95 protein-coding genes and 16 pseudogenes (2 of these 111 cut by a window edge) are annotated in these 115343 nt (G+C 56.9%); 52 read left to right on the forward strand and 59 right to left on the reverse strand.

Translation table 11 applies throughout. The features are described from left to right. Window positions 1-328, forward strand: the 3' portion of a protein-coding gene (locus tag AB8B29_RS32940; RefSeq protein ID WP_113119039.1) for a 3'-5' exonuclease. It extends 287 nt beyond the left edge of the window; the window shows 328 of its 615 coding nt (coding positions 288-615); its start codon lies off the left edge, out of view; its stop codon occupies window positions 326-328. A 44-nt stretch (window positions 329-372) separates the two neighbouring features. Here the strand turns inward: AB8B29_RS32940 and AB8B29_RS32945 are convergent, their stop codons facing one another. Then, entirely contained in the window at window positions 373-843 is a 471-nt protein-coding gene (locus AB8B29_RS32945) for an ASCH domain-containing protein (RefSeq protein WP_113119040.1), read from the reverse strand. 49 nt (window positions 844-892) lie between these two features. Then, window positions 893-1222: a hypothetical protein gene (locus AB8B29_RS32950; RefSeq protein ID WP_439007012.1), complete on the reverse strand. Its 330-nt coding sequence runs from the start codon at window positions 1220-1222 to the stop codon at window positions 893-895. A gap of 313 nt (window positions 1223-1535) precedes the next feature. Between AB8B29_RS32950 and istA the strand changes: the two genes are divergently transcribed. From istA to AB8B29_RS32970, 4 genes and pseudogenes are all read left to right on the forward strand, one after another. Then, window positions 1536-3056: an IS21 family transposase gene (istA, locus tag AB8B29_RS32955; RefSeq protein ID WP_439006679.1), complete on the forward strand. Its 1521-nt coding sequence runs from the start codon at window positions 1536-1538 to the stop codon at window positions 3054-3056. Beyond that, window positions 3046-3840 carry an IS21-like element helper ATPase IstB gene (gene istB / locus AB8B29_RS32960; protein WP_421446353.1) on the forward strand — a complete coding sequence of 265 codons (795 nt, stop codon included), beginning with the start codon at window positions 3046-3048 and terminating at the stop codon, window positions 3838-3840. Before istA ends, istB begins: the two co-directional genes overlap by 11 nt. A 172-nt stretch (window positions 3841-4012) precedes the next feature. Then, window positions 4013-4240: pseudogene (locus AB8B29_RS32965) on the forward strand (IS66 family transposase); the annotation flags it as partial. Between the two features lie 91 nt (window positions 4241-4331). Then, window positions 4332-4457, forward strand: a pseudogene (locus tag AB8B29_RS32970) (hypothetical protein); the annotation flags it as partial. Here the strand turns inward: AB8B29_RS32970 and thpR are convergent. From thpR to AB8B29_RS32985, 3 genes and pseudogenes are all read right to left on the reverse strand, one after another. Further along, window positions 4423-4998, reverse strand: coding sequence for an RNA 2',3'-cyclic phosphodiesterase (thpR, locus tag AB8B29_RS32975; protein ID WP_113119047.1), 576 nt, complete (start codon window positions 4996-4998; stop codon window positions 4423-4425). The pseudogene AB8B29_RS32970 and the gene thpR sit on opposite strands and share 35 nt — an antisense overlap. Before the next feature lie 56 nt (window positions 4999-5054). Then, window positions 5055-5384, reverse strand: a pseudogene (locus AB8B29_RS32980) (NADH-ubiquinone oxidoreductase-F iron-sulfur binding region domain-containing protein); the annotation flags it as partial. A 317-nt stretch (window positions 5385-5701) separates the two neighbouring features. After that, window positions 5702-7102, reverse strand: a complete 1401-nt coding sequence (locus tag AB8B29_RS32985; protein ID WP_173412867.1) for a TIGR03808 family TAT-translocated repetitive protein — start codon at window positions 7100-7102, stop codon at window positions 5702-5704. 198 nt (window positions 7103-7300) lie between these two features. On the opposite strand from AB8B29_RS32985, the gene AB8B29_RS32990 reads away from it, so the two are divergent. Further along, window positions 7301-8491, forward strand: coding sequence for an acyltransferase family protein (locus AB8B29_RS32990; protein ID WP_173412868.1), 1191 nt, complete (start codon window positions 7301-7303; stop codon window positions 8489-8491). Between the two features lie 4 nt (window positions 8492-8495). On the opposite strand, the gene AB8B29_RS32995 is transcribed toward AB8B29_RS32990, so the two are convergent. The 3 genes and pseudogenes from AB8B29_RS32995 to AB8B29_RS33005 form a co-directional block, all read right to left on the reverse strand. After that, window positions 8496-8741 (reverse strand): Tn3 family transposase, encoded by a 246-nt coding sequence (locus AB8B29_RS32995; RefSeq protein WP_173412869.1) that lies wholly within the window; start codon window positions 8739-8741, stop codon window positions 8496-8498. Continuing rightward, window positions 8630-9181, reverse strand: a pseudogene (locus AB8B29_RS33000) (transposase); the annotation flags it as partial. The gene AB8B29_RS32995 and the pseudogene AB8B29_RS33000, both read right to left, overlap by 112 nt. 135 nt (window positions 9182-9316) lie before the next feature. Further along, a complete protein-coding gene (locus AB8B29_RS33005) occupies window positions 9317-9937 on the reverse strand; it encodes a hypothetical protein (protein ID WP_173412870.1) in 621 nt (206 codons plus the stop codon). A 184-nt stretch (window positions 9938-10121) separates the two neighbouring features. Between AB8B29_RS33005 and AB8B29_RS33010 the strand changes: the two are divergent. Further along, window positions 10122-10226: pseudogene (locus AB8B29_RS33010) on the forward strand (ATP-binding protein); the annotation flags it as partial. Here the strand turns inward: AB8B29_RS33010 and AB8B29_RS33015 are convergent. The 10 genes from AB8B29_RS33015 to AB8B29_RS33060 form a co-directional block, all read right to left on the reverse strand. Beyond that, window positions 10216-10737 carry an AAA family ATPase gene (locus AB8B29_RS33015; RefSeq protein ID WP_439007013.1) on the reverse strand — a complete coding sequence of 174 codons (522 nt, stop codon included), beginning with the start codon at window positions 10735-10737 and terminating at the stop codon, window positions 10216-10218. The pseudogene AB8B29_RS33010 and the gene AB8B29_RS33015 overlap by 11 nt on opposite strands. Window positions 10738-10774: 37 nt before the next feature. After that, the gene (locus AB8B29_RS33020; protein WP_234904061.1) at window positions 10775-11737 is read right to left on the reverse strand and encodes an LD-carboxypeptidase; all 963 of its coding nucleotides are present in this window, start codon (window positions 11735-11737) and stop codon (window positions 10775-10777) included. Between the two features lie 190 nt (window positions 11738-11927). After that, window positions 11928-12395, reverse strand: a complete 468-nt coding sequence (locus AB8B29_RS33025) for an NUDIX domain-containing protein (protein ID WP_318284071.1) — start codon at window positions 12393-12395, stop codon at window positions 11928-11930. A 46-nt stretch (window positions 12396-12441) separates the two neighbouring features. After that, entirely contained in the window at window positions 12442-13143 is a 702-nt protein-coding gene (locus tag AB8B29_RS33030) for an alpha/beta fold hydrolase (RefSeq protein ID WP_113119057.1), read from the reverse strand. A 12-nt stretch (window positions 13144-13155) separates the two neighbouring features. Then, window positions 13156-13920 (reverse strand): isochorismatase family protein, encoded by a 765-nt coding sequence (locus AB8B29_RS33035; RefSeq protein WP_439007014.1) that lies wholly within the window; start codon window positions 13918-13920, stop codon window positions 13156-13158. 79 nt (window positions 13921-13999) lie between these two features. Then, window positions 14000-14989: an IS5 family transposase gene (locus AB8B29_RS33040; RefSeq protein ID WP_439007015.1), complete on the reverse strand. Its 990-nt coding sequence runs from the start codon at window positions 14987-14989 to the stop codon at window positions 14000-14002. A gap of 83 nt (window positions 14990-15072) precedes the next feature. Then, entirely contained in the window at window positions 15073-16446 is a 1374-nt protein-coding gene (locus AB8B29_RS33045; RefSeq protein WP_439007016.1) for an SPRY domain-containing protein, read from the reverse strand. Between the two features lie 144 nt (window positions 16447-16590). After that, window positions 16591-17589 (reverse strand): hypothetical protein, encoded by a 999-nt coding sequence (locus AB8B29_RS33050; RefSeq protein WP_113119391.1) that lies wholly within the window; start codon window positions 17587-17589, stop codon window positions 16591-16593. Window positions 17590-17614: 25 nt separating this feature from the next. Further along, window positions 17615-18619: a hypothetical protein gene (locus AB8B29_RS33055; RefSeq protein ID WP_439007017.1), complete on the reverse strand. Its 1005-nt coding sequence runs from the start codon at window positions 18617-18619 to the stop codon at window positions 17615-17617. 34 nt (window positions 18620-18653) lie between these two features. Beyond that, window positions 18654-19526: a hypothetical protein gene (locus AB8B29_RS33060; RefSeq protein WP_439007018.1), complete on the reverse strand. Its 873-nt coding sequence runs from the start codon at window positions 19524-19526 to the stop codon at window positions 18654-18656. Window positions 19527-20067: 541 nt separating this feature from the next. On the opposite strand from AB8B29_RS33060, the gene AB8B29_RS33065 reads away from it, so the two are divergent. From AB8B29_RS33065 to AB8B29_RS33085, 5 genes and pseudogenes are all read left to right on the forward strand, one after another. Further along, complete coding sequence (locus tag AB8B29_RS33065; RefSeq protein WP_113119389.1) at window positions 20068-20391, forward strand: RHS repeat domain-containing protein; 324 nt, start codon at window positions 20068-20070, stop codon at window positions 20389-20391. A gap of 59 nt (window positions 20392-20450) precedes the next feature. Then, window positions 20451-25175: an RHS repeat-associated core domain-containing protein gene (locus AB8B29_RS33070; RefSeq protein ID WP_439007019.1), complete on the forward strand. Its 4725-nt coding sequence runs from the start codon at window positions 20451-20453 to the stop codon at window positions 25173-25175. A gap of 243 nt (window positions 25176-25418) precedes the next feature. After that, entirely contained in the window at window positions 25419-25802 is a 384-nt protein-coding gene (locus AB8B29_RS33075) for a hypothetical protein (protein WP_162740656.1), read from the forward strand. Window positions 25803-25925: 123 nt separating this feature from the next. Further along, a pseudogene (locus tag AB8B29_RS33080) lies at window positions 25926-25997 on the forward strand (IS6 family transposase); the annotation flags it as partial. Then, window positions 25970-26179 (forward strand): hypothetical protein, encoded by a 210-nt coding sequence (locus AB8B29_RS33085; protein ID WP_234904059.1) that lies wholly within the window; start codon window positions 25970-25972, stop codon window positions 26177-26179. The pseudogene AB8B29_RS33080 and the gene AB8B29_RS33085, both read left to right, overlap by 28 nt. Before the next feature lie 323 nt (window positions 26180-26502). On the opposite strand, the gene arsA is transcribed toward AB8B29_RS33085, so the two are convergent. After that, window positions 26503-28269 carry an arsenical pump-driving ATPase gene (arsA, locus tag AB8B29_RS33090; protein WP_113119387.1) on the reverse strand — a complete coding sequence of 589 codons (1767 nt, stop codon included), beginning with the start codon at window positions 28267-28269 and terminating at the stop codon, window positions 26503-26505. Window positions 28270-28484: 215 nt separating this feature from the next. On the opposite strand from arsA, the pseudogene AB8B29_RS33095 reads away from it, so the two are divergent. Further along, window positions 28485-28634: pseudogene (locus AB8B29_RS33095) on the forward strand (response regulator); the annotation flags it as partial. A 77-nt stretch (window positions 28635-28711) separates the two neighbouring features. On the opposite strand, the gene AB8B29_RS33100 reads toward AB8B29_RS33095, so the two are convergent. Next, window positions 28712-29761, reverse strand: coding sequence for a class I SAM-dependent methyltransferase (locus AB8B29_RS33100; protein WP_234904056.1), 1050 nt, complete (start codon window positions 29759-29761; stop codon window positions 28712-28714). A gap of 437 nt (window positions 29762-30198) precedes the next feature. Between AB8B29_RS33100 and AB8B29_RS33105 the strand changes: the two genes are divergently transcribed. Both AB8B29_RS33105 and AB8B29_RS33110 read left to right on the forward strand, forming a co-directional pair. Then, on the forward strand, window positions 30199-30921 hold the full coding sequence (locus AB8B29_RS33105) for an IS6 family transposase (protein ID WP_113119386.1): 723 nt from the start codon (window positions 30199-30201) through the stop codon (window positions 30919-30921). A 126-nt stretch (window positions 30922-31047) separates the two neighbouring features. Continuing rightward, window positions 31048-32077, forward strand: a pseudogene (locus AB8B29_RS33110) (IS110 family transposase). Window positions 32078-32315: 238 nt separating this feature from the next. On the opposite strand, the gene AB8B29_RS33115 reads toward AB8B29_RS33110, so the two are convergent. Further along, complete coding sequence (locus tag AB8B29_RS33115) at window positions 32316-32543, reverse strand: hypothetical protein (protein ID WP_162740654.1); 228 nt, start codon at window positions 32541-32543, stop codon at window positions 32316-32318. Window positions 32544-32555: 12 nt separating this feature from the next. On the opposite strand from AB8B29_RS33115, the gene AB8B29_RS33120 reads away from it, so the two are divergent. The 4 genes from AB8B29_RS33120 (at window position 32556) to AB8B29_RS33135 (ending at window position 35261) form a co-directional block, all read left to right on the forward strand. After that, entirely contained in the window at window positions 32556-32870 is a 315-nt protein-coding gene (locus AB8B29_RS33120; protein WP_439007020.1) for an ArsR/SmtB family transcription factor, read from the forward strand. Then, entirely contained in the window at window positions 32867-33307 is a 441-nt protein-coding gene (locus tag AB8B29_RS33125; RefSeq protein WP_173412838.1) for an SRPBCC family protein, read from the forward strand. The genes AB8B29_RS33120 and AB8B29_RS33125 overlap by 4 nt, the downstream gene beginning before the upstream one ends. Further along, window positions 33304-33951 (forward strand): glutathione S-transferase family protein, encoded by a 648-nt coding sequence (locus AB8B29_RS33130; protein ID WP_113119382.1) that lies wholly within the window; start codon window positions 33304-33306, stop codon window positions 33949-33951. The genes AB8B29_RS33125 and AB8B29_RS33130 overlap by 4 nt, the downstream gene beginning before the upstream one ends. 503 nt (window positions 33952-34454) lie before the next feature. After that, window positions 34455-35261: a hypothetical protein gene (locus AB8B29_RS33135; protein WP_173412172.1), complete on the forward strand. Its 807-nt coding sequence runs from the start codon at window positions 34455-34457 to the stop codon at window positions 35259-35261. A 37-nt stretch (window positions 35262-35298) separates the two neighbouring features. On the opposite strand, the gene AB8B29_RS33140 is transcribed toward AB8B29_RS33135, so the two are convergent. Beyond that, on the reverse strand, window positions 35299-36012 hold the full coding sequence (locus AB8B29_RS33140; RefSeq protein ID WP_439007021.1) for an IS6 family transposase: 714 nt from the start codon (window positions 36010-36012) through the stop codon (window positions 35299-35301). A gap of 562 nt (window positions 36013-36574) precedes the next feature. After that, a pseudogene (locus tag AB8B29_RS33145) lies at window positions 36575-36676 on the reverse strand (IS6 family transposase); the annotation flags it as partial. Window positions 36677-37176: 500 nt separating this feature from the next. Here AB8B29_RS33145 and AB8B29_RS33150 point away from each other — a divergent pair. The 3 genes from AB8B29_RS33150 to gspM are packed head-to-tail and all read left to right on the forward strand — an operon-like array spanning window position 37177 to window position 39910. Then, window positions 37177-38175: a type II secretion system protein GspK gene (locus AB8B29_RS33150; protein ID WP_162740601.1), complete on the forward strand. Its 999-nt coding sequence runs from the start codon at window positions 37177-37179 to the stop codon at window positions 38173-38175. Next, window positions 38172-39326: a PilN domain-containing protein gene (locus tag AB8B29_RS33155; RefSeq protein ID WP_162740600.1), complete on the forward strand. Its 1155-nt coding sequence runs from the start codon at window positions 38172-38174 to the stop codon at window positions 39324-39326. The genes AB8B29_RS33150 and AB8B29_RS33155 overlap by 4 nt, the downstream gene beginning before the upstream one ends. Continuing rightward, complete coding sequence (gene gspM / locus AB8B29_RS33160) at window positions 39323-39910, forward strand: type II secretion system protein GspM (protein ID WP_113118841.1); 588 nt, start codon at window positions 39323-39325, stop codon at window positions 39908-39910. The genes AB8B29_RS33155 and gspM overlap by 4 nt, the downstream gene beginning before the upstream one ends. 531 nt (window positions 39911-40441) lie before the next feature. On the opposite strand, the gene gspD is transcribed toward gspM, so the two are convergent. The 5 genes from gspD to AB8B29_RS33185 form a co-directional block, all read right to left on the reverse strand. Next, complete coding sequence (gene gspD / locus AB8B29_RS33165; protein WP_113118839.1) at window positions 40442-42691, reverse strand: type II secretion system secretin GspD; 2250 nt, start codon at window positions 42689-42691, stop codon at window positions 40442-40444. 216 nt (window positions 42692-42907) lie between these two features. After that, a complete protein-coding gene (locus AB8B29_RS33170; protein ID WP_162740599.1) occupies window positions 42908-43189 on the reverse strand; it encodes a hypothetical protein in 282 nt (93 codons plus the stop codon). 124 nt (window positions 43190-43313) lie between these two features. Beyond that, window positions 43314-43868 carry a hypothetical protein gene (locus tag AB8B29_RS33175; protein ID WP_113118838.1) on the reverse strand — a complete coding sequence of 185 codons (555 nt, stop codon included), beginning with the start codon at window positions 43866-43868 and terminating at the stop codon, window positions 43314-43316. A 1-nt stretch (window position 43869) separates the two neighbouring features. Next, on the reverse strand, window positions 43870-49731 hold the full coding sequence (locus AB8B29_RS33180; RefSeq protein WP_113118837.1) for an RHS repeat-associated core domain-containing protein: 5862 nt from the start codon (window positions 49729-49731) through the stop codon (window positions 43870-43872). A gap of 107 nt (window positions 49732-49838) precedes the next feature. After that, window positions 49839-50297 carry a hypothetical protein gene (locus AB8B29_RS33185; RefSeq protein WP_113118836.1) on the reverse strand — a complete coding sequence of 153 codons (459 nt, stop codon included), beginning with the start codon at window positions 50295-50297 and terminating at the stop codon, window positions 49839-49841. A gap of 338 nt (window positions 50298-50635) precedes the next feature. Between AB8B29_RS33185 and AB8B29_RS33190 the strand changes: the two genes are divergently transcribed. The 9 genes from AB8B29_RS33190 to AB8B29_RS33230 all read left to right on the forward strand — a co-directional run bounded on the left by AB8B29_RS33190 (window position 50636) and on the right by AB8B29_RS33230 (window position 57062). Next, window positions 50636-50884: an RHS repeat domain-containing protein gene (locus AB8B29_RS33190; protein WP_113118835.1), complete on the forward strand. Its 249-nt coding sequence runs from the start codon at window positions 50636-50638 to the stop codon at window positions 50882-50884. Window positions 50885-50966: 82 nt separating this feature from the next. Next, window positions 50967-51419 carry a type II secretion system major pseudopilin GspG gene (gene gspG, locus AB8B29_RS33195; RefSeq protein ID WP_113118848.1) on the forward strand — a complete coding sequence of 151 codons (453 nt, stop codon included), beginning with the start codon at window positions 50967-50969 and terminating at the stop codon, window positions 51417-51419. A gap of 79 nt (window positions 51420-51498) precedes the next feature. Beyond that, window positions 51499-53190 carry a GspE/PulE family protein gene (locus AB8B29_RS33200; RefSeq protein WP_439007022.1) on the forward strand — a complete coding sequence of 564 codons (1692 nt, stop codon included), beginning with the start codon at window positions 51499-51501 and terminating at the stop codon, window positions 53188-53190. Then, on the forward strand, window positions 53187-54422 hold the full coding sequence (locus AB8B29_RS33205) for a type II secretion system F family protein (RefSeq protein ID WP_113118833.1): 1236 nt from the start codon (window positions 53187-53189) through the stop codon (window positions 54420-54422). Before AB8B29_RS33200 ends, AB8B29_RS33205 begins: the two co-directional genes overlap by 4 nt. Then, window positions 54419-54937: a GspH/FimT family pseudopilin gene (locus AB8B29_RS33210; RefSeq protein WP_113118832.1), complete on the forward strand. Its 519-nt coding sequence runs from the start codon at window positions 54419-54421 to the stop codon at window positions 54935-54937. The genes AB8B29_RS33205 and AB8B29_RS33210 overlap by 4 nt, the downstream gene beginning before the upstream one ends. Continuing rightward, window positions 54938-55348 carry a prepilin-type N-terminal cleavage/methylation domain-containing protein gene (locus AB8B29_RS33215; RefSeq protein WP_113118831.1) on the forward strand — a complete coding sequence of 137 codons (411 nt, stop codon included), beginning with the start codon at window positions 54938-54940 and terminating at the stop codon, window positions 55346-55348. Next, window positions 55341-55967 (forward strand): prepilin-type N-terminal cleavage/methylation domain-containing protein, encoded by a 627-nt coding sequence (locus AB8B29_RS33220; RefSeq protein ID WP_162740595.1) that lies wholly within the window; start codon window positions 55341-55343, stop codon window positions 55965-55967. Before AB8B29_RS33215 ends, AB8B29_RS33220 begins: the two co-directional genes overlap by 8 nt. A 21-nt stretch (window positions 55968-55988) precedes the next feature. Next, on the forward strand, window positions 55989-56486 hold the full coding sequence (locus AB8B29_RS33225) for a prepilin peptidase (RefSeq protein ID WP_162740594.1): 498 nt from the start codon (window positions 55989-55991) through the stop codon (window positions 56484-56486). A 225-nt stretch (window positions 56487-56711) separates the two neighbouring features. After that, the gene (locus tag AB8B29_RS33230) at window positions 56712-57062 is read left to right on the forward strand and encodes an ADP-ribosylation/crystallin J1 (protein ID WP_113118828.1); all 351 of its coding nucleotides are present in this window, start codon (window positions 56712-56714) and stop codon (window positions 57060-57062) included. Between the two features lie 634 nt (window positions 57063-57696). On the opposite strand, the gene AB8B29_RS33235 is transcribed toward AB8B29_RS33230, so the two are convergent. The 4 genes from AB8B29_RS33235 to AB8B29_RS33250 are packed head-to-tail and all read right to left on the reverse strand — an operon-like array spanning window position 57697 to window position 62295. Then, window positions 57697-58686: a substrate-binding domain-containing protein gene (locus AB8B29_RS33235; RefSeq protein WP_439007023.1), complete on the reverse strand. Its 990-nt coding sequence runs from the start codon at window positions 58684-58686 to the stop codon at window positions 57697-57699. A 53-nt stretch (window positions 58687-58739) separates the two neighbouring features. After that, window positions 58740-59783, reverse strand: a complete 1044-nt coding sequence (locus tag AB8B29_RS33240) for an ABC transporter permease (RefSeq protein WP_113109151.1) — start codon at window positions 59781-59783, stop codon at window positions 58740-58742. Further along, window positions 59783-61300 (reverse strand): sugar ABC transporter ATP-binding protein, encoded by a 1518-nt coding sequence (locus AB8B29_RS33245; protein WP_439007024.1) that lies wholly within the window; start codon window positions 61298-61300, stop codon window positions 59783-59785. Before AB8B29_RS33245 ends, AB8B29_RS33240 begins: the two co-directional genes overlap by 1 nt. Continuing rightward, complete coding sequence (locus AB8B29_RS33250; RefSeq protein ID WP_113109152.1) at window positions 61297-62295, reverse strand: LacI family DNA-binding transcriptional regulator; 999 nt, start codon at window positions 62293-62295, stop codon at window positions 61297-61299. The genes AB8B29_RS33245 and AB8B29_RS33250 overlap by 4 nt, the downstream gene beginning before the upstream one ends. Window positions 62296-62489: 194 nt before the next feature. Between AB8B29_RS33250 and AB8B29_RS33255 the strand changes: the two genes are divergently transcribed. Then, window positions 62490-62930 (forward strand): RbsD/FucU domain-containing protein, encoded by a 441-nt coding sequence (locus AB8B29_RS33255; RefSeq protein ID WP_113109156.1) that lies wholly within the window; start codon window positions 62490-62492, stop codon window positions 62928-62930. Window positions 62931-63214: 284 nt separating this feature from the next. Here the strand turns inward: AB8B29_RS33255 and AB8B29_RS33260 are convergent. Next, window positions 63215-63643: pseudogene (locus tag AB8B29_RS33260) on the reverse strand (transposase); the annotation flags it as partial. 71 nt (window positions 63644-63714) lie between these two features. Between AB8B29_RS33260 and AB8B29_RS33265 the strand changes: the two are divergent. Continuing rightward, window positions 63715-64166 (forward strand): annotated as a pseudogene (locus AB8B29_RS33265) (transposase); the annotation flags it as partial. A gap of 51 nt (window positions 64167-64217) precedes the next feature. On the opposite strand, the pseudogene AB8B29_RS33270 reads toward AB8B29_RS33265, so the two are convergent. Beyond that, window positions 64218-64985 (reverse strand): annotated as a pseudogene (locus AB8B29_RS33270) (IS6 family transposase). 67 nt (window positions 64986-65052) lie between these two features. On the opposite strand from AB8B29_RS33270, the pseudogene AB8B29_RS33275 reads away from it, so the two are divergent. After that, window positions 65053-65679 (forward strand): annotated as a pseudogene (locus tag AB8B29_RS33275) (Tn3 family transposase); the annotation flags it as partial. 103 nt (window positions 65680-65782) lie between these two features. Here the strand turns inward: AB8B29_RS33275 and AB8B29_RS33280 are convergent. From AB8B29_RS33280 to AB8B29_RS33290, 3 genes are read right to left on the reverse strand one after another with little or no spacing between them, the layout of a single operon-like run. After that, complete coding sequence (locus AB8B29_RS33280; RefSeq protein WP_439007025.1) at window positions 65783-67537, reverse strand: ShlB/FhaC/HecB family hemolysin secretion/activation protein; 1755 nt, start codon at window positions 67535-67537, stop codon at window positions 65783-65785. 35 nt (window positions 67538-67572) lie between these two features. Next, window positions 67573-73119 carry an MBG domain-containing protein gene (locus tag AB8B29_RS33285; RefSeq protein ID WP_439007026.1) on the reverse strand — a complete coding sequence of 1849 codons (5547 nt, stop codon included), beginning with the start codon at window positions 73117-73119 and terminating at the stop codon, window positions 67573-67575. A gap of 35 nt (window positions 73120-73154) precedes the next feature. Continuing rightward, window positions 73155-74090 (reverse strand): MarR family transcriptional regulator, encoded by a 936-nt coding sequence (locus AB8B29_RS33290; protein ID WP_113109163.1) that lies wholly within the window; start codon window positions 74088-74090, stop codon window positions 73155-73157. A 140-nt stretch (window positions 74091-74230) separates the two neighbouring features. On the opposite strand from AB8B29_RS33290, the gene AB8B29_RS33295 reads away from it, so the two are divergent. Beyond that, window positions 74231-75220 carry an IS5 family transposase gene (locus AB8B29_RS33295; RefSeq protein WP_439007027.1) on the forward strand — a complete coding sequence of 330 codons (990 nt, stop codon included), beginning with the start codon at window positions 74231-74233 and terminating at the stop codon, window positions 75218-75220. Window positions 75221-75401: 181 nt separating this feature from the next. After that, the gene (locus AB8B29_RS33300; RefSeq protein ID WP_113108287.1) at window positions 75402-75668 is read left to right on the forward strand and encodes a potassium channel family protein; all 267 of its coding nucleotides are present in this window, start codon (window positions 75402-75404) and stop codon (window positions 75666-75668) included. Window positions 75669-76200: 532 nt separating this feature from the next. Here AB8B29_RS33300 and AB8B29_RS33305 read toward each other — a convergent pair. The 7 genes from AB8B29_RS33305 to AB8B29_RS33335 form a co-directional block, all read right to left on the reverse strand. Continuing rightward, a complete protein-coding gene (locus AB8B29_RS33305; protein ID WP_439007028.1) occupies window positions 76201-77007 on the reverse strand; it encodes an ABC transporter ATP-binding protein in 807 nt (268 codons plus the stop codon). Window positions 77008-77024: 17 nt separating this feature from the next. Beyond that, window positions 77025-77717, reverse strand: coding sequence for an ABC transporter permease (locus AB8B29_RS33310; RefSeq protein ID WP_439007029.1), 693 nt, complete (start codon window positions 77715-77717; stop codon window positions 77025-77027). Between the two features lie 2 nt (window positions 77718-77719). Further along, window positions 77720-78433 carry an ABC transporter permease gene (locus AB8B29_RS33315; protein ID WP_439007030.1) on the reverse strand — a complete coding sequence of 238 codons (714 nt, stop codon included), beginning with the start codon at window positions 78431-78433 and terminating at the stop codon, window positions 77720-77722. Beyond that, the gene (locus AB8B29_RS33320) at window positions 78423-79592 is read right to left on the reverse strand and encodes an NAD(P)/FAD-dependent oxidoreductase (protein ID WP_439007031.1); all 1170 of its coding nucleotides are present in this window, start codon (window positions 79590-79592) and stop codon (window positions 78423-78425) included. The genes AB8B29_RS33315 and AB8B29_RS33320 overlap by 11 nt, the downstream gene beginning before the upstream one ends. Continuing rightward, window positions 79585-81117 carry an FAD-dependent oxidoreductase gene (locus tag AB8B29_RS33325; protein WP_439007032.1) on the reverse strand — a complete coding sequence of 511 codons (1533 nt, stop codon included), beginning with the start codon at window positions 81115-81117 and terminating at the stop codon, window positions 79585-79587. The genes AB8B29_RS33320 and AB8B29_RS33325 overlap by 8 nt, the downstream gene beginning before the upstream one ends. Continuing rightward, window positions 81107-81418: a (2Fe-2S)-binding protein gene (locus AB8B29_RS33330; RefSeq protein WP_439007033.1), complete on the reverse strand. Its 312-nt coding sequence runs from the start codon at window positions 81416-81418 to the stop codon at window positions 81107-81109. Before AB8B29_RS33330 ends, AB8B29_RS33325 begins: the two co-directional genes overlap by 11 nt. 74 nt (window positions 81419-81492) lie before the next feature. Next, on the reverse strand, window positions 81493-82338 hold the full coding sequence (locus AB8B29_RS33335) for a transporter substrate-binding domain-containing protein (RefSeq protein WP_439007034.1): 846 nt from the start codon (window positions 82336-82338) through the stop codon (window positions 81493-81495). 120 nt (window positions 82339-82458) lie between these two features. Between AB8B29_RS33335 and AB8B29_RS33340 the strand changes: the two genes are divergently transcribed. Further along, window positions 82459-83391: a LysR family transcriptional regulator gene (locus AB8B29_RS33340; protein ID WP_439007035.1), complete on the forward strand. Its 933-nt coding sequence runs from the start codon at window positions 82459-82461 to the stop codon at window positions 83389-83391. A 353-nt stretch (window positions 83392-83744) separates the two neighbouring features. Here AB8B29_RS33340 and AB8B29_RS33345 read toward each other — a convergent pair whose 3' ends face one another. Then, window positions 83745-84053, reverse strand: a complete 309-nt coding sequence (locus tag AB8B29_RS33345; protein WP_439007036.1) for an RES domain-containing protein — start codon at window positions 84051-84053, stop codon at window positions 83745-83747. On the opposite strand from AB8B29_RS33345, the gene AB8B29_RS33350 reads away from it, so the two are divergent. From AB8B29_RS33350 to AB8B29_RS33370, 5 genes and pseudogenes are all read left to right on the forward strand, one after another. Further along, the gene (locus AB8B29_RS33350; protein ID WP_439007037.1) at window positions 84021-84725 is read left to right on the forward strand and encodes an IS6 family transposase; all 705 of its coding nucleotides are present in this window, start codon (window positions 84021-84023) and stop codon (window positions 84723-84725) included. The genes AB8B29_RS33345 and AB8B29_RS33350 overlap by 33 nt on opposite strands. A 53-nt stretch (window positions 84726-84778) precedes the next feature. Further along, a pseudogene (locus AB8B29_RS33355) lies at window positions 84779-84991 on the forward strand (cyanase); the annotation flags it as partial. A 573-nt stretch (window positions 84992-85564) separates the two neighbouring features. Then, window positions 85565-86998 carry a GH39 family glycosyl hydrolase gene (locus AB8B29_RS33360; RefSeq protein WP_439007038.1) on the forward strand — a complete coding sequence of 478 codons (1434 nt, stop codon included), beginning with the start codon at window positions 85565-85567 and terminating at the stop codon, window positions 86996-86998. Window positions 86999-87322: 324 nt separating this feature from the next. After that, window positions 87323-88030 (forward strand): glutathione S-transferase family protein, encoded by a 708-nt coding sequence (locus AB8B29_RS33365; RefSeq protein WP_439007039.1) that lies wholly within the window; start codon window positions 87323-87325, stop codon window positions 88028-88030. Between the two features lie 75 nt (window positions 88031-88105). Beyond that, window positions 88106-88408: a putative quinol monooxygenase gene (locus AB8B29_RS33370; RefSeq protein WP_439007040.1), complete on the forward strand. Its 303-nt coding sequence runs from the start codon at window positions 88106-88108 to the stop codon at window positions 88406-88408. Between the two features lie 911 nt (window positions 88409-89319). Here the strand turns inward: AB8B29_RS33370 and AB8B29_RS33375 are convergent. Further along, window positions 89320-90276, reverse strand: coding sequence for an NmrA/HSCARG family protein (locus AB8B29_RS33375; RefSeq protein WP_439007041.1), 957 nt, complete (start codon window positions 90274-90276; stop codon window positions 89320-89322). 128 nt (window positions 90277-90404) lie between these two features. On the opposite strand from AB8B29_RS33375, the gene AB8B29_RS33380 reads away from it, so the two are divergent. After that, the gene (locus AB8B29_RS33380) at window positions 90405-91289 is read left to right on the forward strand and encodes a LysR family transcriptional regulator (protein ID WP_439007042.1); all 885 of its coding nucleotides are present in this window, start codon (window positions 90405-90407) and stop codon (window positions 91287-91289) included. A 163-nt stretch (window positions 91290-91452) separates the two neighbouring features. Here AB8B29_RS33380 and AB8B29_RS33385 read toward each other — a convergent pair whose 3' ends face one another. Further along, a complete protein-coding gene (locus tag AB8B29_RS33385; RefSeq protein WP_439007043.1) occupies window positions 91453-92292 on the reverse strand; it encodes an SDR family NAD(P)-dependent oxidoreductase in 840 nt (279 codons plus the stop codon). A gap of 106 nt (window positions 92293-92398) precedes the next feature. Between AB8B29_RS33385 and AB8B29_RS33390 the strand changes: the two genes are divergently transcribed. From AB8B29_RS33390 to AB8B29_RS33400, 3 genes are all read left to right on the forward strand, one after another. Further along, a complete protein-coding gene (locus AB8B29_RS33390) occupies window positions 92399-92521 on the forward strand; it encodes a hypothetical protein (RefSeq protein WP_439007044.1) in 123 nt (40 codons plus the stop codon). Between the two features lie 134 nt (window positions 92522-92655). Next, window positions 92656-93351 carry an HAD family hydrolase gene (locus AB8B29_RS33395; protein ID WP_439007045.1) on the forward strand — a complete coding sequence of 232 codons (696 nt, stop codon included), beginning with the start codon at window positions 92656-92658 and terminating at the stop codon, window positions 93349-93351. Window positions 93352-93727: 376 nt separating this feature from the next. Further along, entirely contained in the window at window positions 93728-94300 is a 573-nt protein-coding gene (locus tag AB8B29_RS33400; RefSeq protein ID WP_439007046.1) for a GNAT family N-acetyltransferase, read from the forward strand. A gap of 117 nt (window positions 94301-94417) precedes the next feature. On the opposite strand, the gene AB8B29_RS33405 is transcribed toward AB8B29_RS33400, so the two are convergent. From AB8B29_RS33405 to AB8B29_RS33415, 3 genes and pseudogenes are all read right to left on the reverse strand, one after another. Beyond that, the gene (locus AB8B29_RS33405) at window positions 94418-94939 is read right to left on the reverse strand and encodes a hypothetical protein (RefSeq protein ID WP_439007047.1); all 522 of its coding nucleotides are present in this window, start codon (window positions 94937-94939) and stop codon (window positions 94418-94420) included. 205 nt (window positions 94940-95144) lie between these two features. Beyond that, entirely contained in the window at window positions 95145-95564 is a 420-nt protein-coding gene (locus AB8B29_RS33410; RefSeq protein ID WP_439007048.1) for a hypothetical protein, read from the reverse strand. A 1029-nt stretch (window positions 95565-96593) separates the two neighbouring features. Next, window positions 96594-96846, reverse strand: a pseudogene (locus AB8B29_RS33415) (amino acid ABC transporter permease/ATP-binding protein); the annotation flags it as partial. 177 nt (window positions 96847-97023) lie between these two features. On the opposite strand from AB8B29_RS33415, the gene AB8B29_RS33420 reads away from it, so the two are divergent. Further along, the gene (locus AB8B29_RS33420) at window positions 97024-97332 is read left to right on the forward strand and encodes a DUF982 domain-containing protein (RefSeq protein WP_439007049.1); all 309 of its coding nucleotides are present in this window, start codon (window positions 97024-97026) and stop codon (window positions 97330-97332) included. Window positions 97333-97592: 260 nt separating this feature from the next. On the opposite strand, the gene AB8B29_RS33425 is transcribed toward AB8B29_RS33420, so the two are convergent. Beyond that, complete coding sequence (locus tag AB8B29_RS33425) at window positions 97593-98519, reverse strand: LysR family transcriptional regulator (RefSeq protein WP_439007050.1); 927 nt, start codon at window positions 98517-98519, stop codon at window positions 97593-97595. A gap of 94 nt (window positions 98520-98613) precedes the next feature. Between AB8B29_RS33425 and AB8B29_RS33430 the strand changes: the two genes are divergently transcribed. The 3 genes from AB8B29_RS33430 to AB8B29_RS33440 all read left to right on the forward strand — a co-directional run bounded on the left by AB8B29_RS33430 (window position 98614) and on the right by AB8B29_RS33440 (window position 101236). Next, a complete protein-coding gene (locus AB8B29_RS33430; protein WP_439007051.1) occupies window positions 98614-99594 on the forward strand; it encodes a zinc-binding dehydrogenase in 981 nt (326 codons plus the stop codon). Window positions 99595-99837: 243 nt separating this feature from the next. After that, window positions 99838-100137, forward strand: coding sequence for a GCG_CRPN prefix-to-repeats domain-containing protein (locus AB8B29_RS33435; protein WP_439007052.1), 300 nt, complete (start codon window positions 99838-99840; stop codon window positions 100135-100137). Between the two features lie 475 nt (window positions 100138-100612). Then, window positions 100613-101236, forward strand: a complete 624-nt coding sequence (locus tag AB8B29_RS33440; RefSeq protein WP_439007143.1) for a plasmid pRiA4b ORF-3 family protein — start codon at window positions 100613-100615, stop codon at window positions 101234-101236. A gap of 536 nt (window positions 101237-101772) precedes the next feature. Here the strand turns inward: AB8B29_RS33440 and AB8B29_RS33445 are convergent. Further along, entirely contained in the window at window positions 101773-102747 is a 975-nt protein-coding gene (locus tag AB8B29_RS33445; protein WP_439007144.1) for a DNA/RNA non-specific endonuclease, read from the reverse strand. A gap of 204 nt (window positions 102748-102951) precedes the next feature. Further along, a pseudogene (locus tag AB8B29_RS33450) lies at window positions 102952-104073 on the reverse strand (trypsin-like serine peptidase); the annotation flags it as partial. Here AB8B29_RS33450 and AB8B29_RS33455 point away from each other — a divergent pair. After that, window positions 103996-104832: a S1/P1 nuclease gene (locus AB8B29_RS33455; protein WP_439007053.1), complete on the forward strand. Its 837-nt coding sequence runs from the start codon at window positions 103996-103998 to the stop codon at window positions 104830-104832. The pseudogene AB8B29_RS33450 and the gene AB8B29_RS33455 sit on opposite strands and share 78 nt — an antisense overlap. A 138-nt stretch (window positions 104833-104970) precedes the next feature. Then, window positions 104971-105249 carry a DUF2934 domain-containing protein gene (locus AB8B29_RS33460; protein ID WP_439007054.1) on the forward strand — a complete coding sequence of 93 codons (279 nt, stop codon included), beginning with the start codon at window positions 104971-104973 and terminating at the stop codon, window positions 105247-105249. Between the two features lie 60 nt (window positions 105250-105309). Here the strand turns inward: AB8B29_RS33460 and AB8B29_RS33465 are convergent, their stop codons facing one another. The 6 genes from AB8B29_RS33465 to AB8B29_RS33490 form a co-directional block, all read right to left on the reverse strand. Further along, entirely contained in the window at window positions 105310-105771 is a 462-nt protein-coding gene (locus AB8B29_RS33465; protein ID WP_439007055.1) for an NUDIX hydrolase, read from the reverse strand. 364 nt (window positions 105772-106135) lie between these two features. Continuing rightward, window positions 106136-106744 (reverse strand): class I SAM-dependent methyltransferase, encoded by a 609-nt coding sequence (locus AB8B29_RS33470; RefSeq protein ID WP_439007056.1) that lies wholly within the window; start codon window positions 106742-106744, stop codon window positions 106136-106138. A gap of 265 nt (window positions 106745-107009) precedes the next feature. After that, complete coding sequence (locus tag AB8B29_RS33475; RefSeq protein WP_037197771.1) at window positions 107010-107438, reverse strand: hypothetical protein; 429 nt, start codon at window positions 107436-107438, stop codon at window positions 107010-107012. Window positions 107439-107646: 208 nt separating this feature from the next. Beyond that, the gene (locus AB8B29_RS33480) at window positions 107647-108339 is read right to left on the reverse strand and encodes a hypothetical protein (protein WP_037197770.1); all 693 of its coding nucleotides are present in this window, start codon (window positions 108337-108339) and stop codon (window positions 107647-107649) included. A gap of 460 nt (window positions 108340-108799) precedes the next feature. Next, on the reverse strand, window positions 108800-109105 hold the full coding sequence (locus AB8B29_RS33485; protein WP_051963638.1) for a YrhB domain-containing protein: 306 nt from the start codon (window positions 109103-109105) through the stop codon (window positions 108800-108802). Further along, a protein-coding gene (locus AB8B29_RS33490) for a hemagglutinin repeat-containing protein (protein WP_439007057.1) crosses the window boundary here: on the reverse strand, window positions 109106-115343 show its 3' portion. 3416 nt of this gene lie beyond the right edge of the window; only the last 6238 of its 9654 coding nucleotides appear in the window; the start codon falls outside the window, past its right edge; its stop codon occupies window positions 109106-109108.

Consider the following 115343-nt stretch of genomic DNA (forward strand, 5'->3'; position numbering starts at 1 on the left):
AGTAGATCGGTTCTCGGAGGGGGCGACGTTGTGGTCTTGGGGCAAAGATGAGCTCAACATGGTTGCGATCAGCTGTTATGTAGCCGGTGTGCCCCCTGTCATTCCAGCACATCGGTTCGATAACGCGGTGAAGCTTCTCCTTGCTGCAGGTATGCCGATTGAAGATCTGGCGAGGACGCCGAGCAACAAGCTCGCGGATTACTACGGTGTTGACCATCCTCCATTCAAGGCGCATGACGCGCCTGATGATGCACTCTCGATTGCTTATACGCTGCAACATTTGCTGCGCAATGGGAGTCTAAGCCCGGAGGCATTTCATCGTCCGTAGGACTTCATAATTTCACGCGGCGAAATGGGAGCGCAGCCTTCACCTTAACGGGGCAATACGCTAAACTCGTATATCGATAGAATATCGTCAGCGGATATGTCTCCGTAGAAATTCTGCATTGTCTCCAGCAGCTCGACCAGGTTCGCCCGCCCGTCGTTTCTGACATCCTCCTCTGTCAGATCGACCACTCGCTTGTAGACGACGCGTGAGATCCTCAGGTCAGCCACCCATATTGCATCGTCATGCAGATTTGAAATCCGGACCTCAAACAGCGGTAATGATGCGGCACCAGGAAAGTCTAACCCTCCCCGCACGAACCTGACTGTGGTGACCTTAACGCCAGCGAGAACCTTGGCCGCCAGCTCATTCATCATCACAAACCGCCCGCGCTCAGCAAGTTTAAGAGCGGGAAAAAACTTCGCAAGTTCCACAGCAATCAAACGTGGCGCGACGGCCTGAAGCTCAACCGTGCCACCATGATAAATGACTACATCAATCTCATTTGGATCTGCCATACTTCCTGCTCTATCGCTTTCTCATCATCGAACGAAATCGGCCGCCACCTTAGGTAAGCCCATTTAGATTATTGAATTGGCTCGCCATGCGATCACGAAATTGATGTGAAAATCGATCGTGGCGACAGTGAACATTACAGATATGCGGCGTTAGACCGGCCTTCACAAAATCCCGCGAGATATCTTCAATCTGCCTGACGAATGAAAGGATTAAAGCCCGAACTTTTTCCGACTGAAATGTCCAATCAAAACGAGGCGTTAGCATTTCAGCAAAGCCGTTGAAGCGCCGAAGCTGCTGGCCTTTAAATATCTCTGTGGTTGCCACCGGTAAGGTCAAAGTTGTCCCACCGAAATCTGACTCTCCCTCACGGTAGCGCACCGTGTAAGGTCTCCCGGCCAAATCGAACCGTCTCACTGACCTTCCATGAAGGCAGGTGTTCCAGTGCAGCGTGGTGGACCGGTGTTCCCCATCTCCGAATTCAAGTATGTTTCGAAGTCCATCCTCAGTGCAAATCGTCAAGGACACGCCGAAGCCGTCCCTTGAATTGAACAGCTTATAATTCATGAGGTCTGTTGGCCTGTTGGTTTCCACGCAGAACTGAGCCGGTTAGGCGCATAATTTCCATTGAGAATTGAGCCATGTGAACCTTCCCCCCAAAGCGGTGAGCGACGGGGGCAACGGAGTGATCCACATGGGACTTTTAAACATCATCCGTCGGATGGCGCTTCGCGAGAAGCAGTCAATCCGCGAGATCAGTCGGCGCACTGGGCTGTCACGCAACACGATTGCGAAGTATTTGAGTGCCGGTACGATCGAGCCGACGTTCACGGTACCGGAACGACCGAGCAAGCTTGATCCTTTTGCCGACAAACTTTCTGGCTGGCTGAAGACCGAGGCCGGGAGGTCGCGCAAGCAGCGCCGAACGTTGAAGCAGCTTCATGCCGATCTGATGGCTCTCGGATTTACCGGCTCCTATGGTCGGGTCGCCGCGTTCGCCCGTAATTGGCGGGTTGAGCAGCAGACAGCGGGCCGCGGCATATTCGTTCCTCTGTCTTTCCGCCCAGGCGAAGCGTTCCAATTCGATTGGAGTGAAGATTATGCCGTGATAGGCGGCGAGCGCACGAAGCTTCAGGTCGCCCATATCAAACTATCACACAGCCGGGCGTTTCTGGTCAGGGCCTACCTACTGCAAACGCACGAGATGCTCTTCGACGCCCACTGGCACGGGTTCCGCGTGTTTGGCGGAGTACCTGGTCGCGGCATTTACGACAACATGAAGACCGCGGTTGATCGTGTCGGTCGTGGCAAAGAACGGCAGGTCAATATCCGTTTCCTCGCGATGACGAACCACTACGTCTTTGCGCCTGAGTTTTGCAATCCCGCCGCGGGTTGGGAGAAGGGTCAGGTCGAGAAGAATGTCCAGGATGCCCGACCGCGACTGTGGCAACAGATGCCTGACTTTCCGGATCTGGCGGCATTGAATGCCTGGCTGGAACAGCATTGCCAGGACCTGTGGCGCGACACAGCACACGGCACCTTGCCCGGCACGATCGCGGACGTCTGGTCGGCAGAACGCCCGGCATTGATGGCGCTCCCTGCCGCGTTTGACGGCTTCGTCGAGCAGAGCAAGCGCGTCTCGCCCACCTGCCTGATCACTTTTGAGCGGAACCGCTACAGCGTGCCTGCATCGTTTGCCAACCGGCCTGTCAGCCTGCGGATCTATCCCGAGCGACTGGTCGTTGCGGCAGAAGGCAATATCCTATGCGAGCATGAGCGGGTCATTGAACGTAGCCACGACAAGCCGCCACGTACGATTTATGACTGGCGGCATTATCTTGCGGTCATCCAGCGCAAGCCCGGTGCCCTGCGTAATGGTGCGCCTTTCCTGGAATTACCGTTGGCCTTTCGGCAACTTCAGGACCAGATGCTCCGCCGCTCCGGCGGTGATCGTGAGATGGCCGATATCCTTGCTCTTGTACTTCACCACGACGAACAAGTTGTTGTCAGGGCTGTGGAATTGGCCCTGGATGCAGGCGTGGCGACCAAGACGCATGTCTTGAACCTGCTGCATCGGCTGATCGATGGCAAGACAATCGATGGTCCCGACGTTGATACGCCACAGGCGCTCACGCTGTTGCGTGAACCCAAGGCTGATGTTGAACGCTACGATGGTTTGCGCCTGCGGACCGCAGGAGGCCGTCATGCGTCATGATCCTGCCAGCGCAGCCGTCGTCATCATGCTGCGCAGCCTGAAGATGTATGGCATGGCCCAAGCCGTCATCGACCTGATCGAGCAAGGGGCTCCAGCCTTCGATGCGGCCGTGCCGATCTTGTCCCAGTTGCTGAAAGCCGAAATGGCCGAGCGCGAGGTTCGCTCGATCGCCTACCACATGAAGGCAGCTCGCTTCCCGGCCTACAAGGACATCTCCGGGTTCGACTTCGCAGCCAGCGAGATCAACGAGGCGACGGTGCGCCAACTGCACCGATGCGAGTTCATGGACGGAGCGCAGAATATCGTGCTCGTCGGCGGGCCGGGCACAGGAAAAACACATGTCGCGACCGCCCTTGGTGTCCAGGCGATCGAGCATCATCGCCGAAAGGTCCGCTTCTTCTCGACCATCGAATTGGTCAATGCGCTCGAACAGGAGAAGGCCAAAGGCAAGGCAGGCCAGATTGCTGAGACGCTGGTTCGCCTCGATCTGCTGATCCTCGATGAGCTCGGATACCTTCCGTTCAGTGCCTCAGGCGGTGCGCTGCTCTTCCATCTGCTGAGCAAGCTCTATGAGCGCACCAGCGTCATCATCACTACCAACCTCAGCTTCAGCGAATGGGCGACCGTCTTCGGTGATGCCAAGATGACCACGGCTCTGCTCGACCGCCTGACCCATCGTTGCCATATCCTGGAAACCGGGAACGATAGCTTCCGCTTCAAAGCCAGCTCGGCTGCAGCAGCCCAAAAGAGAGGAGAAAAAGCTAATCCCTTGACCAAATCCTGATCAGAAAACCATACTCAGAGGTGGCTCACTTCTCGGTGGAAAAACCGGCTCAGTTCCGCGTGGAAACCAACACTGCCGATCATGTTGCACGACACGTCTGGTCCACGGACGATCCGCTTCAGCGGTCAGATGTGGCCATGGAAGACCTAAAGAACCGCGTGATCGTATCCACTCGCATCACCGTCTTCGAACGGCGGACAAGTCGGCGCTCGGCGAAGCTGTTGGCCATATTGCCAAATACTGGGATGGACTCTGCGCGCCCCTGACTGGCGGCCGCATAGAGATCGGTAACGGCACCGCTGAAAGGACCATCAGATCGATAGCGCTGGACCGCAAGAATGCTCACTTCGCCGGCCACGACGCCCGAGTCAAGAACTGGCCAACCATCGTCTCGCTAATCAATCAGCGTCAGGATTCTTTCAAAGGAATTAAAGGACTTGGAGGGCTGGGGAGTGATCGCCAGACACGACTAAGCAACATTCCCGCCGAAGACGGAGTATAGTCTGACAAATCTCGGGAACACTCTTCATCCGGGGATGGAGGCAATGGCAACCTGCGGAGATCAGACCCGTGAGTCGCCTATTACAACGTTTCGGAATTTGACTTCGGAGGTGTGAGCGAGACACCGCTTACACTGTATCTGCGGATTCTTGTCAGTTCAACGAAACGGCCGATGCGATGGCTGGCATAAAGATGGAAAGCCGAAACAAAACACTCCGCTTGGAACCTTTCATGGCGCTTCAGCCAAGGCCGTGACTTATGCAAATTTTTGCTTTCGACCAGACCCAACGTAACATGGGGGCGGTAGGAGCGCCCTTTGAGATCGGCTTCGGTCCGGGCGAGCACCGCAACGCACTGACATTGCAATGACATCAGCTCGGCGGTCTTTTCAACTCGCGCGCACAACGCCGAATATCCGTTGCCGAGATCATAGGTTTCAACACCCAACAAGCTAGCCGTGAAAGGTTCTACGGCGATGGCTTCAAAAAGCCGGGCAGTCTGTCGCACAGGCTGAGGGGGGTCGCCGATGAATGCGAGCGTCAGGTGGAGGTTTTCGGGAGCGGTCCAATCCACATTGGGCGCCCCACACGCGATACGTTTCAAGGCATCCGCCACCTGGGAATCTGAAATATCGATTGCGACAAATAATCGTTCCATTCTCTTGCCGCTCCCGCTGCGACTTTTAATGAGCTGTCTCCTCCTGTTGTCGTGCCTTAGGCCACCTGCCGCGGCGACGAGACGACCGGATGAAATTGCCTGGATGAGCGATAGGAATTGATGCGTTCTTCTATCTCGTGGCGAAAGTGACGCACTAAGCCTTGGATCGGCCACGCCGCGAAGTCGCCAAGGCCACAGATTGTGTGCCCCTCAACCCTGCCCGCGACGTCCAACAACAGGTCGATCTCGCGATAATCCGCACTGCCGGCCGCCATGCGCTGCATGACGCGCCACAACCAACCAGTTCCCTCACGGCATGGCGTACATTGTCCGCAACTCTCATGCATGTAGAACCTGGAAAGTCTCGCGATAGCCTTTACGATGTCGATTATCGCACGAATTTGACCCACTTTTTCGTTTCAGACGGATCCGTCCACACTGCGAGAAAATGTTTTCGATCAACACCATAAATGCAACTAGGTGGTACACCGCGAAATGAAAAAGTGGCGCAAATCTAGCTGAAACTCAACACTTGAACTTCATCTTGCCAATGCGATGGCGGCGGGAGGCATTGTGCTTGAAAGGCATCGTGACGAAGACCGGCTATTGCGATTGCCGATCACCCACGACAACGCCATTAACGATCCGCGCACCAACGCCCAACAGAGCCATCGCATCAGATAGGGTCAATCCCGCCCGGCGCCTAATGCGCCTTGTTCATTCCAACCGTCAGGGCGCCCACGACGGTCTGAGTTGCATTCCCATAGTCTGTGTTTGCAGCACCGCCAGGTGCATCTCGAACATAATTGGTTCCGTTATATGACACCGAGACAATCGCGCCGGAATAGCTATAGCCGGAGCCCGTGGGGCTTGAAACCTTGGCATAGCCGCTAACCTCGTTGTTGGAAATGAGCAAACCGGCCGCTGATGCGTTAGCCGAATAGCCGATGCCTAAAGGTGTTCCCTTGATTAGATTTCCAGAGACGACAAGATCGTTCGCGGCGTCGTTAGTTCCTACGATAATGCCGCCGTTAGAGGCTGTATCAATAATATTACCGATCGCGTTCACACTTCCCTCAATCGTGATCCCACACCCATCCGTGTTTTTCCCTTCATTGGGGATGTAGACGCTCGTTATCCCCGATATTTGATTTCCGATGAGAGTGACCCGGCGACTTACGCCATCACTGTACAATCCAGAATTTGCAACAGCGATGCCGGCGCCTGCGGACTCGATGATGTTATTTGCGCATATGCCCCCAGTCAGCGAAGTCCCTGAACCTGGCGCTTCGAACCAGATCGCTGTCTCACCGCTTGTCGCGCAATAATTACCGGAGACGACGCTGTCTCCCCCGGCGTTTATTCGGATAGCCGAATAAGCACAATTATATATATTGTTATCCGCCACCCGGACACCGGTCGCCCGGTATATATTAATGCCATTGCCATACTGACCGGTTCCGCCGGCGGAACTTGATATGTTATGTATATAGTTATTAATAATAATAGAAGTATTTCCCACCTGCGTGCTTGTCCAAAGCATTATTCCGTTGTTGTTGCAGTATCCAACATTATTTCTTTCAATATTCACGCCTGCATCCTGGCAAAAGACACCTCTGTCGCAATTATAAATTGTGTTTCTCAGTATCTCCCCGGAGCAATTCGAGAAGCAGGAGATTGCAGCTTGGGTTGTGTTATATATAACGCAATCTTGGATGAGAAACTTGTTGATTCCAGACCCCTGGAATTTAATTAGCCCAGCGGTAGCTGACGTGTCGGTCAAGGCAATATTATTTCCATCGAATACAATATTTTCGATAACGACGTTATTCACGCCGTTCACATTGAATAAATAGGGCGCGCTTCCGCTGAGCTGAATTGTGACCTGCCCGAGAACGCCGCCTATCGTCAGCGGGTTTCCCGAGGCGACGTCAATCTGCGACGAAGGATAGGTTCCCGGCAGCAAGAACAATGGCAAATTGGCTGCTTGCGCGTTCCCGACCAGAGTTGGAAAGGAGCCAACGGAGGTCCAGCCGCTTCCAGGCGAGGAGCTCGCATATGTTCCAACAATACGATCCGGGAGCGCTGTTTGATAAAAGTTCATATTGAAAACCTCGAATAGAGAATACGTCCGCAACAACTTTATTGCCTACCCAAAGAAATGAAAGTGACAATTGAATGAAATTTCATATGAACGCATCCTATACGTGCCGTTTACCATTAACGAATAACGGAACTCGGAATACTGGACTTTCCTACGGCGGCAAGCTTATCAATAGAACAAATATAAAAGGTCAAAGTCATGGAAACCCTTGGAAGCCGTTTAGATCTGCGACGGGGCGTGGCCGAGGGTTTTGACTTTTTGCGTCTTTTTCTCGCGGTAAGTGTTGTCGCTTGGCATTCGTTCGACGTCGTCGCCGGGCTGAGGCTGGACGACACCCCCATCGTTTGGGTTTTCGGCTACTCGATTCTAAGCGCTTTTTTCGCCCTCAGCGGGTTTCTGATCTGCGGCAGCGCCTTACGCTTGTCGCTCGGCGATTTTCTGATCAATCGAGGACTTCGGATCGTCCCAGCGCTGGCGCTGGAAATTGTCCTAAGTGCTCTGGTCTTGGGACCGATCTTCACGACCCTACCTTTAACGGACTATTTCCGAAGCGCTGAAACATGGCACTATTTCACCAATATCGTCGGCCTCATCAACTATACCCTTCCAGGTGTCTTTCAAAGTCATCCTGAGCAGACCGTAAATACCTCGCTTTGGACCGTACCGCATGAAATCATGTGTTACGTTCTGATGTCGATCCTCATCTTCGGGAAGTTTCTTAAGCGGCCCACAATCATCGTTTTGATCGCCGCCGCGTTCTTGAGCTTCGGGCTTTTGCTCTCGTTTTCTGGTCTCACTGACCAGGCCGGCGGAATCGGTAAGATCCTATACCATCTGTATGTAGGGCCGGCGGCGCGCTTGTATATGTTCTTCCTGGCGGGAATCCTATTCTATCTCTATCGAGGAAAGATTCCTTATTCTTGGCCGATCTTTCTTGGCTGTACGCTGTTCTTGCTCGTATGTGGCTTTCTTCCGTTCAGCCCTCGTACTGATGTGCCGTTTGCGACTCTATTCCTTGCGCTGCCGTTGACCTACATGACGATTTTCATCGGGGTCACAAACATCTGGATCCCGACCTTCTGCCGCAAGGGCGACTATTCATACGGAATCTATCTTTACGGATGGCCATTGCAGCAGGTCGTTGTATCCATGTTGCCGTCTATTCATTCTGTTATGATCCAATTCCTCGTCTCAATCCCGCTAGTATTTTGCTTCTCGATGATATCCTGGCATCTCGTCGAGCGGCCCATCCTTCAATTGCGCAAGAAATTTTCCTTTGTCGCCCGCGTGCGGCTCGGCGAAGCGCCGCAGGATGGTGATGTCACATTGCCTTTACGCGGTACCGAGGAGAGCGCACCGGCGATAAGACCCCATCCGGTTTCCGGTTAAGGCCCTACGGCATCCGTCGATCGGTGTCCCAAGAGTAAATGCCGGTGGGATTTATGTACTCCCAACAGAGCGGCGAGATGTGCCTCAGCAACTCGTTGGAAATATTCCGGCAAGGCGGGCTCAGATGGGCGGTGGCACGTCTGAGATAGACTGTATTACGATGTCCGATGACGCTGCCTGTTGAGTTTCGGCTAGATTTGCGCCTATGATGGCGATCCGACCTATGACACCATGCTTTTCCTCCAGCCATTGGCCAGCGTCGTAGACCTTAAGCCCTGTGCTATCGATCAGGACGTGGACGGGCCCTTTCTGAGGGAAGCGATCAGAGTGCCGCTTGTTCGGCGCTCTCGGTTTATTTGCACGACGGCTCAGGGTCGTGTGATCGGGAACGACGAGATCCAGCCCAATCAACTTCAGCACCGAGGTAACGACACCTTCCGTCTGACGCAGCCGAAGGTCGAACACCAGCCCCAGCGTCAGGGCAGTCTCGATCGCCAGATCGGAGTAGCGCGGCTGGCCACCGCGGGTCGTGCGCTTCGGCGCCTGCCAGGACGAGAGTGCCTCCGGCGTCACCCACAGCGTCAGACTTCCGCGCCGACGAAGGCCTGTCTCGTACTCCCGCCAGTTCGTGACCTTGAATTTCATCTTGCCGATACGATGACGGCGGCAGGCGTTGTGTTTGAAAGGCATGTTCAGTCAGCCGCGTTGTTTCCACCCGAGCCAACTACGTCACCGCCGATGAAGGATCCGGGCACCAACGCTGCCAAGACCGCCACGGCGGGATAGATAAGTACCTCATCATCTGCACTGATCTTGTTATATTGCTCAGTACGGAGGATTTGGCATGGTGGCGAAGTTGAACGTTTCGACCATTGTTTTAACGGGATCTGGGAAATACCAATAGGTTGCCGAGAGCTCGCCGTTCTCGAGCACCTGGTTTTCGTTCACATCCCCCATGACGATAAGTGCAACTGTTAGCCTTGGGGTTCCAAGCACCTTGAAATCGACCATTTTATGCTCATGCGAGTGGGTGCAATCGCCTTTCGGCTCACAGATTTCGGCGATCAGCCTGAGCTGCGCGATCGGCTCAAACCCTGGCATGCCAGGTCCGCCCATGAACTGAATTGTGCCTTTCAAGCTCTCCCAATCTGTTCCTGCAGTCGCCCTTTCATAGATGTTCGCGGCATTCCTGAAGGCAAAATCCTTAGCCGCAAGTGGGAAGCCCGGTATCGCTGTGATCAAGAAGGTGACTTTTTTTTGCTGAAGAACACAGTCAATCCAGGTCGGCGCATTATTTGTAGAAGCGCTGCCGCCATCCCTCACGGTGCAGCCGGGATCCATCGCCATGCTCGTGCCGCTAGGTCCTCGCATCAAAGACATTTCAGCTGTCGACGAGCATGTGAACCCAATCATAGCGATCGCGGCAAATGTCATTACCTTCAGCATTGAGCCCCACCCTCAATATATTCAATATTCACGAAGGAAGCTAGGTTGCCGATGCTAAGTCGTCATTAAAAAATTCATGACAATTTGCGGATTCATCACCAGCGTGCCGAATCGTGACCGTGTATGTGGCGGACAGAGGTGAATAGCCCCTAGTTTTCTAGACGCCTTCCGCTTTCAAAGTCTGCTGCCGTTCGGCGCTTCAGGCTGGGCATTGCTCTTCCACCTGTTGAGCAAGCTTTACGAGCACACCAGCGTCATCATAACGACTAACCTGAGCTTCAGCGAATGGGAACTTGCATGCCAGCGGACTTGAGGATCAAACCATCTATTCGTCCCGCGACTACTTCAACGGCATCGTTGTTCTCGATGATCTCCCCCAGGAAAGGCAAATTGCGTTGTAAAGCTTGGTATGTTTGCAGAACTCGGTCACCAAGTCGTTCTCTGCCGGGACGGCTCGCTTCGCGGGCGACGACAGTGTCCAGGGGTGCCCATATGGTGAAAAGGTGGATTGGGGTCGTTGTGGGTAGAAGGCTACAAAACCATTCGAATGAGTCATGCGTTTCGAAAATATAGTCGAGCAAAACTCGTCTTGCGCCCATCTCCAAATAACTGGAAATCAATGCTGCACTCGCCCGGTAAGTCGATCTGGGTCCAAGCCAATCCTTCGCATCGATGGGACTGAAGTCGCGCACCGCGTCTCCTGAAATATTGACCGTGCCCGGAAACGAGTTTGCTAAATGTTTACAGAGCGTGGTCTTCCCAACCCCTGCTGGTCCATTGATCACAATTATATGCGCCATAGATTGCCTCGCGAAATCGATAGTCACCCTTTGGGGCCTAACCGAAAGGAGACGTGATTGTCAGCGTCCCATTGTCTGCATCCAAGGATGCTTCGGTGCCAACTGGAACGGCCAGGGCATTTGCACCGTGCCCCAACGGCAAGCCGCCCAATATCGGAACTCCGAGAACACCCAGTCGATCCCGCAGAACGTCAATCACGGTCCAACCTTTGGATGGGGCAAAGTTGGTAAATTGTCCGACCGCCACTCCTTTGATGCCTGCGAGGAAACCACCTTTTATCAGCCGTGTCAGATTGCGGTCGATATGACCGAGGCCCTTCTCCACATCCTCGATCAGCAATATTGCGCCGTCTAGGCTGGGAAGCGCCCAACCCGCCGCTGTTGCAATCATATCCAGATGGCCGCCCAAAAGCGTGCCGCTGACCTTCCCGGATGTGGTGAGGTCAGCGGTCGACTCGGCTTCATCTGAACGAACGACGATTGCCTCTGTTGACGAGATGACACGCTCGAAGGATGTGGAGGAAATCGCGCCCCATTGCATGGGGTTCCAAGCGGCCCCGTGTATTCCCGGCACGGTACACTGTTGCCAGATAGAAAGCTGAAGGATTGAGATCTCGCTAAATCCAACTAGAATCTTGGGGTCAGCACGCATCGCAACGAAATCCACCCCATCTGCGATCCTATAGGCACCCTTCCCGCCTTGAGTTGCGATGATGGCGCGGACAGTTGGGTCTCTGATCGCGTCGTTTAGGTCCGCAATCCGGTCGTCGTCGCTGCCCGCAAGATAGCCGAGACGGTCGAGGGCGTGCGGGGCCAATTCGGCTCTAAGCCCCAACCCCTCCAAAAATGCGACGCACTTCTCCACATTGCCCTTATCTGGCGTGCTTGCGGGCGAGACCAGGCGGACAGTATCTCCGGAACGCAATCCTGCCAGCTTCGGTTTCCCTGAGCGTGGGCTTAGAAGATTTGGCATAGCTGCGCTGCTCTGATCAGAACCCATCTCGGCGAATCCCCGTGTGATGTGCCGATGATCACTGCCCGCCGCATCGGCGTCAATGACCTCCGACCAACCAAGACGCATCTAAAGCAACAGACGGGTGTTTTTGCGTCTAGCTACAGGACCCTTCCTGTTACAAATATTCCAAACCTGTATGGCCTCGGGTTCGGTCGAAGATAAAGGCTTCAAATCCCTAACCGAACAAAGTCGAAAGTGGGTAAGGGAGTGCAAGGGGCGGCATATCGTTCATCGCGAAATATCGAAGCGATCTCGTCTCGCTATCCGTCCAGGGAACCTGCCCTGTATGCACTTGGCATTTGAAAAGAGTGACGACGTATTCGACATGGTGACCATTCGGGTATGTGTACCTGAACTCATTTCCGCCAAAGACACCTAGAATGCTCGTCGAGGACACTGTGTAACCAGCCTCCTCCATCACCTCCCGCATAACAGCTTCCTGCGGCGTCTCTCCCGGCTCGATTCCACCGGCTGGCAGGCCCCATCCCTCCCCAGAGGCCTTCTCTTGCAGGAGGAGATTGCCCGCGTGGTCATGAATAACGGCGGCAACGGAGGGCAGCAGAAGTAAACGGTTCCCGATCAAACCGCGAAGCTCCATTATGTATGACGCCATTCGATTACTTTCTTGAGGTAGGGAGGCCATCTTGCTGGCCGAGGAAGATTTGCGCGAGTACGCGCCAAGAACTCGTTCACATCGCAGTCTTATTTATCATTTGGAGGATTATAGAGTTTAGCGCCTCTGGTCGTTCCATCGGCACGTAGTGCCCACAGTTGGGGATGACATGCAGGCAGCCATTTGGGGCTAAATCGGCTTGCTTGGAGCTGGTAGCCAGTCCAGGCAGGAGGTCGTCTGTGCCCGTGACTACGTGCACCGGTCCTGAGAATGTTGAAAGGACATCATCTCGGCTTTGGCGGGTGTGAAACGCCTGAACACCTCGCGTCACATCGTCAAGCGGTTGGCGCATGAGGATGCGCTTCGCTTCAGCGATGATTGCCGGTGAAGTCACTGTCGAAAAGGCAGGCTCCCACCATTCGCGCCAAGCAGCCTCCAACCCTTGCTCCCGAAGGGTTTTGATAGCTGTTGCGTGAAACTCCGGGTCCTGCCGTCGCGCAGCCTTTGTCCCGATAAGGACTAGTCCCACAACACGCCCCGGGGCGAGCGCGGCAACCTCCAAAGCACATGAGCCACCAATTGAGCAACCTACGACGATGACTCGGTTACCTCTGGGGAGTTTTAGTGCTTCGGCGGCAAAATCCTCTACACGATCACCGAGACCATAAAGCGTCGGCGCATATGTAGCCCCTGGCAAGAGGTCGAGTTGGGCGGCCCACATTGATCCATCCAAAGGCAGCGCATGGAGTAGTAGAAGTTCCAGATTCTTTCTACACATCACAGAGAAATCCTATGCAGCCGTCGAAGTGGACAAGAGGCTGAGAGCTTCGTTTGTCGGCCGCACATCGCCAAAGCTCCGATAGATATTGTGGAGTGCCGCGTTGTGATCCTGATCGCGCCTGGCAGCCGTCCCGTCAGCTATGAAGATTACCCGGAAGCCGCTGGCATAAGCATCTCGGGCCGAGGACTCACAGCAGATGTTCGTCAACGTTCCGGTGATGAAGACCGTGTCAATTCCGCGAGCGCGAAGAACAGCGGGCAAGTCTGAAGAGCCCGGGAAAAACGCGCTATAGGCGGACTTCTCGAAATACACGTCTTCTGTCTGCGGAGATAAGCCAGCCCACACTCTCTCCGATATCGGGCCAGCCCCGCCTGACGTTCTGAAAACTTCCGCTACCTCTTCGCCGAAGAATTCCCGTGTAAGGTCCGGGTGAGGTTGATCAGCGCCCGGAACAACCCACGCTACAGTACCGCCTGTGGTGCGAAGCACGTCCCCAAGGCGAATGATGTTGGGCAGTATCCCTCTGCAGTAGCCGCTTTCCTCGACGAAAAACGGAACCATATCGATCACGATTAGAGCCGTTCGGCGCGGATCGACAGATTCATACGCATGGCGTCGCCCGCGCCTCTGCTCCTGCCGGTCGTACTCGCGCTGCTCAATCAGCCAGTTGTGAAGTTTGGGGCGTGGGCCAGTAACGTTAGTTGCGATTATGCTGCGCTGATCAGAATCCATCTTGGCGAATCCCCGTGCGATGCTACGATGATCACTGGCCATTGGGTCATCGTCAATGACCTCGCGCAAGCGTTGGTGCATCGGTCGCTGAAAGAACGGATTTCTGTCTTTGATGCTCTCGCTACGCGGTGACGGTTTTGCAGCGGACGGATTTCGGGCGTGCGCATGCCAGCATTCGATTGAGGACGGCACAGCCTATGGAGACTTCCGTCTGCTGCGCTCCGAATGAGCGCGCCCGCAACCTGTATCCGATGATCGATTTGTAGCGACCGATTGCGGTCTCGACCAGAGATCGTTTCCCGTAGCCGGTCGCAGCCTGCCACTTCATCCGGCCATCGGTGTTGATCGCCGCGATGTGGCGGTCTCGTTGGCTCAAGGGATCGGCATCTGGCCCTTTCACCGCGTTTGCGCGTGGCGGAATGACCACCATAGCACCGGCACTATGCCAGGTCACGGCGTCATAAGTTGGACTGCCGTCATAGGCGCCGTCGGCCGTGAACTGTCCGGTCGGCGCATCGATCTGGTCAAGCAGCGCCTCCACCTGCGAGGCGTCGCCGGCATCTTGGTCGGTCATGACGTGGGCGATGATGTCGCCGCTGCCGGCATCCAGAGCCAGGTGCAATTTTCGCCAGTTCCGACGTGATTTGGCACCGTGTTTCTCCTCCAGCCATTTGCCCGCACCGTAGATTTCCAACCCTGTGCTGTCGATGAGGACGTGGACATGTCCCTTTCCCCGAGCTTGGTGCTGTCGCCGCCCGTCCGGCAATCGTCGTTTGCTTGCCCGACGGCTCCGGGTCGTATGATCGGGAACGGCGAGATCCAGTCCCATCAGGGTCAGCACCGAAGTCAAAAAGCCCTCCGTCTGGCGCAGCCGCAGGCCGAACACCAGTCCCAGCGTCAGGGCAGTTTCAATCGCCAGATCGGAATAACGCGGCTGTCCACCGCGCGTTGTCCGCTTCGGCGCCTGCCAGGACGACAGCGCCTCCGGCGTCATCCAAAGCATCAGGCTGCCACGTCGGCGAAGACCAGCCTCATACTCCGCCCAGTTCGTGACCTGGAACTTCATCTTGCCAATACGATGGCGGCGGGAGGCGTTGTGCTTGAAAGGCATCGTGGCGGAGACCGGTTATTGAGCTGGCCACCGCACCTAACCCACCGCGATTAACGATCCGCGCACCAACGTCAACGGGAGCCTCACATCTCGGTAGCGGTGAGACTTATATTCTCGATGGTTGCCGTTCCGCCGCCTATGGCTGCCAGACCAAGATCGAACCAATAAGATGTACCGACAGTGAGCTTTGGGACCATTGCCTGAAGCGCAAACGGGATTTGTTGTGGCGATGACACAATTGCCGTTATCCCGTTCACAGCTCCGCCGAGAGCGGTACCGGTGGCGGACACGCCGTTTGCGGGCGCCGCTCCTGGCCCGTAGCGAAGCTGCACGACAAAGCCCTGTCCCACCGCATTCGTGTTGAACCCATCGCCGGACGCCATGAAGAGCACTCTTCCTGAAGCATTCGGTGTTATCGTGCCGGCGAGGCCTTGCATCACTTGTGTTCCGACACTTGTCGTGCCGGCCGGATTTGTTGGTACCGACTGAGAAGCATTCGCGTTGGAGGTCAGGACACCACTACTGGACAAAGTCGCAGCACCAGTGACCTTTACGGCAGTGGGAGTTGATTCCTGGGCCCAGGGGCTGAACCCGCTAGGTGGCACCGTCAACCAGGACGAGGCGGTCATGGCGACGTTCGCAGCTCCCGCGTTCTCGCGCCAGATGACGGCCGGAAATATGGTTGCACTTGAAAACGTGCTTATCGAGAACCCGCCAACGCCGGTTACTGGGTTCGCGCTGGCCGAATTGTTCCAGTTGCTCGATCCGGTTCTGAACCAGATCAAACGGCTGGTGATGTCGACCGCGATGCCAACCGTACTGCCGGTGGGAACGGAGGCAATCGTTCCAATCTGGACAGCATTGAACCAAACCTGTCCGTTCGGCTCGACGGCGATGCCTTGAGTATTCTTGCCGAGGTAGTTGTTGAAATCGACAGTCGCCGTGGCGACACCGACGCCACTATTGGCGTCTGTAATTGTGACGTTCTGAAATTCGAAGTAATATTTGCCGCTCGATTGGGAATTCGACGCAAGCACCGCAGCATAGGACGCGTTTGTCGATGTGGCTGTCAGATTGCTGTTGCTGAGCTGCACGTTTGCCGACTTTGCCGTCGAGCTGAATGTGGCCCCGGAGCCAACAACGATCATGCCGTCGGTCAAGAGAACTCCACCGAAGCTTCCCGCCCTGTTGAACTGAATCGCGCCGGGTGTACCGCCAGGTGCACCGGATGACGACAGCGTAACAGCGCCTGCGCTATTTGTAATCGTAACACCTGGACCGGCTGTCAAGGTTGCAGCTTGTGGGGCGTTTCCCGTCGAACCGATAAGCAGCTGTCCGTTGGTCAATGGACCAACCGCTGCAAACCCACCATTACCGGCGTTCACCTGCACCGTATTTTGAGAACCCGCTGGCGCCGCATCCTCGATACAGTTTGCAAGTGCGTTGACGTCGCCCATAACCTGCGTTGCGTCGGCGACCTGACCATTGTTCAACTGATAGGGAACGGTGCATTGAGCGAATGCAGTTCCGGCGAATGCGACAGCGCCCAGAAATATGATGATGCCACGGCCAAGACTCATGTCCAATGTCTCCTTCTGGCTTTAAAGACTTACGACTTTCCAAGAGAGCACCTGGAACGCCGCCGGCCATGTTTGCCTGATGTTCGGTGGGAATATGACAGCTGGTCCTATCTTGCTCAGATTGGTCAGGTCAGCGGTTGCCGAAACCGAGTAGGCGGGGATGAAGAATTCGCCGTCGCGTGAGAACGACCAAATCAGATTGGTGCCATCGTAGGTCAATCGCTGCCATATGGCCTGTGCTGGTTGAGGGAAGCCAACATCCTGGCTCATTGTGTCATTGACCCGACCGTTAAGGCCGATGCCACCCGATGTGATAAAATAGTCGAAACGATAGTCCCCTGCGCCATTGGCGCTGACCCCAAACTCGATTGCCTTGTTGTTGACGGCGTCTCGCACCGCGATTGAGGGCATGGAGTAGTCGGAAAGGCCGCCGGTGTAGACCCCCAGCATGGTCGCCTGCCAATGGCCGGAGGGGACATTCATTTCAGCCATCATCGCCGTGCCGTTAACAGCAGCCGACGTTGATAAGACGACTCCTCGACTGGAACTCGTGATCGCAGCACCTGTCGGCGGCGTTGTGGATGTCTGCAACACAAAGCTCGCAGCGGTCGGCTTGACAACGGCAGTCCCGTTCAACCAATCGGCGCCCCCACCACCCAGAACGCCGGTCGTAGCAATCGATATGCTGCCCGGAGAGTTCGCGATGGCGATACCGGTGCCGGCGGTCAAGGTTGTCGCGTTCGGTGACGCTCCTGTCGAGCCGATCAGCAATTGCCCGTCGGTTAAGGGACCCACGGCACTAAATCCGCCGCTGCCATTATCGAGCTGGATACTGTTTTGCGTGCCCGCCGGAGCGGTTCCGCTGAGACATGTCGCAACGGCATTGAAGTCGCCCATGACCGGGGTGCTATCGACCACACCGCCATTGACGATCTGACTGGGGACGGTGCATGCGGCCGCTGCCGCGTCGACCATACCGAGGAGGAAAGCGAGTGATATCAGATAACGCTTCTTATCCATGACAGGACTCCGGCTTTCGTGGTGATCAGAGCGAGGCGAGGTTCCAGGACAGAATATGGTATCCGCTGTTCCAGGTCGGGTGACTTGGCTGGTAAAAGAGGACAGCAGGGCCGATCGTGCTCAGCTGGCTCAGCCAATCGGTCGCGGATACTGAATATGCATTCGTAAAGTTCTCGCCATCGCGCGAAAACGACCAGACAAGGGTCGTGCCGTTATAGGTCAGCCGCGACCATATCGGCTCGCTGGGTGAGGAGAAACCAGTATCCTGAAACGATGAATCACCGGCATTGGCGTCGAGGCCCACGCCGCCGGACGTCTTGATATAGTCAAATCTATAAGTGCTGGCGCCGTTACCACCTTGCGAAAACGATACTGCGCGGTTGGACGTGGAATCGCGAACGGTAATGGAAGGCTGGACGTAGTTGGAAAGCGGACCGCTATAAACACCGAGCATGGTCGCCTGCCAGTTCCCGGTCGGAAGCGCGGTCTCGGCCATCACAACACGGCTATCGGCACTGGACGTAACAGATAGCAGCATCCCTCGCGTGGTCGCCGATAGCGCCGCACCAGTTGGTGCGGTCGTGCTCGTGCGCATGGTGAACGCGGATGGCACGGGCTTAACCACGGCGGCCTTATTGAGCCAATCGACCGCGGCGCCTGTTCCGCTTCCGGTCGCCGAAATCGTGATCGATGCCGGACCCCCGGTGATAGCAATGCCGGATCCTGCTGAAAGAGCACCGGCTTGTGGAGGATTGCCTGTCGAACCGATGAGAACCTGACCGTCCGCAAGCGGTGTAGCGCCCGCGAGCGATCCGCTTCCTGAATTGTATATGATGGAATTTGCGCTGCCGCTCGGCGTTTGATCGTCCGCACAATTGGCGAGAGCGGTGAAGTTTGCTGCGACCTTTGAAGCATCCGCCACATCACCGCTTTGAAGCTGGTTGGGCAGAGTGCACTGCGCAAAGGCAGTACCGGCAGCCGTCATGAAGGCTGCGGCAAGGATCGGCGTGAGGAACGAAGCTCTGGGCATGAGAGACCTCAATGCTGGAATAGCGAAAATCGTGTCACAGACTGGCGAGCTGCCACGAAAGGATGTGATAGGCCGAGGGCCATGTCGGATGCGTTGGCTGCTGAAAGAAAGCGACCGGCCCTACACGATCGACATTGGATAGGTTGTCGGCGGCAAGGACCGTGAGCACGGTGGAGAAGACTTCCCCATCCCGCGAGAACGACCAGGAAAGGTTTGTGCCATCATAGGTGACTCGAGACCAAATGGGCTGTGACGGCGGTGGCAAGCCTATGTCGGCCGCCGCCGTCTGCCCGAGGATGGTGTCAAGGCCAAGCCCTCCAACGGTCCTGACGTATGCCGCCTGATAAGACGTCGTTCCAGAGCTGCCAATACCAAACTCCACGGCACGATGGCTGATCGAGTCACGGACGGCAATGGCTGGGAAGCTGGCCGGCGCAAGCGGCCCGGAATAGACCGCTAGCATGGTAGCCTGCCAAGAACCGCTTGGGGTAGTCGTTTCGGCCATGACTGCGGTGTCGTCAGCGACCGATGTGGTCGTGAGCGCCATGCCGCGAACAGTTGGCACAAGGGAGGCACCGGCAGGCGCCGTCGTCGATGTCACCAGGGAAAAATTCGTGGCGATCGGTCTGATGACCGCTGCCTCGTTCAGCCAATCGACGGCATTTGCTGAGCCGCTGCTCGTTGCTGAGATCGAAATGCTTCCGGGGGCATTCATGATGGCGATGCCTGGCCCTGCGGTCAGGGTTTTTGCTTGCGGCGCACTGCCAGTCGTTCCGAGGACAACCTGTCCAGAGGACAGAGCAACACCGCTAAGGCTGCCGCTCGATGTCTCGAACTGGACAGAGTTTTGACCGCCTGACGGCGCCGTCGCGTCTGCGCAGCCTGCGACGGCCGAAAAATTCTGCATGACCTGTGTCGCATCGGCCGTTTGACCATTGGACAGGACATTGGGCACCGTGCAAGCGGCCATCGCCGGCGACGACACCAGTAAGAGAAGTGCACAGGGAAATAAATACGCAGAAAGGTTGCTTTTCGATCGCATCGGTCGTCCTCGTGGGAGCTGGTAAAAGCAATGTTTTTTTGCAAATCGAGGTGCGTCTTATGTGCACAATGAAGGTATTTCCGTCAATCGTTAAAATATAAATCGTATGAAAATGTGAATATCTTTAATTACACCTAGATATCTATAAATATAGAGCTCCGAAAAACATAAGTTTTTCAGATTTAAACTGAAAGCAATGCTTCGATTCCCGGTTTTTACGGGATTGTATTTCTGATTATTGTATGAGAAGTCTATTTATGCGCTGGGGGCTTCGCTGAACGCCATCGCAGACGGCTGGGGATTAACCCGAAATGCGCTGCAATTCATGCGAAAGCTATCTATCAAAAGATAAACGCACAAGATGTAGATCGTGCAACAGTAAACAAATTTCCAAAGGGATGCCTCGATGATTGCAAGGCTCGGCTTCCAGATAATTGTTTCGATTGTACTTTTGGCGAGCGCCGTTCCGGTGTTTGCAGACACCAAATCGAGCCAGGCGGGCTACGATGCCAATGGCCGACTGACGACAGGCTTCTACGACAGCTCGAAGTGCATCGTTTACGGCTATGACCCGAACGGCAATCGGACGTCTCAGCAGACCGCGACCAAGGATGCCTCGCCACCAATCTGGGGGCAGGTCAACTGGGGCGGCGCCAACTGGACTAACGGGGTCGCCGACGCGATCTGGGGTTCGGGATCCTGGGGATGCATCCTGTGGACGCAACCGTGACGAAGGTCGGCTGACGACCTTCGACGCAATGCCTTTCCAAAAATTGACGAGAGATCTCGATGATGTCTGCCTTCAAATCCGGAACAGCAGCGGTATTACTTCTCGTATTGATGTCCACCGCGCCGGCCGCGGCTGCACCGCCGACGACCGTGACAATTTCCGCCCCCAATATGGCCGGCTTTGCCGAACCTCTGGTCAGGACAAAAGCGACAGTAGCGATCGAGGACGAAGATCTTTCTGCCGCGGTCGATGGCTTCGCTCATCGGCAGGATCCGTCCGATCTCTCCAGCTTGACGACGTTTCTGGCAAAGCATCCCCATAGCGGTTGGTCGACGGCGCTTTGGACCAATGTCGGTCTGTCTTACCTGCATGACGGCTATTTCTCCCGCGCCCTCGATGCATGGCAGAATGCCTGGACGGAGGGTCGCGACGCTTCCACTCCAGAGGCGCGAGCACTGACCGATCGGGCTGTGGGCGAGCTTGCGAGCCTGAACGCCAGTATGGGACGCAGCGACGATCTGGCGGTCCTGTTTGGCCAGCTCGGCCAGCGCAAGGTTTCCGGCCCCGCGACGGAGACCATCCAATCCGCTCGTGATATGCTGACGCTGGTCAAGACGGATCCCCGGCATCTGTTCAATTGTGGACCGTTAGCTTTGCGCGCCCTTCTGCTGAGCCAGGGCGTCAATGCGGACAAGCTCAATTTCCTGCAATTCTACAATGCCGGAACGGAAGGTACGACGCTTGCTGAGCTGGGCCGCCTGGCGGGTCAGGCGAAGCTCGATTATCGCCTCATCCGTAGATCCGTCGACGAGAGCGTCCCCGTTCCGTCCGTGGTCCACTGGAAGGTGGGGCATTTCGCCGCGATCGTCGGCAAGGCGAATGGCCGCTATCATGTCCAGGATGCGGTCTTTCCCAATGCCGATATCTGGGTCACGCCGGATGCGCTTAATGCGGAGGCCAGCGGTTATTTCCTTGTGCCCGCAAGTGAGGTTGCTAGTGCAGGCTGGCAGGCAGTCCCGCTGATTGAAGCCGCCGTGGTTCGGGGCAAGGGACCGACCAATAATACGCGCAAGGGCGACGCTGGTGATGGTTCTGTGGGAGGCGGCGGTGCTGGTGGTGGTGGCGGCGGCGCTGGAGGAGGTGGTGCAGGAGGCGGAGGCACCGGCGGCGGCGGTGTTGGAGGCGGCGGCGCAGGCGGTGGTGGATGCCCACTTTGCTTCGTGAGTATCAAAGAGTCCAGCGTAAGCGTGGCGCTGTCGGACACGCCGGTCGGCTATGTCCCCCCGATCGGTCCATCGATGAAGATTGGCATCAGCTACAATCAACGTGAGGACAGCCAGCCAGCCAATTTCGACTATTTCAACATCAGCCAGAAATGGTCATTGAGCTGGTCGAGCTACATTATCGACGATCCGACCAATCCTGGCGCGAACGTGTCTCGTATCATGGGCGAAGGCGGAGCGTTCTACTATATCGGCTATGATCCCGTCCGCAAAACCTTCGCTGGGCAAGATACTGACGGCTCGATCTTGTCGCTCGCCTCGCCATCGCCCGTCAGCTATCGGCGACAGTTGCGCGATGGTGGGATGGAGATTTACGAGCAGGCCGACGGCAGCACTGCTTATCCGCGCAAGATATTTCTCAGCAAGGTTATCGATCCTCAGGGCAACGCGGCCACGTTGCACTATGACAGCCAAAAGCGGCTAACTTCAATCACCGATGCCGTCGGGCGCGATACGACCTTCAGCTACGATGTCCCCGGCAGGCCGCTGCTCGTCAGCAAGATCACCGATCCGTTCGGGCGCAGTGCGACGCTCGGCTATGACGACCAAGGACGCCTCGTCTCGATCACCGATATCATCGGACTAACGTCAAGCTTCACCTATGACGCCAATTCGCTGATCAGCAGCCTTACGACGCCCTATGGGACGACACGTTTCAGCTATACGGCACCTGGAACGACAAGTCCGCCGCGTTTCGTGCAGGTTACAGATCCGCTCGGCAATAAGGAGCGGGTGGAGTGGCTGGAGCCGGCGCCGATTCCTGACAGCGATCCGGCGGCCACGGTTCCAGTCGGCATGCCGCTGCCGCTGACGAACGGCTATCTGACCTACCGCAACAGTTTTTATTGGGACAAGAGCGCCTACATTGCCGCCGGTTGCACCGACACGGGCGGCTGCGACTATAACAAGGCCAGGATTCGTCACTTTGTGCACATGCCGGGTTCATCCATCAAAGGGACCGCCATTGAGAGCGAGAAAAATCCGCTGGAAAATCGGGTCTGGTATACTTATCCCGGTCAGACCGGATCGACCGGCACGCTCTATGGCGGAACCTATAACCGACCGACTGCCATCGGCCGCGTGTTGGACGACGGCACGTCCCAGATCAGCACCTACGCCTATGACAGTAATGGAAACCTGACCCAGGCGACCGATCCATCCGGGCGGATCACCTACTATGCCTATACGGATGGCATCAACCTCGCCGCCGTCAGTCAGGCGAGCGAATTTGGGACGCGATCGACACTTGCTCAATATATTTACAACAAACAGCGTCGGCCGATTTTCTATACCGATGCTGCCGGTCGCACGAGCACGATCGAATATAACGCTGCTGCTCAGATGACCTCGTTCACCAATGCGCTCGGTGAGAAGACGACCTATCAGTATGATACGAATGCAAATCTGTCGTCCGTCATTAATGCGAACAACGCCACCGCTGCCAGCTATACCTATGACGGCTTTGCCCGCGTACGTACCTATACCGACTCCGAAGGCTGGACCGTCACCTACGATTACGACGCCGCCGATCGCGTTACCAAGATCACTTATCCTGACGGCACTTCGCAGCGCTACACCTATCAGAGGTTGGACCTCGTATCCTACAAGGATCGCGAGGGGCGGCTCTGGCAATATCAGTACGACGCCAATCGACGCCTGATCGGCATTGTCGATCCGCTTCGGCAGACGACAACTCGCGGCTACGATCCGGCGGGGAACCTCGTTTCTCTTACCGATTGGAAAGGGAATACAACATCCTGGACCTACGACGTTCAGGACCGGCAAACCTCGAAGACTTATGCCGACAACAGCCGCGTTACCAACACCTACGAAAACACGACCAGCCGACTGAAGAGCGTTCTCGACGCCTTGGGACAGACAAAGCAATATGGCTATGCGATCGACAATAATCGGATAAGCCTGACCTATCTCAACGCGATCAATCCGACTCCGAACGTGTCGTTTGCCTATGATCCCTATTTCGTTCGCTTGGCCTCGATGACCGACGGTGTGGGAACGACGACTTACGGCTACAACCCGTCCTATGTCGACGGCGCCCAACAACTGGCCCTGGAGTGCTTTACGGCAACGAGCTCAACAAGCTGCTCACATACAATTGCTTACGAATATGATGCTCTCGGGCGGCCGGCAAGTCGGCAGATTTCCGGCAGTGGTGCGGAAACGCTCCAATACGATGCCATTGGCCGCGTGAGCAATCACTCCAGCGACCTCGGTGCCTTCCAGATTAGCTATCTTGGCCAAACTCCACAGATCGCTGTCAGGCAATTGTCGCCGGCAACTTCCAGTTTGAAAACGACCTGGAGTTACCTCGATAACGCTCACGACCGTCGTCTGTCTGGCATCGCCAACACCGGCCTCACGACTAGTCGGTATACTAACTTCACGTTCCAGACATCGCCTGAGAATTTTATCACCGGTATCACACAAGATAGCGATACAAGCGTCGCAGTACCCAATCCAGCCGCGCAGATCGTATCGTTCAACAATATCAACGAGATCATACAGGTATCCGGCCAAGCCTATAGCTATGATGCCAACGGAAATCTCCTCTCGGATGGTTCCCGAAGCTATTCGTGGGATGCGGAAAATCGGTTGGTCGGCATCGCCTATCCCGCCCAACCTGGCAAGCAGACCAAGTTTGTATACGACGGGCTTGGACGTCGCAATGAAATCGACGACACGCCGGCTGGTGGTGGGAGTGCAGTTAAGCAAAAATATGTTTGGTGCGGCGACGGGCTCTGCCAAGCACGTGATGGAAATTATGCCGTAGCTCGGACCTATTTGAATGAGGGTGAATACAAGGTTGGTGCCGCAAATCCGTCCCTCTTTTACGGCGTTGATCAAATTGGGTCCGTACGACGAGTGTTTGAAAGTGCGACGAAAGCTTCTGCCTATGACTACGATGCATGGGGCGTGGCACTAGGGCAGACAGCGGCTCTGACCGATCTCGGATTTGCACGCATGATGGGTAGCCACGACAGCGAGCTGAGTCTGACCTGGTTTCGAGGATACGGCGCAGACACCGGGCGATGGATATCGCGGGATCCCCTAGAATCATTGTCATCCCTAGCGAATCTGTACTCGTATGCTGACGCCGATCCAATCTGGACAGTTGATCCTCTTGGGTTAGAGCCAATACCGGACCCTAACGGCGTAGTACCTGGAGGACCTTGGACGCCAGCTGGATCAGGACAGAGGCCAGGATCCTTTTATGGTCCTCCCCAACCCTCGGGTGGCCGGGATATTTGCACATGGGTGCCTCCAGAGGGGCAAGGTGGACCGCCGGGCTCGCAGGGCTACTGGAAAGCAAAGGGACCTAATAGCTCTTGGCAGCGTTACAATCAAAGTGGAACTGGGATATCGCCTGACGAGGCTCACCCTGGAAATTCGGGCGGCGGATCTCCATTTCCGTACATGAGGTATTCTACGCCGGCGGGTGCTTTTTTCGGAACTCTTTTGTACAGTTCACCAGCGTATTGAGGACAAATACACCAGCTAGGACTCGGCGCAGAAGTTTGGAGTGAAATATCTATGATGCGATCACATGCTATCGACGAAGTCGAAACGCAGAGGAGACTCCGGAAAATTGGGCTCGAACTGGGCGCATGGCACAAGATGGGATACCTCCGTCAACCCGACAATTACGCTTGGCAAAGTACCGTCGCTCCTCGAGACGCAAACGTGCTTTTGTCATTTTCTCAACGAGCATTAGAATGGTTGCCTATGGCCGACCAATATGTTGCAGCGTTTGATGATTCCGCAGTCATTACGAATGAGCAGATGCTAATTCTGGAGGATATCGCAGGTCAGCCTGTAAGAGTTGCCGCGAAGTCAGGAGCTTCGCTAATTCTCGCCGCGAATACCCCGCTCGACCTTAGGATGAACCTTTCGTATTTTGTGTATTTTTGTCTGCTGTTTGGATTGCATCTCTACATCACGGCAACCGATATCGATGAGGGGCCGATACTTGGCCTCGTAGACGAGGCAGCTTATTTTATATCACGACGCCCAGATCACAGGCAGAAATTGTTCTCCAACATCACAGAGGATGCTAAACACGGATCACCTGCTTGGGTAGCAGAATACGAGTACATGCCTTTTACTTAGAGTCAGCGAAATCTATCACTGGCCCTAGGAGCACAGATACTAGGTGGGCAGCGGCAACTGGCTCTGTTGCAAAATTTCCGCTGATGCCCGAAAGAGCGCTGTCAATTTGCAGCGGGACTTTTGATGGGTGATTTCAAGTGGCGTCATTTTCAGGGTGAGATTATCCTTTGGGCGGTCCGCTGGTACTGCCGCTACTGGTCAATCTGGTCAACAATCTCGACCAGCTGGCCGAAGGCCGCGAACAGGTGCTAGCCCGCGTGAGAGAACGTGCCCTACAAGGCAATCGCACAGCCCTCAGCCGTGCCGCCAAGGAATACGGCGTGGTGCGCACGCGGAAATTCTTCAACGCCCTCGCAGCGGACGCACATGCCAGCTGATTTCCTACATTGGCATAGGGATTTTGCATCCCTCTTGCGAATCGGCGCTGACCAGATGAAGGTGCAGCCGATGCTGGTCGACGGAATGGCAAGTTTGGAGCCGTGAGGGGACAGTCCGATGTTGGGGTGCGGAAGCGCGAGGGTGGACATCCAAACATCTGACGATGTGGTCCCAGCTCGGCCAACTGCGGACATATTAGATCTGTCTCTAAGGTAGGCAAAGCCTCAGGGCGCAAGCGCCTCCAGCCGGCCGCGGGAAGGGATGTAACGAGAACCGCCATCGTTCGACGCGGCTTCCTAAGTCGAGCTTGGCATTCGTCGCCTCACTCCCGCCCGGACAGCTGTTTCAAAGCGTCGATGCCAACCGGGGGAACAGCCTGGAATGGCAGAATATAGGCTCGTTTCGCCAATTTGCGTGTAATCCGGTCGATCTGCACCCGTTCTCCCGCAAGGCGCGACTGCAAAAGCGGGTCATGCGTGCCACTCGCCGCCATGGTCCTATTGACCACCCAACCGTAAGGCTCAATCTTCGCTCGGCGCAAATCTTCCTGCAGCATCGCCGCTTCGGAGACCGGCGTCGTTTCAGGAAGGGAAACGAGGATGACGCGCGTATATTCCGGGTCCTGCAGGCGCATCAGTGGCGTGACTATCCGGCCAGGGCCGACCGTCTCCATCTGTCGCGTCATTTGACGATGATAGGCGCCCGTCGCATCCAGTAGGAGAAGCGTGTGTCCCGTCGGAGCGGTGTCGATGACCACAAAGGCGTCGCGGGCCTCTGCTACGATCCGTGAGAAGGCGTGGAAGACAGCGACTTCCTCCGTGCAGGGAGATTCAAGATCTTCCCGGAGAAGCGCCTTGCCTTCCTCGTCGAGATCGCGTCCGCGTGAGGACATGACTTTCTCGATGTAACGTTTGGTTTCGGCAGCCGGATCAATCCTGTCAACCGTCAGACCGGGCATACTTCCCTCGACGACAAACGACAGGTGAGCCGCCGGATCAGTGGTCGTTAAATGCACGGCATGGCCGCGTTCGACCAGGCCGATCGCAAGGGCCGCAGCGACCGTCGTCTTTCCGACGCCGCCCTTTCCCATCACCATCACCAGGCCTTTGCGGCCACCGGCGATCTCGTCAATCAATTTCGCAAGCGACGGCAGGGTGGTCTGGGCGGCTGCCACCGGTTCCTGGATGGTCGACGCCTGCGACTGAGGTGCGAACAAGGCCCTCAGTGCATCAAGACCAACCAAGTCGAAGGGAAGCATCGGAAACTCGTCGCTCGGCAGCCGGGACAGTTCAACCGGCATCGTCGAGAGCGCGACATCCTGTGATCGCTCAATTCCGACTGCAATCGGATCATCGCGCTTAGTCGCACGAAACCGCCCATTGATCGCGAGCAGTTGATTCTTTAGCCCGAGGGCCGCCAGTTCGCCCGACGTGCGTGAGCCCTCGCGAAGAGCACTCGAGTCCGGACGGGCGACCAGGACGATCCGGGTGCGCTTCTCATCTCCCAGGCATGCAAGCGCCTTCCGGAACCGCGCCTCCTGCATCTTCAGGCCCGAGTGCGGACCCAGGCACGATGCGCCCCTGTCATTACCCTCAAGAAAACCGGTCCATGCCTTTGGGAGACTGAGAAGCCGTAATGTGTGACCTGTGGGTGCGGTGTCGAAAATGATATGGTCGAACGTCGACATGTCGTCTGCAAGGAGTCCGACAAAGGCATCAAACGCTGCAATCTCTGTCGTGCAGGCTCCGGAAAGCTGTTCCCGAACCGTGTTCCGTTCGCTCTCGGAAGTGTTGGCTGCCATCTGTGCCAATACACGTTCGCGATAGTCGTCGGCGGCCGCTTCCGGATTGATGTTCATGGCGTAGAGGCCGGGTACGGATGGGACTGGGGTGGGGATATCCCGGAGCGGCGTCGCCAGCATTTCGTCCAGATTGGAGGCGGGGTCAGTGCTGACCAGCAGCACCTGCTTTCCGCCGTCGCAGAGCGTGATCGCGCTCGCACAGCTTAGGGACGTCTTGCCGACCCCGCCCTTGCCCGTGAAGAACAGGTACCGCGTCGGGTTGGTCAATATTTGCTGCGTCTCGGCCATGACGATCTCACTTTCAGAAAAGCTTAGATGATCGAGACCGAACCATCCTTGATCGACCTCAATCTATATCGAATGAGGCGTAACTTTTCTGCGCAGCATTCTCTGCGCGATGGAATGAGAGCGTGTCCGCAACATGCATGATCGCGGTGGCGTCGTGTCTGGATGGCGCCCGCTTGGCAAGGTGATTTCGGCGATGTTTGAGCGTTGCGGGTCGGGTGCAGTCGATTGTTGCTTCCGGCAGGGCCATCCTCGAAGACAGCAGCCTTCCCGAGGGAAGCCGATTCTCAAAGCCCTACAGCGATCATGCCATCGTAGATGCGATTGCCGACATGCTGTCGAATGGAGGCAGCTTTGCCGCAGCTTAGCGCCATGCGATCTAGCCGCCCCTTCAGAGGGAGTCCCGGACTAAAAAGCCGGAATCAAGGGCGGATTTTAGAGCCAATTATTCCGCCGCCCGGAACCGCGAAGTAGCGGACGCATCATGAGCCTGCTCCCAACTCATCATGTAGTCTCGGGTAAATGGAACTGCATCCGCCCGCTTGGCGAGTTGAATCTGAAACACCATCATCGAACGAAAACGAAACCCGATCTCGCACAGAACAAGATAGAATTCCCACATGCGGCAAAACCGTTCGTCATAAAGAGCCGCAACGCGCTGACGGTTGGCCATGAAGCGTTCCCTCCAATGGCGGAGAGTTTCGGCGTAATGCATACGCAGGATTTCGACATCGGTGACAACGAGGCCGGAGCGTTCCGCGGATGCGAAGACCTCCGAAAGCGACGGGACATCCGCTCCCGGGAAGATGTACTTGCGAATGAACGGATTGATCGGTGCTGGTGTATCGGAATATCCGATCGAATGCACGAGCGCGACACCGTCGGCGGTCAGCAAATCGCCGAGTTTGTTGAAGAACTCGTCATAATTCTTCTTTCCCACATGTTCGAACATGCCGACAGACACGATCCGATCAAACTGACCACCCTCTTCCCGGTAGTCGCGCAGATGGAAGCGGGCCCGACCAGCAAGGCCCGCAGCGGCCGCACGCTCTTCTGATACCTTGTGCTGCTCGACGCTGAGCGTGACGCCGGTAACGTCAGCGCCGATCTCCTTGGCCAGATATAAACCAAGGCCTCCCCAGCCGGAGCCGATATCGAGTATTTTAAGGTCTGGGCGATCGAGCAGCAGCTTTGAGGCGATATGGCGCTTCTTGCGCGCTTGCGCGGTCTCGAGATCATCATTCTTGCATGCAAAATAGGCGCAGGAATACTGGCGATCCTTGTCGAGGAAGAGATTATAGAGCTCTCCCGATAGGTCATAGTGATGGGCGACATTGCGACGCGCGCGCGTGATTGGGTTATATTGCTTTACCCGACCCATGATGCGGGACAACAGCGAGAACCACGCCGTCTGTTCAAAATTGTCATAGTTTCTGGCGATGATTTCGAGAGCGTCTAAAAGGCTTCCATCCTCGATAGTCAGTAGGCCGTTCATGTAGGCTTCCCCAATCGATAATTCCGGGTTGAGAGCCAACGTGTAGTCAAGATGGCGAGCGCCGAGCCGGATCGTACAGCGCGGTGGAGTGCCGTCCCCACAATCATGAACCGTCCCGCTTCCATCGATCAGCCGCAGGCTGCCTGTTCGCACGATTGACTTTAAGACGGCCGGAAACAGCATGGGGCAAGTCCTCAGTTCTGATCGTCAGCCAGATGGCTGCGCTTGGCGTCTTCCGCTAGCAGCGAACGCTTTGTGGACAATAGATGATAGCGAGAGCGTCGTGTAGCGAATGTAACAATGCCCGATCATCCTCCGAAAGACCGCAATTTTCAATACTGAGGATCTGCGAGTTTTGCACCTGTGGAATTTGCGTGAAAGAAACGGTGGCGTCGCCTTAACCGCCTAGTTGGAATTGACTTGGTATTCGGATTGTCATGACCGAAGCTGCTCATGTTCACTTCAGACGCCACCGCTTTCCCGCTGAGATCATTGCCCATGCCGTATGGCTCTATTATCGGTTCCCGCTCAGCTTTCGCGACGTCGAGGATCTGTTGGCTGAGCGCGGCATCAACGTTTCATTCCAGACGGTCTCGGAATGGGCGGCGAAATTCGGCCTGAAGTTTGCTCATCAGCTCAGACGGCGCTCACGCGGCCAATTTGCCGACAAGTGGCAGCTCGATGAGATGGTGGTGACCATTAAGGGAAAGAAATACTGGCTGTGGCGTGCCGTCGATGCAAACGGTTACGTCCTCGACGCCCTGCTGCAAAGCCGAAGGAACAAGGCAGCCGCACTGCGTTTGATGCGCAAACTGCTCAAGAGGCAGGTTACCGCCCCACGCGTGATGGTCACTGACAAGCTGCGTTCCTATTCGGCCGCAAAGGCGGAGTTGATGCCGGGCGTCGAGCACCGATCGCACAAGGGATTGAACAACCGAGCTGAGAATTCTCATCTTGCTGTGCGACGACGAGAGCGGCGAGAGCGACGTATGATGCGGTTCAAGTCCGCACGACAGTGCCAGCATTTCGTCTCAACTCACGGCCAGATCGCCAATCTCTTTCTTCTTCACAGGAAATGCTTGTCCGCCACCGACCATCACCAGCTTCGTACTCACGCCATCTCGATCTGGCGTGAAACCGCTGGCGCGATTGCTACCTGAAACACGGCGCACGTCCTCAACGCTGGTTCCCTACAGTTAAGATGGGGTGGTTGCCGTCCTCCCCTAACGACATCTTGATGTGCCAAGATGTGGTCTGGGCATGCCACGAAACGGAGAGGATGGCAGATGAAGGATACGATGATTGGAGTGGATCTGGCAAAGAATGTTATCCAGCTTCACGGGGCATTGATGACGGGTCGGGTGCTGTATCGCAAGAAGGTGTCGCGAAGGCAGTTTCTGCGCTTCATGGAGAGCCAGCCTGCCGCTGTTGTTGTGATGGAAGCCTGCGGTAGCGCTCACTATTGGGCGCGCAAACTGGTCAAGCTCGGCCATGAGGTCAAGCTGATTGCACCGCAGTATGTGCGCCCTTTCGTCAAGCGCCAAAAGAACGATGCGGCTGATGCCGAAGCGATTGTCACCGCAGCGCAGCGCCCCGAAATGCGGTTCGTAGAACCCAAAACCTTGGATCAGCAAGCGAAGGGGGTTCTCTTCCGGGCACGGGAACGCATCGTCCATCAGCGTACAGAACTGGTGAATGCGCTGCGTGCGGTGCTCTACGAGTATGGACACGTTGCCCCGCTCGGGATCGGCCACATCAAACGCCTCGAGACGATTATCGAAGACATGGATCTCGATCTGCCTGAACTTGTGAGGGATGAGTGTCGCGATCTACTGGCGCACATTGGCGAAAAGACTGCCCGGATCGAGCAGAAGACCAAGTAGCTCTCGAACCTTTCCAAGGAAAGTGACACCGCGCGGCGGCTTCAGACGATGCCAGGTGTGGGACCGATGACAGCAATGGCAATCGAGGCTTTTGCGCCCGACATGGACACTTTCCGGGGCGGCCGTGATTTTGCTGCCCGGCTCGGACTTGTTCCACGGCAGTTTTCATCCGGCGGCAAGGAACGGTTAGGCCGAGTATCAAAGGCGGGGCAGGCTGACATTCGCAGGCTGCTCATCATTGGCGCGATGGCCTGCGTGAACTGGGCCAGCCGAAAGCCTCCGTTGCAGGGGGGCGTGGCTGGCACGAATGCTGGCGAAGAAGCCACGAATGTTGGTCGCGATCGCTCTGGCGAACAAGATGGCCCGGAAAATCTGGGCCATGCTCACGAAGCAGGAAGATTATAGAGATCCGGCAATGGCCGTGGCGGCGTGATTTGACGCTGATCACCTGAGGCTATCGCCGGTAAAGAGGGGTGTGAGAAGTCGATGACCTGAATGGGCGTATGATCGAACCGATCCGGGTAGGGAAAACCAGCCGTCGCCTTTGAGCATCAAAGCTCGGAGTTAAGATTTGGACCCAATCCGCAGATCACCACACCGGCCAGCGGCTTTTGAAAGCACCGCAATCAAAGGCCTGACAGAAGACCGCACTCGATCACATGTTCAAAAGCTCAGAAACTTCTTGCAAAACGGGCGGCAACCACAGAAGGCGACGCCACCTTTTCGATCAATGTGGCCGTCGTTAGCACCACAGACGGAATAGCAAGGATGCCCACGAATTCGCTCGAGTTCTTTGCGCTATATGACGTCAAGATGCCTTTGGTGAATTCGACGGAGACCGTCTTGCTGGTTGACATCGCCATCACGAACGATAAATACTTCGCTACATGGCGAAGCATCAAACATCATCCATGGACCGCACGTTTTGGGCTCTGTCCGATCCAACCCGGCGTGGCGTCCTGCAGCGCTTGATGGATCAGCCCGGACTTTCGGTCAGTGAGCTCGCCCAATCATTTTCGCTGAAGCTACCCGGCATGACGAAGCATTTGGACGTGATGTCCGATGCTGGATTGATCACACGGACCAAGACCGGCCGCACCGTCGCTGTAAATCTCTCGGCCGCGCCGATGCAAGAAGCCATGGCCTGGCTCAACCGCTATGAGCGCTTCTGGACCGTTAGCCTTGATCGACTCACCACGCTCTTGGAAGAGGATGATACGAAATGACCGACCGCCTTCCGAGCGTGACGATCGTGCGTCGAATCAAGGCCCACCCCGCAAAGGTCTGGGCGGCCATTACACAGCCTGAACTGATGATACAGTGGTGGGGTCCTGATGCGGGACCGACCCTTAGCGTGGTCGCCGACGTCCGTCCGGGTGGCCGCTTCAGCGTCGTGTTCCGGCTGCTCAACGGCGGCGAACACAACCCGACCGGAATCTATCAAGAAGTCATTCCCGAGAAACTGCTCGTCTTCACCTGGGACTTGCCCGGAACCTCCGATCCGAAATCGCTGGTGACATTCCGGCTTGAACCGTTCGACGCAGGAACCGTGCTGACCCTCACCCATGAGCATCTGCCCGACGAAGAAGCCCGCACAAGTCACGAAAACGGCTGGTGTGGCCTTCTCGACAAGCTTCCCGTCTTCCTTGGAGTTGATCAATGACCGACCTGATACTGACAACATACGACTGGGTTCCCAAACTGCCGCGCGGCCTCGTGCGCGACCTGCGGGTAAGATGGGCGCTGGAAGAGGCTAGGTTACCCTATCGGGTGGAGAGCACGCCGTTTCGAGACCGTGGCCCTGCCCATTTCGCAGCACAACCGTTCGGCCAGATCCCGTGGCTGACCGACGGAGACCTTACTATTTTCGAAAGCGGTGCGATCCTGCTGCACCTCGCCGAGAAGAGTCCGGCGCTCATGCCCACCGATCCTCGCGGACGAGCCGAGGTTTTGGAGTGGGTTATCGCCGCGCTCAACTCGGTCGACCTGCCGAGCCAGCCGTGGGCGCTGTTCCGGTTCATGGGCTTTCCCGGCGAAGCGCCCGAGGCGAAGTTCGTCGACGACTTCCTAAAGTCGAGACTCGATCGAATGGAAACAGTACTGGCCGGGCGCGAATGGCTGGTCGGTGACCGATTTTCTGTGGCCGACCTGCTAATGGCAGATGTGATGCGACAGGTCGAGCGGTTCGACGGGCTCGCAAATCATCTGGCTTGCCGCGGTTACGTCAAGCGCCTGGTGGCCAGACCGGCCTTTGTGAAAGCATACAACGACCAGATGGCTCATTTCGCTGCAGCAGACGCCGCCTGAATCAGGCGCTGCCCAATGACTCGTGGCTTTCTGCTATCCCGGGCTTCGAGGGTAGATCACATCACCTGCACATCTTTAATTTATGGTCTTGAACAGGTTCGACCCGGAGACCCTGTCATTGCAAGAGGTCCTCCGCCTCAATTTTTCCGATAGCATACATCAGCTTGACCTCAGTGAAATGACCGATTTGGGATCGGAAGCGGTATGCCGACTTTTGATTGCCGCGCCTTAAAGCCGACGCTTAGAATCCACAGAGCGCGTAATTGGGGTAACTTGACGCGTCAGTGTGTAAATCATCACGGGTCTCGGCGCCGAGATCTACAATAACTCTTTGTAATTCCAGTTGTTAACGGGGTCACTTGTCGATGCAAAATCACACAGCTGCCGAACGGTGATTGACGCGAACCTGCCTTTCGAAGACTTTCCATGGATCGACGATGTTTTCTCTAGTGGGACGCAAAGACCCTGCTTGCTCATACACGATTTCGGTATCGGAGGCGCTCTTGTTTAAACTTTTCATCATAAGCGGCTGCTTGCTTTCTCTGCTCTTTGTTCCCGCCCATGCGACTGAAATCTCCCCCACTTATTTGTTTGACAGCGATCCGAGCACCAACCGAAGCGGTCCGATCGACGCTGCTATTCAATTTGGCTTCTATGCTGCAAACCTGATCCTGGTCCAAAGATGTGACATCCAACGTCATCGCCCTCGCCGCCAATGGGAAAATCGCATCGGGGTCGGGGTTCTGAATTACGGCTCGCGCTATCGACTGTCAGGCGAGATGCGAACCGCGGCAGAAGCAGAAGCGCGAAAGCAGTTGGACGTTATTCTGCAACGGGGAAAAATCCCGCTCGATATGTGCAAGAACGCTGACGCTATGTTCACCAAGGCGCTTACTACGAACATGGAGCCGCCGATCGGAACACTAGCATCAAGCGACGCCGAGATGGAAAACGAGAGGCTTGTCGATCAGCTCAAAGATGGCTTTTCGGGCTCAGTTCGATTGAGAAAGAAGATCCTCTCATTCAACGTCGATCATTTCACGCGCACGGATCATCATAATTTCGAAGCCGTTATCCACTGGAAAGGCTCAGGAGCAGCCAACGTGGTCAAAGGGCATGTCAGTGGTTACGAGCAATTGCTCTGGAAAGAGACCGCATCATTGGGCGGGAAGAGGTCACGGGAATACGTTTATGTCCTCAATCGTCGTAGTCCGACGGAGATGGCAGGAAGCTGGGGTGATCGCAGCCGCGGCGGATTTGTCGAGATCACGTTGCCAGCATCAGAGCCTGAATGGGGGGCGTCGCCTTAAGCTGGGACAGGGTGCGCGTCTGGCATCGTGTCAGCCTTCACGCGTTGATTAACATAGTGATCTGCCGCCATGTTGCGTTGGCGTTGGAGCGAAGCTGGCGGTGATCTGCTGCGGTCAGGTGTTTGCGGTGAAGAAGAAAGAGATTGGCGATCTGGCCGTGGGTTGAAATGAAACGCTGGCATTGCCGCGCCGACTTGAAGCGCATCATGCGCCGTTCCCGTCGTCGCACGGGAAGATGTGAATTCTCGGCGCGGTTGTTGATGCCCTTATGTGACCGATGCTCGACGCCCGGCATCAATTCGGACTTGGCGGCAGAGTAGGACCGCAGCTTGTCGGTGATCATAACCCGTGGGGTGGTACCCTGACCCTTGAGCAGTTTGCGCATCAGCCGGAGGGCGGCTCGCTTGTTTCTCCGGCTTTGCAGCAGGGCGTCGAGGACGTAACCGTTTGCATCGACTGCCCGCCACAGCCAGAATTTCTTCCCCTTGATCGTCACCACCATTTCGTCGAGCTGCCATTTATCAGCAAATTGACCGCGGGACCGTCGACGAAGCTGATGAGCGAATTTGAGGCCGAACTTCGCAGCCCACTCCGAGACGGTCTGAAACGAGACCTCAATGCCGCGCTCGGCCAGCAGATCTTCGACGTCTCGAAAGCTGAGTGGAAACCGGTAATAGAGCCAGACCGCATAGGCGATGATCTCGGCGGGAAAACGGTGGCGTCTGAAATGAGCAGGAGAGATTTCGGTCATTGCCACCAATAACAACCCGTTCACCACAGAGACGTTAATCCGACGCTACCGCTCTGAAAGATGCGCTCAACAAGTGACGTGGGATAGCCTTGCCGGAAAGCCTTCTTGTGTCGGCCGGACGTTCTGATGGCGGTGCGATTTGCTGTCTGTCGCGCGGATCCAAGAGAAGGATGATGTCTTCTGAGCAAGGGCTGAATAGTCACCGGTAGATATCCCTTTTTGTCAATCGGATATCCGCACCTTCATTATTCAATTCCAAAGCCTTGCAATTCTCGAGGTCGGCGTTGGTGCCGACCTCGGCTTGATGGTTGCCGGGCGGGTATGGATCGCGCTGCGCCTCATTGCGGCAAACGGGCTGGAATTGCGGATGTAGTAGTGAATGAGCCGATATTATAAGTTCTTTGTCCAGAGCCCTTGCAAAAAAGCTTGGGCTTTATGCTATTTAGCCGAACGCAGGTTTTCAGAAATGATCATAAATATATTATAAATCAATATGTTAGCAAAAAGCAGATAATGCGATTTATGGAACTCACGGGCGGTTGAAAGCGCTTTGTTGTACGGTTCCTCGTTCAAGAAGGACTTCGATCCGGTCGTGAGGGAAGCGGAAATAAAGCCACACGGCGTGGGCAATGATCTCAGCGGGAAAGCAATGGCAGCGGTACAGTGGGTCAGGGTATGTCGCGGCCTGTCATCACACAGCGAGTTCCACGTTCCGTTAAGTTGACTGCACCCGACCCGCAAAGCTCAGCATCTTCCAAAAGCACATTGCCAAGCGAGCACTATCCAGACACGACGATGCCAGTGGAACTGTTTCTGCACCGGCCTCTTCAATTCTCGTTCTGCCTAGCTACGCCAAATGAGATATTCGGGATCTTATTTTCAGGAAGTCTTGAAATTATTGTTTAAGTCAGAGATAAATTGACCAATGCTGGGATGGTGAGCAGCCTATTTTAGCGAAGAATCTGAAATGGACGTGCCGTTTTCGCAACACGCTTGATCGCATCTAATATGCTTCCTCATCTCCGGTGGGTAGTTGGAATCGCCTACGATGGGCGTACCGGTTTTACCGCCAAGTTTGTTGATGCCAACGGGTGCCGAAATCAAGGACTATCCAGAAGTTTGGTATCGCAGTGGCAACAGCCGTGTCACGATCCGAGATTTCATATGACCGGCCCAGGTAATCTTGGGAATTCTCCATCTCAATCAGAATGCGGTTTCGCCCTGATAGTAGTTCTGTGGGTAATTGGTTTAATTTCCCTGTTGACATTCAGCGTGGTCTGGACGACGCGGCTTAAAGTTCAGACCGTCAGCAATATTGTGGACAATACCAAGGCCGAGGGGCTGGCGGATGCGACGGTTGCCTTGGTCAAGCTGGCTATGCTCCCGACACCGCGTGGTGGCACGCAAAGCGCGAATGGCGCACCCAGGAATGAAGCAGCAATTCTGTGTTCGATATCGAACGAAGCCTTAGTTGCGGTTGCCGTTGAAAACGAAACAGGCAAAGTTGATCTAAATGCCGCCACGCCCGAGACCCTCACAAAGCTACTTCGCGGAATTGGCGCCTCCAACCAGGAGGCGGAGGAAATTTCGGGCGCGATCGGTCAATTCGCCCGTATCCGCATTGGCTCGATCGATGAGCAACTGTTGGAAGATGGAGGCGCTGGCGTGGTGCCGCCGAAGCATGCGCCTTTCGAATCGATATTGGAACTGGATCAGGTCCGGGGAATGAAACGCGATTTGTTTGAAGCAATGCTGCCTTATGTGACGATTTATTCTCATCGCCCCGACGTCGATCCTGCCTTTGCCTCTACTGCATTGATGACGATGCTTTCGGATGCACCGACTTTAAGAGGGCCATATATCGCATCTGAAGGCGCCACCTCGAAGCCAGCACCTGGCACGATTTGGCCACGCCTGGATACCGGCCCCGGCATGGTAGGCGGCAGCTACCTCATTCATGCGGAAACCCTTATGCGGGATGGCGGTTATTTTGTTCGGGAGGCGAATATAGATATCGTTGGTGGGGCCAACCCCATAAGAACAGCCGAGTGGCGTCGCGGACGCAGCCGTTATCGCGACGTGTTGTCTGCTGCCATGCACGCGACGTCTCGAGGAGGGGAGACAATGCGTCTTTATCCGGAATGCGCAGGCCAATCGCTATGACATTCAGCACAAAAAACACAGCGCGCCCTAATAACGTTTCAGGGCAAAGCCTCACCGACGGTACGCACCGGATCGTTCAGCGTGTCGGTGAGTGGTGGTTGGGAGAGGCACGCAAGCTACTTGCCGGTCGCTGGGCGCAATGGCTTCTTGGCGGTGGCGAGAGATGGCTTTTGATCGGGACGTCAGAGACAGGCGACGACATTGAACTGCGGATCGTCACTCGCTTGGGACAGGTTGTGCATAGCAACCGTACACCTCAGACGGATCATACAATCGAGCCTGCAAAGGCCGCGCTGGCTGGAGCTGGATTTGACATCGACAAAATGCCGATTGGGATCGTCATGCCAGACGGTGCTGTTTTCGAGCGATCGATTGAAATCCCGAGAGAAGCGATCGCCAATCTGCGGATCATCACCGCTCAGGAAATGGCCCGCCGAACGCCGTTCAGACCTGAGCAGATTTATATGAGAATGATACTTTCGGCCCATCCTGGCGATCGGACGAAGCGGCTTGTGCGCCAACGCATCATCCGGCGCGATCTTGCTGCCGAACGATGCCGGCAACTTGGTCTGGATCTGGATAAGGTTCAGTTCGTGACGACACCCGACGCAGTTTCAGGCGATGCTGTCATTCATCTTGCAGAGGCGCGCTCCCAACAAGGATATGGATGGCGAAGACTTATGGTCCTGCTGGTCATCCTCGGTTTCGGATTCGCCGCAATTGACGCTGGTATCGTTTGGTGGCGGCAGCAGGCAGCCCTAGATGAAATCGAGAGCGAATTACCGCGGGCGCGGGCGAAGGCATTGGCCGTGCGCAAAATGCTGGACGAAATCGCATCCACCCAGGCTGCGGTTCAAACGATGTTTGATCGCAGATCGGCGCCGAGCGCGTTGGAGGTGTGGGAAGAGGCTAGCCGAATACTGCCCGACAGTAGTTGGCTGACCGAATTCAGTGTGCGGGATGGCCATGTCTCCATGGCGGGTTATTCGGACAATGCCGCGGCATTGATCCCGCTGATCGGCCGGTCAACGCGTCTTGCCGATGTGACGTTAAGCTCACCGATCGTAGCGCAGGGCGGGACCCAACTCGAGCGGTTTGCGATCAGCGCGCGCATTTCCGGCGACTTCAAAAAAGCCGGGAGTGTCAAATGAACGTGGCTTGGATAAGAAATCACGCTGGATCTGCTCTATTCCTGGCCTTCAATGTCTTCATGCTGCTCTGTATTTATATGATCGTCGTGCAGCCGATCGGTACGATTTTGACTGAACAGGCCACGCGACTGAGCGACCGCTCCGGTGAACTGGCGCGATATCAGGCGATGGCCGGCGAGGAATCCGCGGTTCGTGCTTTGTTTGGCCGAGCGCGCGATGAACGTAATGCCTCGATCTTCTTGAGTGGAGAGAACGAAGGAGCGGCAAGCGCTGCTCTACAGGCGCGCCTCAAGCAAGTCGGAGAGAACTCCGGACTACAGATCCGTTCGATCGCCGCACTTGAACCACGCACGGAGAACGCGGTTCGATATCTTGGTGCGCAGATGGATGTCAGCGGGGCCATCGCTTCCATCCATCAGACACTCGATAGCCTGCAACGAGGCATTGCGCCGGTGCTGTTCGTGAAAAGCCTGACGATCCGAGCGCCTGCTTCGGCCGCTGGTGATGCAGCTGAGCAGCAACCAATTCTCAATGTTCAAATCGAAGTCCTAGGAGCGGTGCAAAATGTCGATGCCACGCGCTAGGCCGGCGCCGATCCTTGTCATTGGGACGGGGCTGCTTCTCCTGGTAAATGGCTTGCTCGCGTTTACCGGTTGGCGGCAGGCAACAATGCCGATGATGATTGCGCCATCTCAACGAGATCTGCCGCGGCTGTTTCCAAATACCATCCCTCGAGATGCACCGACTGCTATCCCGCCAGAACAGAGGGAGAGTGAAGCCCTTACGCGGCCGCTCTTTTCCTCGTCTCGGCGTCCGTATCAGCCACCGGCCGCAGCTCCCATTGCTCCTATCGAGGCTCCAACAGTGCCCGATCTGACGCCCCCGGATTATGTCTTAGCGGGCATATTCATCGATGATGGACACCACCGCGCCCTACTTCGCCGTCGCACTGAGACGAATGCCCTTTGGTTCAATGAAGGGGACATGATTGATGGTTGGCGACTTGCGTCCGTCGAAAGCGGCAAGATCGCCCTGGAAGCAAATGACAGGCGCGTCGAACTAGAGCTTTATCCGACACAGACTCCGGCCGCGCAATAGATGAAGCGGAGACGGCTCTATTCAAAGAGACGCTGCGCCGTTTGTCCAATCGGAGCATCCCTTCTCACTCTGCCCATCGGACGGCCGGTACCAAAGCCAAGCCGGTTTCTATACTCCTGGGTAGCGTCCTGTGCATCGCGCGCATCGTAAACAACACGCGGCGTGAGAAGAACGATCAGCTCGGTCCTGCCGATCGAATTTCCCTTGGATTTGAAAGCATTGCCGATCAGCGGGATGTCGCCCAGGATAGGTACTTTGGTCGAATCCCTGCTGTTCTGGTTCTGGATGATACCGCCCAGCGTCAGGACCTGGCCGTCGGAAACCATAACCGTCGTTTTGACCTTGCGCTGTTTGATCGTCGGCGAGTCAATGCCGGAGGACGTCGTGCCGGAGACACTGGAAACTTCCTGAGAAATATCGAGCAACACACGACCGCTGTCGTTGATGCGCGGCGTGATCTGCATGATAACGCCGGTGTCGCGATAATTGACCGAGTTGACGATCGGTGCGCCCGGATCCTGCACGCTTGTGGCCGACTGCGTCACGATCGGAACTTGATCGCCCACCTGCAGCGTTGCGGTCTTGTTGTCGAGCACCATCAGCGACGGTGCCGAAACGATGTTTACATGACTGACCTTGTTCAAGGCATCCAGCGTCACTTGCGTGTTGGCCAATCCTAGCGCGTAAGAAAAACCTGGGAACGTGGAATCGAAGGCTTTCGAGGCTTGATCCGTGAACATATAGCCGGCGTTCTTGTGCTGCAGATACCAGCGAACGCCGAATTTCAGATCGTCTGTCAGGGAAACCTCGGCAATCGTCGCCTCGATCAACACCTGGCGCGGGCTGACATCGAGGTTTTGAATGATCGAAAGTACCCGCTGGTAATCTGAAGATGCGGCAAGAACCAGAAGAGAATTGTTGCCCTCATCCGCCGCAACACGGACGCGTTCGGAGCCACCACTTACTTGCGCATCTCTTGCGCTGCCGCTGCCAGCACCTGGTTCGAAAGTCACGCTATCCTCCGGAATTTGCCCGGTTGGATCGCTCACCGGCACCCCTTGTTGCGTCCCTCCCCCGCCATTGCCAGCGGCACTCGCCGACTGCACGGACGTGTCCTGATAACGCGGAGCTACGTTTCGCTGCGGCTGATCCGCACTTTGCTTTCCATTGGAGAACATGTCGTTGACGATGGTCACAAGTTCCTTGGCGGAGCGGTTCTGGACCTTATAGGTGTAGAGCTGCTTTTCTTGTCCCTGCGCTCGCGAGTCTAGACGGCGGACCCACATTTCAGCACGCGTCAGGTACTCGCGTTGCGGGGAAGCGATCAGGATCGAACGCAATCTGTTATTTGGTAGGAAGCGAATCATGCCCTTGGTGCCACCGGTGCCGAAGACGTTACGCAATTCGTCGGCAATAGCATCGGGCTGAGCAGAGCGCACCGGAATGACCGCGAAAGACATGCCCTTCATCACGTCGACGTCGAAGACGGAGATCGTGTCGAGGACGCTCGAGATTTCCTGGCTGGTGCCTGACAGCGTCAGCGTGTTGCGGGTATCGTCGGCGCCGACGACCACGGTCCTGCCAACCATTGGCTCAAGAATACGCTGCATTTCTGAAGCGGAGACATAACGAAGAGGCACGATCCGCACACCGGCACCGATACGGTCGCTCCCAGTTCCTGCTCCCCCCACTTCGATACCCGAGACAGCATTGCGAGCCTGCTGCGCGTTATCAATGCGATAGACCTGCCCGGTTTTAATGATGGCGGCGCCATTAGCCTGCAACGCATCCTGAAACAGCCGGATCAACTCTCCACGGGAGACCGGCCGCGAGGTTTGGATTGTCACTGTTCCGGGCAGATTGGGGGCAACGGAATAGTTCAGTTTGAGAATATCGCCCATCACAGCGCGGGCGGCCGCCTCTATGGAAGCGTTGGCAAGATTGAGCGTCACCGGCGCACCGGATGCGAGTGCCGGATCAAGTGCGGATGTTGTCCCTCGCCCGACCATCTGCCCAGAACCGGGGTAATAGAGCGATTGGTCATTATTTGGCGCGGAGTAGGCTGCGAGCGTGGTGCGTTGCGAAAAAGGTTGTGTCCGCGTTGATCTTGCGCCCCCACCATTCCCTTGCCATTCCGTCAAAGGCCCGTCATCGGAGTTTGAGGTACAGCCTGAGGCGAGAAAGCAAAGAGCAATTCCGGCCATCATCCGCGAGAAAAGACGAGAATTTCGACGGCATCCGGCCATCCACGAGACTACAAGATACATAAACGCCCCGATACATATCCGCGAACGAACGACAGCCGCCCCACAGTTTCAGGCATACATTATGTCATTGACAGTTTTTTTGAGCCAGGAACGTGGCTAGAAATAAATCAATGAGTATAGCAGTTACCCAGGGTTTATGAGAACTTCTCACGCTGGGACTTGTCCCTACGTGGTAGATTGGCTTTCCGACGACCAAGGCATGCATACTCATCACACTCAATCACCTATGATTCTGCCACTACCGATCAGCTTGCTACCTTCGTAGAAGCTGACCGCGTCGCCAACCTCAAATGCATCAGGGTATTGGTCTGGAAACATCAGTTTCAACAAAACGCGGTGCTCCATTTCAAAAGAAAAAACCTCTTCATTATCAACGCTCTCGACCATGCATGATCTATGAACTCCCCCAAGATCAACCTGAGGGCGGAAGCCCGAGCTAGGTGGGCTAAAACGCCCGCCTTTCTCTGCTCCCCAAAAAGTGACCATAGCAATAGACAAAGCTCACTCTCCTGGACGCATACTTCAAACCAACGGCTCCGCTGAAATTCAATGACGACGACACTCCGTTCCATCCCGCCTCACAGTCCCATACTCCACCAATGAGGCTCGTTAACGTATCTACTCAAGAATAGTTTTTTATCAATTCAGTCAAGAAGTTACGGCCAAATCCATCAACTAAATCAATATCCCGCTGGGTTTCGCCAGAGAGCCAGAGCGCAATATCCTGATGACGGACAAAATAGTCATTAGTAATTGTAGAGATTGGTCGCAAATCTTGATCACCATCAAAGGCGAAGACACCCATATCGACTGGCCGCTTTTGATACAAAGCCCATCTTTTTTGCGCTTCTACAAGAATTAGACCACCGTGATACCCCGAGGCGTTCATTTCCTCACTCATTTTTTTTATTTCTGCCGGCAAGTCGCAGGTTAAATTCAAACAACCCAATAGTTGACGATTTGCGCTGTTAAATACCTTAACTGTGGACTGTAGCCCATTACTTACTTTCGCCACTGCCTGAACAGCGGAGATCAAGGGGGCCGATGTACAAATATCCGCGTCAAAAAACAGAAAACCCTTAAACCTGCGGGAAAATATATATTGCGGTAGATCTATACCGGCAACAACTAGCTCCAGGACTTCGGCTTCTGACGCAATTTCTCTCTCTGCTGGCACATCACTCTCCTGTGAAGCGTAGCTTGGTAATGATGTCACGTCCAATCGAGACAGACGCAGAAGGAATGCCGGTTGGCGCACCCGCGACACCTCCACCCGTGGACTGAGCATAAAATCTATAAACTTTATCTCCACTACTCATGATAGTGACAGTTCCATCTTTTGAAAGGGCCTTAGCAAACCCGTTTGCCGCCAAATTTTCAATGGCCTGAGATTGAGTCAAGCTGACGTTAATCTGACCCGCACTACCTCTGGTCATTTTGGCGCCAAACATTATTTCCGTGGTGGCCCCTTCTGCAGCCATCAGTGCTCGTCCCTCCGTGCTTGCAACACCAAGGAAGCTTGTTGAGAGTGAGGCCATCGAGGGATTGGGATAGCCGAGCACCGCATTAACGGCGGTGCCGACAGGATCTTTCGCTATTGCCTTTGCTGCACTTGCAAGGCCATCGTAGCTCTCGGACCCATATTTCCCCCAATTTCCTGTCGGGTCAGTTGCATTGACGGGATCATTGGCGGTGTATGCATAGAGGTTGATATTGTCCTTCGTGCCGATGGGATCGGTCTGAAGGAAGCGTCCGAGGGTGGGCGAATAATAGCGGGCACGATTGTAATAGAGCCCGGTCTCAGGGTCGAGCCGCCGTCCTGCAAATCGATAAGATGCGGTGTTGGTGCCGGTAATCTTATCGACACCATAGGCGGTATAGGCATGCTTTTCGGTCACCTGGCCGGAGGCATTGGTCAGCGCAATTACCGAACCCAACGCGTCAGCGAAGTTGTAGGTTGCAACATTGGCTGGATCAAAGCTGGCAATGGGTTCATCGATGCCCGTGCCGTAGACGAAGCGCTTCTGCACAAAGATGGTGCCGACGCCTGCAAACTCCGCCATCTCCTGATCGCCCACCGACAGCCAGCCGGTGGTCGTCGTGGTCGAGCCGACTGTTACCTGCTTAAGCAACCGCCGACCGATGGCATCATAGGTGAAGGAGATGCTCTGGCCGCTTGCTGCCACCGAGATCAGTTGATTCTCGGTATTGTAGCCGTAGGTCCAGATGCCATCCGACGTCAGGTTGCCGCGTTTGTCGTAGGTGTGCGCGGTGCCGGAGATTGCCGAATACTGGTTGAGCACATTGCTGGTATAGGCTTTCGTGCTGGCAGCAAGGCCGGTCGGCAGGAAGCTGTTATCAGTGGCCGTCGTGCTCTTGCGCTGCTGATCGGCATTATAGGCATAGGTCAGGCCCAGCGTGGCGCCGTTCCAGCTATGAGTGATAGAGGCCGGCAGGCTGGCATTGGTATAGGTCGTTGTCGTCGAGGCGACCGGCGCCGTGCTTGGCCCGTAGGATGCCGCCGAGCGTCTGGCGACGACATCATAGGTGAAACCAGTGATGCGATTGGCGGCTGCGAGTGTGCCGTTATAAACGTTGCCCAGCCGGTTGAGGCTGTCATAGTCATAGGACAGCAGATTGGCTGTTCCGACCGCGGACGGCAAGGTGAGGCTGGTGCGATTGCCGTTAGCGTCGAGAGTATAGCTGCTAGTGCCGAACAGGCCGCTGGCTTCCGCATTCATGCGGCCTGCCGTGTCATAGCCATAGGCAACCGAGGCAATCGTAGTCGACGCGTTGGTCGCATTCAGGAGCCGACCGGAATAGTCGTAGCCATAGGAGATCGTCGCCTGGCCGGTCGGCGCTTTGCTGGTGACGCGGTTGAGCGCATCATAAGTCGACCAGATCTGCGAGCCGTCCCTGCGCTGGAACACCAGCTGGTTGCCGGCTTTGTCGAAGCCGAAGAGGTCGTAGTCCGGCGCAGATGCGGTATGATCGGGATAGACGATCTGCTTCTGACGCTCGAAGCCGTCATAATAATAGGTAAGTGTATTATTCTTTCCGTCGGCCAGTGTCGCCAGCAGGCCGCCCGGATAATAGGTGCGGGTCTCGCGAACGACACTCCCTAGGTTCGAGGTAATGGAAGCATCAAGAATGCCGAACACCTTATCAGTGATCTGCGTAATGCGAGATGCTGCATCGTAGGTCGTCAAAACCTGGCGGCCGGAGGACGATGTCACCGTCGACACCCGATTGAGAACATCGTAGGCGTTCGTCGTCGTGGTACCGTCCGGCTTGGTGACGACAGTCGGCTTGTTGGCCGCATTATAGCCGATGGTCGTCGTCAACCAGGGGGTGGCGGTGACGCCGGTCGCCTGCTTGACCGCAGTCCGGTTGCCGTTGAGGTCGTAGGTATATTGCGTCACGCTGGCAGCAAAGGGCGCCGGCGGTGTGATCTGGATCAGACGCCGTTCGGCATCATAGGCGTTGGTGGTGATATTGTTCTTCGCATCCTTGACCGTCAGCTGATTCCCGACAGCGTCATAGGTATAGGTGGTGGTCAAGTTGAGGCGTCCGCTGCCGGAGTCTTCCACCTTGGTCAGGAGGTCGAAGGTCGTGGCATCATAGCTGAACGCAGTTACCCGGTTTTCAGGATCCTTGATTGTCAGCGGCAAGCCGCGTGCATTGTAGGAGATTGTGGTCACGGGCTGAACCGTTCCCGTCACGCCCGGCTTGGCAACCGCCGGCTGCGTCACCGTCAACACGTTGCCATTGGTATCGTAGCTATAGGAGGTGACGCCACCGAGCGGATCGGTATGGGTGGCCGGCTTCGAGAGCGCCGAATAGGTCCAGCTTTCGGTGATCGGCGCTGCGGCGGTGCCGGTCAGCGGGTCGATCGCTCCTGCAATCGGCGTCGTCGTCTGGGTTAGGACGTTCGACTTGGCATCGTAGACATAGGACGTGTAGTCGCCGAGCGGTTTAACCGCCTGGATCCGCCGGCCGACGCCATCATACGCATAGATGGATTGGCCGCCTGTCTGATCTATGTCATTGGTTAGATTGCCGGTGCGGTCGTAATACAGCACCCGTGTGTTGCCCAGAGGATCGACCTCCTGGCTGCGCCAGCCGTTCGCGAACATGTAATACCAGAGGTTGCCAAAAGGATCGGCCTGAATCGTGACCTTGCCGAAGGCGTTATAGGTATTCGTCATGAAACCGCGCGACGAACCGTCCGACGGGAAGGCCGGGTCATATGCCCTGATCAGCAGACCGGGGGTTGCATACGTGTAGGTCGTCGTTGCCGTCATCGCGTCCTTGAAGCTGGCAAGATTACCGGCGGCGTCAAAGGTGTAGTTGACGGTGCGGGTGCCATCAGACACACCCGTCAGCTGGTTGGAAGCGTTGTAGGCAAGGGTTAGGGTTCGGCCCATGCCGTTGCTGACGGTGGCAAGCGTTTTGGCCGCACCGGTCCCCGAATAAGTAAAGCTGATAGTATTGTTGTTCTTGTCCTTCCAGGACGCGATATTCCCGTCGGCATCGAAGCTTGTGACGATGCCGGTCTTGTCGGTGATGACGGCGGCATTGCCGGTCGCGGGCAGTGTCAACGTCGAACCATCACCCGGAGGCGGGACATAAGTGGATCCACCAGCCGCCGTTGGGATACGAGCGAACTTCTTGGTTCCTTCGTTCGTCTCCACAGTCACTGCGTTGCCGACGAGCTGATCCATCAACCAGCTGGCGCTCAGCGAAGCAGCAACAGTGTTGATGATCGCCGGTGACGTGCTGGATGTTTCCAGATCCTTCATGACATAGGCGGCAGTGATCGAGGTGACGGCGGCTAGCGGGTTGTGATCGCCGAAAGCCTCATAGGCATCGCTGTCACGGAATGCCGACAGCATGAAGTTATGGCGCCAGCCGTAGCCAAGGGCAGTCTTCGTCGAGCGATTGCCCGAATTGTAGCTGCGCTGCAGCGTCAGGCCGAAGGGGAAATTCGCTGAGCCAACTCTGATGTCATCATGGTCGTACAGAAAATTGCCGCTTCGAAGATCAATCGGATCAATGCTCTGAACCGCTTGATATGCACTTCCCGCTGTCGAAACGAACGAAGTCCCATAATTGCGCAATGTGGTGAAAGCCGACGCATATCCGCCCTTGTATCCGCCGGTAATTCTGGACGCGAGGACGAGGCTGATGTCACCAGCTGACTGCGTCTGCTGCAGATAGTAGCCATTGCCGGTCCATTGATCGACGGCACGCGCGCCGTTTTGCGGGATGATCGCCTGACGACCCGTAGCGCCGGCGGCCGTCAGGAAACTCTCCATATCGTTGAGGTCGGCGGTAGCCCAATTGGTCAGCAGCGGCTTGACGGTCGCCCAGTTGGCGGTCGTCGCCTGGATGAAGCCGATGCTACTGGCGTTGGAATAATCAAACATACGCGGCGTCGACACTGCCTCGACCGTCTGCATCTGTTTGACAACGGTTGATTCCAGCGTTGCATTGCGAATCTGCCGGCCGAAGAACGCGCCTATTTGATCCCCAGCAGTCACGGACGCCGTCTTCGTGGAGAAGCCGTAAAGCAGGGCTGGAAAATCGACATAGGCAGCGCCATTGTAGCCTACGACACCCATCACCGCATGCCGTGCATCGATGATGTTCATAAGGTTGGCTGCGACGCGATCACCTTCGCTGACCTGACTGAGATAGCCGAAGGCTACCACAGCAAGATTTCCTCCGATGACACGCTCATCCGAGGCCGCGGCGCCCGAGGCGATGGCCTCGGCCAGTTGCTGTTGTTGACGGGTCAGAGCACCGCGGCCGGTCTCGCCTGCGGCCATGACGATTGAGTAGGTTCCGCCGACTTTTACGTTCGATTGAACGGTATATGTATTATAGAGCGTGCTGTAGGGAGCCGACATCGTCATGGTAACGACTTGCGTCGGCGATGTTGTGCTCGATCCGTTCGAAATGGAGTTGCCGTTGAGCGTCAACGTGGCTTGCGCAGTGGAAGAATAATTCAAAGTGATGCGCTTGCCGGCGATCTGATCCGCAAAATACGTCGCCGATACTTTTGAAACTGATGATCCCGTATCGACGACATTGACGGTGAAGACCGTGCGCAAGGCATTGGCAGTCGTCGTGCAGCTCCCGATTTCGCTGCAAACGGTGCCGGCTGCCGGCATAACCGTCCCATAGGCGGTATTGGTGATCGTACGCCCGCCAAAAAGCTGCGCCATCGAGCTCGAGGCATAGTTCGTGCGTATGTAGTTGGCCAGCGTCTCGGAATAGGTGTTGAGCTTCGTGACGATATTGGCCTTGCTCAAACCCTGAATCGATGTGACGCCCGCCGGAAGCCCGCTGATCGCCGCCGAGCCGGTCGAGGCTGCGCTCAGAAATGCCGTCCTGTCGTAACCCATAGCAGACGCGACATTGATCGGGGCGTAGTTTTGATAGGACTTAAAGGATGGATCGAGCTCATATGTGGTAGTCCCAACAGTCGCTTCGGTCCAGAGCATCTGAACATCGATGGTCGCCGGAGCGGCACCTGTCGTCACGCAAGCGCCGCCCGTCGTCATCCGGATGCAGGCCGGGATTGCGCCGTTACCGAGCGTGCGGCTGATCAGAGCAGCATCATTATCGACACCGAGCAGATTGGCGATCGCTGTTGCGGGGAAGGTGATGACCCCATAGCGATAGTTAGCGGTGATGCAGGACTGCCTGAGCAGAGTGACCAACAACATGTTCTGGTCGGCATTGTTGCCGCGGCCATCGAGATAGGTGCCAAGCGGCCCCTTCTTCAGGCCGAAGGTCGGCGAGAAGTCGATGTTGTAATACACGTACTCATAGATTTGCGAGATATTATAATTGAGCGCCCTAGCAAGTTCGGCGATTTCGGGATCGGCGGCTGGCGGCGTGCAAGTAAGCGACGTGACGCCTGGTGCAGCGTGTACAGGAGTTGACGCCGACATCATTGCGCCAGCGAAGGAGACCATCGTCAGGAATAGTGCAAGCGAAGTTCTGGCGAGGAAGGAGACGCAGGTTCGCATCGGAAAGGCTCCAACGTAAAAAGGATAACGGTTTGGGAGAATAGAAAGACGGACGCGGAAAATGTCCGAAGCGGCGCGCCGGTGGCGCGGCGGCAATGGCAATCGAATTAGGGAGACCCGATCAACGGCGGCTGTTCCTGAATAACGGCGGCCGGCGGCCGCGAACCAACCGCCACACCGGATCCAAGCGCCTGCTTGCGAAGCTTGTCAGCTGCGTCGGCAGCGCCCGGCTTGGCTGTAGCGAAGTCGGCGCGCTTGAAGCCGTAAGGGGTGGTATCGCCTTGCGGCAGGTCGTGGCCTAGAACAGGTTCGACATTCACCTTCACTAGCGACTGGTTGCTCATCATTGTTCGGTCTACCGGCGGCGGCACAGCGTCAGATTTCGGCATTTGGCGCGCGTTGAGATATTGCTCGGCTTGCTCGGGCGTCACCGACGGCATTTCAAGGTTAGCGACTGGTGGCGTGTAAGGCGCCTTGGAAGTGGCCTGCTGCGCAAAGAGGTTGGCATCAAACCCAACCAATGTAAGTGCGGCCAGCGCCCAAAGGACGCGGTAAACGTGAAACATCCAAACATCCCCACCTGCTGAACAAGCACGTATATAAGCTGGACCGACTTCGCATGTTTTGTCAATCGGCAGTTGAGATAAAAGACAGCTTCCATTGCCGCAGAAATATTTCCAAATCGCACGCGTCTGACGCATGCTGCAATTATTGTAGTCATATTAGACAGATAGGTCCCGCGCTAGAGCGAAATAGTTTCTGCCCAGTTTTAAAAGTTGTAGATCAGAAATCATATCAACTTAAAAATTAACAAGCATGGATTGAAATAATTTTGGGTCTGTTTTATCTCTCTTCGCTGCATGCACGCCATTCCCCTTTTCTTATCTCTCCCAGGGAGTCCGCCATGACTGACATGAACCGAAAACTGCGCAGGCCGCTCATGCTCGCTTCGGGATCGATCGCGTTGGCAGTGGCGATCGGAAGCTATCTGTTCCTGCCACCAGCGACGCCGGCCGAAGCTGCGACGCCAGGCACTATCACTTACACCTATGACAGTCTCGGTCGTATCAAGGGTGACGCCAACTCCGCCGGCAATTCCGGCGCCTACACCTATGACAATGCAGGCAATCGTACTGCGGCTACTCTGAACTGAGGTAACCGAGCAAAGCTTGCGAGATCGTCTGAAATTCGAGGGAGCCCGTTCTATAGCGGCGTGCGTGGGGACCGATGTTGGAATGAATAGACGACGAAAATCTGGGTTAGTAGATCACCCATCCCGAAACGGCGAAAAGGGATTTACCCTGATTGAAGTACTCGTCGTTTTGGCGATTATCGGCCTCATTATGGGTCTAGCTGCTCCACGTGTACTGAGTTACCTTTCCTCATCCAAGGAAAAGGCCGCTCACTTGCAGATCCAATCGCTTTCTGCGGCGTTGGAACTCTACTATCTCGACATGGGTCGCTATCCTAACAGTGATGAAGGTCTACAGGCATTGATGGTAAAGCCGGCAACACAGGCCGCATCCTGGAATGGGCCTTACCTCAAGGGCCAGACCCTTCCTAGCGACCCTTGGGGTCACCCCTACATCTACCGTTATCCCGGCCAACATGACGCCTACGATATCGTATCGGTCGGTCCAAGCGGACAAGAGGGAAGCACGGACAGTGTCACTAGCTGGCAGAAATGACGCGGCAAAAGACATTGGCGGCATCTCTCCTGGAAGGATGTTGCGTGAGCCCGATCTGTCATCGTTCATTCCGGATCCCGTGAATTTTTTCGATGGATTTGGAACAAGCCTCGTCGATGCGGGAATCCTCGACGAGGCAAGTCTCGTAAGAGCTCAGCGTGCGGCCGCTAAAACCAACGAGCGGCTGGATCAGGTTCTCCTCAAACTTGGCCTCATTCCCGAAACGCGTTTGTGTTCAGAAATCGCCGCAGCCTTAGGCATCCTCGTGGTTGGGCTCGATGATATTCCGATTGCACCGATTTCTGCCGAACTGATCGATGCTGGCTTCGTGCGCAGCCGCCGCGTTTTGCCATTGCAGGTGGATGAAGAAAGCATTGTGCTTGCCGAAGTCGACCCATTTGACGGAGAACCCCGAGAAGCGCTTTCCTACCTAACGGGTCTTCCGATACGCACGCGCCTCATCGAGGCAACGCTGTTTCAGCGGGCGGTACAAAGCCTCTATGACGAAACGTCACAGCCGCATGAGCAAAATGCAGATCCGCGTTTCGATGGCGTTAGCGAGGACGATGTCGAACGTCTGCGTGACATTGCCGGTGAAGCGCCCGTCATTCGGCTCGTGAATGAGATTATCGCTGAAGCGGTGGATGCCAGGGCATCGGATATACATATCGAGCCGATGCAGGACGGCCTGGATGTGCGTTACCGCATCGATGGACATTTGCATCGCATGCGAACGCTCGCCCATGGTCTGCAGGCCGCCGTCAGCTCTCGTATCAAGATCATGGCAAGGCTGGACATCGCCGAACGACGCATGCCGCAGGATGGGCGCATCAAAGCCCCGGTGCGGGGTGTCGACATCGATCTGCGTGTTTCTACCATTCCGACCGCGTTCGGCGAAAGCATCGTGCTACGCATTCTCGATCGTTCACGTGTCGAGTTGAACTTTTCCACACTGGGCTTTTCCAAGGGCGAAATCGCAGATCTCTCGCGGCTTACGGGTCAACCCAACGGGATATTTCTGGTGACCGGGCCAACGGGTTCGGGAAAGACGACGACGCTCTACACGGCGCTTGCAAGCATCAACCGTCCGAGCGCCAAGATATTCACTGTCGAGGATCCCATCGAGTATCAGCTTGCCGGCATCAATCAGGTCCAGGTCCAACCGTCCATTGGTCTGGATTTTCCGCACGCGCTGCGCTCTATCCTCCGCCAAGACCCCGATGTAATCATGATTGGCGAAATTCGCGACCTGGAGACCGCAAAGATTGCGATCCAGGCGTCATTGACCGGCCATCTCGTACTATCGACACTTCACACCAACAGTGCTGCAGCCACGGTGACGCGCCTGATCGACATGGGCCTGGAACACTTTCTGCTCGCTTCGACCCTCAACGGGGTCTTGGCGCAACGATTGGTTCGACGCTTGTGTCCTCATTGTTCCGAGCCTCACGCCGATGCGTTGCTATGGGCCGAGCGCATCACCCATGATCTTGGAAGAAAACTACCCTCTTCGCTGCCCCGCGTGATGAGCGCGAAAGGCTGCCCTTCATGCCGGAATACCGGCTTTTCCGGGCGGCTCGCCATTGCCGAACTGATGACGATCGGCGAGCGGCAACGCGCACAGATCCTGGCGCATTCGTCCGAAGTCGATTTGGAGGCTTCTGCACGCGCGGACGGCATGAACGCGCTTTATGAAAGCGGCCTTAGCAAGGTCTGGTCGGGAATGACGACGATTGAGGATGTTCTCAGCATCACGAAGGTCGCGCCATGAATCCGGCATGGCGGCGCTTTCGTTATCGGGCGTTTACCGGTCAAGGCGATATCGTTGAGGGCCAGTTCGAGGCAAGCTCGCAGCAAGCCGCAACGGAGCTTCTCTGGTCTCGTGGTCTTACCCCACTTGAGACCGAGCTTGCCGATCTTACCGACACGACACCATGGTGGCGTCGTGACATTTCCTGGTCCGATGCGCCATCGACCAAAGCGGTAGCGTCCTTCACACGCGAATTCGCCATTCTGAGCGGTGCTGGCCTACCGCTCGACAGCACGCTTAGACTCCTTACCGAGCAGACGGCCTCAAAGCCGATGAAAGCGATCAGCAATCAGATGATTGCCTCCATTCTGTCCGGTTCCGCGGTTTCCGAAGCGCTACGCCAGTATCCAAAGACATTCGGGCCGGATTATTTGAGCGTTTTACGCGCCGGAGAGCGCAGCGGTAGACTCGCTCAAGCGCTCAATGAAATTGCCGAGCTTTTGGAACAACGCGTCACTATTCGCGACAAGATCAGGTCCGCGCTGATCTATCCCTGCATTCTGACCGTGATGGCGCTTGCTTCCGTCTCGGTGATCATGGGAGCGCTCATCCCGTCGATCGCGCCGATCTTCGCCCAAAACGGCAAGGAACCGCCGATGATCATCAGCGCGCTGCTGTGGCTGCAAGCGCATTGGCAACGGGTCGGTGTTCTAGCCGCTGGCATTTCTCTCGCAATCATCATGCTCGGTATTCTTCTTGTCAAGAATGCACGCAGCCGGTTGATGTTCGATCGAGTGCTGCTCGCAACGCCAATTGTCGGAACCTTGGCGCTCAATCATAATACGGAACGCTTCTCCCGAACATTGGCCGCGCTCCTGAGGGCTGGCGTTCCGATTCTTGCAGCGTTTACCGGAGCGCAGGACGTGCCACAAAATCGCGTTTTACGGATGGAGCTCGGCAAGGCATTCAGCGCCTTACAAGATGGCACCAATTTGGCCGATGCTCTTGGTACGCATACGCATCTGCCGAAAATTGCTATCCAGATGATAGCAATCGGCGAAGCGTCCGGTAAGCTGGAACAGATGCTACAGAGATTGGCGACCAACACCGGCCATCAGGTCCAGCAACGCATCGATCGACTCATGACTTTGCTGACTCCGGCGCTGACGGTCGCTATCGCGGCCCTGATTGGTGGTCTCGTCCTGACGACGATGAACGCCATATTGTCCATCAACGAACTGGCACTGCAATGAGGCATGCTGCGCAGGTGAAAGGCCGATCGCGAAAATGCCCAGAAGGCTTTTGCTCGTCGCTCACCTGTCAGGAAGGCTTCACCTTGATCGAAGTCCTGGCGGTTGTCGCCATTATGACCCTAGTCGCGAGCATCGCCCTTCCCGTTTTGAAGCGGCCGCCCGACCGGGTAGCGGTCGAAGCGACAGCGCGCCGTGTTGCAGCCGTCATGCGGCTTGCTCATGCTCAGGCCATTTCCAGCAACAAGGAGACCTTGGTTGAAATCGACGTCGAAAGCCGGAGGGTCTCGCCGCCATCCGGATCACAAATCCCACTGCCGGCGGACATGTCGATGACGGTTGTTGCTGCCAGACCTGAGCGCATCAGTGGTTCTGCCCTAGGCCTTAGATTTTTCCCGGACGGAACATCGACCGGCGGCGATGTTGTTCTGGCCTTGCGTGACCGCCGGGCAAAGATCAGCGTGAACTGGCTAACTGGAGAGGCCACCCTCGATATGCTGTCGGATGAAGGGCGCTAGGTGACGACTGCGGCCCAACAAAACGATTGTGATGGCTTCACACTGCTGGAGGTGCTGGTCGCCTTTGTCATATTGACGTTGTTTCTCAGCGTCGCTTTCGCTGGCTTCTCGACGTCCTTGCGCGCCGAGCGTCGCGCCGAAATCGCGCAACAGGCCATGCAACTGGCCCAGGCAAAAATGGATGCCATCGGCATCACCGAGCCAATACCAGCAGCGAAAACAACCGGTTCGTTCGGTAGCGACTTCTCATGGACGGCATCCGTGCAGGCTCTGAGACCTCAAGCGGCGTCAGGTCTCAGGGGCTATTGGATCGAAATAGCCGTTATTCCGACCGTTGCCTCCAATGCACAGCGCTCCGCCCCAATTGTCCTAAAGACGGTAAAACTCGTGGCTGGCGATGTTCATGAGTGACGGTTCACAAGAGGGCTTCACTCTGGTCGAATTGCTGGTCTCGTTGGCGGTCACCGCGATGATCGCGACCGTTGCGATCGGCGGCCTGATGCTAGCCTTGCGCAGCTATGCCGCCGCGGGAAAGAATGACATTCACATGGCTTCGAGTGCCGGCATCACTCGTCTAAGCTCATTGATTTCTGGAGCCGTTCCGGCAACCACCCTGGATCCGGAGGCAGGCTTGGTGCGACTTTTGTTCGACGGGCAGGAACAGCAACTCGATTTTGTAACACTCAGCGAAGGCTTTGCTATGGAGGGCGGCTTAGTGCGAGCTCGACTGACGCTCAATTGCGGCGAGCTTTTGGTTGATCGTTGCCATCTAGAGCTTCGGACGTCGGTCTATCGTTCCGACCCAAATGTGATTGGCATCGGAGAGCCCGTGACTTTAGCCCGTAATGTAAAGCGTTTCAGCTTACGATATTTCGGAGCAAATAAATCTAATGCGCCCCTGGACTGGCACACAGAATGGTTGCAGCACGACCAGCTCCCTCTTGCCGCGGAACTCAACGTGGAAATCGAGGAGGACCGCTCACTGCATTCCGTATTCCTGGCGGTTCCTCTGCGTCATGCTGCACTCTGAATGCGGGAACCGGCACAAGTCATGTCAATTCCAGCCGTTCAATGCTTCGCGCTCGTAGTCCTATTGGCACTGTGCTCTTCCGTTTCCATCACCGACTGGAGACGGATGATCATCCCCGACAAGCAAAATCTGCTACTTGCGATTAGCGGCCTTATTGTTTCCAGCCTATTACCTTTTCCAGGCATGCTGGATGCAAGTGCGGGTCTTTTAGCAGGCGGATTAATCTCCTGGACTATTCGCTCACTTCATCGGGAAGTCCGAAAGGTCGAAGGTCTCGGTCTCGGGGACGTAAAATTTATCGCAGCAGCTGGCAGCTGGGTTGGGGGCCTGGGACTTGCACCGATGCTCCTGTTTGCCTCTTTAACGGCCCTTGCGTACGCGGGACTTTCCCGGGGTCGTAACATATCGGCTGTTCAGAATCCTCACCTTCCGTTCGGACCCTTTCTTTGCGTCGGCCTTGTAGTAGTTGCTGGTTCCCAAATCATTTCAGGCCAATCTATTTATGCTCTGCTAGACTAGACGAGCCGTTGTTTTACCTGAAGCTTTCCAATTTCGGTCTGGAAAGCCATCAAGACGACGCAACCGCCAACCGCCGTCGTCCTCGCATTTACGAAAGGCATTGGCTCGTTTCGAGCCCACCGTTGTCATGGAGATGGCAAGAATGCACTAACCGGGAGCTTTTCAAAAATTTTGGATTGTGCTTAGCAGTTACTGCATTTAGTCGAATTTGACTGGGCGATCAAAATGGAAACCATCACCCTCTGGAGACCCGTAGGTCCAGCTGAACTCGACTTGATAAAGCAGAGTGGGATGAAGGCATTTCCACCTCGTCTACCAGATCAGCCTATCTTCTATCCGGTCCTTTCCGAAGATTACGCCATTCGAATTGCTAGAGATTGGAACGTCAATCGGGACGGTGCTGGTTACGTCACTCGCTTTCAGGTTGTGACGAATTTCCTCGCCGCCTATACTCCGCACGAAGCAGGTGGCCAAGCGCTGAAAGAATACTGGATACCTGCCGAAGACCTCGAAAAATTCAACGGGGCAATTGTGGGCGAAATCGTAGTAACGAGGGCGTTCGAGCGAGATCAATAGTTGGGCTTAGTCCTGATGGTGGACTATGGCTCTTCCGTGGGGTTCGCTCTCCGCCTTCTCAGCGATCGACTCGGTGCGATCGGAGCGTCACTCCGGCTTGGGCAGTCGTGGTAGTGGCCGCTCGATGCTGAACGGCACTTGCCCGCCAGGCTACGGAGATAGGTGACGAGTTCGCGTGCCGTTCGCAACGCGAATTCGCTCCCGATCATAGCAAAAGCGAGGTCAATCCAGGCAGCACCTCCGGCAGACGTCGAAATTTGCCAATCTGATGAATATTGGATCTCGTGCAACCTAAATGCCGGGGTATGCTACATGGCCGTTCATCCCCTTACTCTTGATACGATACGAACCCGCGATCCTTTAAAAAGCTCGCAAGGTATTACAGGCTAAATCAGCCTGAATGGCGAGAGGTGGGGGTCGTGCCGGCCTCGCGAATGGACGCTCCAACCTCTCCGGACGGGATCTCGGCCTATCTATCTGGTTTGTCAGGCGTCTTGCCCCAACAAAGATGATCTCGCATCTGGCTCTTGTTTCAAATATCAGTCGCTAACAGGCGGAAGCAAGCTGCCGCGGAGTTTTGGCTCAAGCCGGCTAGACGGACGCGCCCCAGCCGGCTTGAGTCTGGACTGGAACTTTACTTACCCATCATCTGCTTCGCGTTATCGGGCGTAATGGCGGTGGTGTCGACCGTTACCGTTGCCGGCACCGACGATGCGCAGTCCAGCAATATCGACTTTGCCATGTCGACCGCCTCTTTCGCTCCTGTCGGATATGTGAAGGTCGCAGACCAGTCGCCCTTTGCGACCGCCTCGATTCCGCCTGCCGGACCCGGCAAACCGTCCGTGCCGATGATCTTCACGCTCTTACCGGCACCCTTTGCAGCAAGCAGCGCCCCCGCCGCCATCATATCGTTGCTGGCATAGACCATCTTGATATCGGGATGGGCCTGCAGCATGGCGGCGAACGCCGTCTGCGCTTTGTCCGGCAACCAATCAGCCGCTTGTTCTGCCACGATCTGGATCTTGGAATTGGCCTTCACACCATCTTTGAAGCCATTGAGCCGTTCGACGGCCGGAGTCGAACTCGGCAGCCCTTCCAGCACGGCAGCCTCGCCGCCATCCGGCAGAAGCGTCTTGCTCGTATATTCGCCGGCCGCCAAAGCGATCTTGTAGTTATCTCCTCCGATAAAAGCTGTGTAGTCCTTGCCAGCTTCGCCGTTCGTCTTGCGATCAAGTTCGACGACCGGGATACCCGCGTCCATTGCCCGCTTGACGGCCGGTGTTAGCGGAGCCGCCTCGAAAGGCGAGATCAACAGAAGGTCAACCTTTTGGGTGATGAAATTGTCGACCTGCGAAGTCTGCGTGTTGACGTTACCCGCCCCGTCGGCAATCTGTAGCGTAAACTGCGGGACTGATTTGGCGGCTGCCAGTAGTTCATCATTGACATGCTGGCGGTACGGTTCCGCGTTATTTGCCTGCGAAAAACCGATGACGAATTCACCATTCTTGGCGCAAGCCTTCACAAGCGGGTCCGCCGCCTGAGCCACGCCGGCAAGGCCAAGACACGAGCCAGCCAGAAGTATCGCGCACCAAGCGTTCGACAATCGAAGTGCATTCTGTGTCATTATGTTCTCCTCCACATTGATCCCGGAACCTCCCTCCGAGAAATGACGCCACACTACCTGCCCAATCCTTCGCGGCGACGAACGAGGGATTGAAGGACCGCCGCCAAAACGATGATCGCCGCAGTTGCAAGCAACTGCATGGCTGGCGTAATGTTGTTGAGCTGAAGAATATTGGCCAAAGCGCCCAGCATGATCGTCCCGGCGATCGTTCCGACCATTGAACCGGAACCGCCAAAAAGGCTGGTTCCTCCAATGACGACAGCCGCGATGGCCGTCAGTTCGTATCCGGTCCCATCATTGGCGCTTCCGAAATTGAACTGCCCGGCATGAACGATGCCAGCCAGCGCGGATGCAAAGCCTGTAATGGCGTAAACGGCGATCTTGATTGCCGAGACCGGAACGCCTGAGATGCGAGCAGCGCGCTCGTTTCCGCCGACGGCATAGACGTAACGGCCGAACCTGGTTGTGTTCAGCACAAGCGTGGCGACACAGGCAAAGATCAGAAAGACGATCGTGGCCACCGGAACGACATTGCCGAATAGTCGACCGCCCAGAATGGCAAAGATGGGTGGCGCGAGACCAGGACCATCGCCATAGGAGATATTGATATATTGATTGCCCGATACGACGAGTGCAAGCCCGCGAGCCGCCTGTAAACCGGCAAGGGTCACGATAAATGCCTCAAGCCGAAACTTGCTTGAAATCGCTCCCTGGACCAACCCGAAACACGTACCCATCAGCAGCACTGCGAGCACCGTTGTAATCAGCCCGAAACCGCCTGAGACCATCAACGTTGCTGTCACGACGCTCGCAAGACCAAGTGTCGCTCCGACCGAGAGGTCAATCCCGGCGGTGATGATCACGAACGTCATTCCGATCGCGATGATGCCAGTTTCGGACACTGCGCGGACGATATTGGCGATGTTGTCGGGTTGAAGAAACAGGATGACACCATGTCGACGCGGCGAGAAAATGATGCCGCCCGCGAAGACAAGGATAAGGCCGATCAAGCTTTGGAAGCGGACCATCACCGCGAGCGGATCAATGCGCTTGGCGGGCTCGATCGCTGGACTGGACGTGATTTGCTGTTCGGACATCAGGCCTCTCTCCCGTTGGCAGCCGCCAGGACTTCATGTTCGCTGACGCCACCAGAAAACTCAGCAACGCTGCAGCCGCTGCGCAAAACCACTATTCGATCGCACAGGCCGATCAGCTCGGGCATCTCGCTCGAAGCGACAAGAATCCCCAATCCCTCGGAAGCAAGCTTGCGCAAGCGGGTGTAGATTTCTCCCTTTGCGCCGACGTCAACGCCGCGCGTCGGCTCGTCGAGAAGCAATAGACGCGGATTGCCCTGCACTTCCTTTGCGAGAACGACCTTCTGCTGATTGCCCCCTGAGAGAGCGCCGACCGCGATACCGGGATTCTTCGGACGGATGTCGAATTGGCCGAAAGAACTCTTGATCGCATCCTCTTGGCGTCGCGCAGACAGCAAGCCGTTTGGTGATATCCGGCGGATGATCGACATGACCAGATTGAGACCTACCGACATACGCAGCATGAGGCCGGCCCCACGCCGGTCGTCGGTTACGAATGCCAACCCTACCCTACGCGCAGCCGCGATCGATTTGAGCCTGGCCGGCCTGCCCTCAATCGCAATCTCGCCCTGCCAATGGCCCGGCACGCCTGCTCCATAGAGAGCGCTCAAAAGCTCGGTTCGACCCGCCCCCATAACGCCAGCGAGCCCGACGATTTCGCCACGCCGAACATCCAGATCGACTTTGACCGGAGCCTGCCAACCGGGAGACGTGCGATGTGGATGGAAGGAAGCTTGCCGCATCCGCAAGAGCACGTCACCAACACCATCTGCGCGGCGCGGATAAAGCTCGTTCAAGGGACGTCCGACGAGAAGCTGCACCAGTTCGGCCTGCGGCGCGTCCGGTTCGGTGACACCTGCCACCTTGCCGTCGCGCATGACCGTTACCCGGTGAGCGATCTGGGGAACCTCCTCAAGACGGTGCGAGATATAGACGATGCCAACGCCAGAGGACGCCAGGCCACGCATGATGTCGAACAATCGATCCACTTCGCCCACGGTCAAGGCGGCCGTTGGCTCATCCATAATGAGGGCTTTCGATGCGTAGGAAAGTGCCTTGACGATGGCGACGACCTGGCGCTGGCCGATGGAAAGCTCACTCACGAGCTGGCTCGGATCGATCGATCGATCGATCGCCTCCAGCCTTTTGCGCGCCTCCTGCAGCATTGCCTTGCCGTCGAGCATGCCGTGCGGATGAACAAGCTCGTGCCCGAGAAAGAGATTGGCAGCCACGTTCAGGCTCGGAACGAGGTCCAGCTCCTGGAAGATAGTTGCGATACCCGCCGCTTGTGCATCGCGCGGGCCGTGAAATCGAGCGGGATTACCGTCGATGAAGATCTCTCCCTCGTCCAGCGTATGCACACCGGACAACAGGTTCATCAACGTAGATTTTCCGGCACCGTTTTCACCAAGCAGTGCGTGGATTTCGCCAACCTTTAGTTCGAAATCCACCCCGCGCAGCGCCTGAACCCCGCCGAAGCGCTTGACGACACCTTTTGCTGAAAGAACAACCTCGCTCATGCTGCCTCTCCACACGATTCACGCAGTCGCAAAACCGGTGACAGTCGAACGGTTTGGCAGGGGCGACGCTTGTTGCCTATCCGCTCGATCAGCAAGTCCGCGGCCTTCCGACCGATCTCATCGCAAGGCTGGGCCATCAGCGTCAGGCGCGGTTCGAAATAATCTGCCCATTCGAAATCATCGATCCCGAGCACGGAAATATTCGCGGGGACGCGAAGTCCCCGCTCCCGGATAGCCCTCATAACTCCGATCATCGCCAGATTGTTCGATGCAAGAATCGCTGTCGGCGGCTCCTTCAGTTCCAACAAGCGGTGTGTCGAAGCAGTGGCGTCAGCGGTGCTGCGATTGCCGTCGCTGATTAAATTGTCCGGTACCTCTATTCCCTTCTCCGTCATCGCGGCGCGAAACGCCTTTGCGCGCTCCACAGTCGTCGCAAAGCCGGGCTGACCCAGGATGATACCAACTCGTCTATGATGGAGCATCACAAGATGATCGACGAGCGTGCGAATTGCAGCGACGTTTTCGGTCCCTACCTGGTCGAAACGATCATCCGACAGCCTGTCAACGAGCACACAGGGAAGGTCGGATTCGATGAGGTAATCCAGCGATTTCTTAGCATCTCCCGAAGGAGCAAGAATAATGCCGTCAACCCGACGCTGATGCAGATGCTGGACCAGCTCCAGCTCTCGATCCGGATCATCCTGCGTGTCACACAGGAACACGATCAAGCCTCGCTTGGAACATTCGGCTTCAATCGCACAGATAATGTCACTGAAGTAAGGGTTCGAAATCGCTGATATTGCGAGGCCGATGGTGCCCGTGGAGGAAAGCTTGAGCGAGCGAGCGAGAGCATTGGGTATGTATCCGATCGCCTCCACTGTATCCATCACGAGCTTCACCTTCTCGGGCGAGACGTAGCGCGTCTTGTTGAGAACGTGCGAAACCGTGGAGACCGAAACCCCAGCCGCCTTTGCCACTGCGGAAATAGTCGTCATGAGCGCACTCCAGCTCTCGCCAGCAGCGCAACAAACAGGCTTTTCAAAGTATCCTCCCAAGCGGAATTCCAACCTCCAAGAGGCCTCCCGGGATCCGCTAATGTGGCAACGCTAGCGTCATCGAAACGTTTGCGCAATCGTTTTTTTTCTGATTATCGTTCTTGTCGGAGATGATCTCCTGGGAGGGAATTATCATGCTGAAGGGTGTTCCGCCGTTCATTACGGCCGACATATTGTGGATCATGGCCTCCATGGGTCATGGCGACGAACTGGCGTGTGTAGATCGAAATTTCTCGGGCTTTCGCGTGTCGGCCCAGACCACCAGCGGAAAGCTTCTCCTCTTGGAAGGTATCGATGCGCCGACTGCGGTTCGCAGGATACTGCAGATGATGCCTTTGGATACCTTCGTTGAAGCGCCACTCATGCATATGGAGGCCACCGATGCACCAGGTGAGTTGCTGGAAGTGCACAGAGACGTTATCGCCGAGTGCAGTCAGGCAGAAGGGCGTTTGATCGTGAGCCAGCCTGTCGAAAGGTTCGCCTATTATCCCATCGCGATGCGAGCGTTTGCAGTTATCCAGACGGCGGAATCGCGCCCCTATGGGAACTTCATCCTTAAGAAGGGCGTGGTCTAACTGCCATCCGTCGAAAATGGGAGGGCTGAATCAGCGCCCTTCCCTGCCCGATATAAACTGAACGGGAGGCTCGCGTGCGGAATTGTCAGGAACTGTATACTCTTGAAGGGATAAGAACTTGCGGCCTGCTATGTCGTCGATGATCAACGCTCACAATGTAAATAAATCAATTGCCTAGAATTCGGCTGCCTCAGAAAGCGCTGTGAAATAACTTGAAATGCCCTTCGAGAGGGCGCTGGTGCATCGATCGTAGTGCGAGCGGAATTCGGTCTTTGATGCTGCGATTATGCGGTAGCTTTTGCGCACCGGACGGATTTCGGGCGGGCACATGCCAGCATTCGATTGAGGACGGTGCAGCCGATGGCAACTTCCGTCTGCTGTGCTGCGAATGAGCGTGCTCGCAGTCGGCGGCCAATGATCAACTTGTAACGACCGATCGCGGTCTCGACCAGCGATCGTTTCCCGTAGCCGGTCTCGACCTGCCAGCCCATCCGGCCGTCGGCGTTGATCGCCGCAATGTGTCGGTCTCGCTGAGTTGGGCAATCACTGTTTGGTCGTTCCAGTGCATTGGCGCGGGGTGGAATGATCACCACCGCTTCGGGACTGTGCCTGGTGACGGCGTCGTAGGTCGGGTTGCCGTCATAGGCTCCATCGGCAGTGAACTGTCCGATCGGCGCATCGATCTGGTCAAGCAACGCCTCCACCTGCGAGGCGTGAATTAGCCCCCGAAAGGCCCGGACATGCTCCCCCACTTAGCTAAGTGGGTAGGAGTAATGTTGGTAATATGACTAGTAGCAACTTTAAGATGGAAGTCCTTTCGGGCCCCGAGCGCCGCCGTCGCTGGAGCACGTCGGAGAAGCTGGCGATCATTCAGGAAACCTACGAGGCGGATGCGACGGTGAGCATCGTCGCTCGTCGGCACGGCATCCAGCCAAACCAGTTGTTCGCCTGGCGCAAACTGGCGTCCCAAGGGGCGCTGACGGCGACGGCCGCCGAAGAGGAGGTCGTTCCGGCTTCCGAATATCGGGCACTTCAGGCCCAGGTGAAAGAGCTGCAGCGCCTGTTGGGCAAGAAGACGATGGAGAGCGAAATCCTCAAGGAAGCTCTCGAGATCGCCGGTGGCCCAAAAAAACATCTGTTGCGCTCGCTCTCTCTTCCGAGGGGGATTTTGGAATGAAGACCGTCTGTCAAACTCTGGGTGTCGCCCGCTCGAATATCGCCGCCCGTGCCACAGGCGGCTCTGTTGCAAAAATTCTGTTTAATTGGGAGATCCCGTGTTCTCCGCTGTCAAGCGGCCTGGCCCTCAAGCTGCTGGGCCAGCAACGCTACCGCTTCCGTCAACGCGCTGGGTCCAATGCCGAAGGCGCGTTCAACGATGCGGGCTTCACCACGGACGTCGCCCGTCAGGTTGAAAATGGCCGCCTGGCCCTTGCGTAAAGCGCGCATGACCTCGAAGCCCTTGATCGTCGCATAGGCTGTTTTCAGCGTCTTGAACCCTCTCACCGGTCTGATCAACTGTTTGAGCTTGCCGTGATCGGCTTCGACGACATTGTTGAGATATTTGACCTGCCGATGCGCAAGCTCACCGGGGCATTTGCCTTCGGCTTTCAATTCTGCAATCGCGATGCCGTAAGTTGGAGCCTTGTCGGTGTTGATCGTGGTTGGCTTTTCGCAGTCCTTCAGGCCGTTCAAGGCCTTGCCCAGAAAACGCTTGGCCGCTTTGGCATTGCGGGTCGGAGATAGCTAGAAATCGATCGTGTTGCCGAATTTATCGACGGCCCGGTAAAGGTAAGTCCATTGCCCACGAACCTTCACATAGGTTTCGTCGACACGCCAGCTTGTTGACTGCGGCCGGCGCCAGTGCCAACGCAGCCGCTTCTCGATCTCGGGCGCGTATTTCTGGACCCACCGATAGATGGTGGAATGATCGACCGGCACACCTCGCTCGCCCATCATTTGCTCAAGGTCGCGGTAGCTGACTCCATAGCGGCAATACCAGCGGACCGCCCAAAGGATAATCTCGCCCTGAAAATGGCGCCACTTGAAATCGCTCAGCAAAAGTCTCGCTGAAAATTGCCAGCGCTTTTTCGGACAGCATAGGAATTTTTGCAACAGAGCCCTTGTGTTCGCCTTCTGCCATGCCCTCGGCTTCGCGTTTGTGCCGCGCATCCCCGATCTCGACGGGCGATGCCTTTATGGTTTCGGACCGGCCAAGCAATACGGAATTCTTCAGAACGTCATGGGTGACCGGATCGACCCCGATCTGATCCGGGCGCATTGGGACGATATCTTGCGTCTGATGACCTCGCTGCGCACCCGCACAGTCAGCGCCTCACTCATGCTGAAGCGGCTTTCGGCGACAACGAGGCAGAGCGGTCTGGCCCAGGCGTTGCGCCAGATGGGCCGGATCGAGCGAACCCTCTTCACTCTCGACTGGATCAACGATGAGCAACTACGCAAGACCACGACGGCCGAATTGAACAAAGGCGAAAGCCGGAACAGCCTCGTGCGGGCCGTGAATCTTCATCGTCTCGGCCGTTTCCGCGATCGTAGTCAGGAAAATCTTTCGATCCGGGCATCCGCGCTCAACCTGGTTGTCACCGCCATCATTCATTGGAACACAATCTACACCGGTCGCGTCGTCGATGCTTTGCGCAATGCGGGACAGGCCATCCCGGACCATCTCCTCTCCAGCCTGTCGCCGCTCACATGGGAGCATGTGAACCTGACCGGCGATTACCTGTGGTAAGAAAAACCGGATTTCGATAAAAACGGGTTCCGCGCAATCCCGTTCATTCCATGATCCGCCTACCGTATATCTATGCCCCTTTAATGTTCAGGGGCCGTTCCGTTCAGAACCGTGCGATAAAGCGCAGGTTGAAGCGGTTCTGGCTATCCATGTTGGTGGCCTCGCCACGGGCATATTCGAGGCTGAGCGTTGCTGAATGCGGGCTTGCCTTCTCGGAAAGACCAAAGCGGATACCGGCGCCGAAGGAGTTCGCGCGGGTGATACCCACTTCCGCCACCGTCGGTCGCTCCAGCTTGGCAATGCCGGCTGCCCCGAAGACATAGGGTGCGACCGCGCCACCGAAGGCATCTCTTGACGCTGCGCCAAGTCCCAGACCCTGCGGCAGCGTCAGGGGGAAGGAAAGCTCGACGCGCGCAGCAGCTCCGATGTCGCCCTGGATCTTGCCGCCGTCGAAGGCGGACAGCCAGTCGAAGCCGCCGAGCCCGAACTGCTCCGACGATACGAGCACATCGCCGAACGAGGTCTGCGCCTTGCCGGACACCGACAGGTGGATCTTCTCCTCCAGGAAGGATTGGCCGTAGCTGGCCGACACTTCAAGCTTCTGGAAATCCGGCTCTGCCCCATCACGCGACAGCGGCAGATCGGTGGTCGCGCTGCGCGCGCCAAGCGCATCAAGTCCAAAGGAGAGTGTCATGCTGCCGCTCAGTTGCGCGCCGCTGGCGAAGATGGCGTCCGCTGTCTGCGTCAGGCGCAGCACTCGCAGCTGGTCTTCCGTGAATGGTGTGTTCTCGCCGTTGAGGTTCAGCTTCTGCTTCTCTTCCGTCACATCGAAGGAGAGAACGGAGCTGGTATTGAGTTCCCGGGCGCGGATCCAGCTATAGCCAAGCTTGGTGGAAAACCGCTGGTAATGATCCTCCATCGTATAGGAGAGATCGGAGGTGGGATGGGTGCGGCTGTCGACGCCTTCCATGTTCAGCCAGAAGCCGTCCGTGCCGAGCGGCAGGGTGAAGCCGGCGATGATCTGGCGGTTGCGCGGGTCGTCGCTCAAAATGCTGTCTTTGAAACCGGGATAGCCGTTGAGGCGCAGATAGCCGACTTCGCCGAAACCCAGCAGGCTGTTGAAGTCCGCACCCAGCCCGACCGTATAGCGGCCGAGATTTTTGGCCAGGCTGTTGTCCATAGTGAGCGTTGCCGTGGTGGCGTCATAGCGGCCATCGACAACGATGACCGTGCTGCCGGGTTTGGAGCCGGCCTTCAGGGTGGATTTGAGCATGACGCCCGGGGTATCGCCGGCCAGCAGCAGGCGGCGTTCCAGTTCCGCCTTCGTCAGGCCGGTCTTGCCAACAAGTGGCGCCAGCACCTCGTCGATGCGGCCACGCACACGCTCCGGCAGGGCGGTGGCATCGATGGCTTCCACCCGGCCGTCCGTCACTTCAAGCCGCAGCGGCTTGCCGTTCTTGACCGTCTGCGGCGGCAGGCTGACACGCACCAACAGATAGCCGGCCTTGGCATAGGCCTCTTCCAACCGTCTTGCTGCGGCAAACAGATCCGCCCCCGTCACGCGCTTGCCCTTCAGTGACGCTTCTACCGCCGCCGTCTCGGGGGCAAGCTCCGGCCTGCCACCCTCGACGACGAGGCCGGACGGCGTCACGCTGAGCTTCTCGGCCCCCTTCGGTGCATCAAGGCCCGTCGCACCGCCCAGGGACATCCCGCCTTCGACCGGTCGTACCACGGGCGGCGCATAGCTCGGCGACACCACTTGGCTTGCCGTCTGCGCATGCGCTGCCGTCACCGCCATACCTGCCACAAGGCTAGCGAGTGCTGTCGATAATTGCGCCGCGAAAACAATGTTCTTCAATCAATCGCTCTCCACTGTATCACGCAGGGCATTACTCAACAGGCCACGCTAAAGTTGGGGGCGACTTTACATACCGCACCAACGAGCTTTGGATCTTGCGTGAGGAGGAGATTGACTGCTGGGTCCCAACCGTTGACGGTGACCGTGCCAGGAACCCATCCTTGCGGATTTATGATGGAGACGGCGGTCAGCTGGCCCGGTGATTGATCGAACGAGGCTGGAGATGTTGTAACAGGATTTACGACGCTGGGTGCCGCGAGCACGCTGAAGCGGCCATCGATATAGGCAAGGACGTAGTTGCCTGATGCCGGCCCGGAAAGCACCCCACCCGAAACGACGCTTTTGTAACCGGTGCCATATGGCGAATTGCGTGTCGCATCGGTGGAAACGGTCACGCCGATCAGCAGATCATTCTTTTGCCCATTCTTCCAGCCGGAAACGCTGTATCCGAGCTGTGGAAGCTCTGTGTATCGCAACATGCTGCCGTTATCGGCGGTGACCGTGAGTGTCGCTGGCGCAACGGTCAGCTGGCCTGGCACGTAGGTGAGGGCGTAATTGCTCGATGCTGCAAGGGACCCTTGCTCGATGGCATAGCTGCCGATGTTCGAGCTTGAGGTCACGGCTGCCGAGAGCGCCCCGGACAAGACGTCGCCATTGGCGAGACCTGAACCGCCGATGCTGTAGGTGAGGTTCGGCACGCCATCGCCGTAGATCATGGACTTCGTGTCTGCGGTAATGGTGATCGGACGCGGCGTGACTGTCAGCTGGCCGGGCATATAGGTGGCAGCATAATTGCTCGACGCTGCAAGGGACCCTTGCTCGATGGCATAGCTGCCGATGTTCGAGCTTGAGGTCACGGCTGCCGAGAGCGCCCCGGACAAGACGTCGCCATTGGCGAGGCCTGAACCGCCGATGCTGTAGGTGAGGTTCGGCACGCCATCACCGTAGATCATGGACTTCGTGTCTGCGGTGATGGTGATCAGACGCGGCGTGACTGTCAGCTGGCCGGGCATATAGGTGGCAGCATAATTGCTCGATGCTGCAAGGGACCCTTGCTCGATGGCATAGCTGCCGATGTTCGAGCTTGAGGTCACGGCTGCCGAGAGCGCCCCGGACAAGACGTCGCCATTGGCGAGACCTGAACCGCCGATGCTGTAGGTGAGGTTCGGCACGCCATCGCCGTAGATCATGGACTTCGTGTCTGCGGTAATGGTGATCGGACGCGGCGTGACTGTCAGCTGGCCGGGCATATAGGTGGCAGCATAATTGCTCGACGCTGCAAGGGACCCTTGCTCGATGGCATAGCTGCCGATGTTCGAGCTTGAGGTCACGGCTGCCGAGAGCGCCCCGGACAAGACGTCGCCATTGGCGAGGCCTGAACCGCCGATGCTGTAGGTGAGGTTCGGCACGCCATCACCGTAGATCATGGACTTCGTGTCTGCGGTGATGGTGATCGGACGCGGCGTGACTGTCAGCTGGCCATTGATGTAAGCGAGAATGTAATTTCCCTCGGCGGAACCGGAAAGCGTGCCGCCAGATGCGAATGTTGAATGATTGCCCACATTCGAGGCTGACGTCACATCGCTCGTGACACTCACGCCATTCAGCAAGCTGTTGCCCTGGCCATTCTTCCAGCCGGAGACGGTATAGGAGAGATCCGGCACGGCATCGCCATAGATTATTGTGCCGCTGCCAGATGTGACGGTCAGGGTTGCCGGTGTCACCGTCAGCTGGCCGGGCACGTAGGTGACGGCGTAATTGCCCGATGCTGACAGCGTACCTTGTCCGATTGCGTAACTTCCGACAGCAGACGTCGAGGATGCTGCGGTCACCAGCGCTCCCGTCAGGCTATCGCCGTTGACGAGGCCCGAGCCGCCGACCGAGTAAGTAAGCGCCGGAATACTGTCACCATAGCTCATCGCCTTGGCGTCAGCGGCAATGGTGATCGGACGGGGCCTAACGGTAAGGCTCCCTGTACCGTAGTCGATGTAAGCTGTGCGCCCTGGCTGATCGTTCACGGTCAGGACGTTGCCACTTGAATGACTGTAAACGCCGACGTCGGTTTGAGCCCAGTTGAGCGTGACGTTGGAGGTTCCAATGCCCGTGACCGTCAATCCTGAGAGGACCGGGTTGGCATCGCCATAGGTTTTCGAGGTGTCACCGGAAAGCGCGATGTAGTCGTCATAGAGCCCGGTCGATAACGAACGCAGCATCATGTTTCCATCGTTGGCGGCGGTCGTAGACTTTCCCCATATGCTGGTGAAATCCCAGCCAGCGTTGATAAAGGAAAATGGGTCCTGCATCTGCGCCGTCGACAAGTAGGTCATGCCGAGAGATGTACCGTTCCCTTGTCCACTCGTTTGGTCCCTCGGACTGTTGAAAAACGAAGTTGTGATGGTCCCTTGGTTCAGCCCGATAAGTTGGCCGACATAGAAATTGCCGGTTCCCTGGCCGTACACCGCGCCGTTAGCATAGGCGTTACTGATGGTGCCGCTGTTTTCCCCGACGAGACCACCCACTTTGTCATATCCGGAGATAGAAGCTGTGGCATACACGTTACTGACCGTACCACCGGCATTCTTTCCCACTAGCCCACCGACGTCGTAGGTGCCCGAGACGGCGCCCGTAGCATAGGCGTTGCTAATCGTTCCGAGATCGACGTATCCCACCAGTCCGCCGACATAGAACCTACTGCCGCCGCCGGTTACGGCACCATCGGCAAAAGAATTGCTGATTGATCCAGCTTTCAAGTACCCGACCAGCCCGCCGACATAATCCGCACCGCGGACAGTGCCCGTCGCATAGGAGTCGGAGATCGAACCGCTGGAATTGTATCCGACCAGCCCGCCAGCGTAGGATGAGCGGCTTTCAACGTTACCAGTTGCATAGGAACGACTGATAGAGATGTCCCCGTAGTTTGCAATGTACCCCACCAGTCCGCCGACGCCGTTATAGCCAGTAACCGTGCCAGTAGCATAGGAGTTACTGACAAGTCCGCTATTCCAAATCGATCCAACTAGCCCGCCGATACGGACGGAATCGCCGCCCCTATCCGTGACTGCACCAGTGGCATAGGAATTGTTAATTGTATCAGAGTTCGAACCGACCAGTCCCCCTACATCACTGATGCCTGTCACGTTACCTGTTGCATAAGATCCGCCTATACCGCCTAATTCATTGGACCCCACCAGCCCGCCAATGAAGCTCCCGCCGCGAACTGATCCGTCGGCCGAGGACGCATCGATTGTGCTGACGGTCATATTCCAACCCATCCGCGAGTGTCCCACCAGCCCGCCCACGTCGCTTGTGCCCGTCACGGCCTGGGCGGTATGAGAGTTGCGGATACTGCTATCATAATCGGCGAAGCCAACTAGTCCTCCGACATAGTTCCGACCCGTCACGCTACCTCCGATCACATTGAGGTTGCGTATTGCGCCGTCGCTGCTGCCGAAGAGGCCGACATAATCCGTGCTTGGCCGGTTGATGATCAAACCTGTAATTGTATGTGACAAGCCGTCGAATTGACCATTGAACTCTGCGTTGAGACCGGTTGTTTCTACTTTACCGCTTCCGACAGGATTAAACCCTGCGCCACCGTTCCAAGTCGCCGTTCCGCTCGCATCGATGTCGTTGCCCATGGCATAAATGCCGGACAGGTTGTTCTGGATGTTCTGCAGGTCGTACACGGTGTTGATCAGCATTGAGGCGGTGATGCCCGTGCCGACGCCTGTGTTGGCAGCGTAGTTATTGGGCGACGTGTAACTAGTGCCGTTGACGCTGGTATTATCATTGCCGGTCGGATTGTAATAGATCGACACGCCGCTTGATGCCGTAGCCTTGACGCCCGTTCCGAACGTCACAGTCCCAATGCCCGTGCCCGAATTGTCGGCGCGCAACACGATCGAGGAGCCTGAGCCGCCCGTCAGGTTCGCATTGACGGCGATAGTGCCATAGGCTGACATCGTCAGCGTCGAACCGCTTGTCCAGCTCACGGCGTCAGCCACGGTGATGTTGCCCGCCTGAGAGCCTGCGGAATCTGCGGCGCCCGTCGTGACCGTGACATTGGCGGCCGAAAGCGCCGTGGCCAGCGTGGTGACATTGATGACGCTGTCATTGCCGGTGGCACTGGTGCCGGAGGAATTGGAAGCCGTACTATTCGAGATCGTGATGTTGTAGGGGTCGAGCAGCAGCGTGCCGAAGCCACCAGAGCCGGAGAGGTTGGTGAAGCCGGTGTAGTCGATCAGCGTTTTGCCCGATACCTCCGCATCGCCACCGGTTCCGCTGTCAGCCCCCATCGCCGTGATCAGTCCAGAGAAGCTGGTGAGATTATCCGACCAGACGACGACCGACCCGCCATTGCCACTCTCGGTGGCGTCGGCCTTGATGGTGCTATTGGCATCGATGCTGGTCGTTTCGGCGCGCTGCGTTGAACCCTTGCCCTGCCTGTCGCCGCCGATCCTGACGGTTCCGCCTCCCTTGGCGCCGGAGACGTCCAAGGTCGCACCCTTCAGCGCGATCGACTTGCCGGTGACCGTCACCTTGCCACCCTTGCCGGTCGCGGAGGTCGCCCTCACCTTGCCGGAAACCGTAACCCTTCCGCCTTGGCCACCGCCGATCGTGATCGACCCATTGCTACCAGACACGCTTTTGGCTTCCACCACGCCTGACAGGTTGATCGCATGCCGCGCCGCATTGCGCGCCGTGGCTGCCCGCATGACGACCGTGCCACCATCGGCCGAGATCGCACCGCCGTTTTCCACCAGCGCACCCTTGCCTTCCGCACCGTCCCTGGTGGGAACCGCAACCTGCAGAAAACCGTCGCCCGACAGATCGAGCGTCGCCTGCTCACCAGAACCCAGGCCCACCTTGCCCATCGGCACGGCGATCAGGCCGTCATTCTTCACCGTGCCGCCGATCAGCGCGGCATAGCCACCGCGGCCGACGGTGATCACGCCTTCGTTCGAGACAGAGCTAGAGGCAGCATTGCCGTTGAAACGATACTGGCCCTTGAGGAAATCGTCGTTGGAGATATCCAGCGTGGATGCCACGAACCCGCCACCGACCTTGACCGAACCGGTCGGAGTGATGGCAATGCCATTCGGATTGATCAGGAAGACCTGGCCATTACCCGTCAACGATCCCGCGATCGTCGAAGTGGTGTTACCGGTGACACGGTTGAGAATCGCGGACGAGGAATTTGGCTGCATGAAGTTGACGCTATTGCCCTGCCCGATGGAAAAATCGCTCCAGTTGACGATCGCCCTGTCGGAATTTTGGGTAATGGTCATCGATGTATCTGAGGTCGCAATCGCAGCTGATCCAAACACCACCTGACCACCCGTCGGCAGCAAGTCACCGGCAAGGGCAGGCGAGCCTAGCACAGCAAAGGCAAGACCAAGTGCCGTAGAAGAAGACAAATGCCTGTGCAAAATAGATCCGGGTCTCAACAGTATTTCACCCCTCATGCCACAGCCACGCCTTTCGTGGTTTGAAGCGGCATCGGATTGTGACGATGTATCCGCTTTTCCCCAAAGGCCATCCGTGCCTATGTCGGGCTTCGGTGTAAAGTCCAAACTCTGCATCCAAATTTTGTTGGATCACCAATGCCTTCGGCGAATTAGCAACGGCCCGTGGCTGCCCCCAGAAGCGTTTCTATCTCGGCGAGAGACAAAGAAGCGCTCGGCTCGAGCACTTGTTCAGCCAAGAGGCTGTAATGCGCCATCTGGCCGAGGGCGAAGGTATTGAACTCGCAAATCAGATCGGGACTGATCGAGAGGATGGAGCCTGCCCGAACGGTAAAAAATCGCTCTGCCTCACCAAAGAGATTGCCGATATGCTGGCGGGAGACCTGAAACTGTTTGGCCAGCCCATCATAGGTGAGAGCGAAAGGTGGCTCGCGTCCCTGCGCTCCCATATATGCTGCCGCGATGACGGCCGTCAGTATCACATACCCCGCATCTCGTTCGCTGAACCGGACAATCGTCGGAAATGGGCTGAATAGCACATCCTGTGCCTGATAAGCGCGGACCGAGCGCCCCATCCATCGCATCATCAGCTCCGGCGCCATCAGCAATGATGTGTATGTTCCTGGAGGACAAAAGCCTAGCTCTTCAGCACTTTTCAAGAAGGCCAGCGGTGATTTGGCCACCTCAAGTAGGAGCGAAAGCGTTGGTATCAAGTGAAGGGACCGCCGATCCCTGGGGTCGGGAATGGCTTCCACATAACCGCCAGCGCGCAGGTTCTTGACGAGTTCGGCCACCTGGCGCGGACTTGCTGTGAGCTTGGCCTGAAGCGCTGTCAGCGTCGGTGGCAAAAACGGGTCGTCGAGAAACTGAATATAGTTGCCGATGAGTGTGTATGAGGTGATGTAGCGAAGCTTCTGGCCGAACACTTTGTTCGTCGGCCAGCTGGAGCTGGCCGGTGCACCCATTACCAAACAATAGTCGATCAGCGCATCGATAAGGCCTTGATGGGAAAGTCCGCTGACAGCCTTCTTCCAGACAGGAAGGTGGGAAAAGGCGAAGATGCCTTCATAAAGCTCGCAAGCTCGCATTACTGCCCTCGGTATCATTGCATCAGCGCCTTCAAGCTAATCGAAGAAGGGCAATAGGAGCAAGTATAGCCTTGGTGCGCGGATCGTTAATTGCGTTGTCGTAGGTGACCTGCGATCGCAATAACCTGGCTTTTGCAACGATGCCTTTCAAGCACAACGCCTACCGCCGCCATCGTATTGGCAAGATGAAGTTCAAAGTCACGAACTGGCGGGAGTACGAGACAGGCCTTCGTCGGCGCGGAAGTCTGACGCTTTGGGTGACGCCCGAGGCACTGTCGTCCTGGCGAGCGCCGAAGCGAACGACGCGCGGCGGCCAGCCGCGCTATTCCGATCTGGCGATTGAGACTGCCCTGACGCTGGGACTGGTGTTCGGCTTGCGGCTGCGGCAGACCGAAGGCTTCTTGACCTCGGTACTGAAGCTGATTGGGCTGGATCTCGTCGTTCCCGATCACACGACCGTGAGCCGTCGTGCAAATAAACCGAGAGCGCCGAACAAGCGGCACTCTGATCGCTTCCCGGAGAAAGGGCCTGTCCACGTCCTGATCGATAGCACAGGGCTGCAGGTCTACGGCGCTGGCCAATGGCTGGAGGAAAAGCATGGTGTTAAATCCCGTAGGGCTTGGCGGAAACTGCATCTGGCGCTGGATGCCGACAGCTCTGACATCATCGCTCACGTTATGACGGACCGGGATGCCGGCGACGCCTCGCAGGTGGAGCCACTACTCGACCAGATCGACATGCCGATAGCGCAGTTCACGGCCGATGGAGCCTATGACGGTGAGCCGACCTACGCTGCCGTCATCAGGCACACCGCCGATGCTGAGGTAGTTATCCCGCCGCGTGCCAATGCGGTAGAACGTCAGCACGACGATCCCACCAATCAACGAAACCAACATATCGCGACGATCAACGCTGATGGCCGGATGAAATGGCAGGCCGCGACCGGCTACGGCAAACGATCCTTGGTCGAGACCGCGATCGGTCGCTACAAATCCATCATCGGCGGCCGGCTAAGAGCGCGCTCGTTCGCAGCACAGCAGACGGAAGTCGCCCTCAGCTGCGCAGTGCTCAATCGAATGCTGGCATGCGCACGCCCGAAATCCGTCCGGCTCAAGTTCGCTATCGCATAGTCGTAGCATCAAAGACGGAATTCCGTTCTTTCAACGATCCGCGCACCAAAGCCGAAGATCGACGTTTTATCGACTTCTGAACCTCCAAAATGGAGCACCTTCATCCCGGTTTTATCCCTCGTCGCAGTCATTCGTAGACAAAATATTCGAGCCCGCAGCTGGTTCGGGCCATCTCGCCCCCATGCTTGCACTAACGAAATCAGAGGAGGAGAAGCTCACAGATTATATTCGGGGCGTTGAAGGAGACGCCTCAAGCTTCAGCGGGCAGTTCTGGAGAATGACGTATTTCAGCGCAGTTGCTATTACCACGCTTGGCCTCGGAGACATTGTCCCAATAAGCCCGATGTCTCGCGCGTTAGTGGCAGCGGAAGCTGTAGCAGGTATCGTGCTAGCTGGGCTCTTCTTGAATGCACTCGCGTATCAAGTTGCGAGGCGTGAAGGCAACTGACTGTAAATCCAAGCCTTCTCCCCCGGAATGGGAGGGTACGTTTGAGGATTGGATCAATTTGCAAGATCACCGCAACGGCCTGCATCACAAAAGTGCAAGGAACCCCACTGTGATGATCACACAATTCTGGTCTGCCGACCAATCGACGCCTCTCGAAGAGACGAAAGCGGATTGAATGGCCGCCTTGAAAAGATACGAACCTACAACCTGCCGAAAGATCGTTCGCAATTTCAGTAACTAGCTACGACGCAGAACCATGCCCAATCAAGAGGCGAGCCCGTGTTCTTATCGTTCTGTAGTTGCCGCACAAAGCGCAAGCACTCGCGCCATAGAGCGAACCGCCTTCACGGCAATATGGCGCTGCGATATGTGTTCGATCAGCTCAAGAGGACGGGCCTCTATGAGGAACTCAATCGGACAATGGCATCCTTTGGGATCACAACAGTGGAACAGGCAACGCGGGACATACTGTGGCGCCCGCCCCAGGCCGATGAGCGGCACAGCGTGGAGTGAGAGCCCGCTGCGCCGTACGTCAGCTGTTGAAGCGTGAGACGAACTGGTCGAACCGATCGTTTACCCCACCGCCGAAGAGCTGTTGGGGTGACCCCGTTGCGGCTATCCTGCCCTGATCGAGGAACACGATGCGATTGGAAACATCGCGGGCAAATCCCATCTCGTGCGTCACCACGAGCATTGTGAGCCCTTCGGCCGCGAGATCCCGCATCACCCTCAGCACTTCACCGACCAGTTCCGGGTCAAGGGCACTTGTCGGCTCATCGAAAAGAAGCGCCTTTGGCCGCATCACCAACGCCCTTGCGATTGCAGCCCGCTGCTGCTGACCACCCGACAGCTGCGCGGGGTAAAAATCAGCACGCTCTATGAGACCAACGCGCTCAAGCATTGCTTCAGCCTCGTCCCTGACCTCACGCTTTGCGCGGCGCTGTACGTGGACAGGTGCTTCCATCAGATTTTCAAGCACCGTCATGTGTTGCCAGAGGCAGAAGTTCTGGAACACCATGGCGACCTGCGTGCGGAGCCGGTCGACCTGCCTCTGGTCACGGATTGCAAGATTGCCGCTCGTCTTCTTCAACCCGACCTGCTCACCGAAGATGCAAAGCCTGCCTGCCGAGGGCATCTCAAGCAGGTTCAGACAGCGGAGAAACGTAGACTTCCCCGAGCCGGAAGACCCCAGAATGGAAACAACCTCACCGTCGTACGCCTGGAAATCGATCCCTTTCAGAACTTCGTGCGCACCGAAGTGTTTGTGCAGACCATCGACTGAGATTGCGGGCACCTTCGCTGCCTGACTGCTTGCGGTTTGTGGTGGTAAAGTTGTCATGTGCTGTGTCCTTCGGCTCAAGCGCGGCGATCGGCCAGATGGCCGTTCAGAAATCTCTCCAGAATGGCAAACGCCATGCTCACCACGAAATTCAACGCCAGATAGATCGCACCTGCGACCGTGAAGATCTCGATGACCCGATAGGTGTCGGAGGCGAGCCTGTAGGTAATCCCTGTGATTTCATTCAAGGTGATGATGCTCGCAAGCGAGGTGGCCTTGATCATCTGAATGACTTCACTGCTGTAGACTGGAAGACCGTGCCGTACCGCAATCGGCCAGATAATCCTCCTGCGAAGCAGAAGCCCTGACATGCCGCAGGACCGGGCGGCCTCGATCTCTCCGGGTGGAACTGCCTGAACCGCACCGCGAATGATCTCCGCCGTGTAGGCTGACGTATTCAGCGACAAGGCAAGGACAGCGCACCAGTAGGGCTCTCGCAGGAACGGCCAGATGAAGGACTGCCGCAACAGACCGATCTGGCCGAGGCCGTAATAGATAAGAAAGATCTGCAGGAGGAGCGGCGTCCCCCTGAAGAGTTCCACATAAGCGGTGGCAGGCCCGCGGACCAGGCCATGGCGGCTGGTGACCGCAGCCTGTACCAGACAGGCCAGGACAAATCCCGCCAACAGAGAAATGGCCGTCAACTGGAGCGTCAGAGGGATCCCGAGAAGCATCTGATGGAAAATGTCTTTTATGAACAACCAGTCCATCGTCATCGCCTCCACGGCTTGTTCATGTGGTCTTCGACCTTTCGGAGAAGCCGCCCGCTGAGCCGCCCGATCAGGAAAAAGGCGGCCGCCGCGACGCTGAAGAAAAGCAGAGGCTGGTGCGTGGATCCTGCCGCTATACCTGTCTGGCGCAGCAGTTCGGTCAGCCCGATGACCGAGAGCAACGAGGTTTCCTTCAGGGCTGATTGCCAGATATTGCCAAGCGCCGGCAGGGCGAAGTGCAGTGTCTGTGGAACGATGATCCGCCTCAAGAGAAGCGGTCGCGACATGCCGCAGGAAACGCCAGCCTCAATCTGCCCTCGATCAAGCCGCAGAAAAGCCGCGCGGAACGCTTCAGTCTGATAGGCACCGGAAACGACGCCGACAGCGATGACGCCTGTCGCAAAGCCCGGCAGCGAATAGAACCCGTCATAACCGCTGATGTTCATGATCTTCGTCAGCCACAGGCTCCCGCCGAAGTAGAACAGATAGATGATGAGGATCTCGGGAATGCCGCGAAGCACCGTGGTGTAGAACTGCCCGATCAAACGAAGCATTATATGCCGCGACAGTTTCAGATAGGCGCCCGTGACACCCAGCACGCTTCCGAGCGCAAATCCGAAAATAGCTGCGAGAACGGTCACACCTGCGGCGCTGAGCAGGGGAAATCCCCAGCCGCCAGGCCCGAAGCCGAGAAGTCTAAGCGTTTCAAGCTGCATCGTTACGCCCCCGCTGAGCCGGTTTCCCCGCTTGGAAACGATCGACGGCGAACGGCTGAAGGCGCGCGTCGATGTTTCCGGAAAGAAGCGAGGCGGCCACGGTTTCGCCCACCGCAGGCGAGAGCTGGAAGCCGTGGCCGCAGAAGCCGAACACATGCCAGAGGCCCGGGTGTCTGGCGCTTGGCCCGATATAGGGTATGCCATCAGGCGTCACACCTTCGAGGCCGCTCCAGGTGCGAAGGACAGGAATATCGGAGAGGCAGGGAAAGGCATCGACGGTCGCCCGGGCACTCGACACCATTCGGTCCATGACCGTGAAGGAAGTACCCTCCTCCAGACACGGCTTTCCGGCAATGCCACCGCCGATGACAAGCGAACCGACCGCGCTTTGCTTGAAGGAGAGCGGCCTGTCGATCCCGATTACGACCGGCGCGACGAAGGGCTCGACCCGCGCCGTTACCATCATGCTCAAGGCCATGGACCTGAGCTCGAGATTTTCGTCCACGAGGCCCGCGAGGCCCGCGCCCCAGGCACCTGCGCAATTGACGACGATTTCCGCTTCCGCTGTTCCGCGGTCGGTCGTGACGCGCCAGGAACCAGAGCCATTAAGATCAATTCCAACAACACAGCAGCGCTCCTCGAAATGGGCTCCGCCGGCGGCGGCGGCCATGCGGAAGGCTCGGGCAGCATTCGCGGGATTGGCATGCCCATCGGGCCGCGACACGAGCCCACCGAGGACCTGGCTGGAAATACCGGGAAGCAGACGCCTTATGTCCGCGCCGTCCAGCAGTTGCTCGTTTGGGATACCGCGCCGCTTCATGTCGCGCTCGCGCTCCCCCGCCCAGGCCATTTCGTCTTCATCCATGGCAATTGCTATCTGCGACGTCTGCAACTGCACTTCGGATGCCTCGGCCGCCGCCTGACCGACGAACTGGTCAAGGTGTGCCCAGATGTCCATGGCTCTGACCGCGATGGGATATTCGCGGTGATCTCGCAGAAGCAGCCTCAGTCCGCCGGCATTCACGCCGGAGGCATGGCGGCCGGCAACCGTTTTGTCGATGACCGTAACCTTGCTGCCCGCCTTCGCGAGAAAAAGAGCGATGGCGCATCCCTGCAGTCCGCCGCCGATGATCACGACATCATTCTTTCGATCAAACATCGATCCCACCCCTGCTGGAGGCGTCGGGCTTGTCATCCAGCGCCTCGGAACGGGAAAGGTCCGGGTCGAGCGACTGAAGCTGTGCCAGCACGCCGAGCGGAACGGGCCGCACGGGCGGACGGCCCCTGAAGGGCATGGGGAGCGGTGAATCAAACTCGCGAGATAGCAGTCGAGCGATCGCGGTGGCGCAACTGCGTCCCTGGCAGGGTCCCATGCCACAGCGCAGAAGCCCTCGAAGTTGATCCATGTCGGTCACCCCCTGTTGGGCGCAACTCCGAATCTGGGCTGCGGTGATCTCTTCGCAACGGCAGATGATCGTGGCGTCACCGAGCTCGACTGACCATCGTCCAGGTGGAAAGGCGGCGTCGATGAAGGGCCGCGCCGCCATGGCTTGCGCATAGCGTTTTGCGGGACTTGAGTGTGAGGCATGCCGGGATTTCACTGCCCCCAGGCTCGCCGCAATTGTCTGCCCCACGTGCATGCCGTGAGCTGCTGCCGCATCCGCCCCGCCGATCGTGCGGGCGTCACCGGTTAGCCACACGCAGTTGGGACCAGGAGAAAGGCTCGGTCCACTGACCGGTTTGGCAAGACCGTGGGCATCGGTAACAGGCCTCCAGCTGGCATCGTCGGGACGCCACTCCATCGCAATGCCCGCCCCCTGAGCGAGATCGATGGACGGAATGATCCCGTCATGTACGATCAACAAGTCACACGGCAGGCGCATCGTCTTGCCTGCTGCCTTGATCACAACCTCCCGCAGCCTCTCATTACCAACAGCTTCGAGATGGGTAAGACTGGTCACGGTCCTGACACCGACCCGACGCAGGTTGGCCATCCAGCCGGCTCCCTTTGCCAGCGCCGGAAGCGCTGCCGGGCGAAGCCGTGGTAGGGCAGCGAGCTTGTCGCCCAAACCATCCGTTCTCGCGATAAGTGCGGGTCTGACGGCGAGTTTAAGGAGTTGATCGGCGAGGAGGAAGAGCAGCGGTCCGGTTCCGGCCAGAACGACCCGACCGGAGGGTTTGAGCCGGCTCGCCTTGATCAGTGTCTGCACAGCGCCCGCGGTCATTACGCCGGGAAGCGTCCAACCCGGAAATGGCATCGGGCGCTCCATCGCACCGTTGGCCAGCACGACATGGCGCGCCCGAAGATAACCGCCGCGGCCAGCCTGCTGCCATCCCACGGTTCCATCGGTTCTCAGTTCCCACACCACTGTATTCGGGCGATAGTCGATGTTCGACTGCACTCGGAACTGCGCAACCAGCGGCTGGCCGGCCGAATAGGCCGCGCCGAGCGCATTGGCGAGGCCATGACTTGCCCCCTCGTTGAGGTTTGCCTCGACGGCCCGATAGATCTGGCCGCCGGGGGAGGCGTTCATGTCGAGCACGATGACGCTGAGACCCGCGGCGGAGAGTTCCACGGCGGCCGACATGCCGGCCGGGCCTGCGCCGATAACGATGACATCGGCATCCCTTGGCATGGCGCCCGTGCCGGCAGCCGAAGGGTCGGGCCTCGGTTCAGCGGTCATAGTTGGCTCCCCGGTAAATGGTGGCGGGACCTGCCTGTGTGGCGACCTGCATTCCCTCCCGCACCACCGTCAGGCACGCCTGCCGGCTTCCGAGACCCTCGATTTCGACCAGGCACTCAAAGCAATGCCCGATCATGCAGAACGGCATGCGCGCGGCGCCCGAAACCGGCGTCGTGCGAAAGCGCGTCACTCCGTTACGCAAAAGACAGGATGCCACCGTCTCACCGGGCAAGGCTGTGACCGGCAGGTTATCGAAGTAAACAGTCAGCATGGCCTCGGGAGACCCGATCGGCTGAAACATGAAAACACCTTGTGTGGAGAAGAGAGGCGACCGTGAACTGGCGCCCCCTCAGCATGAGAGGGCGCGTCCCGGCATTATTCGTGGATCGAAATGTCGATCCCGAACCACTTCTTGGTCAGGGCCGCATTGCTGCCGTCCTTGTTGACAGCCGTGACGGCATCATCGAAGGCATTGCGAAGCGCCTCGTCCTTGGGGCGCAGTGCCACATTTGTGGTGCCGAGGCCGAGGATACCGCCTGAGAAACTCGGTCCCGCGAGGACGAGGGTGCCATTGCTGCCGTCAATGGCGGCCTTGAAGACCGTCACGTTGGCAACCGCAAGATCGATCCTCCCAGCATTCAGTTCAAGCGTCAGTTGGTCGAAGGTGGGATATTCGCGGATGTCGGCGCCGGCCAGATATTTGTGAGCGAATGTCGCCGCCGTCGAACCGGTCTGGACGCCCACGACCTTGCCCTTGATCTTCTCATTGAGAACGGTCAGCGCAGCTTCCGCCTTTTCCGGAGATTGTGCCAGATCGAAGGACACTCCCGCATCCGGAAGGCTCTTCATGTCGTTCGAGCTCGTGGTCAGAAAGCCATTCGGCGCTCTCGCATAGGGTTTGGAGAAAGCAACGACCTTCTTGCGTTCCTCAGTCACGCCCATTGACGCAATGATGGCATCGTATTTGCCGACGTTGAGTCCGGGGATAATGCCGTTCCACTCCTGAGGAATGACGTTGCACTGCACCTTCATCTTCTCGCACAGGAGCTTGGCAAGTTCAATTTCGTAACCGCCGAGTGTCCCGTCGGGATTGGTAAAATTCCAGGGGGCATATGCTCCCTCGGTGGCGATCGTGATCTTTGGTGGCAGATCCGCGGCTAGGCCTGTCGAGGTAAGGACGGGCAGTGCAGCGAGTGCAAGGAGCAGTCGGCGTGTAATCATCTGGTTTGTTCCCTCTGTTTTTGACAGGCATGAGCCCGCTCAAGCTTTATGGCACCTGCGGCGGCATCAGGGGATACAGTATCTATTTGACCTGAGCATAAGCACAGCTTACGCTCAGCCATGAACAATACTTCCATTCCCTCGCTCAACTGGTTGCGCGTCTTCGAAGCTGCCGCACGGCACCAGAGTTTTGCCAGGGCCGGCAAAGAGCTGAACATGTCCGCTGCTGCAGTCAGTCAGCAGGTCCTGGCGCTCGAAACACATCTGGGTCGCCCGTTATTCCAGCGGACAGCAAACAAGGTGATACTGACACCGGACGCGAGTGACTTCCTGCCAACTGTCCAGGTGTCCCTGAGCACGATCGAAAGCAAGGCTGCGGCACTCTTCGGAAGACAGAGGATCGAGCAGGTGACATTGCTTGCCAGTCAACTCATGGCAATGAGTTGGCTGCCCCGTGTAATCGCTGACTTCGAAGCCGAAAATCCAGCGGTCCGCGTGTCCCTGATCATGGAGGGTTCGCATCGCAATGCGGACGTCGATCTGCAGATCTGTTTCGGCGAGGAGCCGCATCTGGTCAGGCACCCCTCCTGGCTCATGGGCCTGTCCCACGTCGTGATGGGCCGAAAGGAGGACGTTGAAAGCATCAACACGCTGGAAGATATACTGAGTTTTCGTCTTTTCGACGTGGCATCACACGCCATGGGATGGACGGCGCTGCTCAATCACAATTTCGGTCCGTTGAAGGGTTTCAGTCTGAAACTCGAAGTGGTCGACACGACCCCGCTGGCCCTGATGATGGTGAGCCAGGGGCTCGGACTTGCCATCGGCCACCTTCCGGTTTGTGGACCCCTGGCGGCATCCTTGGGTCTCGAAGTTTGTTCCATCGTTCCAAGGACGAGAGGATCCGGAAATTACTATCTGGAGCGGATTGCCGGGCGGCCGCCGAAGGCTTCGATACCCGCCCTCGAACAAGCGCTGCAGAGTGCAGCGCAAGCCGCGATGCGCTCCGGATTGCCGACGACGTCGGGCGGCGTTTCGAAAGACGCTCAATAAACCAGTGCCCGCTCTGATCAGGATTAGATTTCGAGCCAGAACGAAAATGGGCATACCAGCTGCAGCGGGAACCGCGGAGGCAGTTCGCCTCCCGTAAGACCGGTTCAACAGGGTTGCCGCAGGAGGTTTAGCAAAGCGCCGGCATCAGCCGGAAACCGGGACCGACAGCCCCCGGCGCGCGGGTCCGCTCTCTGTCTCTTGCTCTCCGTGGGATCACAGCCGGCGCCACGAATTTTGATCTCGCAAGTCGGAAAATCTGAGCCCCTGGAGGATCTGTCCGGCGCGGCTGGAGTGCGATTAAACTTGGAACTTTGCCGACCCGGAAACGACCAGCACCCAAGCCGGCAATGTTTTCAAGGAAGATCGACCAGACTCACACGGAGGTCATTGATGACCGCAGCGAGCCCTGGGGCGCCAATCAGCGGCATGACCCGGACCGGCGCCAGCTTGGAGACGGCACGCCCAAAGACAGCGACATTCGTGTGGCCGTTCAGGCGAGATGGATAGATGATGCCATCAGGAAGCGATTGGTGCTCGTGGAAAGCCAACGCCCAGGAGCGCGCCAGACTCTGGCGCGAGGGTGATGTCAGGTTAACTGCGGCTGAAAGATTTGCGGGTATGTCGCCGTCATGAGCCACAATCCTGTCAGCTACAAGCGCCATCGTTTCCCATCAATCGTGATCGCCCATGCGGTGTGGCTGTATTTCCGATTTCCATTGAGCCTGCGCCTGGTCGAAGAGATGCTGCTGGAGCGCGGCATCGTCGTTTCCTATGAAACGATCCGTTGTTGGGCGAAGAAGTTCGGCCCAATCTACGCCGGCCGGTTACGTCGGAAGGTGCCCAGCGCAAGTGACATCTGGTATCTGGACGAGGTGGTCGTGACGATCGGTGGGAAGAAACATTGGCTCTGGCGTGCTGTCGACCAGGATGGCTATGTGCTCGACGAAATCGTCCAGGCTCGCCGCAACACCAAGGCTGCCAGGCGACTTCTGATCCGGCTGATGAAGAGGCAGGGATGCCTGCCCAAGCGCATCGTCACCGACAAGCTTCGCTCATACGGCGCGGCGCATCGTCAGATCATGCCGACGGTCGAGCATCGATCGCACAAGGGCTTGAACAACCGCGCTGAAAACTCGCACCTGCCGCTGCGAAAACGGGAGGGGGTGATGCAGCGGTTCCGCTCGCCAGGTGCGTTGCAACGTTTCGTCAGCGTCTTCTCCGCAGTCCGAAATCTCTTCGTCCCAACCCACCTGAAAAAGACAGCCATCGCCGTCCACCTGCATCGCCTCGGGGCGCTCGCACATTGGAGGAGCATGGCCGGAATTGCCGCGTGATCACTCCGACCCTGCCATCGCGCACTTGTCCCAGTTAACCTGACATCACCAGTCAGCAAGTTCCCACGGATCCCTGCATCTATCGGTTTTATGAAATAATCGGTGTTTACGGCGAGACGCTCAAGGCGCTGATTCAGGAAAAGGGTGGCGACGGCATCATGAGTGCCATCGACTTCGAAATGGGCGTCGAGAAGGTTCCCAACCACAAAGGAGACCGGATCGAAATCAGGATGAGCGGGAAATTTCTTCCTTATAATCGCTGGTAACGTCGAAAACCTCCAGCGGGCCCGCGCTGCAGGCCCAAAGGACCCGGCAGATGATCATGAAATTCGTAATTGTCGTAACACCAAAGAACACGGATCGCCGTTGGCGTTTCCAAGACGCGGTAGCCCATCAAGTTTTCCGAGCACAACCACCTGCCCTTTCGGCTAAATTGCCGGTTGGCAGTTTCCGTGCGAGAGCGAGGAGCGCCAAGCGAAGCTGGAAGCAGAAATAGTCTATCATAAGAGGGGCTCGCCACGGCCCTGGGGGTATGTCCGCTGCGAGCCCCGGGCCGGTCATCATGTCCAGCCGGAATCATTGCGACAGACACGCTACCAAATTTCAAATTACATTCCGGTAATGTATCGACCGCGTTGCCCGGCTGGAGCCGTATCGCTCTCGAATCGTGAAGTATGGTGTCGCGGAGGTTACGCCGCGCGACCAGCGTCCGAAACTGGGGTCCCTCCCACACACATCGTTGGCTTCAATTTGACGTGATTGCGCAACAACGGCGTTTGTACGGGGTTGTAGTCGTAGCGCTTGGTCTTGCCGCGACCCTCCTACGATTGGAGTTTCCAATGTCCATCGAGTTCTTATGCAACCTCCACGCCGATGGCGCGGAGTTTCCACATTTTTGGGAACACACAGTGGGCAGCGGTCACGCGATACTTGCGCTGCGGGCCGACTGGCAGGCGCAGCTTCGCCGGGCTCGCGAAGAGCTAGGTTTTCGGCATGTCCGTTTTCACGGTATCCTGGATGATGACATGGGAACGATGGTCGCTCAGAATGAGCAACCCCTCTACTCGTTCTTTAACACCGATCAGATTTTCGATTTTCTTCGTTCGATCGGCATGCGGCCCTTCGTCGAACTGAGCTTTATGCCGTCGATGTTGGCATCAAGCAGCCAAACAATCTTTCGATATCGCGCCAACGTCAGTTCGCCGAAGGATTACGATCTTTGGGCAGCGCTAATTCAAAAGCTTGTCGGACACTGGGTCGACCGATACGGTCTCGAGGAAGTGCGGGAATGGTTCTTTGAGGTCTGGAACGAGCCCAACCTCACGGCCTTTGGAGATGCCAATCAGGAAGAATACTTCAAGCTTTATGCGGTGAGCGCCAACGCCATAAAATCGGTAGATGTGGAGCTCAAAGTCGGCGGCCCAGCCACCGCTGCAAATGCCTGGATAGCCGATTTAGTTCGCTTTTCTATCGAACACAGCCAACCGCTCGATTTCATTAGCACGCACCACTATCCCACGGATTCATTCGGCAAGCCAGGCGATGATACCGAAACCCAGCTAGCGATGAGTAAGAGGAGCGCGTTGCGTAAGGAGGCAGGAATTGCACGGAAAGAGGCAGGTGACCGCCCCTTGTACTACACCGAGTGGTGTACGTCGTCCAATCCCCGTGATGCAATGCACGACGAACCCTATGCTGCAGCCTTCATTGTTAAGACAGTGATGGAGGCACGCGGCCTCGTACAAGGCTATAGCTACTGGACTTTCTCCGATATCTTCGAGGAGAACTACTTCCCATCGATACCGTTTCACGGCGGTTTCGGCCTCATGAACATCCATGGTATTCCCAAGCCCGCATATCGCGCGTTCGAATTGCTGCACGCCCTTGGGAACGAAATTCTCGTGGTCGACGGTAAACACCAAACGGTCGACGTCTGGGTAGTCCGTAGTGGCTCCTCGGTCACCGTGCTCATCTCGAATTTTTCGCTACCGCACCATTCAATCAATGATGAGGAAGTACGGCTGACAATGACGACGCCAAATCCCGCCGTTCGAGCAAGTGCCAAAACTATCGATGTGGATCGAGGTAATCCTAAGGCACATTGGGTGGAGCTTGGATCGCCGGAATATCTGAGTAAAGAGAATGTCGACCTGCTGATGCAGTTTTCCACACTGCGCGAAGACCCTGTCGACGTAAGCAATACCATGGGGACCATCAATTTATTCGTCGTTGTGAAGCCCCTAAGCGTCACCGCGGTGACATTGTTCTTTTAGACCGAGATCTGTTGATGGCAGCCGAACCAGCGACATCGTGATTGTTATGCAGTCGGGGTGAGACTCCATGGGATAAGGAACTGAGTTGCTTCAACGAGACATTGAGATCTTGTTTCGCGCAGCACCAGCGGAAACGCAGGTTTCCACTGAGTGGCCCTACGCTGGAGATCGGCGCATGCAAGACAGCGGCCTTTTAACGTCGCTTTCAAACGCGGCGATCAACTTCGTGATTAGACCCGGCGGCTCTGCCGTGGTTGGCTGCGCCAAGATAGAAATACCAACCGTCCGGCCAACGAACCCATTCAGGAAGAAGGTGAAGCTTCCATGATCCGCTTCTATTTCCACCCGACACCGAATCCGGCAAAAGTTGCCCTCTTTCTCGAAGAAGCCGGCTTGCCCTATGAATTGATCCCAGTGGACACCAGCAAGGGCGAGCAGCATTCGCTGGACTTTCGCGCTATCAATCCGAACGGCAAGGTGCCCGCCATCGTCGATACGGACGGACCGAGCGGGTTGGAAACGCGGGTTTTCGATTCGACGGCGATCCTGTTTTACCTGGCCGAGAAGACCGGGAAATTCCAGGGATCGCCCGTTGACCGTCCCGAACTTCTTTCATGGATGCTTTTTGTAGCGACAGGTCTTGGTCCATTCTCGGGGCAGGCAGTTCATTTTCAGTTCGCTGCCGCCGACAAGTCACCGTACGCGACGTCCAGATACCGCAAGGAGGCTGAGCGGCACTATGGTGTCCTCGAGGCCCATCTTGAGGGGCGTGAGTATCTTGTCGGCAACGACTATACGATTGCAGATATGTCGGCCTGGGGATGGCTCGACCGTGCATCGCGAGTGCTGAAGGGACAAGACGACCCGCTAGGCAATTATCCAAATATAAAGCGATGGTTTGCCGCCATAAACGCCCGTCCTGCGGCAGCAAGGGCACGGCTTGTTGGAACGGACCATAGCTTCAAACGGGAAAATGACGACGAAACCAAACGCGCGCTTTTTCCGTCCAACTATCAGGATCTTATCGGCTGACCTGCGGGCGGGGACAGCCCGTTGAGATGACTGAACGCGATCTTTCAACCTGGCCCAACATCTGAGGAAGAGAACATGACTAAAGTTGCTTTGTATGTGGAATTGAAGGCTAAGGCAGGTAGAGAAGAAGAGGTTGCTGCCTTCCTCAAGAGCGCGGAATCTCTTATCGACCAGGAGGTGCTGACGGTGGCTTGGTTTGCCGTGCGGTTTGACCAGAGTACTTTCGCCATCTTCGATGCTTTTGACGCCGAGGCCGGACGTCAGGCACATCTGAGCGGTCAGGTGGCAGCAGCGTTGATGGCGCATGCCGGCGAATTGCTGGAGACACCGCCGCAGATCAGAAGTCCCGAAGTGCTGGCGGACAAACTTCCAGGATAATTGGGCTGATCAGGAGTAGTGGCCGATAAGTCCTGATGTCCTTCGTCGCGGCTGAGGTGGCTCGCCCTACACTGGTCTTGCGAGAGTTGCTCGGATGGCCGAGCCGATCCTCACGACAGGATGGAGCGCCGTTGCGGTCTATAGAGAATTTTGTCGGAATCGATGTTGCTAAGCTGAAGAATGCGATTGCTGAAGTTGGCCGGAACGGAGAGATCCGTTATGCTGGCGGGATCGCGTGCATCCCTACTACAAAGCGAGGCCCACCGGTTACGGCCTCCAGCGGCTCACCAAATTCCTTGGCCATGACTACATCGAGTCGCTCCGTCGCTGATCCCGAGAACGCCTGGCGACCGGGTGCGCAGAGAGCTGAGAGGTAGGTTATGGTTGGTGGTCTTGAAAGGATGTGAACAACCGACGCGGTAGTTATTGCTCAATACCGAAATATTCAGGCCGGCTTCAGCACCCTAATCTTAATCTAGCCGCAATGGCTGGACTGAGTCAAAAGTGACGGCCCGGACGAACGCGTGGATAGCGGGCTTTTGAAAGTAAAAATGTCCGCTACCTCCCGGCTGTGTTTGCACCCATCGACGAGAGCGCTACCACTCGCGGCAGCGCTGCGTTCCATTGGTGATCGCAGGACATAGTCCGCAGTCACGCCCTTTGTTTCTTTGTATTCTGGCGAAGGCGCCCAGACAGAAGGCAGCATCACAAACACCTTCAAGTCTTCCGCCTTGATATGAGGCGCCAGAATCAAGCTTGCAAAAGCAAGCATCAATCCTGAGTGCCCGCCGTAACTCATTGCAAGTTCAAGTTCGCATAAGATTAGGGCGCGACTTTAAGTGTAAGGCATATCGGCGACGTGCTTTGGCCGAGCCACCATGGCGAGGTGGCTACCGTTGCCGCGATGCCCTTTAAATGACGCCAAACGCTCTTCGACCACCGTCCCAGTTCGTTGTCCTGAGGAATTGCTCCCAGCTCAGGCTCGCTGGATTGATCCGTCGGCTCCATCCGAGGTCCCGGTCTTCGCGGAAATAACCGTACTCTACAGCATATTCCACCATGCCAATATTCTCCCGTACGAGCTCCTCGTTCTCTGCGAATTCAGGAAAGTGCCTGACCAGCTGCTCGGACGTATAGGCCGAGGCATATTCGGCCTTCAGCCCGGTAATGCGCGTGAACGTCTCGATCATTTCAGCCGGAGAAATGATGTCCCCGACGACCGGCAAAGTATGACCGACATAGGCTTCCGGGTGTTCGAAGATCTCCAGAACGGCAGGTCCCGTTGCCGTCAGCGGATCCACGAAGGGAGCTCGAAAATGCTCTGGCAGATACACGGGGAAAATCAGCGTGTCGCCATCCCGATGGGGGACGTAGTATTCTAGAAGGTTGGTATAGAAAAACGCGAGCTCGATGAAGGTACTACGGATCGGGAGCTCGCGGATGTATGCCTCAACCCTCGCCTTGTCCGTGAAGTGCGGAGCGAACTTGTTTCCTCCCGTGATGTTGTCGACATTCTCCAGGGAGCTGAAGACGACGTGACCAACGCCTGCCTCGACGCAGGCGTCGGCGAGTTCCTTCCCGATGTCGAACTCGTAAGCTGCCGGCGGGACGACACCCGGCGTCATGAGGAAGGCGCCATGCGCCCCGTCAAACGCTCTGACGAAATCCTGTTGGCGATTAATCGCCAGCGGCACTTCGAAAAGCTCAGCGCCTTGTTCCACCAGCCGAAGAGCCTCGGACGACTGTGTTCGGCTCGTCATAGCTCGGACACGGTACCGCCCGCTCGCCAACAAGGACTGAGCTACGCTGCGACCCTGCTTGCTTAGACCGCCAGCCACGACGATGAGGGGTTTGCTATCATACTGCATTCGGATCTCCATCACCTGTTGAAGCGGCCTCGGTGGACGCTCCTTATAAATCGGATATGGCAGCCACTGATCTATCTGTTAAATCGATTCTTTTTAGTGTTACAATCCATTCCATGGATACTACGCGAATGGATCTCAATCTTCTCGTCAGCCTCGATGTGTTATTGGCGGAGCGGAACGTCACCAAGGCTGCAGCCCGGCTCGGCCTAAGCCAGCCTGCGCTGAGCGCGCAATTGAACCGTCTCCGGGACCTGTTCGAGGACCCGCTGCTGGTTCCAGCACATCGGGGTATGATACCGACGGCAAAGGCGATCGAGTTATTGGGACCACTCCGGGCCTCGCTCGACCAGCTTCGCAGCACGCTGCAAAGTCACGACAGTTTCGTACCCCGAACTGCGGGACTGACGGTGGCGCTCGCCTGTACGGACTATGTCGAGGCGACGGTCGTGACCCCATTGATCCTGGCACTACGGGAGCAAGCTCCCAAGGTCCGGCTCGCCGTCCATCGCCTGAACCCGACGAGATTGGCAGGGCAACTCGCAGATGGCGACGTCGATCTTGCGATCGCCACTCCGGATCCAAGTCAGCCCAACCTTCGGACTCGGCATCTGTTTGATGAGACGTACGTTTTGATAGGGCGAGACGGGCACCCGCGGATTAGGGATGGGGAAACGCCGGAGGGCTTTGCCGGTTTGGAACAGGTGATGGTTTCCCCTTCGGGCGGCAGCTTTCTGACCTCGGTTGACGCCTTACTGGAAGCTCTTGGTTTCCAGCGCAAGGTGGTGGCTTCGGCAGCCTCATTTCTGGTCATTCCCGGAATTGTGGCGACGAGTGATCTCGTGGCCCTGGCCCCGCGGCGGCTGTTGCAGACAAGGCTGCCTCCGCTTGACGTCGTAGAAGTTGCTTGGCTTTCGGAACAGTTCGAGGTGGCAATGTTATGGCATGAGCGTTGCCACCAACATCAAGGCCATCGCTGGATTCGTGACCTCGTCCATAATCTGACGGCTCATTAGGAAAGCCGGCAGGGGGATAGCTTGTGGAGTCGAGAAAAGGTGTCGGGTGGTGGGCTGATCCCACCTGGAACCGGGAGAGAGCTTCTTACGCCTTGATGGGAGTCGAACCGGCGCCCCTTGTGCTGCACTGCCAAACGATTCAGTGCTGTGAGCCGGTGCGGTGTCAGAGCTTCTGTTGTTCGATCGCCGTGAAGCGCAGCGCCCTTCCGTCAGCCGCAACCAAGCTGTCCATTTCCCTTTCGAGCTCATCGCGATCATCGACGCCACGCAGAAGACGACCGGCAAGCACGTCGAAACGTCCTGCGGCGATATCCGCAATCAGAAGCGCAGCGCGTGAGGGGTCGACGTCAACGCCATCGTCGAAAAGCTGCTGGATGCCCGGCAGATAGGTTTTCCCGGCCTCTGATGATAGCTGCATTTCGGTCATCGCGCTTCGCACGAGCCCTGGATCGACTGCGAAGGCGCGCACGCTGTGAGCGATCGTCGTATCATTGAAGCACTCCGTCAGGCGCATAATGGCTGCTTTGCTCGAGGCGTAACCAGAGCCATGGGGAAAGCTGTTGCCGGTTCCGCCGCCCACAAGGTTGACGATCCGGCCCTTGCCCCGCGCCAACATTCTCGGCGATGCCGCGCGACATGTGTGGAAAGTTCCGCGCAGATTGATCTCCACGTCTCGCCACCAGACAAGAGGGTCACACTCCCATATCGGGCCGAAAGCCTGGAAAGAGCCGTGGTTATTGACCAACAGATTGACGGGACCCAATTCGGACGCGATCCGCGCAAAAGCCCTTTCGACGGCGCCATAGTCGATGACGTCTGTGGTCACAGCGATCGCTCGCCCACCCTCCCCCTCAATCAGCGAGACGGTTTCCTCGATTTCCGTCCGTGTGCGCGCAAGAACAGCAATTTTGGCGCCCTCCCGCGCCTGTTGGAGGGCGATCTCCCGGCCAATTCCCCTGCCGCCACCGGTAATAACCGCTACAGTGTCCGTAAGCCGAGCCATCTTACTCCCCTCGAATCGCAGAAGATTTTCGTCGTTCTCGCGAATACTATGTAGACGGTGGTGCAAGATGATCAATGCTGCGCCTCGGCTTCGTATGGAAGCGCGTATGTCAGCCTATCCAGCACCTTCAGCGGCGAGTCTTTGGGTCGTTGAAAGCGAGCCGATGACCAGGGTAGATTTCTGGGAGCTGTTCGACAATTGGACGACGCTTGCCATGAACGGTGAATAGCCCTTGATCGATGGTCTCCTTCCCCCCTTGCTCAGAAGACGAAACAGAATAACTGCCTTGTTGCGGAAGTTCTGATATAGCGATCTCACGCTCATCCAGCCCCGTAAACGCTCATTCGGAGAAAGGGATAGAAGATGCCCAAGTTAATCCCCAAGCCGAAGTTCATTACCTTCGACTGCTACGGCACCTTGGTGCAATGGCACTCGGCTTTGTTGACAGGAGTCCGCGCGGTCCTCGCGAAACACGTTGAGGTCATCGGGATGGAGGAGGCCCAGGTGACCGAAACGGTGGAGGCGCTCCGCACATTGTCGATGGAGCAACAGCAGCGTCCGCCCTACCGCCATTACAAGACTATCCTGCAATCCAGCTTGGCCGAGGTAATGGCCGGGAAGAAACTATCACCGCAACCGAGTGACGGAGAAACGCTGCTGTCATACCTGCGCACCATTTCGCCTCATCCAGAAGTGCCGGCCGTGCTGCAGCGTTTGCGAACCCAGTTTCGCCTTGCGATCATCAGCAACACCGACGACGACCTGATCGCAGGAACCGTTGCCGCGATCGGCGTTCCGATCGACTACGTGATTACTGCTCAGCACGCGCAGGCCTACAAGCCCGATCACCGGCTATTTCTTTATGCACATTCCGTCATGGGCGTAGCTCCAGAGGAGACCGTTCACGTTGGCATGGGACAGGTCACCGACCTGAAGGTCTGCCATGAACTAGGGATACGCGCCGTGTGGATCGACAGGTTCGGAGAAACGCTCAATCCCGACTGGACGCCAGAGGCTGTTTTGCCCGACCTGAGTGGTTTGCCTGAGCTCCTCGCCTGACCATTTGGCCTGAGCGCCGACCTCTGTTTTAGCGCGCCGATTGCGTACCTGTTGGTTATGGGATGGCCCGCCCTTTATCGGAGCGAAATAGCATGCCGAGTCTGCGTGACGGGCAGTTTCGACGCAAGCTTCAGTTGGTTCGATGAAGCACTTTGAGCCGCCGCGAGTGTCGGTGATTGTGCGACCCCCGTCATCAAGGGAACTTCCGTGCTGGCCGGCCTGTAGCGAAGCCAGACTGATTGTCTAAAGGTGAATCGCGGTCTACGCATAGAACTGCCTTTGCAACGCAACATTTCCTGTCGCATAATTTCGCTCGTTATCGGAGGAAGCCATGGGAGACGGAGATGCCCGGCGCGATCGCACAAGAGGAAAGCTATTGGCGATCGCTGTCGAAGTTGAAGACGTGCCCGATGGGGCCACGCGGCAGCTTATGGATCAGGGACTAGACGAATACAACGACAGTAAAGCTGGCGGTGACAACTCCCAAGACCTTTGGGTCATCGCACGCGATTCCGCAGGGACAGTGCAGGGTGGCGTGAAGGCGAAAACCTTTTACTCGTGGATGTTTATAGATTGGCTTTGGGTATCAAAATCAGCCCAGGGCGTTGGCATTGGTAGTCTGCTAATGGAAAAGGCGGAAGCAGTCGCTCGCGAGCGCGGATGTATAGGCGCTTATGTCGATACATTCAGTTTCCATGCTCCCGACTTCTACCGATCCAGCGGTTATGAAGAGTTTGGTCGGATAGAGGAACTGCCACCAGGCCACGCCTGCATCTGGCTGCGAAGGCATTTGCGAGGAAGTAGGCTACGGAAGCGACAAAACCGCCCCCGGATTCTAGAGATTTACCCTCCGTCCTTTTGGTTCAGCAGCCATTTATTGTGCCATGATCCCCATCAAATGAGACCGAAACGGAATATGGCTGCAAGCGAAGCGCCAAATCCGCAATGATTTCGACCGCCAGCGTTTTCGTTGCTGGAACGGGCGCTATCCGCTCATGATAGCTATCGGCGTCTAGCCGTTACCGCATAGGCATACATAGATGAACGGCGCACCGCCGGCGAATACTCACTTGTCGTTGTAGCGCTCGAGCATGCGACGCAACTGACTGTTCTGCTTGAGTAGTTTGGCAGAAAGCTGCGATCTAAGATCGTTAATCTCCTGGTCCAGTTCAATGGTTTCCTCGAGGACCGTCTTCTTCGTCACTTCCGGCCGCTGTGCCGCTTTTTTGACAACAGTCGGCTTGATGACGCCTTTTTGCGCCTGTACCGCGTTTGCGCGGTGCTCTTTCCGGTCTCCCGCCGATACGCTCGCACTTGGTTCCGGCACAATAGTCTGAACGACAGGCGCGGCCGGCAAACGCTGATCGTGCAGGTCCGGAGTCTCGTCTGATACATGCTCAGAAGACAAGGTATCCGTTTCAACTACCTCAGCTTCTTCAACTACCTCAGCTTCAGGAGGATTCGCCTGCTCGATCGATTGGTCATTGTCAGCGTGGAATGCGGAAATTGAATCAGGCGCTGTATTTGACCGAGCCTGCCGCAAGCGGTCCTGTGTGACCTCCTCCTTGCGTGGATCAGGTGTAGGCACGACCTCATCCACGAGCGCACTGGCTCTCTCGACCTTTCGGCGTGATGTAAAGCCTTTGATTAGCTGCCACGGTGATCTCATCACCCAACTCCCGACTCGCTTTCTTTGCTCTATAGTATCGAGCGGGAGACCAGGCTTGCAATGCAAGCCTGGTGTTTAGTCGTGAAGTGGCTCTAAATCGCCGCTCCTGCGGACATGTTTGCTATCAAGCCAGACCAAGCTTTTTGCGAAGATCTGCGTTTTCGGCGCGAAGCTTTTCCGACAGTGCCTTACGCAGTTTCTGGTTTTCGTCTTCGAGTTTAAGAAGATCCGCAAAACCATCCGTATCATGCGCAGCAGTCTTGACTTGCCGAGGGGCTCGCTTAGCGGTCTGAACCTTGGCAACAGGCGCTCTCTTAGCCGCCGGCGCAGCTACCTTAGCAACTGGTGCGGCCGCATCGGAGGCTGTCGTTTTCTTGCCCGGGCCACGCGTCTTCTTCACCGGAGCACTCACCGATGCATCTACAACTGCTTCCGCAGCGACTTTGGGCTTGCGCGGGGCGCGGGTCTTTTTCTCTTTTGGCTTCGAAGCTGCATCAGTGGACGCAATCTCGGCTGCAGGGGTCATGCTCGGGTCATCAGCCATGGTCAAATCCTCGGGGTGCGTAAATTTGTCGACTATACAAAGTCGTTGTCAATATGCTCGTAAGTCGTTTCGAACTTATTGACGCTGATTCGACATGCTTTTGCCAGGCGCCGATGTCTGTGCTGTGGGATGGTTCAAACCTACCACATCTTCAAGCTCAAACTGCGTACGAATAAGAGCGAGATGGGTGGGCTTCTCGGCCTTCGGTGTTTGCGCCGCGGTCGGCGGCTTCACGCCAACGCTCCCAACGATCGCTCGTCATTTTGCGTGGGAACAATTCCGCACCTATTGCTTTGATGAACCGACGGAACAGCCGAGCCCAAAAAAGCGCGCGGCCCTTTGGTGAAAGAGGATGATAATCTATCCGCACGATATCCGCGGCTTGATATTCGCCATCGTAATTTTGCTGGCTCCGGTAATAATCGGAGCGGCTTTTATTCTGCGCTGTCTCGGATGGATTCATTAGATTTTAAGCCTGACAATCGGCGTCCGGAAAAGCATCTCGTTGGGCTTCCCGGCATGCTCTCGTCGTTAGTGACGACCTTTCAGGTCATGTTCAGCTAAGCGGTGTAGCGCCGGGCCGTGACGAAACTGACGCCCCCAATCGAAGTTTCGCACACGGCGCCGTAATGGCGCTTGAGCTCTGCCTCGCATCAAGGGGCAGAGCTTTCCTTATTATCGGCTCGATCGATGAGTTTTGGCAGCAGCGTAAGGCACGCGATATCCGAGAATTGAGACGAATAAATTCGTCCCTGCAAGCAGCGGACGAGTGCATCCGGTCGCAGGATTATCTGTCGCTAAAATCAGTTGCTGGCCAACGAACCATGGACGGTCTCGCATGATGTCGGACATCGCCGTTAAGCACTTGCGGGCTTTTTGGAGAGCCGCAGCGAACTTTTCCTCGTCCGTTGGAACGCCTCTGTCAGGCTTCGACGTCCTTCGGCAGGTAAATAGGAAAGCACCAGGTATCGTCCTCCATGCGCTACCGAGTAGTCCGCCGACAGCGTGATGGTGAAAAACCCAGAGTGAGGGAACGGTGATCACCAGATAGAAGACACCGGCCAGCAGCGGCGGTGAGAGATTGCCCGTTGCGACGGCCTGGTCCTGGCCGACGCGAAAGATCTCGCGCTCGGTTGCCAATAGTCCGAGGAAGTAGGCTAGGCTCGAATCCTGACGTTGCCGATGAACTGGTTGACGAGGGCCGGAAGGACGCGCCGCACGCCCTGCTGAATGATGACCAACTGTATCCCCGACCGTAGCTCATGCTGAGCGCACGGCACGCCGGGATGATGACGATCCACCGATCGAAGAGTGCTGAGCCGTACGACACTACGACAGGTTTGAAGCGCTTCGAAGACAGACAGGCTGTTGTCGCCAGCCCACTGTCTTAATCACGACATCCTGTCCTTTTAAAATCTGGCGCAAAATGGAGCGCAGCTTGAGGTCAAGGAGGTTAAGCATGACGAGGACGCTATTCGATCAGCCCTTGTTTGCGCAAGGCCGGCATTTCATCGAAGAACTTCACGGGCTTGATGACACTTTCAATTTTCTGGAAAATTGGCCCGGCGAAAAAGGTGAATTAAAATATCAGACAATTCTGCGGGCATGTTCGGAGGCGGCATGCGGCCGTTTTCCGCTAGACGCGCTGCGCGAGAATCTCCGACGCTTTCTTGCCGGCGCCGGGTTGCTGGTGGGGATCGAGGATGTTTTGCAGTTCCAACATCTCACCGGAAATCAAGCCGTTGGCAACGACTTCCAAGAAAAATGAGCGCGTCTGCGTGGTTGGGCTCCTATGCTACTTCCGTCGTGCTTTCTTCATCGAATTTAAATGCCGATAGCTGTGACCATGTCGACCTGACGCATCGTTCGACACCTGAACCCAATAACTGCGGCCGCCTTAAGTGCCAATCTGCAGTCGTGGTTATTCCCTTTCGTCAGTCTAAGGCATCCGCGATCATTCCGGGTCTCCGCGTCATCGGGGGTACGAGGGGGTCGCAAAGTTGGCGTCTGACGGATCCGACTCGGACGCTATTTAACTTGTTTCGGTTGCAGTTGCGAGAAAGCGTCACTGTCAGACACCTGCGCCATCGCCCTCCACAAGGCGGCCGCGATCGGTCCTGGCCTTTTACCGGCCCTACGGGCGGCAACGATCTCTACAGAGCCGCCGCGGAAAACCCCGTTCGCAATGGATAGAAGGCGACCTTCCCGTATGTCCTTTGCGACCAGATAATCAGGCATATGCCCCCAGCCTAATCCTTGTCTGATTACTTCGCGCTTCATAATTTGATCAGTCACGGTACAGGTCCTTGCGCCGTCGAGTAGAAAGTACTCTCGCTCGGCCGGAAAGGCACCGCTGTCACGGATGACACATTGGGTGAAGTCGCGCATGCGCTCCACCGTCGCAGCTTCAACGGGGAATGCGAGGAAGCCTGGCGCCACCACCGGGATGAGTGTGACCGGCTGAAGCGGCAGCGTCTCGAAACGGGTGTCGCCGTGTTCGACATGATGAACAATCAGGCCGGCTTGGCCTTGCTCCAGCATGTTCCAAGGACTGGATAGTGTTTCAAACCTTAGATTCAGACGCGTCTGAGGGTGCTGCTTGAAGAAATCTTGCAATAAAGCGAGCGTAGGCGGCAAAGGTGTGAGATCCCCGATGACGATGGTGATTTCGATCTCGTCACCGGCCGCTACATGGTCAGCGTAAGCGTATAGATCGTTTATCTCCGAAAGCACGCGCCGTGCACGAGTTAGGAAAGCAGCACCTTTTTCTGTAAGGGCGAGCCGATAGCTGCTCCGGTCGAACAGGGCGAATCCGACCTGCTGTTCAATATTGCCTATCGCGGTGTGCAGGGTCGGATGTGTGCGGCCAATTCTCGCCGCAGCACCTTGAAGCGATCCTTCCGTCGCAACGGCATCCAGCATCCGAAGCTGAGTCAACGTCAAATCATGGGCCATGGCAAAATCTACAATGATTGGCGAAACTTTGTAAAATCCTTTCTGGGTGTCGACCTGTATTCCGGTGGATGTCGCACACAACGGAGATCAAGACATGCGTGCTATCGTCATCAAGCGAAGTGGAGGACCAGAGGTCCTGGCGATCGAAGAACGGCCCGACCCAGAGATGAAACCAGGCCATGTCCTGATTGAGGTCAAGGCCTTCGGCATTAATCAAGCAGAGATCTATTTTAGGCGTGGGGCTTGGGGGGAAGTTGCCGAGGTAAGCGGCATCGAGTGCGCCGGCGTCGTGAGGGCAGATGCATCCGGCTCATTGCGACCAGGCCAGGCCGTGATCGCAGTCGTCGGTGGCATGGGTCGAAGCTTGAACGGGAGTTACGCGGAGCTTGTCCTGGTACCTGCGACCCATGTCATGCCTGTCGACACCACACTCTCATGGCCGGAACTCGCAGCGCTTCCTGAGTCTTACGCGACCGCTTGGTCGGTGCTTGTTGGTATCCTGAACCTGCAGCGTGATCAAAAATTGGTTGTCCGCGGCGCGACCTCTGCTCTTGGCCAGGCGGCCTTGAACATCGCAGCTGATATGGGCGTACACGCTATCGGAACCACACGACGCCTCTCTCGCTCATACTTGATCGAGACAGCGGGCGCTCTTGAGGTCTTGACGGAGGCGTCAGACCTTTCATCAGCCGTTCGTCAGGAACACATCGATGGCGTCGACGCAGTCCTCGATATCATCGGTAATTCGACGGTGCTCGATTCACTGGCCACGCTCAAGCGCGGTGGCGAAACTTGCCTGGTGGGATTTCTGGGTGGCGGAGATGCACTTAACGTGCAGCCGGTGTTTCAGATCCCGAGCGGCCGGAGGCTTAGCGTCTTTGCAAGTGCCTTGGCGCTGGGTGGACTCGAGTTTCCCCTGTCGGAGGTTCCCTTTCAAATGTTCGCGGAAAAGGCGGCTTCAGGTGAATATCGGGCAAAGCCGGCTCACATGTTCGCGTTCGACGAGATTCGCGACGCCCATCGCCTGATGGAGTCAGGAGAAGCGAAAGGCAAAATTGTCGTGAGCCTGGTTTAAAGCCGTCGAGAGGAAGGTGTGCTCCGAAGATGCGAAAGGCGGTAAATCGATCCGCGGGTGAGCGCGTGATCAACGTCTGTCGACCGGATCGCGGTACACCTGTCACGTTGAAGTTTTATGATGTCGATGTAGCGCGCGGTCGCGGCCCTCCCAGCTCGAAAACACAAAATGGCCACCGTTGGTTCAGCGGGCATTCATGCGCGTTGTCCGAATATCGGATCCAGCACGCGCAAGGAGCAGGCAATGAAAACTCTGATTATCGCTTCAACATTTATCGTCGGCGGGCTATTCGGTTCGGTCGCCGAGGCAATGCCTTCTACATCCGTTCCGCTATCAGAACCTGTGGGTTTCGAGAATGTCGTCCGCGTGGACTATGCATGCGGTCGCGGATTTCACGAGAATCAGTGGGGCCATTGCCGCCCGAACGCCGATCGCGGTCCGCCCCGCGGTTATGCCGGAGAGAGATATGGATGGCATCGCCCGCCACCGCCACCTCCATGGGCCTATCGTCACCACCGCCACTACCACGACGACCGCTGGTAGACAAAAGCCGGTTCCGCGGAGTTCTTTCCGCTTCCCTACTGACAACGGTTAATCCAGGCGTCACCGAGTGTCGCGCGAGATAGGCAGGGCGTTTTCCCCGCGGTTGGCGCCTACCGTCGCGCGACTGCGGGGCGATAAATGAGCTGTCAACGCCGGCTGGCTGATCAATTCGCCAGCTTTCGCCAAAGGTTCGCGTCTTTGTGAATTTGATGGTTGATCGCTTAGCCTCTCAAGGCCGGCCTTGCGATCGACTGCGAGCTTGTCGCTATAACCAGAATTCCGCGGGCCTGCCGCGAAACCTCAGTGAGGCTTGAAGAGAATCGAAAACCGCAAAATAATTCATTCGGTTCTGGTATTTAGCGCCGCAAGAAGCCAGAATCCTCGCTTGCGGCGACTTGGACTAGCGCATCGATCATGACTCGGAGTTTTGGCTGATCGTCTTGACGATCTTCCCCCAACCCTGTTCATTCGTGCAATGTTCAAAGCCGCAAACGCTGTGCAGATCAGAGTTTCCATCGACGAGGTCGAGCCGGACGTCTGGCGCCGTCTGGTCCTGCCGGTCCATTGGAACCTGGAGCATCTTCATCTCGGTATTCAGGCCGCATTCAACTGGTGGAACTATCACCTCTATGAATTCCGCATCGGTGGTCTGCGGTATGGGGAAGTCGAAACCCTGACCGAGGACGCGACCGATGACGATCCTCGGGTCTTCGATCTGAGAGAGGTTCGCTTGCTGGACTTCGAGCAAGGTGCCGTCTTCAGCTACCACTATGATTTCGGGGATGGCTGGCGGCACACTGTCGCTGTGGAGGAGTTCTTGACGCTCGCATCTACGCCCAAACACGGGAGCTGCGTTGCCGGCGAAAGGGCGCGACCGCCTGAAGATGTTGGCGGCGTTTCGGGATATGAGCGGTTCCTGGACATCATCGCTGACCGGGAAGATCCCGAATATGCCGACACGATTCGGTGGTGCGGTGGCCACTTTGATCCCGAATGGTTCGACCTGTCGGCCACGGACAAAGATCTCCGCAATGCCCTACGTCCGAACGTCAAACGGCGTCTCTACCAACCGAAGCCGAAAGTTGCGCCGAAGAAATGAATTGGGCGAGCGTTTCAGCTGGAACGGCTTGAAAAGATGTGATTCGCCGCCCCTGTCACTGCGCAACTGGAGGTCTTGACGGGATCTGAACTCTCGACCAAAAAACACCAAGAGCGACGAGAGAGATCGGGAGATCGAAAGACGTCGCACTGGGGCATCACCGGACTATCACCCTTCTTCCGAAGCTGCGGTGCTTTCTGTCCGGCGGGAACAACGAGACCACGCCCGCGCGAAGCGTATGAACCGTACAGTTTCCAATTCGATGGGCTTGTCTCCCCGAGAAATCACCTACTGCATTGGAAGAGATTGGAAAGAGGTTTGGGACTGTTTATGGCACTTGAAATGGGGAACGCAGCCCTTACAAAATACAAGGAATTTGTCTTCGCCCTGACCAAGGATGTACTGGCAGGTAGCGTTGAGGCAAATCGAAGGTCGGAGCGCATAGTCGCCCGGCCTTTTTTATGATCTCAAGACCATTCGAGCGCTAAACACACTCCCACACCGCGCGTCTGTACTGGATCTGATAGCTCTACGGATCATGCCGGCTTTGGTTGAAGCAATGCGTCGACCAAGCCCGCAGTCAATTGCTGGCGGGCCTGACCGGCTTTCGCGTCGGCGGCAATCAGTGGCCCGAAATCAAGCGCAGTCAGACGGACGATGTCACTGATCGGCACATGCCATTCCTCTGCCCGATCAAGCTCCTTCAAGCTTTCCAGACTGCTCTGGATCTGGGAAACGAGATCTTTCTGCCATTGGAGGAACCCCATGGCGATCAGCGTACCCTGGTCGACATAGGCGATCACCTTCCAATAGGCGACCGGGCATTGCACGCCACGAAGGACAGGGTCGCGCGGATCCAGCACAGGACCGGTGATGACCGTGAACTTCAGACCGTGGTTCTGGGCCGCATCTAGAACGGCATCCTCCAGATGCGCCCAGGTCACCGTATTCAATCGATGCGCCTGCGGCGTGCAGTTTGTCATGTAGAAACTGTCGTCATTGGCGATACGAACCGTGCGGTCATCTCCCCACACCGGGTCCAGCCGTCGCGTCAGATGCCCGTAGTCGAAGTCGGTCCCGTCATAAATGATGGCGCCGACCTGTGCATCGGCTGATATTCGGCCATCGAACCACCAGACGTCGGCCGCCTCCAGATCGACAGGACGGGTTTTCACAGGTTCCGGCCGATCCGGATTGCGATCCGTGCGTGACAGTCGCTGAATGCCCGATCCATCTATGTTTACGGCCGAAAACCATGCCAGCCGTCGTGATGCCGACATCACGACGCTGTAATGCATATATTTCAGCTCTGGGGAGCCGTCCGCCAGCTTTGAAACATCGTTCGCCAACGCATCGGCGATTTTCGGCAACGGTATATCGAAGCCATCGCCAAGAAATTTCGAATTGTACCCGGCGCGGTGTGGTGTCTCGAACCAGGCTGACGGTCGAACCCGGATGACGGTCTTGCTTTCAAGAGGATCGGCAACCGGCGTCTGTGACGTGTTCACCATGACCAGCGGCGCCTGAGGGCGCCCACTTGCCTGTGTCGCCGGATCGGACAACAGGTCATAGAGCTTCGCCACATCGCCGGAGACACGGTCGGCATTCTGCAGAGCACTGAGGATGGCGCTGATCCTGACGCCCTCGTTGGCAGCAGTTTGAACGCCGCGCTTCTTGTCGCCGCTCGGGGCAGATGCGTGATGAAGCCCGACCGGCTGCCATTGACGATTGAGCGCCGGCGATCCGGACGACCCGATCTCGGTATCGGTCGTATAGTAGATGTATTGATCGACCCGATCGACCATCTCGCTGTGAAATAGGCACACTTGCTTCTCTCGGCCCTCAGGGTGTTGGATGATGACCACCGGCTCTCCCTAGAGGATTTTCTCGGCCGACGGGTTCAAGGGAAGCCACCCGAAACTGGAAAGAGGCTCGCCGGTCAAACCTTGTGGCTGGACCGCCACGAAGGTGAAGTCAAAAGCATCGACTTGCGATGTTACGAAGAGCTGCGACGGATCGAGCCTGAACCGCTTTGGAACCAACGGATTTTCGTTGGCATCGAGCTCGTAGTCGAACTGCGCGATAAAATCGGCCGCAGCGTCAGTGTCGGGTATCACGTGATGATTGGTCAACAGAACATTGGGAGCAACCAGAAAGCCTGTTCCAATTGGCTGCTGGCCATACAGCAAGCGGCAGACCGACTGGCCGGCGCGTATTCCATGCTCCAGAAAGTTGATCGGATCCGTGTCGTTGAAGCCGACAATCGACTCCAGCCTCCGGTCTGTGTCGACGGGCGTTTCGGGAGTCTCCACAGGCGCCGAACGGAATGCCGTCGCTGACACGGCCATCGGTCTTATTGCGGTGCGACCTTCGGCGACCGTCAACTGCATTGCACGCTGGACGGCGGACGCCAGGCCAGCGGCGGCGAGAATACCATTTTCCTCGATCGCGGTAGCTTTTGCATCGCGCTGATCTTTTCGCGCTGCAAACCGGTCTCCCGCGAGCCGATCGAGATCAGTCCGCATGCTTTTAACGGAATTGACGTCCATGGGTGTCCCCTCCTCGTCAACGATCCAAATTCCTACCTGGAGAAGCCTAGCATGTGCGCGTGACATCCAGGTTGCAGCCGCAACTTTAGGAATGTCCCCGCCCGTCATACAAGTTTGATCTCTGAGTGGTGAAATTATTAGGCGGTTGGTGGATCGTCGCAGTAAGCGCATCGCGGCCGCGTGTACCTGGATCTTCGGGAGGGTATGGACATGAAAATTGCTGCAATTTCTGCCGTGCTCCTGGTCACTTCCTTTGGCCAGGCCTTTGCATGGGGTCAGGAGGGCCATTCTATCATCGCAGAGATCGCCCAGCGGAGGCTCTCCGCCACGGCGCTAACTGAAGTTGAGCGCATTCTAGGTGGGCAAGTCTCGATGGCATCCGTTGCGAGCTGGGCCGACGATGTCAGATACGGCACGCATCCGGAGACCTACAACTGGCACTTCGTCGATATCCCGTTGGCCGATAATAGCTACGACCCGACCGCCCAATGCGCGGCCGATCCAAAGGGCGATTGCGCAATCGCGGAAATCGATCGTGCCGAGCACGAAATCACCTGCGCCGCGGATCCCGTGCAGCGTCGCGACAGTCTACGCTACCTGATCCACATCGTCGGCGATATCCACCAACCCTTCCATACGGTCGCCGACGGTGTTGGCGAAAACACCCTGAAGGTCGTGGTCAAGTTTGGCGGATTGATCAAATCGCCACCGAAGGTCCCGGACGACGATCTTCATGCCGTCTGGGACTCCACGCTCATCAAGCAGACGAACTACGCCTGGGGTTCTTATGTCGATCGTCTCGAAGGCGACTGGCTGCTTAAACATCCAGCGGCGTCACAGACGCTCGATCCTGTAGCCTGGACACTCGAAGCGCATAAACTTGCTGAAGACATGGCCCAGGGCATCGGTAATGGTGCGACGCTTGACGAAGCATACTACGATAAAGCCTTGCCAGTTGTTGATGAGCAGTTGGGACGCGCCGGACTTCGGCTGGCCGCCGTGTTGAACCGTTGGCTGGGCAGCGCGCCGGCATGTCCACTTCCCTGAACACGGTACTGCTGCTGGCGAAACAGCCGCAGCCTACAGGCACTCGCCGGATCTTGGGAAAGCAACCGGATCCCTCGCTATATCGGAACAAAATCGTCTGCGCGCGGTTTAATCGTCGCCAAATTTGGGAGGTGCAACATGTCCATGAATGAATCTAACCCGGACCTTGATACAGCCGCTTCAGTTAGCGAACCGGACAATTCAACGATCGACTATGGCCAGGACCTTCATACCCGCATAAAGGCTCGAGCCCATCAGTTGTGGGAGTCAGAGGGACGTCCTGATGGTCGGGAAGCCGAGCACTGGGACCAGGCGCAGCGAGAACTAGCGGACGAAGACGGATCTGGAGCCGACCCGTCACGCAAGGCCGAAATCGAGCATGCCGACGCGTTCAAGATTGCATTCGGCAGAGCCTGACGGCAGTTCCGTCGAGGCCGTACGGAGAGAACTCATTGAGACTGAGGAGCCTGGCTCTCGTCAGGCATTGTTACCTACGGCCAGGTCCTCGGCATAGCAATTTTGAAATCGTTCGAGAATAATCTTCAGGCCGGGTTGTGCTACAAGGTTGATCGCCCGTCCGATCGAAAACCACTGGGTCTTTGTCATGCCGCTCTCAGGGAAATCCTTCGCGCGGGAAACCAGGCGCAGGATGTGAACACTGACATGATACCGCAGACCGGTGCTGTCCTTGGAGTACGAGTAGGTCCCGAACACTTCCTTCGACAGTTCGCCCGACACGCCGGCCTCTTCGAAGGCTTCTCGTCCAGCGGCCGCAAATGACTGCTCGCCGGCCTCAAGGTGTCCCTTTGGCAGACCCCAGCGCCCGTTTCGCAGGCTACCGACAAGCATGACCTGCAATTTGCCGCGGCCTTTGATACGAAAGCAGATGACAGCGGCTTGCTGTACGTCCGGCGCTTCTTTGACGAATTCGGCCCTCATGGCATTCCCACGATTTCGACTGTCGGCACCAACGAGGCTATGCTTTTGGCTCCTATCGGTCAACCGAAGCGGCGTCGACGAACGACTGGCGTGAATTGCCGATCGACAAGATCAAAGACCCTTATGTGCAAAGATTGACCGGTCCGCTTCTGGTCGATTGCCGGCGTTACCGGAGACGCAACTTCCCTCATGATTCCAACCGCGCGCAGTACCGGCGGTGTGACAAGGCCCTTCATAGCTAGTAGGCCGGAGACTTTTGCCGCCGTTCCCGCCGTTCCCGCCCGGCCGCGCGTCGAAGCGAAGATTTCGCACCACCAAATCTAACTGAGGTTTTAGGACTGTCGGCTAAAATTTCGCGACACCCTTACGACAGCCGTCGACGCGAGAGCCAGACAGTGTGCCCGCTGCAGTCAGGGTCTTCCGCAACATGGGACACAACATCAAAGCCATTCCGGTCGAGCAGAATGCGGTATTCGTCAGCGTCGAGGCTCGCATGATAGAGGGGTTCTCCTTCCAGAGTGCCTATCACTTCGCCAAAGGCGGGACCGCTCGTGAATAGCAATGGAGCCGCCGGTTCGGCATGGTCTCGGAAGATGGGGAACATCAACCGCTGATCATGAGGCGCAAGGTGAAAGAAGCTGTCCCACGCAATCAGCCCGCCATATCTCCGATCCAATTTCAGCGAGCGCATATCCGCCACTTGGAATGTCGCGCCGGGCAGATTGGCCTGGAAGAGGGCGATCATTTCCGGCGAACCGTCCACACCGGTAACAGGATGGCCTCTGCCGGAAAAGTAACGCGCGATAGGCTCGCCTGATCCGCATCCAATATCGAGTACCGCCGTCCCGTGCCTCAGCATGTCGGCAAACCGCCCGATCCACGCGTGCTCCTGCAGCACCGCACCGCGCGCTGTTGTCCATGCGGCAGCATGGCGACGATAAAGATCTATGATGCAGGCGGAGGCGTCAATCATGGTCTACTTCGGGTCCCTGTCTCCAGCAGTTTTGAACGACATCAAATTAGCTGATGACCTGGGATAAGACAAAGTCTGTAACCGAAATCCGATGACGGTTTCCCCGCAAGCGGGCCCAGTGATGGACGTGGGGGCAGATGCATATATATATCGCCTTGATAGGAATCGAACCGAGGACCTCAGTCGATATTATGGCATCGATGTGAAATAGACGCGCATTTTCAGAGGCTTGGATAGCTTGTCATTGGTAAGCCTAATTATGGAACTATTTGTTGACCTTGCTGGGCGAGCTATCTGTCGACATTGCCTTTTGCCTCGCAAATTCGTCGGCTCCTCGTTTGTAGAACCCCACCAATTGCCGACAAATATCATCCACCGACCTATGTTGCTCGATAGCGATGTCTGCAATATTTTTCACCATACCTCGACCCGATATCACGCCAGCTCTTCCCGTGAACTCAGCTTCGTCTCCATTGGATGAACCTATCAGATCGTCGTATATGTTGGCTGACATCTGCAGAAATTCCAAAGCACCATCTTCGGAGATGCCTCGGTCCTTGCAGAATTCCAGCACTCCCAGCATGTTTCGGGTCTCTTTGTGCTTCACCTGCATTTCATCTGGCACTTGCCGTTGGGCGATAGCCGATGTCACGTTAATGCAACTGAATGCCACGGCGAGCATGACTTGCTTCATTGAAAATTCTCCATGCGAGGCCGCGAACGGCTAGCGCCTCTGACGCGCGGACACGGGTCAAATCACGGCAGATTTGCACAACTAAAGGAGGAGCGCGTGAATTGGGCTATCATTTCAGTTCTGGCATATTATCTTCGTGCACTAAATACTCTGCTCGTCCGTATGGTAGGTGCGCTGTCCTCCGACGGCAAATGCCTCTCGGAAACGGTCATAAGCCAAATTTCGTGAATCGTATCGAGGTATAAAGTTCAGGAAGAACTTCCTGCATAACCTCGCGCTCCGCGGCAGACGCCTCCGACGACACGACGGCGGGATTGCTGCGCCTCCCCGTCAACCGGATGTAGCCAGCATCGATAATCTGTCCCGCACCAACAATAATCGTGCTCGCGCCTCCGAGCGGGCTGACGTAGTTGAACAGGAAGTCCTGATCGCCGCCTGCCTCGAGCTTGGTAACCCCACCATACTGGCTCATGCCGTACTGACATTCTGCGTAGGTGATTGCATATCGACCTGGCGCAATGGGCCTGAAGGACCGGGCATAGGAGGTGGCGTTCGCGACCCGATAAAGAAAAGTCGCTTCCATATCCTTCGGCTTCTTTTCGTCGGGCAGCAGCCAGCGATCGGCCGAATAGATATCTTCGAACGCCGTGTTTTTGTCAGGCTTGCCGTTGTCGATCCTGCGCAGGCGAATATGCCCAGAGCAATAATGATCACCAGTCAGGTTTGCGTCGACCATCCGGATCAGCAGCAAGGCGCCTTTCTGGCTCTTCTTCGAGGCGATTTGACTGATGGCCGCACTATGGTCCGCAGCCGCCGTACCAGGGTCGCGGCTTCCGGCGCATCCCGCCAGGAGGCCAGTCATCAAGCCGAGTGCGACAGCGACAAAGAGTTTTGCGTTCATTTGAAATCCTAGACAAAGGTTATGTTGTTTTGATGCAGAGGCCGCGATCTGCATGATTTAGAGCAATGTTGCCGAATCCTCTTTGGGATTGGGTAATGCCATAATGGCTTCGTAGGTAACCATCGGTTCGGATCGCCATCTCCAGCACCGTGCACAGGCTGCATCAATTGACCGACCTCGCGAAAACGGGGTAGTTTAAATGCGCCCGGAAAACCTAAATCGCTCATGAGAGCGTAGGATTCCACGCCTGACCCGCACGACCCCATGGCCACCTACGATTTCTCATGGATATGGAAAGAACTCGGCGTCGAAGACCTCAGACAATAGCCTCCCAAAAACGCTTATGACCGGTTTTTACACGTATCCTGCGCCTACCCAACGCAGTTTAGTTTCGTTCGATACGAATACAATAATTGCATTTGCACCACGTGACATCGCGCCCTGCAACGCGCTGGCCAACTCAAAATGTTCTCATTTCCCCATATTGCGACCGATACTTTGCATATTCACCAAGGTATCGCTCAAGAGAAAATGCGGTTCCGAAAAAATGAACAACACCATCCTCAATATCAACAATAAATGGGGAATTTCCAAGTAGATTCGCCCTAAAATTTCCCGTCTCTACGTATTCTTTCGAATTGTAGAAGTAAACGTTGCCATATTCTGTTTCTCTAATGAGAGAAATTTTGAGTTCGAAACCAATCTCTTTCTCTTTTTTAACGAGAATAGATTTCGCGATATTTTCTGATTCCTCCATCGTGATCATCTAGTTTGTCCTTAATAATTGAAATGAAACGAACCCGTCGCTCAGATTTGCAGCCCCACCAGTTTGTCCATCCAAGAAGCGAACGGTACCATTTTGGTTCACGACATTAAATACATGTCCTGTGACGGCTCCTCTTGAGCCAAACACAATGCCCCGAGCACCATCGCCCGCGCTTTGTATCTGTTGCTCAATATTCTTGACACTCACGGGACCGCCAAATCGCGTCCCGTAGAAGTCTTCCAATACCGCAATTGGTTGAGCTGTCTTACTTGGAAGTGCTGTAGCTGGTCGCCCCGCTAACACGGCATCTGTCGCTATAACGCAATTGACACAGTTATCTGTTCTTCCTTCTAAATACGGGTAGCCCGGATTGACGCCTCGGATCGAGCCAGCCAGCGGATTTCCGCTATTGGCAAGCTCGTCTATTGCCGTGGCGGCGCGCGGCGAACTCAAAACGATTCCCGCTATAGCGTCCAGTATTTGCTTTGTGCCGGTGGGATCTCTCTGAAGGGACTGCAGCTCAGCGTAGTATCCCTCCAGTAGCTGCCGTTCTGTATCTGACAGGCCGAGTCCTTGTGCGCCGATCGATGAAATGGCAGCTCCGAGATCTCGCCGCGCGGAAATGCAATCGTCTGATCCGATATCAGCGCCGCAAGCGCTTGCCAGCGTCTGGGTGGTAAGTTGGTCGAGATCCTGCAGGTCTTTGACGATATCGCAAGCGCCACCAACACCGACCTTGCAGGCCATATCCATGCTCTTGAGCTGGAAGTACTGCTTATCGTTCAGATAGTTGAATTGGTAGTTTGCAGCTCCGTAGGCAGCACCTTCTCCTCCACCGGCGGCCCCTGCAACGGCGGCCAGGCTTTGTCCGAGCAGAAGGGAGAGCTGTTGACCTTCCTGCGTACCTTCGAACTTTGTGCCTTTGAGCAAGCCTGTGACGAGCTCATCGATCGCTGGGGCAAGGAGGGTCGATGTGGCGCCGCCAGCCGCTCCTTTAAGGGCACCTTCCCAACCATTAACGCCGCCGAGGACACCCGCGCCAATTGCATGCAACAATGCGCGACCCGCACCACCTTCGCCCCAGAAGGCAAGTTCGGCCGGAGTATCAGCCTGTTCGACAAACTGATTGGCAATCGTTGCTACCAGGCCTGCCATGGTCGCCTGAGCAGCCTGAATATCGGCCTGTGTCTTGTATTGATCGTGCAGGATGTTCTGCAGGTCCGGCAGACCAGGCAGCGAGGTATTTGTGTTGCTGGTATCGCGGCGGATCGAGCCGATATCCTGCAACTGGTGGGCAGGATCAGTGATGGTGATCGGGATATTGCCGCCGATGGCGGAGAGCGCCTCGCCGGTCTTGTTCTCACTCACCTTGACCGGCGGAGCGATCGAGAGGCCGCCCGTGCCAATCGAGCCGCCAAAGGTATCGGCCTTCCAGCTCGAATGGGTATCGATATCGGCGACCGTCAGGGTGCCGGTTTCAAAGTGGTTCTTGTCCGCGGTCGCATCGCTGGTGATCAGACCACCGACAAGGCTGGTCTGGCCGCTGACATTGATGTCGAGACCCCCTGCCCCGGCGTGAATGCCCGACTGCTCGGTGACAACGGCCGCATCGCCCTTGGCCTTCTGCGTGACGCCGGAAACACTGGTCGAACCGAAGCCGGTCGAAGCCGAGAGGTTGAGCTGATCGGCCTTTGCCTTGGCCGTATCCACCTGGCTTTCGATCGTCAGGTTCTTGACGTCGGCGGTGACCGAGTTGCCGGTGATGGTCGCGCCACGCAGCGTCAGATCGTTGGTGATGATGGTGATGTCACCGGTGCCGTTGACATGGGTGTTGGTGTGGCTGAGACCGCTCGTATCAGCGCTGCCCTTGCCATAGCCGGCATTGGCGACCAATCCCAGATCTCCCATGCCCTTGCCGCCACCGCCAAAGGTCGCGCCGACCCCGATGCCAGCACTCCAGGAGCTATTGGCGCTTGTCGAATCGGACGTGCCTGTGGCGGCATTCAGATTGATGTCGCCATTCTTAGCCGACAGGAAGATATCGCCGGTCAGCGGATCGCCGGAGACGGTCGGTATGCCGTTCTTGTCGTAACCAGCCAGGATCTGCGCACCATCACTGGTGATCGAGCCATTCTCGGCCGTCATGGAGATCGAGCGGCCAGCGCGGATGTCGGTGACGACGGGGCTCGAAGACGAGGAGGACCAGCTGTTCTCCTGATGGTTGGCGCCGACTGTCAGCGAGACATTGACGCCGATATCACCGGACTTCTGATACTGATCGTAGACACCCTGCAGGTCCTTGAAGCCTTGGTAGAAGCCAAGGCCGGCAATGGCCGTGTTGGTCACCGCATTGACACCGCCGCTATCCGACAGGCGCTCGGCCGAGTTCATAATGCTCTGGGCTGCCTTGCCAACCTGGCTCGAGACGGTGAGCGTTACACCGGCGAAGGTCTTCTCATGCGCTTCCTGATAATTGGTGACGTCATTGGCCGACAGGAGGTTGATGTCGTTGCCGGCGAAGAGGTTGACGTCACGCTCGGCCGAAGCGCTGGTCGCCTGCAGGTTGACGTCATGGCCGGCAGAGATATTGAGATCGCGGCCGGCGGTGAGTGCCGAGATGGCATTGGTATCGGACTGCTGCGCTGTACTGTCCTTGGTCGACTGCACGCCGATACCGATCGAGAAGCCGCCACCGCCCGCCGAGAAGGCGAGACCGAAGCCGGATTTCTTCTGCTGCTCCGCCTGGGATGAGCTCTCGGCACCTGGGGTCACATTGACGTCCCGTGCGGCCGACAGGTTGATGTCCCGATCGGCGGTGACCGACGAGCCCATGATGTTGAGGTCGGTCGCCCTTGCCGTCAGATTGACGTCCTCACCGGCAGTCAGCGTGGAGCCAACATTATCAGTCGAGGATTGCTGGCCCTGCTTTTCGTTTTTGCCGTAGAGCGAGATGAAGCCGCCGCCGGAGCCGACGAACAGGCCGGAGTCCTTGCGCTGGCTGTCGGACTGGTGGTTCTCCTGCGCGCCGATGATAGAGACGCTCTCGCCGGAGACATTCAGCGAACCATCGGCATTGACCTTCGAGCCGACGATGGCGGCGGCCTTGCCGGCATCAAGGTTTACGTCGCCGAAGGCCGAAAGCTGCGAGCCGACCGTCGTTTCGTTGTAGCCATCATAGCTGGCGCTGCCGCTGCGCAGGAAACCCTTGCGCTTGGCGCTGTCGTGTTCGGTCTCAGTGTCTTTGCCGGCGGTGACAATGAGATTGCCACCGGTCTGGATATTGATGTCAGCGCGACCGCCTGCGGTCGTCGCGCCGGACGTATGTGTGGCGTCGCCGGCCGTCACCTTGGACGCCGAGACGGTGGTGTCGCCGCCGGAGATAATGGTGGTGCCGCCCTTGCCGGAGAGTAACGAGCCAGCGGCCGTGGTATTCTCCAGATGGCCGGAGGCGTTCTCCTTCGTCGAGCCTAGGAAGCCGCTCTTCTTGCTCGAACTTTTGACATCGAGCGTATAGCCATCGGTCGCTTCGGCGATGGTGACGTTGTTCTTCGCCTGCAGACCGAGCTTGCCGTCGGCCGCCATACTCGAACCGATGACGTTGATGTCGCTGTTGGACTTCGCGACCAGATCGCCACCGGAAGTGATGGTGGAGCCGTTGTTGGTGATCGACGATGAAGAGCCCTTGCCGAAGACGGAGGCGCTCTGGCTCTGCGCGGTGGTAACGTTGATGTCACCGTTCGAGGTCAGGCCGAGATCGCCCTTAGCCGACAGATCGGAGCCAGAGATCAGGACGCCGGTATTGCCATTGACCTGCAGATTGCCACCGGCGGAAAGCTGCGAGGCCTGCTGGTCGGTGCCTTTGGTCTTGATATAACCGTCATCCGTCTTGCGAGCGACATCGGTCGAGACGATATTGACGGCGCCATTCGTGGCCTTGACACTGAGATCGCCGCCCGACTTGGCGGAAGAGCCGATGATATTGACGTCGTTGGTGCCGGCAATGTTCAGGCTTCCGCCCGCATTGACGCGTGCGCCTGTCGCATTCTGCTGACCCCCATTGTCAGCCTTAACCGCAGCGAGATTGACATTGTTGCCGGAGAGCTCAGCATTGCCGCCAGCCTTGACGGTGGCGCCGTTGAGATTGAGATCGCTGTTGTTGGCGGCCAGTTGGATGTTGCCGCCGGCCGACACGCCAGCATTGAGGTTGACCAGATTTTGACCGCCGATGGTCATCGTCTGGGCGGCAAGCGTGATGCCATTCGAGGCGGTGAGATTGGCGTTGCCGCCGGCATAAAAAGTACCAGTCGACTTGATCGAGCTTGCGGCAATGTTGAGGCCACCGGCGGCGGCGACCGCGCCGGAATTGTTCAGGTCGCCGACGTTCAGATTGACCGTGTTGCCGGCGATCATTGCGCCAGCGCCAGATCCCGCCTTAGCCCGGTCGGCCGCCGACAGGTAGACGACTGGAGCCAGCACCTGAACGCCATTGACGGTCTGCGCCTGGTAGATGACGATGGATTGCTGCAGATTAGCCGCCTGTTCAGCGGTCAATCCCTGGCCAAAAGCAAGACCATGGGCCTCGGCATAGGCAGCGCCATTGTCGAGCAGGGTCTTCATCTGCTCGATGGCGCTGTTGCCTGGAATGAAGGAGCCCTTTCCAAGGCCATCGCCGACCAGCTGGCGCAATTGCGTATCTATCAGCTGGTTGTCGAAATAGGCGTCGCCGAGGAACGGAATATTGGTCTCGGGGTCGTAGCCGGCGCGATTGATGAAGTAGCTCGAGCCATAGAACTTCGAGACGTCGAGGAAGGCCGCGCGGGTCTCAAAAATGAAGGCTTGTCCCGGGACCGTGCCGCCGACGCCACCGGATTGCGGCTTCGCCAGGGCGGCGAGCTGCGCAACGTTTGCAGCGGAGATCTGGGTGAGATTGCCGAGTGCGGCGGTCAGGCCGCCACCGGCGGTAGGCACACTATTGCCAGCGACATTGGACAGCGCGCTATTGACCGCAAACAGGGCGCCGCCTGCGGTCAGGCCGCTCAGGGCGGACAACGGATCGCTCGATGTCGAAGGCGCACTGACGGTCGCGCTGCCACCCGTTGAACCAAGGGACGTGTTGTTGACCGTGCCAAAGTTGAGGGTTAGCGCGCCGGCTGCCTTGAGGGTACCAGCCGCGCCGCCAATGACCTGCGAACCCGACACGATCGACGTTCCGTTGGCGATATCGCGCGACGGATCGGCCGTGCCATCGGCGTTGAAGGCGGTGCAAGCACTCTGGGCGCTGCAGGTCAGCGTCGTGGTGCGATTAAGGACGACGCCCTCGTTGGTGAGCGTAGACCCGCTGAGCGTCGCGTTGGCACCTGCCTCGATCCTGCTGTAGGAATTGGTGAGGTTAGTCGCATCGACAGTGAGATTGCCACCGGCATGGATCACCGCCTCGGGGCTGAGCGCGCTTGTGAACCGGTCCTCATAAACCGATTGGCTGAGATTGCTGGTCGGATCCCAGGTATAGGTCGTGCTGGCATCGGTGCCGTTTCTGACGACCTCATCGACGATAAAATACTTCGACGGATTGTTGGGATCGAGGACGGGATTGCCGTTGGCATCCTTCGGCACCCGCGCCTTGATCCAGTCGAAGATCGGTCCCACCAGAACCGGCCCGTTCGCGGAAGTCCAGGTCCAGGCATGATAGCTCGTGCCGTCGGCAAGGGTCGCCTGAGACCAGAGGAGCGGCTGATAGTCCTGCCACGCCGGCGGGTTAATGCCGGGATAGAGCTGGAAGATGTTCTGGTCGCTGGTTTCGAGATAGGCGAACGGCTGGCCTGCCACGGCGGGATTGAGCACGAAGGTGCCAACGACATTGCCCGACGAAATCAGTTGACCCGTTACCCAGGTCGGGGTTGTCGACCGCTTGTTGGTCAAATTGGACGTCAGGATGGAGATGTCGCCGCCAGCCTGGATGAGGCCGGAGATGTTGGTGGTCGCGCCGTTGCGCTGGCTGAGACTGCTGCCTGCAATCGTCAGGTCATTGCCGGCGAGAATGGCGCCCTGATTGTCGGTCAGCGTTCCCGCAACCAGAAGCGAAGCGTCATTGCCGGCGTAGAGAAGACCAGTCGATGTATTGGTGAGATCGCCGCTGGTATTGATCGTCAGGTTGTTGGCAGCTGCGATCTGTCCGCTGTTGGAGAGTGTCGGCAAGGTTAAGGTCAGATCATGAGCAGCCAGCAGTGTCGTGGTGTCG

The organism is Rhizobium sp. 11_C7_N12_5 (assembly GCF_051811145.1).
Lineage (GTDB): Bacteria > Pseudomonadota > Alphaproteobacteria > Rhizobiales > Rhizobiaceae > Rhizobium > Rhizobium lusitanum.

Excerpts from the sequence above, each read along its gene's own strand:
- AB8B29_RS33465 (WP_439007055.1), bottom strand. The coding sequence starts at position 105,771 with ATGAGGGCCGAATTCGTCAAAGAAGCGCCGGACGTACAGCAAGCCGCT.
- AB8B29_RS33115 (WP_162740654.1), bottom strand. The coding sequence starts at position 32,543 with ATGCTTCGCCATGTAGCGAAGTATTTATCGTTCGTGATGGCGATGTCA.
- AB8B29_RS33435 (WP_439007052.1), top strand. The coding sequence starts at position 99,838 with ATGAAAACTCTGATTATCGCTTCAACATTTATCGTCGGCGGGCTATTC.
- AB8B29_RS33045 (WP_439007016.1), bottom strand. The coding sequence starts at position 16,446 with ATGGGCGACGTCAACGCACTTGCAAACTGTATCGAGGATGCGGCGCCA.
- AB8B29_RS33480 (WP_037197770.1), bottom strand. The coding sequence starts at position 108,339 with ATGAACGCAAAACTCTTTGTCGCTGTCGCACTCGGCTTGATGACTGGC.
- AB8B29_RS32985 (WP_173412867.1), bottom strand. The coding sequence starts at position 7,102 with ATGAACTTTTATCAAACAGCGCTCCCGGATCGTATTGTTGGAACATAT.
- AB8B29_RS33225 (WP_162740594.1), top strand. The coding sequence starts at position 55,989 with ATGTCAATTCCAGCCGTTCAATGCTTCGCGCTCGTAGTCCTATTGGCA.
- AB8B29_RS33425 (WP_439007050.1), bottom strand. The coding sequence starts at position 98,519 with ATGGCCCATGATTTGACGTTGACTCAGCTTCGGATGCTGGATGCCGTT.
- istA (WP_439006679.1), top strand. The coding sequence starts at position 1,536 with ATGGGACTTTTAAACATCATCCGTCGGATGGCGCTTCGCGAGAAGCAG.
- AB8B29_RS33290 (WP_113109163.1), bottom strand. The coding sequence starts at position 74,090 with ATGCGAGCTTGCGAGCTTTATGAAGGCATCTTCGCCTTTTCCCACCTT.
- AB8B29_RS33470 (WP_439007056.1), bottom strand. The coding sequence starts at position 106,744 with ATGATTGACGCCTCCGCCTGCATCATAGATCTTTATCGTCGCCATGCT.
- AB8B29_RS33440 (WP_439007143.1), top strand. The coding sequence starts at position 100,613 with ATGTTCAAAGCCGCAAACGCTGTGCAGATCAGAGTTTCCATCGACGAG.
- AB8B29_RS33240 (WP_113109151.1), bottom strand. The coding sequence starts at position 59,783 with ATGTCCGAACAGCAAATCACGTCCAGTCCAGCGATCGAGCCCGCCAAG.
- AB8B29_RS33040 (WP_439007015.1), bottom strand. The coding sequence starts at position 14,989 with ATGCCTTTCAAGCACAACGCCTCCCGCCGCCATCGTATTGGCAAGATG.
- AB8B29_RS33285 (WP_439007026.1), bottom strand. The coding sequence starts at position 73,119 with ATGCAGAGTTTGGACTTTACACCGAAGCCCGACATAGGCACGGATGGC.
- AB8B29_RS33025 (WP_318284071.1), bottom strand. The coding sequence starts at position 12,395 with ATGGCCTCCCTACCTCAAGAAAGTAATCGAATGGCGTCATACATAATG.
- AB8B29_RS33395 (WP_439007045.1), top strand. The coding sequence starts at position 92,656 with ATGCCCAAGTTAATCCCCAAGCCGAAGTTCATTACCTTCGACTGCTAC.
- AB8B29_RS33485 (WP_051963638.1), bottom strand. The coding sequence starts at position 109,105 with ATGATCACGATGGAGGAATCAGAAAATATCGCGAAATCTATTCTCGTT.
- AB8B29_RS33185 (WP_113118836.1), bottom strand. The coding sequence starts at position 50,297 with ATGTTTCACGTTTACCGCGTCCTTTGGGCGCTGGCCGCACTTACATTG.
- istB (WP_421446353.1), top strand. The coding sequence starts at position 3,046 with ATGCGTCATGATCCTGCCAGCGCAGCCGTCGTCATCATGCTGCGCAGC.
- AB8B29_RS32945 (WP_113119040.1), bottom strand. The coding sequence starts at position 843 with ATGGCAGATCCAAATGAGATTGATGTAGTCATTTATCATGGTGGCACG.
- arsA (WP_113119387.1), bottom strand. The coding sequence starts at position 28,269 with ATGGCCGAGACGCAGCAAATATTGACCAACCCGACGCGGTACCTGTTC.
- AB8B29_RS33310 (WP_439007029.1), bottom strand. The coding sequence starts at position 77,717 with ATGGACTGGTTGTTCATAAAAGACATTTTCCATCAGATGCTTCTCGGG.
- AB8B29_RS33420 (WP_439007049.1), top strand. The coding sequence starts at position 97,024 with ATGACGAGGACGCTATTCGATCAGCCCTTGTTTGCGCAAGGCCGGCAT.
- AB8B29_RS33455 (WP_439007053.1), top strand. The coding sequence starts at position 103,996 with ATGAAAATTGCTGCAATTTCTGCCGTGCTCCTGGTCACTTCCTTTGGC.
- AB8B29_RS33210 (WP_113118832.1), top strand. The coding sequence starts at position 54,419 with ATGAGGCATGCTGCGCAGGTGAAAGGCCGATCGCGAAAATGCCCAGAA.
- AB8B29_RS33065 (WP_113119389.1), top strand. The coding sequence starts at position 20,068 with ATGATTGCAAGGCTCGGCTTCCAGATAATTGTTTCGATTGTACTTTTG.
- AB8B29_RS33140 (WP_439007021.1), bottom strand. The coding sequence starts at position 36,012 with ATGACCGAAATCTCTCCTGCTCATTTCAGACGCCACCGTTTTCCCGCC.
- AB8B29_RS33120 (WP_439007020.1), top strand. The coding sequence starts at position 32,556 with ATGGACCGCACGTTTTGGGCTCTGTCCGATCCAACCCGGCGTGGCGTC.
- AB8B29_RS32995 (WP_173412869.1), bottom strand. The coding sequence starts at position 8,741 with ATGGCTGGAGGAAAAGCATGGTGTCATAGGTCGGATCGCCATCATAGG.
- AB8B29_RS33075 (WP_162740656.1), top strand. The coding sequence starts at position 25,419 with ATGGCCGACCAATATGTTGCAGCGTTTGATGATTCCGCAGTCATTACG.
- AB8B29_RS33050 (WP_113119391.1), bottom strand. The coding sequence starts at position 17,589 with ATGGATAAGAAGCGTTATCTGATATCACTCGCTTTCCTCCTCGGTATG.
- AB8B29_RS33180 (WP_113118837.1), bottom strand. The coding sequence starts at position 49,731 with ATGCGAACCTGCGTCTCCTTCCTCGCCAGAACTTCGCTTGCACTATTC.
- AB8B29_RS33390 (WP_439007044.1), top strand. The coding sequence starts at position 92,399 with ATGTCAGCCTATCCAGCACCTTCAGCGGCGAGTCTTTGGGTCGTTGAA.
- AB8B29_RS33475 (WP_037197771.1), bottom strand. The coding sequence starts at position 107,438 with ATGAAGCAAGTCATGCTCGCCGTGGCATTCAGTTGCATTAACGTGACA.
- AB8B29_RS33295 (WP_439007027.1), top strand. The coding sequence starts at position 74,231 with ATGCCTTTCAAGCACAACGCCTACCGCCGCCATCGTATTGGCAAGATG.
- AB8B29_RS33385 (WP_439007043.1), bottom strand. The coding sequence starts at position 92,292 with ATGGCTCGGCTTACGGACACTGTAGCGGTTATTACCGGTGGCGGCAGG.
- AB8B29_RS33125 (WP_173412838.1), top strand. The coding sequence starts at position 32,867 with ATGACCGACCGCCTTCCGAGCGTGACGATCGTGCGTCGAATCAAGGCC.
- AB8B29_RS33190 (WP_113118835.1), top strand. The coding sequence starts at position 50,636 with ATGACTGACATGAACCGAAAACTGCGCAGGCCGCTCATGCTCGCTTCG.
- AB8B29_RS33360 (WP_439007038.1), top strand. The coding sequence starts at position 85,565 with ATGTCCATCGAGTTCTTATGCAACCTCCACGCCGATGGCGCGGAGTTT.
- AB8B29_RS33350 (WP_439007037.1), top strand. The coding sequence starts at position 84,021 with ATGAGCCACAATCCTGTCAGCTACAAGCGCCATCGTTTCCCATCAATC.
- AB8B29_RS33130 (WP_113119382.1), top strand. The coding sequence starts at position 33,304 with ATGACCGACCTGATACTGACAACATACGACTGGGTTCCCAAACTGCCG.
- AB8B29_RS33235 (WP_439007023.1), bottom strand. The coding sequence starts at position 58,686 with ATGACACAGAATGCACTTCGATTGTCGAACGCTTGGTGCGCGATACTT.
- AB8B29_RS33055 (WP_439007017.1), bottom strand. The coding sequence starts at position 18,619 with ATGCCCAGAGCTTCGTTCCTCACGCCGATCCTTGCCGCAGCCTTCATG.
- AB8B29_RS33005 (WP_173412870.1), bottom strand. The coding sequence starts at position 9,937 with ATGCTGAAGGTAATGACATTTGCCGCGATCGCTATGATTGGGTTCACA.
- AB8B29_RS33100 (WP_234904056.1), bottom strand. The coding sequence starts at position 29,761 with ATGAACGGCCTACTGACTATCGAGGATGGAAGCCTTTTAGACGCTCTC.
- AB8B29_RS33460 (WP_439007054.1), top strand. The coding sequence starts at position 104,971 with ATGTCCATGAATGAATCTAACCCGGACCTTGATACAGCCGCTTCAGTT.
- AB8B29_RS33445 (WP_439007144.1), bottom strand. The coding sequence starts at position 102,747 with ATGGTGAACACGTCACAGACGCCGGTTGCCGATCCTCTTGAAAGCAAG.
- gspD (WP_113118839.1), bottom strand. The coding sequence starts at position 42,691 with ATGTATCTTGTAGTCTCGTGGATGGCCGGATGCCGTCGAAATTCTCGT.
- AB8B29_RS33105 (WP_113119386.1), top strand. The coding sequence starts at position 30,199 with ATGACCGAAGCTGCTCATGTTCACTTCAGACGCCACCGCTTTCCCGCT.
- thpR (WP_113119047.1), bottom strand. The coding sequence starts at position 4,998 with ATGGAACGATTATTTGTCGCAATCGATATTTCAGATTCCCAGGTGGCG.
- AB8B29_RS33320 (WP_439007031.1), bottom strand. The coding sequence starts at position 79,592 with ATGTTTGATCGAAAGAATGATGTCGTGATCATCGGCGGCGGACTGCAG.
- AB8B29_RS32990 (WP_173412868.1), top strand. The coding sequence starts at position 7,301 with ATGGAAACCCTTGGAAGCCGTTTAGATCTGCGACGGGGCGTGGCCGAG.
- AB8B29_RS33230 (WP_113118828.1), top strand. The coding sequence starts at position 56,712 with ATGGAAACCATCACCCTCTGGAGACCCGTAGGTCCAGCTGAACTCGAC.
- AB8B29_RS33070 (WP_439007019.1), top strand. The coding sequence starts at position 20,451 with ATGATGTCTGCCTTCAAATCCGGAACAGCAGCGGTATTACTTCTCGTA.
- AB8B29_RS33325 (WP_439007032.1), bottom strand. The coding sequence starts at position 81,117 with ATGACCGCTGAACCGAGGCCCGACCCTTCGGCTGCCGGCACGGGCGCC.
- AB8B29_RS33330 (WP_439007033.1), bottom strand. The coding sequence starts at position 81,418 with ATGTTTCAGCCGATCGGGTCTCCCGAGGCCATGCTGACTGTTTACTTC.
- AB8B29_RS33250 (WP_113109152.1), bottom strand. The coding sequence starts at position 62,295 with ATGACGACTATTTCCGCAGTGGCAAAGGCGGCTGGGGTTTCGGTCTCC.
- AB8B29_RS33060 (WP_439007018.1), bottom strand. The coding sequence starts at position 19,526 with ATGCAGAATTTTTCGGCCGTCGCAGGCTGCGCAGACGCGACGGCGCCG.
- gspG (WP_113118848.1), top strand. The coding sequence starts at position 50,967 with ATGAATAGACGACGAAAATCTGGGTTAGTAGATCACCCATCCCGAAAC.
- AB8B29_RS33305 (WP_439007028.1), bottom strand. The coding sequence starts at position 77,007 with ATGACAACTTTACCACCACAAACCGCAAGCAGTCAGGCAGCGAAGGTG.
- AB8B29_RS33300 (WP_113108287.1), top strand. The coding sequence starts at position 75,402 with ATGCTTGCACTAACGAAATCAGAGGAGGAGAAGCTCACAGATTATATT.
- AB8B29_RS33430 (WP_439007051.1), top strand. The coding sequence starts at position 98,614 with ATGCGTGCTATCGTCATCAAGCGAAGTGGAGGACCAGAGGTCCTGGCG.
- AB8B29_RS33245 (WP_439007024.1), bottom strand. The coding sequence starts at position 61,300 with ATGAGCGAGGTTGTTCTTTCAGCAAAAGGTGTCGTCAAGCGCTTCGGC.
- AB8B29_RS33220 (WP_162740595.1), top strand. The coding sequence starts at position 55,341 with ATGAGTGACGGTTCACAAGAGGGCTTCACTCTGGTCGAATTGCTGGTC.
- AB8B29_RS33365 (WP_439007039.1), top strand. The coding sequence starts at position 87,323 with ATGATCCGCTTCTATTTCCACCCGACACCGAATCCGGCAAAAGTTGCC.
- AB8B29_RS33380 (WP_439007042.1), top strand. The coding sequence starts at position 90,405 with ATGGATCTCAATCTTCTCGTCAGCCTCGATGTGTTATTGGCGGAGCGG.
- AB8B29_RS33155 (WP_162740600.1), top strand. The coding sequence starts at position 38,172 with ATGACATTCAGCACAAAAAACACAGCGCGCCCTAATAACGTTTCAGGG.
- AB8B29_RS33255 (WP_113109156.1), top strand. The coding sequence starts at position 62,490 with ATGCTGAAGGGTGTTCCGCCGTTCATTACGGCCGACATATTGTGGATC.
- AB8B29_RS33340 (WP_439007035.1), top strand. The coding sequence starts at position 82,459 with ATGAACAATACTTCCATTCCCTCGCTCAACTGGTTGCGCGTCTTCGAA.
- AB8B29_RS33035 (WP_439007014.1), bottom strand. The coding sequence starts at position 13,920 with ATGGCCAGTGATCATCGTAGCATCGCACGGGGATTCGCCAAGATGGAT.
- AB8B29_RS33375 (WP_439007041.1), bottom strand. The coding sequence starts at position 90,276 with ATGCAGTATGATAGCAAACCCCTCATCGTCGTGGCTGGCGGTCTAAGC.
- AB8B29_RS33315 (WP_439007030.1), bottom strand. The coding sequence starts at position 78,433 with ATGCAGCTTGAAACGCTTAGACTTCTCGGCTTCGGGCCTGGCGGCTGG.
- gspM (WP_113118841.1), top strand. The coding sequence starts at position 39,323 with ATGAACGTGGCTTGGATAAGAAATCACGCTGGATCTGCTCTATTCCTG.
- AB8B29_RS33015 (WP_439007013.1), bottom strand. The coding sequence starts at position 10,737 with ATGGCGCATATAATTGTGATCAATGGACCAGCAGGGGTTGGGAAGACC.
- AB8B29_RS33335 (WP_439007034.1), bottom strand. The coding sequence starts at position 82,338 with ATGATTACACGCCGACTGCTCCTTGCACTCGCTGCACTGCCCGTCCTT.
- AB8B29_RS33410 (WP_439007048.1), bottom strand. The coding sequence starts at position 95,564 with ATGGCTGATGACCCGAGCATGACCCCTGCAGCCGAGATTGCGTCCACT.
- AB8B29_RS33205 (WP_113118833.1), top strand. The coding sequence starts at position 53,187 with ATGAATCCGGCATGGCGGCGCTTTCGTTATCGGGCGTTTACCGGTCAA.
- AB8B29_RS33150 (WP_162740601.1), top strand. The coding sequence starts at position 37,177 with ATGACCGGCCCAGGTAATCTTGGGAATTCTCCATCTCAATCAGAATGC.
- AB8B29_RS33370 (WP_439007040.1), top strand. The coding sequence starts at position 88,106 with ATGACTAAAGTTGCTTTGTATGTGGAATTGAAGGCTAAGGCAGGTAGA.
- AB8B29_RS33345 (WP_439007036.1), bottom strand. The coding sequence starts at position 84,053 with ATGGCGCTTGTAGCTGACAGGATTGTGGCTCATGACGGCGACATACCC.
- AB8B29_RS33020 (WP_234904061.1), bottom strand. The coding sequence starts at position 11,737 with ATGGGTTCTGATCAGAGCAGCGCAGCTATGCCAAATCTTCTAAGCCCA.
- AB8B29_RS33030 (WP_113119057.1), bottom strand. The coding sequence starts at position 13,143 with ATGTGTAGAAAGAATCTGGAACTTCTACTACTCCATGCGCTGCCTTTG.